92 protein-coding genes, 4 tRNA genes, 4 pseudogenes and 1 riboswitch are annotated in these 101,370 nt (G+C 62.2%); of the genes and pseudogenes, 53 read left to right on the plus strand and 47 right to left on the minus strand.

Annotation, left to right across the window (positions count from 1 at the left end; all coding sequences use genetic code 11):
- Both NKH43_RS24685 and NKH43_RS24690 read right to left on the minus strand, forming a co-directional pair.
- Positions 1–195, minus strand: a pseudogene (locus NKH43_RS24685) (AhpC/TSA family protein); the annotation flags it as partial.
- A 338-nt stretch (positions 196–533) separates the two neighbouring features.
- Positions 534–608, minus strand: a tRNA-Asn gene (locus tag NKH43_RS24690).
- 220 nt (positions 609–828) lie between these two features.
- Here NKH43_RS24690 and NKH43_RS24695 point away from each other — a divergent pair.
- The gene (locus NKH43_RS24695; protein ID WP_023676401.1) at positions 829–1,089 is read left to right on the plus strand and encodes a hypothetical protein; all 261 of its coding nucleotides are present in this window, start codon (positions 829–831) and stop codon (positions 1,087–1,089) included.
- A 75-nt stretch (positions 1,090–1,164) separates the two neighbouring features.
- On the opposite strand, the gene NKH43_RS24700 is transcribed toward NKH43_RS24695, so the two are convergent.
- Positions 1,165–1,365, minus strand: coding sequence for a hypothetical protein (locus NKH43_RS24700; RefSeq protein ID WP_352643778.1), 201 nt, complete (start codon positions 1,363–1,365; stop codon positions 1,165–1,167).
- Positions 1,366–1,580: 215 nt separating this feature from the next.
- Here NKH43_RS24700 and NKH43_RS24705 point away from each other — a divergent pair.
- The 8 genes from NKH43_RS24705 (at position 1,581) to NKH43_RS24740 (ending at position 12,699) form a co-directional block, all read left to right on the plus strand.
- Positions 1,581–1,654: transfer RNA gene (locus NKH43_RS24705), tRNA-Cys, on the plus strand.
- An 89-nt stretch (positions 1,655–1,743) separates the two neighbouring features.
- Positions 1,744–2,412 (plus strand): protein-L-isoaspartate O-methyltransferase family protein, encoded by a 669-nt coding sequence (locus NKH43_RS24710; protein ID WP_352860251.1) that lies wholly within the window; start codon positions 1,744–1,746, stop codon positions 2,410–2,412.
- Between the two features lie 186 nt (positions 2,413–2,598).
- Positions 2,599–3,990: a TolC family outer membrane protein gene (locus NKH43_RS24715; RefSeq protein ID WP_352860253.1), complete on the plus strand. Its 1,392-nt coding sequence runs from the start codon at positions 2,599–2,601 to the stop codon at positions 3,988–3,990.
- 198 nt (positions 3,991–4,188) lie between these two features.
- Positions 4,189–5,052: a DUF2497 domain-containing protein gene (locus tag NKH43_RS24720; protein ID WP_352482113.1), complete on the plus strand. Its 864-nt coding sequence runs from the start codon at positions 4,189–4,191 to the stop codon at positions 5,050–5,052.
- Between the two features lie 436 nt (positions 5,053–5,488).
- The gene (locus NKH43_RS24725; RefSeq protein ID WP_352860255.1) at positions 5,489–8,272 is read left to right on the plus strand and encodes a valine--tRNA ligase; all 2,784 of its coding nucleotides are present in this window, start codon (positions 5,489–5,491) and stop codon (positions 8,270–8,272) included.
- Positions 8,273–8,652: 380 nt separating this feature from the next.
- A complete protein-coding gene (locus NKH43_RS24730; protein WP_352860256.1) occupies positions 8,653–9,873 on the plus strand; it encodes an OmpP1/FadL family transporter in 1,221 nt (406 codons plus the stop codon).
- A gap of 278 nt (positions 9,874–10,151) precedes the next feature.
- Complete coding sequence (gene ilvD / locus NKH43_RS24735) at positions 10,152–11,876, plus strand: dihydroxy-acid dehydratase (RefSeq protein ID WP_023720050.1); 1,725 nt, start codon at positions 10,152–10,154, stop codon at positions 11,874–11,876.
- Entirely contained in the window at positions 11,863–12,699 is an 837-nt protein-coding gene (locus NKH43_RS24740) for a tetratricopeptide repeat protein (protein ID WP_023678939.1), read from the plus strand. Before ilvD ends, NKH43_RS24740 begins: the two co-directional genes overlap by 14 nt.
- 24 nt (positions 12,700–12,723) lie before the next feature.
- Here NKH43_RS24740 and NKH43_RS24745 read toward each other — a convergent pair whose 3' ends face one another.
- The 4 genes from NKH43_RS24745 to erpA form a co-directional block, all read right to left on the minus strand.
- A complete protein-coding gene (locus NKH43_RS24745; RefSeq protein ID WP_023720051.1) occupies positions 12,724–13,038 on the minus strand; it encodes a hypothetical protein in 315 nt (104 codons plus the stop codon).
- A gap of 77 nt (positions 13,039–13,115) precedes the next feature.
- Entirely contained in the window at positions 13,116–13,910 is a 795-nt protein-coding gene (gene xth / locus NKH43_RS24750; protein ID WP_023720052.1) for an exodeoxyribonuclease III, read from the minus strand.
- A 30-nt stretch (positions 13,911–13,940) separates the two neighbouring features.
- Positions 13,941–14,330 (minus strand): VOC family protein, encoded by a 390-nt coding sequence (locus NKH43_RS24755; protein WP_352495391.1) that lies wholly within the window; start codon positions 14,328–14,330, stop codon positions 13,941–13,943.
- Between the two features lie 2 nt (positions 14,331–14,332).
- Positions 14,333–14,680 carry an iron-sulfur cluster insertion protein ErpA gene (gene erpA / locus NKH43_RS24760; RefSeq protein WP_352467016.1) on the minus strand — a complete coding sequence of 116 codons (348 nt, stop codon included), beginning with the start codon at positions 14,678–14,680 and terminating at the stop codon, positions 14,333–14,335.
- Between the two features lie 73 nt (positions 14,681–14,753).
- On the opposite strand from erpA, the gene NKH43_RS24765 reads away from it, so the two are divergent.
- The 13 genes from NKH43_RS24765 (at position 14,754) to NKH43_RS24825 (ending at position 31,345) form a co-directional block, all read left to right on the plus strand.
- A complete protein-coding gene (locus NKH43_RS24765) occupies positions 14,754–15,968 on the plus strand; it encodes a deoxyguanosinetriphosphate triphosphohydrolase (RefSeq protein WP_352860258.1) in 1,215 nt (404 codons plus the stop codon).
- A 61-nt stretch (positions 15,969–16,029) separates the two neighbouring features.
- Positions 16,030–17,787: an arginine--tRNA ligase gene (gene argS / locus NKH43_RS24770; RefSeq protein ID WP_352860260.1), complete on the plus strand. Its 1,758-nt coding sequence runs from the start codon at positions 16,030–16,032 to the stop codon at positions 17,785–17,787.
- A gap of 103 nt (positions 17,788–17,890) precedes the next feature.
- Positions 17,891–21,559, plus strand: a complete 3,669-nt coding sequence (locus tag NKH43_RS24775; RefSeq protein ID WP_352860262.1) for an SPOR domain-containing protein — start codon at positions 17,891–17,893, stop codon at positions 21,557–21,559.
- Between the two features lie 119 nt (positions 21,560–21,678).
- Complete coding sequence (gene nagZ / locus NKH43_RS24780; RefSeq protein WP_352814584.1) at positions 21,679–22,698, plus strand: beta-N-acetylhexosaminidase; 1,020 nt, start codon at positions 21,679–21,681, stop codon at positions 22,696–22,698.
- 58 nt (positions 22,699–22,756) lie between these two features.
- On the plus strand, positions 22,757–23,557 hold the full coding sequence (locus NKH43_RS24785) for a segregation and condensation protein A (protein WP_352860309.1): 801 nt from the start codon (positions 22,757–22,759) through the stop codon (positions 23,555–23,557).
- Positions 23,554–24,333 carry an SMC-Scp complex subunit ScpB gene (scpB, locus tag NKH43_RS24790; protein ID WP_023720059.1) on the plus strand — a complete coding sequence of 260 codons (780 nt, stop codon included), beginning with the start codon at positions 23,554–23,556 and terminating at the stop codon, positions 24,331–24,333. The genes NKH43_RS24785 and scpB overlap by 4 nt, the downstream gene beginning before the upstream one ends.
- A 178-nt stretch (positions 24,334–24,511) precedes the next feature.
- Complete coding sequence (locus NKH43_RS24795) at positions 24,512–24,733, plus strand: twin-arginine translocase TatA/TatE family subunit (RefSeq protein WP_023678929.1); 222 nt, start codon at positions 24,512–24,514, stop codon at positions 24,731–24,733.
- 62 nt (positions 24,734–24,795) lie between these two features.
- Positions 24,796–25,500, plus strand: coding sequence for a Sec-independent protein translocase protein TatB (tatB, locus tag NKH43_RS24800; protein WP_023720060.1), 705 nt, complete (start codon positions 24,796–24,798; stop codon positions 25,498–25,500).
- Entirely contained in the window at positions 25,497–26,360 is an 864-nt protein-coding gene (tatC, locus tag NKH43_RS24805) for a twin-arginine translocase subunit TatC (protein WP_023720061.1), read from the plus strand. The genes tatB and tatC overlap by 4 nt, the downstream gene beginning before the upstream one ends.
- 463 nt (positions 26,361–26,823) lie before the next feature.
- Complete coding sequence (gene serS / locus NKH43_RS24810) at positions 26,824–28,128, plus strand: serine--tRNA ligase (RefSeq protein WP_352860264.1); 1,305 nt, start codon at positions 26,824–26,826, stop codon at positions 28,126–28,128.
- Positions 28,128–28,886 carry a 5'/3'-nucleotidase SurE gene (surE, locus tag NKH43_RS24815; protein ID WP_352860266.1) on the plus strand — a complete coding sequence of 253 codons (759 nt, stop codon included), beginning with the start codon at positions 28,128–28,130 and terminating at the stop codon, positions 28,884–28,886. The genes serS and surE overlap by 1 nt, the downstream gene beginning before the upstream one ends.
- Complete coding sequence (locus NKH43_RS24820) at positions 28,883–29,548, plus strand: protein-L-isoaspartate(D-aspartate) O-methyltransferase (protein WP_031194310.1); 666 nt, start codon at positions 28,883–28,885, stop codon at positions 29,546–29,548. Before surE ends, NKH43_RS24820 begins: the two co-directional genes overlap by 4 nt.
- 264 nt (positions 29,549–29,812) lie before the next feature.
- A complete protein-coding gene (locus NKH43_RS24825; protein ID WP_352860267.1) occupies positions 29,813–31,345 on the plus strand; it encodes a peptidoglycan DD-metalloendopeptidase family protein in 1,533 nt (510 codons plus the stop codon).
- 96 nt (positions 31,346–31,441) lie between these two features.
- Here NKH43_RS24825 and NKH43_RS24830 read toward each other — a convergent pair whose 3' ends face one another.
- Together NKH43_RS24830 and NKH43_RS24835 are read right to left on the minus strand one after the other, a co-directional pair.
- Positions 31,442–32,317 carry an ATP-binding protein gene (locus NKH43_RS24830; RefSeq protein WP_352814577.1) on the minus strand — a complete coding sequence of 292 codons (876 nt, stop codon included), beginning with the start codon at positions 32,315–32,317 and terminating at the stop codon, positions 31,442–31,444.
- A 160-nt stretch (positions 32,318–32,477) separates the two neighbouring features.
- The gene (locus tag NKH43_RS24835) at positions 32,478–32,699 is read right to left on the minus strand and encodes a hypothetical protein (protein ID WP_210164500.1); all 222 of its coding nucleotides are present in this window, start codon (positions 32,697–32,699) and stop codon (positions 32,478–32,480) included.
- Here NKH43_RS24835 and yajC point away from each other — a divergent pair.
- The 4 genes from yajC to NKH43_RS24855 are packed head-to-tail and all read left to right on the plus strand — an operon-like array spanning position 32,605 to position 36,808.
- On the plus strand, positions 32,605–32,946 hold the full coding sequence (gene yajC, locus NKH43_RS24840; protein ID WP_023678921.1) for a preprotein translocase subunit YajC: 342 nt from the start codon (positions 32,605–32,607) through the stop codon (positions 32,944–32,946). The two genes, NKH43_RS24835 and yajC, sit on opposite strands and share 95 nt — an antisense overlap.
- A gap of 51 nt (positions 32,947–32,997) precedes the next feature.
- Positions 32,998–35,550 (plus strand): protein translocase subunit SecDF, encoded by a 2,553-nt coding sequence (gene secDF / locus NKH43_RS24845; protein ID WP_352586940.1) that lies wholly within the window; start codon positions 32,998–33,000, stop codon positions 35,548–35,550.
- Between the two features lie 15 nt (positions 35,551–35,565).
- Positions 35,566–35,955 carry an Mth938-like domain-containing protein gene (locus tag NKH43_RS24850; protein WP_023720178.1) on the plus strand — a complete coding sequence of 130 codons (390 nt, stop codon included), beginning with the start codon at positions 35,566–35,568 and terminating at the stop codon, positions 35,953–35,955.
- A gap of 25 nt (positions 35,956–35,980) precedes the next feature.
- Positions 35,981–36,808, plus strand: coding sequence for a phytoene/squalene synthase family protein (locus tag NKH43_RS24855; RefSeq protein WP_502906507.1), 828 nt, complete (start codon positions 35,981–35,983; stop codon positions 36,806–36,808).
- 26 nt (positions 36,809–36,834) lie between these two features.
- Here the strand turns inward: NKH43_RS24855 and trmFO are convergent, their stop codons facing one another.
- Complete coding sequence (trmFO, locus tag NKH43_RS24860) at positions 36,835–38,244, minus strand: methylenetetrahydrofolate--tRNA-(uracil(54)-C(5))-methyltransferase (FADH(2)-oxidizing) TrmFO (protein ID WP_352860270.1); 1,410 nt, start codon at positions 38,242–38,244, stop codon at positions 36,835–36,837.
- Between the two features lie 239 nt (positions 38,245–38,483).
- Between trmFO and NKH43_RS24865 the strand changes: the two genes are divergently transcribed.
- A complete protein-coding gene (locus NKH43_RS24865) occupies positions 38,484–38,945 on the plus strand; it encodes a hypothetical protein (RefSeq protein ID WP_352860272.1) in 462 nt (153 codons plus the stop codon).
- 336 nt (positions 38,946–39,281) lie between these two features.
- Here NKH43_RS24865 and NKH43_RS24870 read toward each other — a convergent pair whose 3' ends face one another.
- Positions 39,282–39,422, minus strand: coding sequence for a DUF1127 domain-containing protein (locus tag NKH43_RS24870; protein WP_023678914.1), 141 nt, complete (start codon positions 39,420–39,422; stop codon positions 39,282–39,284).
- A 48-nt stretch (positions 39,423–39,470) separates the two neighbouring features.
- A complete protein-coding gene (locus NKH43_RS24875) occupies positions 39,471–39,611 on the minus strand; it encodes a DUF1127 domain-containing protein (RefSeq protein ID WP_023720174.1) in 141 nt (46 codons plus the stop codon).
- A gap of 221 nt (positions 39,612–39,832) precedes the next feature.
- On the opposite strand from NKH43_RS24875, the gene NKH43_RS24880 reads away from it, so the two are divergent.
- Together NKH43_RS24880 and NKH43_RS24885 are read left to right on the plus strand one after the other, a co-directional pair.
- Positions 39,833–40,945 carry a DUF2157 domain-containing protein gene (locus tag NKH43_RS24880; RefSeq protein WP_352860274.1) on the plus strand — a complete coding sequence of 371 codons (1,113 nt, stop codon included), beginning with the start codon at positions 39,833–39,835 and terminating at the stop codon, positions 40,943–40,945.
- A complete protein-coding gene (locus tag NKH43_RS24885; protein ID WP_352844236.1) occupies positions 40,942–41,523 on the plus strand; it encodes a GDYXXLXY domain-containing protein in 582 nt (193 codons plus the stop codon). The genes NKH43_RS24880 and NKH43_RS24885 overlap by 4 nt, the downstream gene beginning before the upstream one ends.
- A 148-nt stretch (positions 41,524–41,671) precedes the next feature.
- On the opposite strand, the gene NKH43_RS24890 is transcribed toward NKH43_RS24885, so the two are convergent.
- Positions 41,672–41,756: transfer RNA gene (locus tag NKH43_RS24890), tRNA-Leu, on the minus strand.
- Between the two features lie 343 nt (positions 41,757–42,099).
- Between NKH43_RS24890 and tig the strand changes: the two genes are divergently transcribed.
- The 5 genes from tig to NKH43_RS24915 all read left to right on the plus strand — a co-directional run bounded on the left by tig (position 42,100) and on the right by NKH43_RS24915 (position 47,036).
- Complete coding sequence (tig, locus tag NKH43_RS24895; protein WP_023720171.1) at positions 42,100–43,575, plus strand: trigger factor; 1,476 nt, start codon at positions 42,100–42,102, stop codon at positions 43,573–43,575.
- Positions 43,576–43,735: 160 nt separating this feature from the next.
- Complete coding sequence (locus tag NKH43_RS24900) at positions 43,736–44,260, plus strand: hypothetical protein (RefSeq protein WP_352482143.1); 525 nt, start codon at positions 43,736–43,738, stop codon at positions 44,258–44,260.
- Between the two features lie 212 nt (positions 44,261–44,472).
- On the plus strand, positions 44,473–44,826 hold the full coding sequence (locus tag NKH43_RS24905; RefSeq protein ID WP_502896297.1) for a c-type cytochrome: 354 nt from the start codon (positions 44,473–44,475) through the stop codon (positions 44,824–44,826).
- A gap of 147 nt (positions 44,827–44,973) precedes the next feature.
- Positions 44,974–45,906 (plus strand): heme o synthase, encoded by a 933-nt coding sequence (locus tag NKH43_RS24910; RefSeq protein ID WP_023720168.1) that lies wholly within the window; start codon positions 44,974–44,976, stop codon positions 45,904–45,906.
- 317 nt (positions 45,907–46,223) lie between these two features.
- Positions 46,224–47,036: a DUF2189 domain-containing protein gene (locus tag NKH43_RS24915; RefSeq protein ID WP_023720167.1), complete on the plus strand. Its 813-nt coding sequence runs from the start codon at positions 46,224–46,226 to the stop codon at positions 47,034–47,036.
- A 57-nt stretch (positions 47,037–47,093) separates the two neighbouring features.
- Here the strand turns inward: NKH43_RS24915 and NKH43_RS24920 are convergent, their stop codons facing one another.
- The 10 genes from NKH43_RS24920 to NKH43_RS24965 all read right to left on the minus strand — a co-directional run bounded on the left by NKH43_RS24920 (position 47,094) and on the right by NKH43_RS24965 (position 55,289).
- Positions 47,094–47,567, minus strand: coding sequence for an aminoacyl-tRNA deacylase (locus tag NKH43_RS24920; protein WP_023720166.1), 474 nt, complete (start codon positions 47,565–47,567; stop codon positions 47,094–47,096).
- A gap of 144 nt (positions 47,568–47,711) precedes the next feature.
- On the minus strand, positions 47,712–48,116 hold the full coding sequence (locus NKH43_RS24925) for a cytochrome C oxidase subunit IV family protein (RefSeq protein ID WP_023720165.1): 405 nt from the start codon (positions 48,114–48,116) through the stop codon (positions 47,712–47,714).
- Between the two features lie 10 nt (positions 48,117–48,126).
- The gene (locus tag NKH43_RS24930; RefSeq protein WP_352482147.1) at positions 48,127–48,849 is read right to left on the minus strand and encodes a heme-copper oxidase subunit III family protein; all 723 of its coding nucleotides are present in this window, start codon (positions 48,847–48,849) and stop codon (positions 48,127–48,129) included.
- A gap of 13 nt (positions 48,850–48,862) precedes the next feature.
- Positions 48,863–49,567, minus strand: coding sequence for a cytochrome c oxidase subunit 3 (locus tag NKH43_RS24935; RefSeq protein WP_352482148.1), 705 nt, complete (start codon positions 49,565–49,567; stop codon positions 48,863–48,865).
- Positions 49,564–51,333 carry a cytochrome c oxidase subunit I gene (ctaD, locus tag NKH43_RS24940; RefSeq protein ID WP_023720163.1) on the minus strand — a complete coding sequence of 590 codons (1,770 nt, stop codon included), beginning with the start codon at positions 51,331–51,333 and terminating at the stop codon, positions 49,564–49,566. Before ctaD ends, NKH43_RS24935 begins: the two co-directional genes overlap by 4 nt.
- 91 nt (positions 51,334–51,424) lie before the next feature.
- The gene (coxB, locus tag NKH43_RS24945) at positions 51,425–52,240 is read right to left on the minus strand and encodes a cytochrome c oxidase subunit II (protein WP_352860277.1); all 816 of its coding nucleotides are present in this window, start codon (positions 52,238–52,240) and stop codon (positions 51,425–51,427) included.
- 320 nt (positions 52,241–52,560) lie between these two features.
- A complete protein-coding gene (locus tag NKH43_RS24950) occupies positions 52,561–53,907 on the minus strand; it encodes a PQQ-dependent sugar dehydrogenase (protein WP_352860279.1) in 1,347 nt (448 codons plus the stop codon).
- A complete protein-coding gene (locus NKH43_RS24955) occupies positions 53,907–54,356 on the minus strand; it encodes a DUF2231 domain-containing protein (protein ID WP_023720160.1) in 450 nt (149 codons plus the stop codon). The genes NKH43_RS24950 and NKH43_RS24955 overlap by 1 nt, the downstream gene beginning before the upstream one ends.
- A 128-nt stretch (positions 54,357–54,484) precedes the next feature.
- Positions 54,485–54,841 (minus strand): SPW repeat protein, encoded by a 357-nt coding sequence (locus NKH43_RS24960; protein WP_051409696.1) that lies wholly within the window; start codon positions 54,839–54,841, stop codon positions 54,485–54,487.
- A gap of 205 nt (positions 54,842–55,046) precedes the next feature.
- On the minus strand, positions 55,047–55,289 hold the full coding sequence (locus tag NKH43_RS24965; RefSeq protein ID WP_352860281.1) for a hypothetical protein: 243 nt from the start codon (positions 55,287–55,289) through the stop codon (positions 55,047–55,049).
- Between the two features lie 24 nt (positions 55,290–55,313).
- On the opposite strand from NKH43_RS24965, the gene NKH43_RS24970 reads away from it, so the two are divergent.
- Complete coding sequence (locus NKH43_RS24970) at positions 55,314–56,180, plus strand: class I SAM-dependent methyltransferase (RefSeq protein ID WP_352860283.1); 867 nt, start codon at positions 55,314–55,316, stop codon at positions 56,178–56,180.
- Between the two features lie 361 nt (positions 56,181–56,541).
- The gene (locus NKH43_RS24975; protein ID WP_352482301.1) at positions 56,542–59,121 is read left to right on the plus strand and encodes a bifunctional diguanylate cyclase/phosphodiesterase; all 2,580 of its coding nucleotides are present in this window, start codon (positions 56,542–56,544) and stop codon (positions 59,119–59,121) included.
- Positions 59,122–59,207: 86 nt separating this feature from the next.
- Here the strand turns inward: NKH43_RS24975 and radC are convergent, their stop codons facing one another.
- Positions 59,208–59,954 (minus strand): RadC family protein, encoded by a 747-nt coding sequence (radC, locus tag NKH43_RS24980; RefSeq protein WP_352860311.1) that lies wholly within the window; start codon positions 59,952–59,954, stop codon positions 59,208–59,210.
- A gap of 53 nt (positions 59,955–60,007) precedes the next feature.
- Positions 60,008–60,835, minus strand: coding sequence for a type I methionyl aminopeptidase (gene map, locus NKH43_RS24985; RefSeq protein ID WP_023720154.1), 828 nt, complete (start codon positions 60,833–60,835; stop codon positions 60,008–60,010).
- Positions 60,836–61,138: 303 nt separating this feature from the next.
- On the opposite strand from map, the gene NKH43_RS24990 reads away from it, so the two are divergent.
- Positions 61,139–61,435 carry a DUF982 domain-containing protein gene (locus NKH43_RS24990; protein WP_023678889.1) on the plus strand — a complete coding sequence of 99 codons (297 nt, stop codon included), beginning with the start codon at positions 61,139–61,141 and terminating at the stop codon, positions 61,433–61,435.
- 319 nt (positions 61,436–61,754) lie between these two features.
- On the opposite strand, the gene NKH43_RS24995 is transcribed toward NKH43_RS24990, so the two are convergent.
- Positions 61,755–63,185 (minus strand): ATP-binding protein, encoded by a 1,431-nt coding sequence (locus tag NKH43_RS24995; RefSeq protein WP_352860285.1) that lies wholly within the window; start codon positions 63,183–63,185, stop codon positions 61,755–61,757.
- Between the two features lie 395 nt (positions 63,186–63,580).
- Between NKH43_RS24995 and NKH43_RS25000 the strand changes: the two genes are divergently transcribed.
- The gene (locus tag NKH43_RS25000) at positions 63,581–64,420 is read left to right on the plus strand and encodes a DUF4145 domain-containing protein (RefSeq protein WP_352860287.1); all 840 of its coding nucleotides are present in this window, start codon (positions 63,581–63,583) and stop codon (positions 64,418–64,420) included.
- Between the two features lie 20 nt (positions 64,421–64,440).
- On the opposite strand, the gene NKH43_RS25005 is transcribed toward NKH43_RS25000, so the two are convergent.
- From NKH43_RS25005 to NKH43_RS25015, 3 genes are all read right to left on the minus strand, one after another.
- Positions 64,441–64,515, minus strand: a tRNA-Glu gene (locus NKH43_RS25005).
- Positions 64,516–64,689: 174 nt separating this feature from the next.
- A complete protein-coding gene (locus NKH43_RS25010; RefSeq protein ID WP_352860313.1) occupies positions 64,690–65,820 on the minus strand; it encodes a YcbK family protein in 1,131 nt (376 codons plus the stop codon).
- A gap of 327 nt (positions 65,821–66,147) precedes the next feature.
- Positions 66,148–67,983 (minus strand): PHA/PHB synthase family protein, encoded by a 1,836-nt coding sequence (locus NKH43_RS25015; protein ID WP_352860288.1) that lies wholly within the window; start codon positions 67,981–67,983, stop codon positions 66,148–66,150.
- 151 nt (positions 67,984–68,134) lie between these two features.
- Here NKH43_RS25015 and NKH43_RS25020 point away from each other — a divergent pair, with 151 nt between their 5' ends.
- From NKH43_RS25020 to recJ, 5 genes are all read left to right on the plus strand, one after another.
- A complete protein-coding gene (locus tag NKH43_RS25020; protein ID WP_352860289.1) occupies positions 68,135–68,467 on the plus strand; it encodes a hypothetical protein in 333 nt (110 codons plus the stop codon).
- A 40-nt stretch (positions 68,468–68,507) separates the two neighbouring features.
- Complete coding sequence (locus NKH43_RS25025; protein ID WP_023678886.1) at positions 68,508–69,725, plus strand: LL-diaminopimelate aminotransferase; 1,218 nt, start codon at positions 68,508–68,510, stop codon at positions 69,723–69,725.
- Positions 69,726–69,766: 41 nt separating this feature from the next.
- Entirely contained in the window at positions 69,767–71,080 is a 1,314-nt protein-coding gene (locus NKH43_RS25030; protein ID WP_352586954.1) for a homoserine dehydrogenase, read from the plus strand.
- Between the two features lie 199 nt (positions 71,081–71,279).
- Positions 71,280–72,263 (plus strand): class II fructose-bisphosphatase, encoded by a 984-nt coding sequence (glpX, locus tag NKH43_RS25035; protein WP_023720150.1) that lies wholly within the window; start codon positions 71,280–71,282, stop codon positions 72,261–72,263.
- A gap of 60 nt (positions 72,264–72,323) precedes the next feature.
- Positions 72,324–74,108, plus strand: a complete 1,785-nt coding sequence (recJ, locus tag NKH43_RS25040) for a single-stranded-DNA-specific exonuclease RecJ (RefSeq protein WP_352482157.1) — start codon at positions 72,324–72,326, stop codon at positions 74,106–74,108.
- A 20-nt stretch (positions 74,109–74,128) separates the two neighbouring features.
- Here recJ and NKH43_RS25045 read toward each other — a convergent pair whose 3' ends face one another.
- The 3 genes from NKH43_RS25045 to folE all read right to left on the minus strand — a co-directional run bounded on the left by NKH43_RS25045 (position 74,129) and on the right by folE (position 76,328).
- Positions 74,129–75,100 (minus strand): patatin family protein, encoded by a 972-nt coding sequence (locus NKH43_RS25045; protein ID WP_352482159.1) that lies wholly within the window; start codon positions 75,098–75,100, stop codon positions 74,129–74,131.
- A gap of 84 nt (positions 75,101–75,184) precedes the next feature.
- Entirely contained in the window at positions 75,185–75,655 is a 471-nt protein-coding gene (hisI, locus tag NKH43_RS25050; protein WP_352482161.1) for a phosphoribosyl-AMP cyclohydrolase, read from the minus strand.
- Between the two features lie 10 nt (positions 75,656–75,665).
- Positions 75,666–76,328, minus strand: a complete 663-nt coding sequence (gene folE / locus NKH43_RS25055) for a GTP cyclohydrolase I FolE (RefSeq protein ID WP_352860290.1) — start codon at positions 76,326–76,328, stop codon at positions 75,666–75,668.
- Between the two features lie 240 nt (positions 76,329–76,568).
- On the opposite strand from folE, the gene NKH43_RS25060 reads away from it, so the two are divergent.
- Positions 76,569–77,015 carry an iron-sulfur cluster assembly scaffold protein gene (locus NKH43_RS25060; RefSeq protein WP_023720146.1) on the plus strand — a complete coding sequence of 149 codons (447 nt, stop codon included), beginning with the start codon at positions 76,569–76,571 and terminating at the stop codon, positions 77,013–77,015.
- Here NKH43_RS25060 and NKH43_RS25065 read toward each other — a convergent pair.
- Positions 77,012–77,925, minus strand: a pseudogene (locus NKH43_RS25065) (LysR substrate-binding domain-containing protein). The gene NKH43_RS25060 and the pseudogene NKH43_RS25065 sit on opposite strands and share 4 nt — an antisense overlap.
- Before the next feature lie 92 nt (positions 77,926–78,017).
- Between NKH43_RS25065 and NKH43_RS25070 the strand changes: the two are divergent.
- The 5 genes from NKH43_RS25070 to NKH43_RS25090 all read left to right on the plus strand — a co-directional run bounded on the left by NKH43_RS25070 (position 78,018) and on the right by NKH43_RS25090 (position 82,766).
- On the plus strand, positions 78,018–78,185 hold the full coding sequence (locus NKH43_RS25070; RefSeq protein WP_352482166.1) for a hypothetical protein: 168 nt from the start codon (positions 78,018–78,020) through the stop codon (positions 78,183–78,185).
- Between the two features lie 79 nt (positions 78,186–78,264).
- Positions 78,265–78,639 (plus strand): membrane protein insertion efficiency factor YidD, encoded by a 375-nt coding sequence (gene yidD, locus NKH43_RS25075; protein ID WP_031194332.1) that lies wholly within the window; start codon positions 78,265–78,267, stop codon positions 78,637–78,639.
- A gap of 146 nt (positions 78,640–78,785) precedes the next feature.
- Positions 78,786–79,601, plus strand: a complete 816-nt coding sequence (gene blaOXA, locus NKH43_RS25080) for a class D beta-lactamase (protein ID WP_023720143.1) — start codon at positions 78,786–78,788, stop codon at positions 79,599–79,601.
- Positions 79,602–79,769: 168 nt separating this feature from the next.
- Positions 79,770–81,743, plus strand: coding sequence for a threonine--tRNA ligase (thrS, locus tag NKH43_RS25085; protein ID WP_352860292.1), 1,974 nt, complete (start codon positions 79,770–79,772; stop codon positions 81,741–81,743).
- A gap of 84 nt (positions 81,744–81,827) precedes the next feature.
- A complete protein-coding gene (locus NKH43_RS25090; RefSeq protein ID WP_352860294.1) occupies positions 81,828–82,766 on the plus strand; it encodes a lysophospholipid acyltransferase family protein in 939 nt (312 codons plus the stop codon).
- Between the two features lie 12 nt (positions 82,767–82,778).
- Here the strand turns inward: NKH43_RS25090 and NKH43_RS25095 are convergent, their stop codons facing one another.
- Positions 82,779–83,744: an RgsD C-terminal domain-containing protein gene (locus tag NKH43_RS25095; protein ID WP_023720140.1), complete on the minus strand. Its 966-nt coding sequence runs from the start codon at positions 83,742–83,744 to the stop codon at positions 82,779–82,781.
- A 156-nt stretch (positions 83,745–83,900) separates the two neighbouring features.
- Here NKH43_RS25095 and NKH43_RS25100 point away from each other — a divergent pair, with 156 nt between their 5' ends.
- Positions 83,901–84,485 carry a nitroreductase family protein gene (locus tag NKH43_RS25100; protein ID WP_023720138.1) on the plus strand — a complete coding sequence of 195 codons (585 nt, stop codon included), beginning with the start codon at positions 83,901–83,903 and terminating at the stop codon, positions 84,483–84,485.
- A 21-nt stretch (positions 84,486–84,506) separates the two neighbouring features.
- On the opposite strand, the gene NKH43_RS25105 is transcribed toward NKH43_RS25100, so the two are convergent.
- Positions 84,507–85,388 (minus strand): HpcH/HpaI aldolase/citrate lyase family protein, encoded by an 882-nt coding sequence (locus tag NKH43_RS25105; RefSeq protein ID WP_352482170.1) that lies wholly within the window; start codon positions 85,386–85,388, stop codon positions 84,507–84,509.
- A gap of 3 nt (positions 85,389–85,391) precedes the next feature.
- Positions 85,392–85,841: a MaoC family dehydratase gene (locus NKH43_RS25110; RefSeq protein WP_352482171.1), complete on the minus strand. Its 450-nt coding sequence runs from the start codon at positions 85,839–85,841 to the stop codon at positions 85,392–85,394.
- 153 nt (positions 85,842–85,994) lie between these two features.
- Here NKH43_RS25110 and NKH43_RS25115 point away from each other — a divergent pair, with 153 nt between their 5' ends.
- Positions 85,995–87,116 carry a DUF2336 domain-containing protein gene (locus NKH43_RS25115; protein WP_352860296.1) on the plus strand — a complete coding sequence of 374 codons (1,122 nt, stop codon included), beginning with the start codon at positions 85,995–85,997 and terminating at the stop codon, positions 87,114–87,116.
- A gap of 176 nt (positions 87,117–87,292) precedes the next feature.
- On the opposite strand, the gene parE is transcribed toward NKH43_RS25115, so the two are convergent.
- A complete protein-coding gene (gene parE / locus NKH43_RS25120) occupies positions 87,293–89,341 on the minus strand; it encodes a DNA topoisomerase IV subunit B (RefSeq protein WP_352495369.1) in 2,049 nt (682 codons plus the stop codon).
- Between the two features lie 273 nt (positions 89,342–89,614).
- Here parE and NKH43_RS25125 point away from each other — a divergent pair, with 273 nt between their 5' ends.
- Positions 89,615–90,784 carry a GGDEF domain-containing protein gene (locus tag NKH43_RS25125; RefSeq protein ID WP_352790501.1) on the plus strand — a complete coding sequence of 390 codons (1,170 nt, stop codon included), beginning with the start codon at positions 89,615–89,617 and terminating at the stop codon, positions 90,782–90,784.
- Positions 90,785–90,855: 71 nt separating this feature from the next.
- Here NKH43_RS25125 and gcvP read toward each other — a convergent pair whose 3' ends face one another.
- Genes gcvP through gcvT form a run of 3 tightly spaced genes read right to left on the minus strand, consistent with a single transcriptional unit; the run spans position 90,856 to position 95,157 of the window.
- Positions 90,856–93,666, minus strand: a complete 2,811-nt coding sequence (gcvP, locus tag NKH43_RS25130; protein ID WP_352860299.1) for an aminomethyl-transferring glycine dehydrogenase — start codon at positions 93,664–93,666, stop codon at positions 90,856–90,858.
- Positions 93,667–93,682: 16 nt separating this feature from the next.
- On the minus strand, positions 93,683–94,051 hold the full coding sequence (gene gcvH, locus NKH43_RS25135; RefSeq protein ID WP_352860301.1) for a glycine cleavage system protein GcvH: 369 nt from the start codon (positions 94,049–94,051) through the stop codon (positions 93,683–93,685).
- A 5-nt stretch (positions 94,052–94,056) separates the two neighbouring features.
- On the minus strand, positions 94,057–95,157 hold the full coding sequence (gcvT, locus tag NKH43_RS25140; protein ID WP_352495367.1) for a glycine cleavage system aminomethyltransferase GcvT: 1,101 nt from the start codon (positions 95,155–95,157) through the stop codon (positions 94,057–94,059).
- A 148-nt stretch (positions 95,158–95,305) separates the two neighbouring features.
- Positions 95,306–95,392: riboswitch (glycine riboswitch) on the minus strand.
- Between the two features lie 203 nt (positions 95,393–95,595).
- On the opposite strand from gcvT, the gene NKH43_RS25145 reads away from it, so the two are divergent.
- Positions 95,596–96,594: a hypothetical protein gene (locus NKH43_RS25145; RefSeq protein WP_352547341.1), complete on the plus strand. Its 999-nt coding sequence runs from the start codon at positions 95,596–95,598 to the stop codon at positions 96,592–96,594.
- Between the two features lie 110 nt (positions 96,595–96,704).
- Here NKH43_RS25145 and NKH43_RS25150 read toward each other — a convergent pair.
- From NKH43_RS25150 to NKH43_RS25180, 7 genes and pseudogenes are all read right to left on the minus strand, one after another.
- Positions 96,705–97,424 (minus strand): annotated as a pseudogene (locus NKH43_RS25150) (transporter substrate-binding domain-containing protein); the annotation flags it as partial.
- A gap of 106 nt (positions 97,425–97,530) precedes the next feature.
- Positions 97,531–98,340 (minus strand): molybdopterin-binding protein, encoded by an 810-nt coding sequence (locus NKH43_RS25155; RefSeq protein WP_352860303.1) that lies wholly within the window; start codon positions 98,338–98,340, stop codon positions 97,531–97,533.
- A gap of 1 nt (position 98,341) precedes the next feature.
- Positions 98,342–99,220 (minus strand): cytochrome b/b6 domain-containing protein, encoded by an 879-nt coding sequence (locus tag NKH43_RS25160; RefSeq protein WP_352860304.1) that lies wholly within the window; start codon positions 99,218–99,220, stop codon positions 98,342–98,344.
- Positions 99,221–99,321: 101 nt separating this feature from the next.
- On the minus strand, positions 99,322–99,999 hold the full coding sequence (locus NKH43_RS25165) for a DUF1345 domain-containing protein (RefSeq protein WP_352860306.1): 678 nt from the start codon (positions 99,997–99,999) through the stop codon (positions 99,322–99,324).
- Between the two features lie 4 nt (positions 100,000–100,003).
- Positions 100,004–100,471 (minus strand): YaiI/YqxD family protein, encoded by a 468-nt coding sequence (locus tag NKH43_RS25170; protein WP_352860307.1) that lies wholly within the window; start codon positions 100,469–100,471, stop codon positions 100,004–100,006.
- A 66-nt stretch (positions 100,472–100,537) separates the two neighbouring features.
- Positions 100,538–101,107 carry an S-(hydroxymethyl)glutathione synthase gene (gene gfa / locus NKH43_RS25175; protein WP_023720122.1) on the minus strand — a complete coding sequence of 190 codons (570 nt, stop codon included), beginning with the start codon at positions 101,105–101,107 and terminating at the stop codon, positions 100,538–100,540.
- 73 nt (positions 101,108–101,180) lie between these two features.
- Positions 101,181–101,370, minus strand: a pseudogene (locus NKH43_RS25180) (S-(hydroxymethyl)glutathione dehydrogenase); the annotation flags it as partial.

A 101,370-nucleotide genomic window follows, 5' to 3' on the forward strand; every position in this document is an offset into this window, starting at 1 on the left:
CTTAAGTTGCGCCATCGCCGCGACATGGCGCCGGCAGAACGGACAGTGCAGGCCTCGGAACAAACCGATCAACAACGGGCTACGGCCTCGAAAATCATCGAGCGCGATCTTGCCTTCGCGTGAGATCGCATTGAGCACAACATTCGGTGCCCGGTCGCCCGGCTGCAGCGGGCGGTCAACACTACTCGTGGACATGGACAACCTCCTCGCCCTGGGTCAGTCAGGGAAGCAGCACACCTAGCGTTTCGGAGGCGATCAAGTGCTGGGGGCGAAAGCTTCCTGTGCCAAGGCAATAGCTTTCGACCTCTGCCATATTGCCGAGGTCGAGATTACGCGCGTTGCAAGCCCATCATAACACGAAAAAGCATCTGCGTCGCCAGTCCTGCGATCGGCTTGCGAAGAATAGGCGGGGCGGGCGAGGCCGCTATTCTGCGCTTGATTTCATCTGTCCTCGATGCTCTGACACGAGATCGAAGCGTAGGGAAAAATCGCACGCCGGCGTGCAAAATCGCGACTTGGCGTAGAAAAGGCGATGGCTCCCCGGGCCGGATTCGAACCAGCGACCAACCGGTTAACAGCCGGTTGCTCTACCACTGAGCTACCGGGGAACAGAGGCTCTCATGTGAGTGGGGCAGCCTATAGCAAACCCGTTTCGGCTTTGCAAAGAAGCATTTCGCATTTTTTCGGTGCTTTTTGGCGCAAGGCTTTCTGGCAATGGCCGGCGAGCGCCCTCATATGAGCTGTCTCTCGCCTGTCGGGGAACGGAAAAGGCCGTTGCGGCTTTCTCCGGCTGATGGTGCTACTGATGCAAACGGATCGACATTTCACATGACGGCAATGAGCGACGAACAGCCACCGGCCCGGAAAATCTCGGTCTTCGGCCGCCAGTTCACCATGCCGCGCTCGCGCGGCCTCAGGATTGCGATCGGCGTCGTGCTGATCATCGGCGGCATTCTCGGCTTCCTGCCGATCCTTGGGTTCTGGATGGTGCCGATCGGATTGCTGGTGCTCTCCTACGAATTCGCATTGGTGCGCCGTCACCGGCGCCGTTTCGTCGTCTGGTGGGAGCGGCGGCGGCGGCCGGACTGAGATTGCCCTGCTGACGCGCCGCTAGCCGGAAAATGCCGGAGGACGGCGTGCTCCGCCTATGCATTAGCTTCTGCATTACCGAGGTTGGTCGAAGCAGCTTTCCAGGCGTTCGCAAAGCTCCTTGAGGACGGCGGTGGCCGATGCCAGCCGCGCACGGTCGCGCGGTGGCAGGCTGTTTGCGCCTTCTATGCTGAGGCGGTCGATGGCATAGCGCACAAGCTCTGCAGACTGCGACAATCCGCGCGGTGTGCCGTCTTCCGTAGCTGCTCGACGCATGGCGGACCCTCCTATCTGCCCAACGTGGCCGCCGGTATCGGGTTCCTCTCGCCGAGAATCGTGCTTAACGATAAGCTAATATGTTATTGCTAGCATGGTATTGCGTTGATAAGCAGTGCCTCGATGTCGGAAGAACCGGTGGGAATGCATGGTGGCCGCTTGACGGCATTTTCGCCGCAACCTATTGGAGCCGGGTGGAACGCCGGGAGCAATGAGGCCTCGTGGCGGAGTGGTTACGCAGAGGACTGCAAATCCTTGCACCCCGGTTCGATTCCGGGCGAGGCCTCCAATGCCCGAGCTCCCGCGCGTCAGCGCCAGGGGGCTTCAGTTCCGGTCGAAACAGCCGCGGCCTTTGCGCGGCAAGCGGATGGTTGGAACATGAGCGCTGATTTTGCCGAACGCCGGGTGAAGATGGTCGACGGCCAGATCCGCACCACCGACGTGACCAGCGCGCCGTTGCTAGAGGCGATGCTTGTCGTGCCGCGCGAGGCCTTTGTCGGCGCCGGCCAGCGCGATCTCGCCTATATCGATGAGGACATCCGTATTGCCGATACGGCCGATGGCCCGCGCTATCTGATGGAACCGTCGCCATTGGCCAAGCTGATGCAGCTGGCCGATATCGGCCCAAGCGCTTCGGCACTCGATGTCGGCTGCGGCACCGGCTATGCGGCGGCGATCCTGTCGCGGCTGGCAAAGTCCGTGGTCGCGCTGGAAAGCGATCCGGCGCTGGCCGAAACCGCCACTTCGACGCTTGCCGCGCTGGGTTGCGGCAATGTCACGGTGGTCCAGGGGCCGCTGCCGCAAGGCCATGCTGCCAAGGCGCCTTACGACGTGATCCTGTTCGGCGGCAGCGTCGGGGAGGTGCCGGCGGCGCTGTTCGACCAACTTGCCGAAGGCGGCCGACTCGTCGCCGTGGAGGGGCAGGGCAATTCGGGCGTAGCCCGGCTTTTTTTTAAGACTGGAGGGGTTGTAACGGGAAGACGCGCATTTAATGCGGCAATTAAGCCACTACCTGGATTTGAACGCATTCCCGCCTTCGAATTCTGAGTGATTTTGCCTTGCAGCGAAGGCGCTGTCATGATCGCTTGCGTTTGAACAATCGTTGCTGATCTGCATAACCGGGTGTTTCTTGGGGGCTTTCAGCGGGGGAACGATAAAAAACGCGGCGCCGGCTGATCAGAGGAGAAGCCAGCGTGGCGCAGTTCCCGTGCAAAACGAATGAGGGAATATAACGTGCCGTCTGTACGCAAGTTGCTTTTTACCGCTGTCCTCGTTTCGGCGACCGCGCTTTCTCCATTGGCCGCCTCGGCCGAAACGATCATCGGGGCCCTTTCAAAGGCCTACCAAAACAATTCCTCGCTCAATTCGACACGCGCCGGCGTCCGCGTCACCGACGAGGGCGTTGCCATCGCCAAGTCCGGCTGGCGCCCGACCATCACCGGTTCCGCGGACATCGACTACACCAGCACCCACGTCAATGGTACCAGTCGAACCTCACGCATAACTACCGGCAACTTTGGCGTCCAGATCAATCAAACCCTGTTCGACGGCTTTCAGACCAGGAACAATGTCGCGGCCGCTGAAGCGCGGGTCAGCGCCTCGGTCGAGAGCCTGCGAAACACCGAAGAAAACACCCTTTTCAACGCGGCAAGTGCCTATATGGACGTCATCCGCGACCGCCAGATCGCGGTGCTGACCGAACAGAACCTGCAATTCCTGACCGAGCAGGCACGTGCGGCGCGTTCGCGCTTCGAGGTCGGCGAAGGCACGCGCACCGACGTCGCGCAAGCCGATGCTTCGCGCGCCTCCGCGGTGGCGCAGTTGAGCGCCGCCCGCGCGACAGCGCTGGCAAGTGCTGCGACTTATCGCCAGATCGTCGGCGACGAGCCGGGCAAGCTCAGGCCGGCTTCGCCGCTGTCGAAGCTGCTGCCGTCGAGTCTCGATGCGGCGATTGCGATCGCATCGGCCGAACATCCGGCCATCCTCGCCACCGAGCACCTGGTCGACGCGGCGGCGTTTTCGGTGAAATCGGCCGAAGGCGCGCTGCTGCCGCAGCTTTCGGCTAGCGCCGGCGTTTCCGGCGACTATCGCAACACGGTTCCGGGCGTCCTTGGGGCATCGCAGGATGGCACAAGGACGTCGGCGAACATCGGCGCGACACTGACCGTGCCGATCTATTCCGGCGGACGCACCTCAGCGACCGTGCGCCAGAACAAGGAATCGCTCAGCCAGGCGCGGATCGAAGTCGACGTGAGTCGCGACCAGGTGCGCCAGGCCGTGACATCGGCATGGACGCAATACACCGCCGCGCAGCAAAGCGTCGCGGCCAACAGGCAGGTCGTCGCTGCCGCGCAGCTTGCCTTGAACGGCGTCATCGAGGAGCGCAATGTCGGCCAACGCACCACGCTCGACGTTCTCAACGCGCAGGCGACTGTCATCACCGCCAAGATCAATCTTGCCAGTGCCGAGCGCGACGTTGTGGTGGCAAGCTATGCCATCCTCTCGGCAGTCGGTCATTTGTCGGCAGACCGCCTTGCGCTCAATGTGACGAAGTACAGGCCGGAAGAGCATTACAACGCCGTCAAGGACAAGTGGATCGGTCTGCGCACGCCGGACGGCCGCTGATCGCCAAGCCGTGTTTTCAGCCCGCGCTCGAACGACGCGCGGGCTTCCACTCCCGACCCTAATCTGTTGAAATCCAAGATGTCGCCAGATTGGGGATTCTCGCAGGGCGTTCCGTCGGTTACGCTGTCGCCATGATTCGAATCCGGCATTGCCGGACAGGAAATCTGAGAACGAGTCACAAGGGCGGCGGATGTGACGATGGCGACGGCAAGCAGCGTACAGCGCGAACCTTCCATGGAAGAGATACTGGCTTCCATCAGAAGGATCATCGAGGACAGCGATACCGGCCGCAAGCAGCCGGGCGACGCGGACGAGCTGCGCCAGGATCTGCAACCGGCGCCGGCAGCCGGACGGGCAGCGGAGGGCGATGCGTTCCGTTCCGAACTGCGCGGCGGACTGGAGATCGCCAAGCCGGCCACGCGGGCCGAGGTGCAGCCATCATCCGCGCCCGTCAATGCGTATACGGAAGTGCGTCCCGGCCCGGCAAAAGCGCCGGTCACTCTGGCTGAGGTGAACACCGCTCCCGAACCGCCCGCAAAGCCGGATCGGCCTGCGACGGCCAAGGCTGCCGAGACGACGGACACCATCATTGCCGATTGGCGGCGCGAGATCGCAGCGGTCGGCGACGCGATGGCCAAGCCGGACCGGGCCGAGCCACCCCGGACGCCGGACGCCGGGCCAAAAGCCGAGGTTTTCGAAGACGAGGCGACTGCTGGACCTGCGCCGGAGCCTTCTGAAAATGGGTCGCAGTCTTCGGAAAGCGGCCTGGAACCTTCGAAAATCGGCCCGGGACCTTCGAAAATGGGATTGGCGAGTTCGGCGGCCAGCGAGGCGCCGTACTCTCGGCCGGCGATCCTTTCGGAACATACGGGGCGGCAGGTTGCCGCCGCCTTCGGCGAGCTTTCAGACGCATTTGCCAGCCGCAGCAAGAAGACCTTCGACGAGATGGCCGAGGAGATGCTGCGGCCGATGCTGCAGGACTGGCTGGACAACAACCTGCCGACGCTGGTCGAGCGGCTGGTGCGCGAGGAAATCGAGCGCGTCGCGCGCGGCGCGCAGTAGCAATTCGGAGAGCCGCCGATGGGCGGCGCTCGACCGGCAAATCGTCGAAGTCGGCGCTGCCCGTCATCCGCCTGCCGGCACCCTCCCCGTATAGTGACGGGCAGAAGGGGCTGACCGCAACCCCGCCGCGTTTTCCGCAACGTTCGTGATTGGCGAAAGCTTCAGTACAGGAGTGCAGGCGTCTTTCTCCCCGTCACTACACGGCGAGAAATGCCCGGTCCACCCTCCGCAGCTTCAGCGCAGCTGCTGCGGAGGACGGGCACGGCAATGAGGGGCAGCGCAAACCTGAAGCGATTGCCTTGCAACGTCACTTCCGCGAGTTGCACCTAACCATCCCGGCGCTATCTATCGGCCATGCCGCCCTTGCGGTTGACTTGGCAACAACCTTCCGATTTACACCGGACCACAAATTCCGGACAGCGCGGACCGTTTTCCCATGCTCGAAAAGACCTACGACGCCAAAGCCGTCGAGCCGAAGATTGCCAGGATTTGGGAAGAGGCCGACGCGTTTCGGGCCGGTGCCGGCGCCGAGGAGGGGGCTGAAGCCTTCACCATCGTCATCCCGCCGCCGAACGTCACCGGCTCGCTGCATATGGGCCATGCGCTCAACAACACGCTGCAGGACATTCTGGTGCGCTTCGAGCGCATGCGCGGCAAGAACGTCTTGTGGCAGCCGGGCATGGATCATGCCGGCATCGCCACCCAGATGGTGGTCGAGCGCCAGCTGATGGAAAAGCAGATCCACCGTCGCGACCTGACGCGCGATGAGTTCATCGACAAGGTGTGGGAGTGGAAGGCCGAGTCCGGTGGCGCCATCCTCAACCAGCTGAAGCGGCTCGGGGCCTCGGCCGACTGGAGCCGCGAGCGCTTCACCATGGACGAGGGCCTGTCGAAGGCAGTGCTCGAAGTGTTCGTGACGCTCTACAAGGAAGGGCTGATCTACAAGGACAAGCGCCTTGTGAACTGGGACCCGAAGCTGTTGACCGCCATCTCGGATCTCGAGGTCGAGCAGCAGGAAGTCAACGGCAACCTCTGGCACTTCCGCTATCCGGTCGAAGGCAAGACGTTCGATCCGGAAAATCCGAAAACCTTCATCACCGTTGCGACGACCCGCCCCGAGACGATGCTGGGCGATACGGCTGTCGCAGTCCACCCCGACGACGAGCGTTTCCGGCATCTCGTCGGCAAGAACCTCATCCTGCCGATCGTCGGCCGCAAGATCCCGGTGGTGGCGGACGAGTATTCCGATCCCGAAAAAGGCAGCGGTGCGGTCAAGATCACGCCGGCGCATGACTTCAACGACTTCGAGGTCGGCAAGCGCCACCGGCTGCCGGCGGTCAACATCCTCACCGTCAATGCGGCGGTGAGCCTCAAGGACAATGAGGACTTTCTGGCCGGACTGGAAGTGACGCCGGAGCGCCAGGCCGTCTGGGACGGCCTCGATGGCCTGGACCGTTTCGATGCGCGCAAGAAGATCGTCGAGCTGATGGAGGCGGGCGGCTTTCTTGAAAAGGTCGAGCCGCATCGCCACGCGGTGCCGCATGGCGACCGCGGCGGCGTGCCGATCGAGCCGTTTCTGACCGATCAGTGGTATGTCAATGCGGCGGAACTGGCCAAGCCGGCGATCGCGTCGGTGCGTGAGGGCCGCACCAATTTCGTGCCCAAAAACTGGGAAAAGACCTATTTCGACTGGATGGAGAACATCCAGCCCTGGTGCATTTCGCGCCAGCTCTGGTGGGGTCACCAGATCCCTGCCTGGTACGGGCCGGACGGGCATGTCTTTGTCGAAAAGACCGAGGAAGAGGCGCTCGGTGCCGCTGTCGAATACTATCTGGCGCTGGAAGGGCCATGGAAGGCCTGGGTCGAGGACAAGCTCGAGAATTTCCAGCCTGGCGAGATCCTGACCCGCGACGAGGACGTGCTCGATACATGGTTCTCGTCGGCGCTATGGCCGTTTTCGACGCTTGGCTGGCCGGACCAGACGCCGGAGCTGAAGACCTATTACCCGACCGACGTGCTGGTGACCGGTTTCGACATCATCTTCTTCTGGGTCGCCCGAATGATGATGATGGGCCTGCATTTCATGGACCAGGAGCCGTTTCATACCGTTTATGTCCATGCGCTGGTTCGCGACAAGAATGGACAGAAGATGTCGAAGTCGAAAGGCAACGTCATCGATCCGCTCGAGCTCATCGACGAATATGGCGCCGATGCGCTGCGCTTCACCTTGACGGTGATGGCAGCGCAAGGGCGCGACGTTAAGCTCGATCCGGCCCGCATTGCCGGCTATCGCAATTTCGGCACCAAGCTGTGGAACGCGACGCGCTTCGCCGAGATGAACGAAGTGGCGCGCGACGACGATTTCTGGCTGCAGGACGCCAAGCTGGCGGTCAACCGCTGGATCCTGACGGAGCTGACGCGAGCCGCGCGCGACATAACCGACGGCATCACCTCGTACCGCTTCAACGAGGCGGCGGGTGCTGCCTACCGGTTCGTCTGGAACCAGTTCTGCGACTGGTACCTGGAACTGCTGAAGCCGGTGTTCATGGGCACCGACGAGGCCGCCAAGGCCGAGAGCAGGGCATGCGTCGCCTTCGTGCTGGACGAGATCTACAAGCTGCTGCATCCGATGATGCCGTTCATGACCGAGGAACTGTGGGCCGAAACCGCCGGCGAGGGCAGGCAACGGCCGTCGCTGCTTTGTCATGCGGCTTGGCCGTCGCCCGACTTCGAGGACGAGGAGGCCGCCGCCGATATCAACTGGCTGGTCGATCTCGTCTCCGGCATCCGCTCGGTGCGTTCGGAAATGAACGTGCCGCCGGCGGCGATAGCACCCCTGATGGTGATCGGTGCCAACGACACGACACACGAAAGGCTCGAGCGCCAGGCGTCGGCCATCAAGCGGCTGGCGCGGGTCGGCGAGATCTCGCTGGTCGATGCGGCACCCAAGGGCTCCGCGCAGATCGTCGTTAACGAAGCGACCATCTGCCTGCCGCTCGGCAGCCTGATCGACCTTGCCGCCGAGGCAGCGCGCCTGCAGAAGGAGCTTGCCAAAGTGACCGAGGAAATTGCGCGGCTTTACAAGAAGCTGTCCAACGAGAAATTCGTTGCCAACGCGCCGGACGAGGTGGTGGAGGCCGAGCGCGAAAAACTCGCCGAGTATCGCGAGGCGCAAGAGAAGCTTTCGGTGGCATTGACGCGGGTGCGCGATGCCGGCTGATCAAACAAATTGGGCCGGCTGGCCGCAATAGATTCGCCGGTCACGAATCTGCCTTCAAGACAGGCCGCCTGCCACGAAAACAGGCATTCCGCAGCGTAAATCTTGACGCAAACTGAATGTTTTTGCCCCATTGTTGCCATAATGTAACAATGGCTGACTGGGCACGCAAAATGCCCCGTTCTGTAAGGATTTAGGCGGTTTTCCCGAGTTTTCTCGTCGATTTGTATTGAGGCGGCCATTTTCCCGCCTCGGGAAAAAGACCGCAACCTTGTCGGAAATGCGTTCAGCCAAGGTGTACATGTACGCACGGCGAATTCGTTGTTGCGCGGTTAACCTGAATTGGTTCTAGCTTGATGCAAGGATATTCGGGGAGGAGATTCATGTGTTATTCGCGTCTGAAAGCACTGCTGGGCGCGGGGGCTTTTTCGCTGGCTTTCGTTGGGACGGTGCAAGCCGGGGGCTTTGACCGGGGCGGCGTCAACATCGACCAGCTGTTCGACGCGGCGCCATATTCGTTCGACGCAGGCGTCACCTATGTTTCGCCCCAGCGCAAACTCAAGAATGTGCAGCGTCTGGATGGGTCGGGATTGTCGACGTCGGCGGTGGATGTTGGTGGCGACTATGCGGTGCCGCATGTCGGCATCAAGGCCAACATCTTTGAGCCCGTAGACTGTCTTGCCACCTATACCAGACCGTATGGTGCGGACGCAAATTTCGGCATGAACAACGCCTATTCGCCGACAGCGGTCAAATACTCCGTCGACACAGACGATTTCGGCCTCACCTGCTCCTACAAGGTGAACGTCGGCAAGGGCGCCATACGATTCATTGGCGGTGTCTCCTACCAGCAGGTCGACGCGTTTCTGTCCCGCCAGACACTGCTCGCCTTCGGCAATACCGGCCTCGGTGTCTTCAAGCTGTCCGACGAGGCATGGGGTTGGCGTGCGGGCGCAGCCTATGAGATCCCCGAGATCGCTCTGCGCGCCAGCCTGATGTACTCTTCCAGCTACAAATATGACGGGCTGTCGGGAACGGTCGACACGACCGGCTTCAGGGGCGCCTTTCCAGCGGATCTGGTTCCTGGCTCTACCGGCGTGTACCCAGTCTCGGCGTCGGCCGAGATACCTCAGGCTCTGGAATTCAAGCTGCAGAGCGGTATAGCTCCTGGCTGGCTGGCCTTTGGTTCCATCCGCTGGCAGGAGTGGAGCAAGCTTGGCGTCATTGCCATCAATGGCGTGCGCAGCCCGGTAACCGGTGCTCCCTCGCCCGTTTCATTCGACCTGCTTTATCGCGACGGCTGGACGATCACGGGCGGTATCGGTCACAAGTTCACCGACCAATTGTCGGGCGTGGTTTCGCTGACCTGGGATCGCGGCACCTCGACGACCTCCGGCTATCAGTCGGATACCTGGGCCGTGGCCAGCGGCGTCTCCTATTCGCCGAACGACCAGGTCGAGGTCAGGCTCGGCGGCTCGATCGGTGTGCTGACGAGCGGGTCATCGACTTTCAGCGGTGTCGGCGACGTGGCAAATGCCGTCACCTATACCTACGGCAACGACCTGCTTCTCGCCGGTTCGGCTTCCGTCAAGATCAAGTTCTAACTACAAATTTTTAAACGACAAAACGGCCGGGCACTGCCCGGTCGTTTCGTTCGGTGCGTCATCCGTCATTCGGCCAGCGCAACAATTGCCCCTATGATGTTCGCTCCGATAATTGTGACGTTTCGGCAACAGTTTCTGAACAACCCTCGCGCCACCCGGCCGCCCGGGAACATTGCCCATTTCCCGCCATAAACCCGGCGCACCTCGAACTTGTCTCGGGACACGCGCCAAAAGGCTAGGCGAAGAGGCAGGCCGCACCGCCCGCGGCGAGGACGAGTATGGACGCCAGAGCGATCTCCAAGGCCAAGCTGCCAAGCCGTCACGTGACCGTTGGTCCCGAGCGGGCGCCGCATCGCTCCTACCTCTATGCGATGGGGCTGTCGGCGGCCGAGATCGCGCAGCCGCTGGTTGGTGTCGCCAGCTGCTGGAACGAGGCCGCACCTTGCAACATCTCACTGATGCGCCAGGCGCAAGTGGTCAAGAAGGGCGTGGCGGCCGCCAAAGGCACGCCGCGCGAATTCTGCACCATCACCGTCACCGACGGCATCGCCATGGGCCACCAGGGCATGAAGTCGTCGCTGGTGTCACGCGAGGTCATCGCCGATTCAGTCGAGCTTACCATGCGCGGCCATTGCTACGATGCGCTGGTCGGCCTGGCCGGTTGCGACAAGTCGCTGCCCGGCATGATGATGGCTATGGTGCGCCTCAACGTGCCGTCCATCTTCATCTATGGCGGCTCGATCCTGCCCGGCAGCTACCGTGGCCGGCAGATCACCGTGCAGGACGTATTCGAGGCGGTCGGCCAGCATTCGGTCGGCACCATCGGCGACGCCGAACTGCTAGAAATCGAGCAAGCCGCGTGTCCGTCGGCCGGCTCCTGCGGCGCCCAGTTCACCGCCAACACCATGGCCACCGTCGCTGAGGCGATCGGCCTGGCGCTGCCCTATTCCTGCGGCGCGCCGGCACCCTACGAGATGCGCGACCGCTTCAATTTCGCTTCCGGCGAAAAGATCATGGAGTTGATCGCAAGGAACATCCGCCCTCGCGACATCGTTACGATGAAAGCGTTGGAAAATGCCGCGACCGTGGTCTCGGCCACCGGCGGCTCGACCAACGCGGCGCTGCATCTGCCGGCGATCGCGCACGAAGCCGGGATAAAGTTCGACCTTTTCGACGTGGCCAGGATATTCGAAAAGACACCCTACATCGCCGACCTCAAGCCGGGCGGCAAATACGTCGCCAAGGACATGTTCGAGGCCGGCGGCATTCCGCTCTTGATGAAGACGCTGCTCGACCATGGCTATCTTCATGGCGATTGCCTGACGGTGACCGGCCGCACTTTGGCCGAAAATATGGAACATGTTTCCTGGAATGACAGCCAGGATGTGGTCCGTCCCGCCAACAAGCCGATTACCCAGACCGGCGGGGTCGTGGGCTTGAAGGGTAACCTTGCCCCCGAAGGCGCGATCGTGAAGGTCGCAGGCATGGCGGAACTCAAATTCTCGGGTCCGGCGCGCTGCTTCGATTCGGAAGAGGAATGTTTCGAGGCGGTTACGCGCCGTAACTATAGCGAAGGCGAGGTTCTCGTCATCCGTTACGAGGGTCCGCGCGGCGGCCCGGGCATGCGCGAAATGCTGTCGACGACGGCGGCTCTCTACGGCCAGGGCATGGGCGGCAAGGTGGCGCTCATCACCGACGGGCGTTTTTCTGGCGCGACGCGCGGTTTCTGCATCGGCCATGTCGGGCCGGAAGCGGCCGTCGGTGGCCCGATCGGGCTTCTGAAAGACGGCGACTTGATCTCGATCGATGCGGTGAACGGCACGATCGAGGTTGCATTGTCCAAAGCCGAACTGGCGGCGAGGGCAAAAGCATGGAAGGCGCGCACGACCGACTATCAGTCGGGCGCGATCTGGAAATACGCACAGACGGTCGGATCTGCCCGCGACGGCGCGGTCACCCATCCGGGCGGTGCCAAAGAAACACACTGCTATGCGGACATCTGAGTTGTTGAGGTCGTCTGTCCTTTCGGCACTGGTTGCGCTCGCCACGTTTGGCGCGACCTTAGGCGCCGTCGGCCAGGCCATGGCCTTCGACGACAAGGTGTTCGACGACAAGACCGGCGTGAAGCCGCAGTCGAGCCCGTGGGCGGTGTTCCAGTTCGGCTTTTCCGCTTACAAGAACGGCCATAAGGAGCAGGCCGCGGAAGCCTACAAATATGCCGCCGAGAACGGCCAGATCGGCGCCACCTGGAAGCTTGCGCGCATGTATGCCGAAGGCGATGGCGTGGCGCGAGACGACTACGCGGCGTTCAAGTTCTTCAGCGAGATCGTCGACCAGGACGTCGAGCCCGGTTCGCCCGAGGAAAGCTATGTTTCGGACGCGCTGGTGGCGCTTGGCGACTATCTGAGGAAAGGCATTCCCGGCAGCCCCGTCGAGGAGAACGAGGTGGCGGCCCAGGAATATTACATGCGTGCCGCCGCCAACTACCGCAATCCGAACGCCCAGTTCGAGATGGGCCAGATGTTCCTCAAAGGCGAGGGCGGCGTCAAGGCCAGCGTCAAGCAGGCCGGACGCTGGTTCCAGCTGGCGGCCGAAAAGGGCCATGCGGGCGCGCAGGCGACGCTCGGCAACCTGCTTTTCCAAAGCGGCAAGATCGTCCGCGGGCTGGCGATGATGACCGCGGCACTCGAACGAGCCTCACCCGCCGACCAGCCATGGATCCGCGGCATGCAGGAAGAAGCGTTTGCCGCCGCCGGCGAAGCCGACCGTCGCACCGCGATTTCGCTGGCCGACGACATCCTGACCAAGGGTGGCGGCGACCAGTAGGCCGGCGGGATTGGTCGATTTAAATCAGTTCTCGGTCGGTTTCGCCGGCACGCCGCCGGGCGCCGGTGTTGATATCGGCGTGCCTTGCAGATGCGGGGCCAGTGTGTTCTCCGGGCAGCCGTCCCGCTGCTTTGTCCAGGACGTGTTGTTGAGCACCATCTCGCAGCGGGCGAGGTGGCTTTGTCCGGCAAGTGTCAGGCAGGCCATTTGACCGATCTGGAACGACTTGCCATTGGCAAGGCATAGCGGAGCGGCAACGGCCGGCATCGCGCCAAAAGCGAGCGCCGCGGCACACGTGCAAAGTGCAAGTCGAATAGTCATGGGAACCCCAGCCACCATGATGATTTCTCATCAAGCGCGCGATTTGTGGCGATAAGAGGTCAACTTCTCAATGTGCCGCCGGACAGCAGCTCCGATCAGGCCGGCCGCAGCGCCAGATCGATCGCCACCGGCACATGGTCGGAGGGTTTTTCCCAGGCGCGCACCTGTTTTTCGATCGAAGCCGAGGAAAACCAATTGGCGGCTTCGGGCGACAGAAGCAGGTGGTCGATGCGGATGCCGTTGTTCTTCTGCCAGGCGCCGGCCTGATAGTCCCAGAACGTAAAGACGTCGGGGGCGTCGGTGACGGCACGCACGGCTTCGGTGAAGCCGAGATTCTTCAGCCGCCGGAACGCCTGCCGCGTTGCGGGCTGGAACAGCGCGTCGCTTAGCCAGTTTTCCGGATATTTCGCATCGGCCGGCTCAGGAATGACATTGTAGTCGCCGGCCAGGACCAGCGGCTCTTCCAGTGCAAGCCGCTCCTCGGCCCAGCGCTCCAGCCGCGTCATCCAGGAAAGCTTGTAGGAGAACTTCTTCTCGTCGTCGATTGGGTTGCCGTTCGGCAGATAGATAGAGGCAACCCGCAAGGCGCCCTTGTCGGTCGAGAACACGCCTTCGATGAAACGCGCCTGCTCGTCGGCATCGTCGCCCGGCAAGCCGCGATTGACCTCGTCGAAACGCAGCTTCGACAGGATGGCGACGCCGTTGAAGCCTTTTTGGCCGTAGGTCTCGACATTGTAGCCGAGCGCCTCGATCTCGGCGCGAGGAAATTGCTCGTCGACCGTCTTGATCTCCTGCAGGCAGGCGATGTCGGGCGCGCTTTCCGTCAGCCAATGGGTCAAATTGCCGATGCGGGCGCGGACGCCGTTGATGTTCCAGGTGACGATTTTCATGACGTCCTCGATAGGCTGGTGGTCCGGAGACTAGCGATCCGGCGGGTGACGTTCGACAAGGCCGATCGTATTGCCTGCCGGGTCCTTTAGGAAGGCCATCCACTCGCTTTCCCCCGCCTGGCCGAACAGGCCTTCGGTGTCGCGATGGACGAGCGCCGGCGGCGCGGTGAAGGGAACACCGGCGGCCCTTGCCGAAGCGTGGAACTCTTCGAGGTCCGATATGTCGAGATAGACGGTGCCGGCCGGCAGGCCGTCGGTGAAAAGCAGGCGCACGTCACCTGCCATGATGAAGGCGATGCCTGGAGGATCGAAACGCGCATGCAGACTCATGCCGAGCACCTCGCGCCAGAAGGCCAGCGTTGCGTCGAGGTCGCGTCCGGCGGAAAGCGCGATCTGACGGACCGCGCCGATGTCGGGCATTTCTAGATCGAGAAGCTGGTGCCGCAGCCGCAGGAGGCGACCGCATTGGGGTTCCTGATCTGGAACGACTGGCCCATCAGATCGTCGACAAAATCGATCACCGAGCCGCCCATATAGACCAGCGACAGGTCGTCGATCAGCACGGTTGCGCCGTCCTTCTCGATGGCGACGTCGTCATCATTGCGCCTATCGACCAGATCGAACTTGTAGGAGAAGCCGGAACAGCCGCCGCCCTCGACCGAGACGCGCAGGGCCGTCTTGCCGGCTTCGCTCGCCACGATCTTGGCGATCCGCTTGGCGGCGGCGTCGGTCATCTCGACTTTCATGGCGGTCTTGGCATCAGCGCCCATGGGCGTCACCTTGCTTTCGGTTTCGTATGATAGGTATGAAGCGCGACGGGGCAAGTCAACTGCGGCATACGCTATGACCAACGAGTTGGGCGACATCGGATTCGGCTATCGGCCGCGCGCGGCCTATGCCAGCGACCCGGCGAAGTCGCGCGGCCGGCTGTTCGACGAGGTGGAAAGCCCGACGCGCACGCCGTTCCAGCGCGACCGCGACCGCATCATCCATTCGACGGCGTTCCGCCGGCTGAAGCACAAGACGCAAGTGTTCGTCGCACACGAAGGCGACCATTACCGCACAAGGCTGACGCATTCGATCGAGGTGGCGCAAATTGCACGCGCTCTGGCGCGGGCACTGCGCGGCGACGAGGACCTGGCCGAGGCGGTGGCCCTGGTGCACGACTTCGGCCACACACCCTTCGGCCATACCGGCGAGGACGCGCTGAACGAGAAGATGGCCGCCTGGGGCGGCTTCGACCACAATGCGCAATCGCTGCGCGTGGTGACGCGGCTGGAGCGGCGCTATGCCGAGTTCGATGGGCTGAACCTCACCTGGGAAACGCTGGAGGGGCTGGTCAAGCACAATGGGCCACTGACCGATGCCAAGGGCAAAGGGCTGAAGGGGCCGGTGCCGCAGGCGATCCGCGACTATTCCGAACTGCACGACCTCGAGCTCGACCGCTTCGCCGGTATCGAGGCGCAGTGCGCGGCGATTGCCGACGACATCGCCTACAACACCCATGACATCGACGACGGGCTGAGGGCAGGGCTGCTGACGCTGGACATGCTGGAGGACCTCTCGCTGCCGGGGTCGATCCTCAAGGGGGTGCGTGAGCGCTATCCGGCGCTCGATGACGTACGCACCGGCCACGAGCTGATGCGCCGGCAGATCACTATCATGGTCGAGGACGTGATCGTCTCGACGACGGCCAATCTGGCGCGCATCAAGCCCGACAGCGCCGAGGCGGTAAGGGCGGCCGGCGAGACGATGGTGAGCTTCTCCGCCAAGACGGCCGTATCGGAAAAGGAGCTGAAGGCCTTTCTCTACAAGCATCTCTATCGGCACGCGGAGGTCATGCGGGTGCGCGCCGACGCCGACCAGATCGTCAGGGACCTGTTCGACGTCTATTTCGCCGATCCGCGCGCCATGCCGGACGGCTGGCGCGAAGGGCTCGATCGGGCGGAGGATCGCGTCAAGGCGCGCAGTGTTGCCGATTTCCTGGCTGGCATGACGGACACTTATGCACTCAAGGAACACAGGCGTTTGTTTGACCATACGCCGGATTTGAGCTAGGGCGGGCGCGATTTTGCCGGCCAACGAGCCGGATCCCTGCAAAACCGTCAGAGCCATAGCAATGAACATCTTCGCCGATTTCAACGCGCGAATCATAAAGGCCGTCGAAGCGCTTGATTTGAAAGACAAGGATGGCGTGCCGCCGGATCTGTCGCGCATCGCCGTCGAGCCGCCGCGCGATGCCAGCCATGGCGATCTCGCCACCAACGCTGCCATGGTGTTGGCCAAGCCGACCGGCCAGAACCCGCGCGCGCTGGCCGAAAGGCTGGCCGAGGCGCTGCGCGCCGACGAGGATATCGCGGCCGCCGAGATCGCCGGTCCGGGCTTCGTCAATCTCAGACTCAAGGACGGCTTCTGGCAGGCGCATCTGACGGCGCTGCTCGGCGAAGGCCGCAATTACGGCCGCTCGACTGTCGGCGGCGGCAAGAAAACCAATGTCGAATATGTCTCGGCCAACCCGACCGGGCCGATGCATGTCGGCCATTGCCGGGGTGCCGTGGTCGGCGACGCGCTCGCCAACCTGATGGCCTTCGCCGGTTACGACGTGACCAAGGAATATGTCATCAACGATGCCGGTTCGCAGATCGACGTGCTCGGACGCTCGGTCATGCTGCGCTACCGCGAGGCGCTTGGCGATGAGATCGGCGAGATTCCGGCCGGGCTTTATCCAGGCGACTATCTGATCCCCGTTGGTCAGGCGTTGGCCAGCGAATTCGGCCGCTCCCTACTGCAGATGCCGGACGAGGAGGCACTTGCCATCGTCAAGGACAGGACGATCGACGCGATGATGGCGATGATCCGCGAGGATCTGGCGCTGCTCAACGTGCATCACGACGTCTTCTTTTCCGAGCGGACGCTGCATGCCAACAATGCGAAGAAGATCCGCTCGGCGATCAGCGACCTGACGCTGAAGGGCCACATCTACAAGGGCAAGCTGCCGCCGCCCAAGGGCGAGAAGCCGGACGACTGGGAGGACCGCGAGCAGACGCTGTTCCGCTCGACCGCGGTCGGCGACGACATGGACCGGGCGCTGGTCAAGTCGGACGGTACCTTCACCTATTTCGCTGCCGATGTCGCTTACCTCAAGGACAAGGTCGATCGCGGCTTCGTCGACCTGATCTATGTGCTTGGCGCCGATCATGGCGGCTATGTGAAACGGCTGGAAGCGCTTGCCCGGGCGATTGCCGGCGACGAGGTCAAGCTTACCGTGCTGCTTTGCCAGCTGGTGAGGCTGTTTCGCGCCGGCGAGCCGGTGCGCATGTCGAAGCGGTCGGGCGAGTTCGTGACCCTGCGCGAAGTGGTCGAGGAGGTCGGCCGCGACCCGATCCGCTTCATGATGCTCTACCGCAAGAACGACGCGCCGCTCGACTTCGACTTCGCCAAGGTGACCGAGCAGTCGAAGGACAATCCGGTATTCTACGTGCAGTATGCCTCGGCGCGCTGCCATTCGGTGTTCCGGCAGGCAAGCGAGCAATTGGGCGAGGCCATGTTCGACCGCAACCAGCTGGCCGCCGAAGTGGCTTTGCTGACCGATGAGGGTGAGATCGGCCTGATCAGAAAGCTTGCCGAATATCCGCGGCTGATCGAAGCCGCGGCGCTCGCGCTCGAGCCCCACCGGCTGGCATTCTACCTCTACGAACTTGCTTCCAGCTTCCACGGACACTGGAACCGGGGCACCGATAATCCCGACTTACGTTTTGTTAAGGTTAACGACCGACAATTGACGCTTGCCAGACTAGGGCTGGTGCAGGCTGTTTCGGACGTTTTGACGTCCGGCCTGACGCTGATCGGAGCCAATGCGCCCACCGAAATGCGTTAGGTTTGAGTAAAAAACCTGTCACCTTTTGCCCACATTGCGCTGGTAAGGGCCAACCCTACGCGACGTCCATGGCGTCCGAATGAGTGCGAGTTCGGGAACAATAATGGCAGACAGAACCCAGCTGAGAGCAGCCGACCACAACGACATCGCCAACGATGATCCGTTCGCGGAACTGACCAGGATCATGGGGTTCGACCCGCGCCAGCCGGTCAAACCGCAAACGCCGGCCCAGCCGAAAACCGCTGCCGTCGAGCCGCCGGAGGGCGAGGCCGATTTCGACATCGATCTCGAGAAGGAGTTGATGGGCGAGTTCGGCGCCGACGCCAATGACAATGCTTCCCCTGTCGAGCTTCGCGAGCCGGCATCCGAACCGGCTACCACGGATGAGATGGAGGACGCGCTTGCCGCCTCGTTCGAACAGGATTTCGCGTTCGACGACAGTGCGGTGGATGATGCTGCTCCTGTTGCGGCCGCTCCTGTTGCCGCCGACGAAATTGCCTCCGGCCCCGAAAGGTCGTTCGCTCCCGCTGTCGAGCCGGAGTTCGACGACGAGTTCGATAACGCCGTCGCCGGCTCGCTCGAAGACGTGTCGCCGTTCGAGGACGACTTGTCGAGTGACGACGAACTTGCCGGCCCTGTCGACCAGGATTTTCGGCTCGACGACGATGTGACGGGCAAGATCGGGGCGACGGGCGAGGACGGACCTAGGGCCGCAGCCGATGCATACGCGCCGGTCGACGAGCCCGCCTTCGACGACGAGCCTGCCTTCGACAATGAGTTCGACAACGCCGTGGCCAACTCGCTCGAAGACGAGCTGATGCTCGAAGAGCATGAGCCGATGGAGCAGGCCGTCGCCGTTGAAACCGCGGCGCAAGCCGCCGAGCCTGCGTTCGATGACGAGTTCGACGATGCCGTTGCAAGCTCGCTCGAAGACGAGCTGATGGTCGACGAGCATGAGCCGGCGGAAACCGTCGCCGCCCCGGCATCGCCGGTTGAGGCGGTTTCGGACGATGAGAATTTTGCCGGCCATTTCGATGATGCCATGGCCGATGTCGACATGGACTTAGACGTTCGCCCGAACGAGCCTGCCGAAATCGAAGAACCAGAGGCCGCCCGGCTTTCCGGCACGGCTGCTGAAGCGGCGTTCGACGACCATTTCGATCTGAGCCTCGACGATGCGCTTGCGGAGGACGTCGAAGAGCCCGTGGCGCAGGTTGCGGCCGAACCAGTGGCGCCGGCCGCTGTCGTCCCGACAGCCCCAGTGGCTGAGGAACGCAGCCTGGAAGACGAGCTGAACGCGCTGCTGGGTGCAATGAGCACACGGCCGGCACAAGCGGCCAACGAACCTCAGACAAGCCAGCAGCCTGCCCAGAAGCCTGTGATGGCTGCTGCTCAGCAGCCCGTGGCGCCCGCAATTCAGGAGCCAGCAGTGGCCGCTGAACAGCCCATGGTGGCGGCTGAAGACGTCACCAACGAACCGGTGCATCCTGTCGACGAGCTGGATTGGGAACTCGACGAGCACGAGCCCGCTGAGCCGCAGCAGTCCAGTGCCGCCGATGACGCCGATCTTGGCAGTGTCCTCTTGGATGAGCTTGAAGGCGAGGATTTCGGCGCTGAAGCCGCTGCCGGACCTGCGGATGATTTGGACAACGACGCGCTCGATGCCGACTTCGCCAGGAATATCGGCCTGGATCATGACTCGGCCGACAAGAGTGCCGCAGCTGCTTCCGAAGAAGATCCGCTCGATGCGCTGAACTGGCTGACGACACGCGCCACGCCGCCCGAGCCGGCCCGCTCGTGGAGCCGCGTGACGCCGGTCGCCCAGCCTCAGCCCGCTTTTGCAAGCCAGCCGGTGGCTTCGGCGCGTCCGGCACCACCGCCGCAGCCGGCTGCAACGCCGTCCTATCGGGCCGCACCGGTCGAAGAGGCGCCGTCCTATGAAGGCCAGGCATCCCGTGAAGAGAGGCCGTCCTATGAAGATCGGCCCGCCTACACGGAAGCTGCACCAACTTCGCATCAACAACCTTCCGCGTATGACGAGATGCCCGATGTCGAGACGGTCGACGTGCCCGAGCGCGTCGTGGCGCTGGCGGACGATCTCGACATTCCGGAGCTCAACTTCGACGATGACGAGCCGGTGGCGCCCGCCTACGACGATCTTGATGCCGATTTTGCCAGCCTTCTCACCGAAATGAATGCCACGGATATAGCGCCTGCCCCGGTGCGCAGTGCTGGCTATGACGATGAATACGATGCGGGCTTTGCGTCTGGTTATAAGCAAGATCGTGGCGAGACGCGCGCCTATGGCGCCAAGCCTGCGGAAGCCCCCGTCAGCGCGGCGGCCGCTTCCTATGCCGATGCAGCGGACGGTTTCGATCTGGGCCCATTGCCCGGTGGCCAGCCGGTTTCGCAAGCCGACGATTTCACCTTCGATGAGCTCGACTACGATCCCGAACTGGACGACGAGATGTCGGTCCCGGGCCTCGCCGAACGCGAGGCCGAAAGGCGGCCGCGCAGGCGCGGGCTGCTGATAGGAGCGATAGTCGGCGCGGTGGCGATCGCCGGAGGCCTTGGCGCCTTTGCGTTGACCCTCGGCGGCAAGAGCGACGGCGATGCGCCGGTTATCGTCAAGGCCGACAACAGGCCGATCAAGATCAAGCCGGAAAATCCAGGCGGCGCCGTCGTGCCGAACCAGGACAACAAGGTCTATGACGCTGTGGTCAAGGGCGCCAAGCCCGCCGAGCCCGTTCAGCAGAAGCTGGTCACCAACACCGAAGAGCCTGTGGACCTGAAAGCCAACGAACCGGAGAGCCGCGTCGTCGATCTTTCGCCCAATGACCCCGACGCCGCGGACGATCTCGACGCGCCCGGCACAGTGGCGTCCGACACCAACGCCTCTGGTATCAACGCGCCTGATACCAACGCGCCTGACACCGATGCGCTTGGCGCCAATGCCGCTGGCGGTACCGAAACTGCCGCCGCACCGGCGCCCAAGTCCGAGGATCGCATCGCGCAGGTTCTGCAGGAGGCCGAGAAGGGTGCCAACCCCGAGATCGTCGCCGTTGCGCCGCGCAAGGTACGGACCATGGTCGTGAAACCTGACGGCTCGCTGGTGGCGCGCGAGGATCCGGCGCCTGCCGCCCCGCAGATGGCTGCTGCCGAGCCGGCAGATCCGGCGCCGCAGCACGTGGCTCCGTCGGCCCAGGCCGACGCCGCCGCGCAGACTGGCACCGTGCCCCTGATCGAGCAGATGACAAGTGATCCGAAGATTGGCGATCAGAAGATTGGTGACCAGCCGAGTGGCGATCAGGCGAGTGGCGATCAGGCCGAAACCACCAAGCTGCAGCCGGCGCTCAAGCCCGACACCAAGGCCGAAGCCAAGGCCCAGCCCTCAGCCAGCAAGCAGTCCGCCAACACCCCGGCCACGGTCCCAGTGGCGCCGCAGCGTCCGTCCGACCAGCCGGTCGACGTAGTCGGCGAAGTCAAGCCCGATCAGGTTGCTTCCATCGATCCGGCCGCGGCCGGCGCTGGTTCGTGGTCGATACAGATCGCTTCGCAGCCGACAGTCGAAAGCGCCCAGTCGACTTATCAGGATCTGCAGCGCCGCTACGGCAGCGTGCTTTCCGGCCGCACCGCCAACATCGTCAAGGCCGAAATTGCCGGCAAGGGCACCTTCTACCGCGTCCGCGTTCCAGCGCAGTCGCGCAACGAGGCGATCAAACTGTGCACCAGCTACAAGGCTGCCGGCGGCAATTGCTTCGTGTCCCACTAGCGGCACCAAAAACCTCTCGAAAAGCCGGCGCTCGCGCCGGCTTTTTTGCGTGAACGGAAATCCCTGGAGGCAATTGCGGGCGATTCCCTTTGTCGGCGCGAAGCTCTAAACTGTTCCGCATGACCGAATCAAAATCCATGATCCTCGGCTGCGCCGGGAAATCACTGACCCGCGACGAGATCCGTTTCTACCGCAACGAATGCCCGTGGGGTTTCATCCTGTTTGCGCGCAATATCGGCGAGACCGAGCAGATCCGCGATCTGGTCGCCGCTATGCGCGACTGCGTCGGGCGTGCGGACGCGCCGGTGTTCATCGACCAGGAGGGCGGCCGGGTGCAGCGCCTGCGGCCGCCGCTGGCGCCGAACTATCCGGCTGCCGGCGCACTCGGCGCCTTATGGCGCGACGACCATGACGCCGGCACCCGTGCCGCCTGGCTGATGGCGCGGCTGCATGCCTTCGATCTGCTGCGCTACGGCATCACGGCGGATTGCCTGCCGGTGCTCGACGTGCCGATCGAGGGCGCCAGCGACGTCATCGGCGCACGCGCCTATGGCAAGGAGCCGCGCGCCGTCATCGAATTGGGTCGCGCCGCGGCGGAAGGCCTGATGGCGGGCGGCGTGCTGCCGGTGATGAAGCATATTCCCGGCCATGGAAGGGCCTTCGCCGACACGCATTTCGAACTGCCGACCGTCGACGCCTCGATCGGCGACCTGCAGCGGCATGATTTTGCCCCGTTCAGGGAGCTCAACCATTTGCCGATGGCGATGACGGCGCATGTCGTCTATAGCGCGATCGACCCGAAGAACCCGGCCACGACATCCGGCAAGGTCATCGAAAAGATCATCCGCGGCGAAATCGGCTTCGACGGCCTGTTGATGAGCGACGACACCTCGATGAAGGCACTTTCTGGGGATTTCCCGTCAAAGGCGGCCGCTATCCTTGCGGCGGGCTGCGATCTGGTCCTTCACTGCAACGGCGTGTTTGAGGAGATGGCCGGCATTGCATCGCGAACGACCGGACTTGAAGGCAAGTCGTTTGACCGCGCGGAGCGGGCGCTGACCTATATCAGGAACCGTGACGTAGCGGACGAGACCGAGATTCGGGCCGAATTTGCCAGTTATTTCGACGCGGTGGCCTAGCATCAGAGGAAGCGAAGTGGCGGAAACATTGGACCTGAAGGCCGGCAAGGCCGCACCGATGGACCGTCTGTGGGCCGAGAACGACGATTCCCGGTTGACCGGCGATCCCGCTTTGGTCGTCGATGTGGCCGGTTTCGAAGGTCCGCTCGATCTTCTGCTGCATCTTGCCCGCAACCAGAAGGTCGACCTGTCGCGCATCTCGATCCTGGCGCTGGCCGAACAATATCTGGCCTTCGTCGAGAAGGTGAGGGCGCTGCGGCTGGAGCTTGCCGCCGACTATCTGGTGATGGCGGCATGGCTGGCCTTCCTCAAGTCGAAGCTCCTGATCCCCAAGCAGCCCGGCGACGAAGGCGAAAGCGGCGAGGAACTGGCGGCAGTGCTGCAGTTCCGGCTGAAGCGGCTGGAGGCGATGCGCGACGCGGCGGCACGGCTGGTCAACCGCAACCGGCTCGGACGCGACGTGTTTGCGCGCGGCATGCCGGAAATGGTCATCATCGAGAAGCGAAATGCCTATTCGGCCTCGCTCTACGATTTGTTGGCCGCCTATGCCCAGCAGCGCCAAAAGCAGGCGATCACCAATGTGACGATCGCCAGGCGCGGCGTGTGGTCGCTCAAGGATGCGCGCGACGTGCTGATCAGGCTGATCGGGTCGCTGCGCGACTGGACGGCGCTCGACAGTTTCCTGGTCGAATATCTGGCCGGCCCGGAAGAGCGGCGCACCGCTGTCGCCAGCTCGTTTGCCGCAACGCTGGAACTGGTGCGCGAAGGCAAGATGGAGATGCGGCAGGACCAGGTGTTCGCGCCGCTTTATCTGCGCGGCCGCGCTCAAGCCATCAAGATAGTCGAGGTGACACCATGAGCGAACGCGCCAACGCTTCGGTCATTCCGTTCAAGGTCGAGGACGACGCCGAGCAAGGCGCGGTTGCCGAGAACCCGGCACAAAACCAGGGGCAGAATTTGTCGCAGAATCCCGGCGAGCGGCTGCATATGGCGGAGGCCGTACGGATGGCCGAGGCGATCGTATTCGCCAGCGCCGAGCCGGTCAGCGAAAAACAGCTCACTTCGCGGCTGCCCGACGGCATCAACATTGCCGCGGCGATGGCCGAACTGCAGCAGATCTATGCGCGGCGCGGCGTCAATCTGGTGCGCGTCGGCGATGCCTGGGCCTTCCGCACCGCCGGCGACCTCGCCTTCCTGATGAGCCGCGACACGGTGCAGCAGCGCAAGCTGTCCCGCGCTGCCCTCGAAGTGCTGGCGATCATCGCCTACCACCAGCCGGTGACGCGCGCCGAGATCGAGGACATCCGCGGCGTCGAGACGTCAAAGGGGACGCTCGACACGCTGATGGAGACGGAATGGGTGAGAATGCGCGGCCGGCGCCGCACGCCCGGCCGTCCCGTCACCTACGGCACGACGGACATTTTTCTCGACCATTTCGCACTGGAGGAGATCCGCGATCTCCCCGGCATGGAGGAATTGAAGGGTGCAGGATTGCTGTCCGGCCGCATGCCGTCGAATTTCTCGGTGCCGCTGCCGCCGGCCGACCCCGATGCGCTCACCGACGACGAGGATCCGCTGACCGACATCGACCTCGAGGAACTCGGCCTTTTGACGCCGCGCGTCACGGACGATTGAGCCGAGCGCCATCTTTAAGCCACAGCCAGGATGGAACTGCGCCGATTGGTAGCGGGCCGCCGTGCCGAAAGTGCGTGACTTCGGCCACTCATTCATGAACTCTGTCGCAGTTCTGTTTGAATCCGAACCCGAAAGCGCATAGATCAGCGTCTGGGAAACCGTTCGAGAGAGATTTGCTATGGGTTCATTTTCGATTTGGCACTGGATGATCGTTCTGGTGATCGTGCTGCTGGTCTTCGGCCGCGGCAAGATCCCCGAGCTGATGGGCGACATGGCCAAGGGCATCAAGAGCTTCAAGAAGGGCATGGCCGACGACGAGACTGCCGAGGACAAGCGCACCGTCGAACACCGTTCCGACGAGACCGTGTCGGTACCGAAGGAAAAGGCCAGCAAAAGCTGAGCCCAAAACTTTGGTTGGCCAAAACTTGAGTCGGCCTGAAACTTGAGTCGGAACGTATAGCCATGTTCGAAGTCGGCTGGACCGAGATGCTGGTGATCGCGATCGTCATGATCGTGGTCGTCGGGCCCAAGGATTTGCCCAACATGCTGCGCACCTTCGGCCGCACAACGGCGAAGCTGCGCGCCATGGCGTCGGATTTCCAGCGGCAGTTCAACGACGCACTGAAGGAAGCCGAACTCGACGACGTCAAGAAGTCGGTCGATTCGCTGAGAAGCCTCAATCCGGCAGCCGAGATCAGGAAGCAGCTCAATCCATTCGAGCAGGCCGCCGCCGACGTCCGTTCCGGCGTCGATGCCGTGATGAAACCCAAGCCGGCGGTCGAGGCCGCCTCGACAGAGCAGGCAGCCGAGCCGCTGAAGAACGGCGCGACGACGATGCCGGGCGTCAGCCCGCCGGAGCCGACGCCGGCCACGCCGATCTTTCCGGCGATGACGGACGAGTCCGTCGTGGCGCCGGCAGTAGAGGCGCAAACGACTGCAGCGGCCGTGCCGCAAAAAGCGCCGGCGGCAAAGAAGAAGCCGGCGCCCGCGAAAGCCGCGGCTGCCGTGCCGGCCAAGCCGGCAAAGGCCGCTGCGCCAAAGGTCGCCACAAAAGCTGAGCCGAAAGCGCAGTCATCAGCAGCGAAGAAGCCGGCGGCAGCAGCGAAGAAGCCTGCGGCAGCAACGAAGAAGCCGGCCGCCACGAAAACGGCGGGAGCCGCCAAGTGAGCACTTCGGACACGGAAAAGGACGAGATCGAAAAATCGTCGGCTCCGCTGATGGAGCACCTGATCGAGTTGCGCCGGCGGCTGATGTGGTCGATCGGCGGTTTTTTCGTTGCTTTTCTTGTGTGCTTCTTCTTCGCCAAGAAGCTGTTCAACCTGTTGGTGATCCCGTTCAGATGGGCGACCCAATGGGCCGGGCTCGATCCGCACAAGGTCGAGCTGATCTATACGGCGCCGCAGGAGTTCTTCTTTACCCAGGTCAAGCTCGCCATGTTCGGCGGCATGGTCATCGCTTTTCCGTTGATCGCCACGCAGATCTACAAATTCATCGCGCCCGGCCTCTACAAGAACGAGCGCAATGCTTTCCTGCCGTTCCTGATCGCCTCGCCGATCCTGTTTCTGATGGGCGCGTCGCTGGTCTATTTCTTCTTTACGCCGATGGTGATGTGGTTCTTCCTCGCCATGCAGCAGACCGGCACCAACGACCAGGTGCAGATTTCGCTGCTGCCGAAAGTGTCCGAATATCTCAGCCTGATCATGACGCTGATCTTCTCCTTCGGCCTGGTGTTCCAGTTGCCGGTGGTGACAAGCCTGATGACGCGGGTCGGCATGCTGTCGTCGCAAGGGTTGGCCGAGAAGCGCAAATGGGCGATCGTCATCGCCTTCGTCGTGGCGGCGGTGCTGACGCCGCCCGACCCGATGAGCCAGATCGGCCTCGCAATTCCGACGATCCTGCTCTACGAGGTCTCGATCTGGTCGGCTCGCTTGATCGAGCGCAGCAAGGAGCGCGACCGTGTCGCCCGCGAAAAGCAGGACGCCACGGAAGAGGTGGCCGAAAAGCCGGCGGACGCGTCGTCGACGTAGGTGGGGTTACTGGCTGGCATCTTTCTTCCGGCCGCAGCAACTTTGTTCTTGCTTTGTGCCGGCAGCTATGCTACTAATCTGGGTATGGTGCTGATTCGGCGCCGACGACCCGCCCTCTGAGGCGGGTTTTTGTTTCAGGTTCCTTTCGACCAAATGTTGCGAGTGCTGCCTACCTGAGGTCGGCGGGACAGCGCCCCCCTCTGTCCTGCCGGACATCTCCCCCACTTGGGGGGAGATCGGCAGCTTGGGCGACGGCTTGCTTTTTCAGCGCCGGAGATTGGCGAAAGCCGCTATGACGGCCAATCTCCCCACTCGTGGGGGAGATGTCCGGCAGGACAGAGGGGGGCGTGAAGAAACGCCAGGCTTTACATCTTGCATCGATCAGGGATGCGGTTTACGCCCTCTGGTCTTTGTTTTGGGCATTTCGTTGTCCCGAAACCGCTGCGCCGAGGACGAACAGACCATGCTTGACATCAAATGGATTCGCGACAACCCGAAGACCCTTGTAGAGGCGCTTCAGAAGCGCTCGTGGTCGGCCGGGGAGGCGCAGTCCACGGTCGACGATCTGATCGCCGCGGATGAGGCGCGGCGCGAGCATCTGACCGAGCTGCAGACCAGGCAGGAACGCCGCAACGCCGCATCGAAGGAGATCGGCAATGCCATGCGCTCGGGCGATGCCGCCCTTGCCGAACGGCTGAAGGCTGAGGTCGGCGAGATCAAGGCCTTCATCCAGAACGGCGAGGCGCGCGAGCGCGAGCTCGACAAGGCGCTGAACGATGCATTGGCGGTGCTGCCAAACGTGCCGTTGGACGACGTACCGGTCGGCAAGGACGAGCACGACAACGTCGTCAAGCGCGTCGTCGGCAAGCTGCCGACGCGGCCGAACTGGGTGAAGGAGCATTTCGAGATCGGCGAAGCGCTCGGCATGATGGATTTCGAGCGGGCCGCGAAGCTTTCCGGCTCGCGCTTCACCGTGCTCAAAAGCGGCCTGGCGCGGATGGAACGCGCGCTCGGCCAGTTCATGCTGGATCTGCACACCACCGAGCACGGCTATGTGGAAATCCAGCCGCCGCTGATGGTGCGCGACGAGGTGCTTTTCGGGACCGGGCAACTGCCGAAATTCGAGGAGGATTCATTCTTCGTTCGGCATGGGGACGGCAGGCTCGGCCTAATACCAACCGCCGAAGTGCCGCTCACCAATCTCGTTCGCGAGGAGATCACGCCGCATGAAAAACTGCCGCTGCGCTATACCGCGCTGACGCCGTGCTTCCGCTCGGAGGCGGGCTCGGCAGGGCGTGACACGCGCGGCATGCTGCGCCAGCACCAGTTCTACAAGGTCGAACTGGTGTCGATCACCGACCAGGACTCGTCGGTTGCCGAGCACGAGCGGATGACCGAATGCGCCGAGGAGGTGCTGAAGCGGCTCGGCCTGCCGTTCCGCACCATGACGCTGTGCACCGGCGACATGGGCTTTGGCGCGCGCAAGACTTACGACATCGAGGTCTGGCTGCCCGGCCAGAATGCCTATCGCGAAATCTCGTCGTGCTCGGTATGCGGCGATTTCCAGGCGCGGCGCATGGACGCCCGCTACAAGGACAAGGATGGCAAGGGCAACCGCTTCGTCCACACGCTGAACGGTTCGGGCACCGCCGTCGGCCGCGCTCTTATCGCCGTCATCGAAAATTACCAGAACGAGGACGGCAGCGTAACCATTCCTGAAGCGCTTCGGCCTTACATGGGCGGTCTGGAAAAGATCGAATCGAAATAATGCGCATCCTCCTGACCAACGACGACGGCATCCATGCCGAGGGCCTTGCATCACTCGAACGCATCGCCCGCACGCTGTCGGACGACGTCTGGGTGGTGGCGCCGGAACAGGACCAGTCCGGCTATGCGCATTCGCTGTCGATCTCGGAGCCGCTGCGGCTCAGGAAAATCGGCGAAAAGCACTTTGCTGTGCGCGGCACGCCGACCGACTGCGTCATCATGGGCGTGAAAAAGATCCTGCCCGAAGCGCCCGACCTGATCCTGTCCGGCGTCAATTCCGGCGCCAACATCGCCGACGACGTCACCTATTCGGGCACGGTCGCCGGCGCCATGGAAGGCGCGCTGCTCGGCGTGCGATCGATCGCCATCAGCCAGGCCTATTCCTATGTCGGCGAGGACCGCGTCGTTCCCTACGAGACCACCGAGGCGCTGGCGCCGGCGCTGCTCGAAAAGCTCGTCGCCATGCCGTTGCCAGACGGCGTGCTGCTCAACGTCAATTTTCCGAATTGCGCGCCGGAAGAAATCGCCGGAACTGTGGTCACTTCGCAGGGCAAGCTGGTCCACAGCCTGTGGGTCGACGAGCGGCGCGACGGGCGCGGCCTGCCTTACTACTGGCTGCGCTTCGGCCGCGAGCCAGTCGAGGGCAAGCAAGGCAGCGACCTCCATGCCTTGCGCAATCGGATGGTGTCGGTGACACCGCTGCAGCTCGATCTCACCGCGCATGAAATCCGCGATCAACTGGCCAAGGCGCTCGCATGAACTTGAATCACGCTGCAACGTTCGACGAACGCGAAGGTTTCGCTGCCTTCCTGCTTCGCCTGCGCGGCAGGGGCACGGTGCCGAAGGCGCTGATCGCCGCCTTCGAGGCGACGCCGCGGCGCGGCTTCCTGTCTCCGCATTTCCACTCGATTGCCTGGTCCGACCGTATGCTGCCAATCGAATGCGGCGAGGCCATCGAAGGCGCCGACCTGCAGGCGGCGGTGATCGCGGCACTTGCCATCGAACCGGGCAACCGCGTGCTCGAGATCGGCACCGGGTCCGGCTACACGGCGGCGGTGATGTCGCGGCTTGCCGCGCGGATCGTCACCATCGACCGTTACAAGACGCTGGCCGAACAGGCCCGGCAGCGTCTCGAGGCACTCGCCATCGGCAACGTCATCGTGCGCCAGGCGGACGGTTCCAACGGGCTGGCCAACGAAGCGCCGTTCGACCGCATCGTCGCCTGGGCGGCCTTCGACAGCCTGCCGCGTTTCCTGCTCGACCAATTGTCGAGCGGCGGCATCGTCATTGCGCCCATCGGACCCGACGAGGGCGAGCAGGTGCTGGCCAAGCTGACCAAGGTCGGCAGCCGCTTCGAACGCGAGGATATCGGCCTGGTGCGTCTGCAGCCGATCCTGCGCAGTGTCGCGGCGGTCATCTAGGGTGTGTCGATATTCAGGTGAGGCCGGCCTGCAAATTGCGGCTTCCTCCGCTTCCGGTGCTCACGTACTCAAATGTACGCTCCGCTCCGGTTCTCGGAATCCATCATTTTCGGCTCGGCCTGACCTGAATCTCAACACACCCGGCGCTCGATCCTCGAAACATTTTTAAGAAAATTTGCGTCTGATTCTACAGGTTTAACCGACCGGTAACATTAACGCGCTTTAATCAGGTTCAGTTGTACCGGGTCTGTGCGGGTTAGTGCGATGCAATTCAGTGTTTTGAAGGCAAACGGACGCAATCTGGCGCGTGGCTGCGCCGTCCTCATGATCGCAGGGGCTGCGACGGGGTGTAGTTCCCAGGTGGCGCGGTTCAACAGCGTCGACGACGTGTTCACCGCCTCGACCAACAACCAGCGCGCCATCATCGACAAGCAGGATGCTGCCCAGCCCTATCCGGGCGATGTTGCGGCCGCGCCGATCGACGGCAGCCACACCCAGTCGGTCAGCCGCTCAAGCCTCGAACCCGTTACGGCGCAGCAATTGCCGCCGCCGGCTCCCGCCCTGGCACCCGCCGCTCGCCCGGTGCGTACCGCTGCCGCGCCGGCCCTGGCGCCTGCCGCTCCTCGTGTCGACAGGACGGCAACCGGCACCGTCGCTCCTGCGGCAAGGCCGTTCAAGAACGCCGAGCCCGACGCGCCGCGCGTGGCGACGGCCGCCGGCGCACCGCATGCAACCGAGATCGTCGTCAAGGACGGTGAGACCATTTCCGGCCTGTCGCGGCGCTACGGCGTGCCGGCCGACGCCATCATGAAAGTCAACGGGCTGAGCGCGACCAAAGGGCTGAAGACCGGCCAGAAGCTCGTCATCCCGGCCTATGCGTATTCGAGCAACGGCGCCGCGCCGAAAGTCGCCGATGCCAAGCCCGCGAACGGCACCAGGCACGACCAGCCGGCCGATGCGCCAGAGACGGTGGCCGTGCTGCCGCAGCAGCCGAAGGTCAGGGAAGGCAAGTCCGCCGCGCAGGTGGATGCCTCGGCTGCCGCAAGCCAGCCGAAGGATGGAAAGGCCGCGCCAAAAACTGCTTCGGCGACGGCCAAGCCGGCCGGAGCCGGCGGCACCTACACGGTTCAGCAAGGCGATACGCTGTCCGCCATCGCCAGGAAGACCGGCGTCGGCGTCGTTGCGCTGAAGCAGGCGAACGGCATGCAGGATGGACTGCTCAAGATTGGCCAGACCCTGAAAGTGCCGGCAGGCGGAACCGCTGTCGTCGCCAGTGCGAAGCCGGCAAAGGTCGATCCGGTGACGACGGCCACCACCCAGCCGCCGGCCAAGGGCACGCCGACGCAGACGCTCGCCTCCTACACGCCGCCGAAGAAGGACGCGAAAGTCATCCAGCAGGCCGAGGACGACGATGCGGTGGCGCCGGATGCAACCGGCATCGGCAAGATGCGCTGGCCGGTGCGCGGCCGCGTGATTTCCAGCTTCGGCGGCGGCAAGGACGGCGTCGACATCGCCGTCCCTGAGGGGACGCCGGTCAAGGCAGCCGAAAACGGCGTCGTCATCTATGCCGGCGACGGCCTCAAAGAATTCGGCAACACGGTGCTGGTGCGGCACGAAAACGGTCTGGTCACCGTCTACGGCCACGCCAGCTCGATCGAGGTGCAGCGCGGCCAGAAGGTCAAGCGCGGCCAGGAAATCGCACTATCCGGCATGAGCGGCACCACCGACTCGCCGAAACTGCATTTCGAAGTGCGCAAGAACTCGGCGCCGGTCGATCCGTCGGGTTATCTCGAATAGAGAAAAATCCGATTTTGCGGGCCGCCTGACCTTCAGCCCGCCGAGGAAGTCCGCTCCGCAAGGTGCGGGCTTCTTCTGTTGCCAGTCCTTGAGCGGCTAGTCCTTGAGCGATTTTCCGAGCCGGCCTGCCAGATCCTGGGTGAACTGCCAGGCGACGCGGCCCGAACGGCTGCCGCGGGTCGTCGCCCATTCCAGCGCCTCGGCGCGCAGCGTCTCGGGATCGATGGCCAGATCATGATGGCGGACATAGCCATCGATCATGTCGAGATATTCGTCCTGCGAACATTTGTGGAAGCCAAGCCACAGGCCGAAGCGGTCCGACAGCGAAATCTTCTCCTCGACCGCTTCCGACGGGTTGATCGCGGTCGAGCGCTCATTGTCGATCATGTCGCGCGGCAACAGATGCCGCCGGTTCGAGGTGGCATAGAAGATGACGTTGGCCGGGCGGCCTTCGACGCCGCCTTCAAGTGCTGCCTTCAGCGATTTGTAGGATGTGTCGTCATGGTCGAATGACAGGTCGTCGCAAAACAAGATGAAGCGAAACGGCGCTGCCTTCAGCAGGCCCATCAGCTTCGGCAGCGTGTCGATGTCTTCGCGGTGGATCTCGATAAGCTTGAGCGGCACGTCGGGCTTCGCCGAAGCGTTGACCGAGGCGTGTACCGCCTTGACCAGCGACGATTTGCCCATGCCGCGCGCGCCCCATAACAGCACGTTGTTGGCAGCGTAGCCGGAGGCGAAGCGCTCGGTGTTGTCGACCAATATGTCGCGGACGCGGTCGACGCCGCGGATCAGGCCGATATCGACGCGGTTGACCTTGCGCACCGGTTCCAGATAGCCGGGATCGGCCTGCCAGACGAAGCAATCGGCCTCGCGGAGGTCGGTTTGAGGCACCGGCGGCGGGGCGAGGCGGGCGACCGCTTCGATCAGGCGGTCGAGCTTCTGGTGCAGGATATCGATAGGGCTGTCGGTCATCTCTTGTCTTTTTGTTTCGCGTTTTGTTTCGCGTTCAGGACGGTGCGGTAGGGCAACCTACCTGATTTCAGCGGTTTCGAAACTCGTCCCAAGCATTTGTTCGGGCATGATCTTTTGCGAAAACCGAGCATCGCTTTTCGTGATCACCCTCTAACACGGCTCACCAGGCCGGAAAAGCAGCCGATTTGCCCGGCAGCGCAGTTGCATTGGCAACGTTACCGACTATATTCCGGCCAAATTTGGCGGGGCCGCCTTGCGGCTGTTTTTCAAAGTTCAGGAGTACCTCGATGTTCGTGACACCGGCATACGCCCAAGGCATCGGCGGGGACTCGTCCGCAATGTTTATCCAGATCGTGCCGTTTGCTCTGATTTTCGTGATCATGTATTTTCTGATCATCCGGCCGCAGCGCACGCAGCTGAAGAAGCGCGGCGAGATGCTGGCGGCGGTTCGCCGCGGCGACACCGTTGTCACCGGCGGCGGCTTGGTCGGCAAGGTTACCAAGGTGATCGACGACAACGAGCTCGAGATCGACCTTGGCGGCGGCACCAAGGTGACGGCGCTGCGCTCGACGCTTGCCGACGTGCGCGTCAAGGGCGAGCCGGTGGCGAACCAGAACGCCAAGAAATAACCGAATTGTCGGCGGAACGATCCGCCAGTACGCCCTGACGGACGACGCCATATGCTTTATTTTTCGCGCTTCAAGATGATCCTGATCTGGCTGGCCGTGGCCGCCACAGTGGTCCTCGCTGCGCCCAACCTTTTTTCCGCCAGCACGCTGGCCAAGCTGCCCGACTGGGTGCCGAAGCGGCAGATGACGCTTGGCCTCGACCTGCAGGGCGGCTCGCATATCCTGCTCAGGATGGATCCGAACGATCTGATCAAAGATCGGCTGGAGACGACGCGCGACGAAATCAGGACGCTGCTGCGCGATGCCAAGATCGGCTATACCGGCCTTGCCGGAACGGGCCGCACGGTGCAGGTCCGCATCACCGATCCCGCACAGATCGAGGCTGCCAAGAAGGCGTTGAAGACGTTGACCGATCCGGTGGCGGCCGGCTTGTTCAGCGGCGGCTCGATCCAGGAGATGACGCTGGATGATTCCGAGCCCGGCCTGCTCAAGTTCACCGTCACCGATGCGGGCATCAAATATCGTACTTCGGCAGCGCTGACGCAGTCGATCGAGGTCGTCGGCCGCCGCGTCAATGAACTCGGCACGACCGAGCCGATCGTGCAGCGGCAAGGTGACGACCGCATCCTGGTGCAGGTGCCGGGTCTCCAAGACCCGCAACGGCTGAAGGAAATTCTTGGCCAGACCGCCAAGCTGACCTTCCAGATGGTCGACCAATCGATGCCGGTGCAGGACGCGCTGAACGGCCGTCCGCCGCCGGGATCGTCGGTGCTGTATTCGCAGGACGACCCGCCGGTTCCGTATCTGATCGAGAACCGCGTCATCGTTTCGGGTGAAAACCTCGTCGATGCCCAGGCGACGTTCAACTCCCAGAACAACGAGCCGGTTGTTTCGTTTCGCTTCGATTCGAAAGGGGCGCAGCGGTTCGGCCAGGCGACATCACAGAACGTCGGCAAGTTGTTTGCCATCATCCTCGACAATCAGGTGATTTCGGCACCGCAGATCCGCGAACCGATCCCCGGCGGCACCGGCCAGATATCGGGGAATTTCACCGCTGAGAGCGCCAACGACCTCGCCGTGCTGCTGCGCGCCGGCGCCTTGCCGGCGACGCTGACGGTGATCGAGGAGCGCACGGTGGGCCCTGGCCTCGGACAGGATTCCATTCATGCCGGCAAAGTCGCCGGCATCATCGGTTCGATCCTGGTTGTGGCGTTCATGTTCGTCGCCTACGGCTTCTTCGGCTTCCTCGCCAACATCGCGCTGGCGGTGCATGTGGCGATGATCGTCGGGCTGCTGTCGCTGCTTGGAGCGACGCTGACCTTGCCCGGTATCGCCGGTATCGTGCTGACCATCGGCATGGCGGTCGATTCCAACGTGCTGATCTATGAACGCATCCGCGAGGAGCGACGTGCCGGCCGCTCGGTCATCCAGGCGATCGATACCGGTTTCAGCAAGGCGCTGGCCACAATCGTCGATTCCAACGTCACCTCGCTGATCGCGACCGTGGTGCTGTTCTATCTCGGCACCGGGCCGGTGAAGGGCTTTGCCGTCACCTATGCCATCGGCATCCTGACCACGGTCTTCACCGCCTTCACCTTCACCCGCCTGCTGGTGTCGATCTGGCTTCGCCGGGCCCGTCCGAAGGAGTTGCCGCGGGCGCCTGTGACTTTCGTTCCGCCCGGAACGAAAATTCCGTTTATGGGCATCCGCCGCTGGACGTTCACGCTGTCCAGCGTGCTTTCAGTCCTGTCGGTCGTCGGGTTCATGACCATCGACATCAATTACGGCATCGATTTCAAGGGCGGCTCGCTGATCGAGGTGCAGTCCAAGACCGGCAATGCCGATCTGGCCGACATCCGCGGCAGGCTGACGGAACTCAATATCGGTGAGGTGCAGGTTCAGCAGTTCGGCGAGCCGAACGACGTGCTGATCCGCGTCGGTACGCAGGAGGGCGGCGAGAATGCCGAGCAGACCGTCATCGACAAGGTGCGCGGCGAACTGCAAGACCAGTACGATTTCCGCCGCGTCGAAGTGGTGGGGCCGACGGTCTCGGGCGAGCTTGCCAAGCAAGGCACCATCGCCATGCTTGTCGCGCTGCTCGGCATCCTGATCTATGTCTGGTTCCGCTTCGAATGGCAGTTCGCGGTCGGCGCCATCGTTGCGACCGTGCATGACGTGGTCATGACGATCGGCTTCTTCGTCATTACCGGCCTGGAATTCAACCAGTCGTCGCTGGCGGCGATCCTCACCATCATCGGTTATTCGCTCAACGATACGATCGTCGTCTATGACCGTGTTCGCGAGGATCTGCGAAAATACAAGCGAATGCCGCTGCCGCAATTGCTGAACAACGCCATCAACGAGACGCTGTCGAGGACGACGCTGACCTCGGTGACGACGATCCTGGCGCTGCTGGCGCTAGTGCTGTTCGGCGGCGAGGTGATCCGCTCGTTCACCATGGCGATGCTGTTCGGCGTCGTGTTCGGCACCTATTCGTCGATCTTTATCGCCGCGCCACTGCTTATCCTGTTCAAGCTGCGGCCGCAGGCCACAGCATCCGATGAGGAAAAGCCGGTGGGCGGCGGCAAAGCCATAGCCACCTGACGGCTTGCCGCAAAAGTGGCCAAGGGCATCGTCATCCGCGAGGCGCATTTCCCCGGCCGCGCACCGATCGAGGCTTACGGCAATGGCGGTTTCCGCTTTGCCGACATGTCGCACCGCGGCTCGCTGCTGTGCCTGCCTTCTGGCATCTATGGCTGGGAGCCGGCCGATCCGCTGGCGCTGACGGCAGCGGATTTCACCAAGCTGTTCAACGAGGCCGACAAGGTCGAGATCCTGCTGGTCGGCAGCGGCAAGGATCTGAGGCCATTGCCGGCGGCGTTGCGTGCTGCGCTGAAGGATGCCGGCATTTCCGCCGATCCGATGTCGACCGGGGCGGCAGTGCGGACCTATAACGTGCTGCTGGCTGAAGACCGCGCCGTGGCCGCAGCACTCATCGCCGTCGACTGACGTGGCCGAAAACACCAAAGCCGTCATGGAGACGGTGCGCGCCGCCGATCATGACCGCTATCTCGCCGCGCTCTACGCGCCCGAAGACAAGCGGGACGCGGTGTTTTCGCTCTATGCCTTCAACGCCGAAATTGCCGGCATACGCGATCGCATCCGCGAAGCGCTGCCGGGTGAAGTCCGGCTGCAATGGTGGCGAGACGTCATCGCCGCCGAAGAGGATCGCGCTAAGGTCGGCCATCCCGTGGCCGACGCGCTGAGGGCGACTATTTCCGCTCACCGCCTGCCCAAGGCCGCTTTCGACAATATGCTCGAAGCGCGCGTCTTCGATCTCTATGACGACCCGATGCCGTCGCGCACCGATCTCGAAGGCTATTGCGGCGAGACTGCCGCCGCGCTCATCCAGCTTGCGGCGATGGTGCTCGATCCGGTCGAAGCACCGCGCTTTGCCGAACTTGCCGGCAGGGCAGGTTGTGCGCAGGCGATGACCGGTCTCCTGCTTCTGCTGCCGCTGCATCGTAAGCGGGGACAGTGCTTCGTTCCGGCCGACATTCTGGCTGCGGCGGGATCGTCGCCGCAAGAGTTCGCTACAGGTGACGGCGGGCCGGGCGCGGAACGCGCCGTTCCCGCGATGATCGCGCTGGCACGCGAGCATCTCTCAGCTTTCGAGCAGGGGGCGTCCGCCCTGCCGATTTCACTGCGTCCGGCGTTTCTGCCGCTGGCGCTGACGGGCGCCTATCTCGGCAAGATGGACGGCTCCCGCCATTCACCGCTTGATGGCGCGGTGCGGCTTTCGGCCTTGCACCGGCATTGGCTCTTGTTCCGGCGCGCAACGCGGGGCTGGCCGGTCGCATAAAGGCTGCCGCGTAGCCAACCCGACCGTCATTCCGCAGCTTCCGCCTGCGCCGGCAGCCCGAGCCATTCGCGGCAGTCGGCGAGCGCGCGCGATGTCACCGCGTGCCGCTTGGCGACCGTCTTGTCCTTGCCGCGCAGTCGCTTGCCTTCGATCTTTGGCGCGTCCACGGGCGGGAACAGGCCGAAATTGACGTTCATCGGCTGGAAAGAGCGCTTTCCCGGCTCGTCGTCGGAGACAATATGGCCGCCGGTGATGTGGTTGAGCAGCGCGCCGAAAGCGGTGGTCAACGGCGGCAGCGACGGCGCATGGCCAAGCCTTTCGGCGGCGGCGAAACGCCCGGCGAGCAGGCCGATGGCGGCACTCTCGACATAGCCCTCACAGCCGGTGATCTGGCCGGCAAAACGCAAGCCGGGCCGCGACTTCAACTGCAGCGAAGCGTCGAGCAGCGTCGGCGAATTGATGTAGGTGTTGCGGTGCAGGCCGCCGAGGCGGGCGAACTCGGCGTTTTCCAGCCCGGGAATGGTGCGGAAAATGCGCACCTGCTCGGCGTGCTTCAGCTTGGTCTGGAAGCCGACCATGTTGTAGAGCGTGCCCAGTGCGTTGTCCTGGCGAAGCTGGACGACGGCATAGGCCTTTACAGACGGATTGTGTGCATTGGTCAGCCCCATCGGCTTCATCGGCCCGTAACGCAATGTCTCGATGCCACGCTCGGCCATCACCTCGATCGGCAGGCAGCCGTCGAAATAGGGCGTGCCTTCCCATTGCTTGAATTCGGTTTTCTGGCCGTCGACCAGCGCCTGCACGAAGGCAAGGTACTGCTCCTTGTCCATCGGGCAGTTGATGTAATCCTTGCCGGTGCCGCCGGGGCCGACCTTGTCGTAGCGCGACTGGAACCAGCAGATATCCATGTCGATCGTGTCGAAATGGACGATCGGCGCGATGGCGTCGAAGAAGGCGAGCGCGTCGGCGCCGGTTGCTTCCGCGATCGACTGGGCGAGCGAAGGGGCGGTCAGCGGGCCGGTGGCGACGATCGCCTGGTCCCAGTCCGCCGGCGGCAGGCCAGGCACTTCCTCGCGCCGGATGGTGATGAGTGGGTGCGCTTCGAGCTTTCTGGTGACCGCTTCGGAAAATCCGTCGCGGTCGACGGCCAGCGCACCGCCGGCCGGCACCTGGTGCGCGTCGCCGGCGCTCATGATCAGCGAACCGGCGAGCCGCATTTCGGCATGCAGCAGGCCGACGGCATTGGCTTGCGCATCGTCGGAGCGGAAGGAATTGGAACAGACGAGCTCGGCCAGCCCGTCGGTCTTGTGCGCATCGGTGCGGCGGACGGGACGCATTTCATGCAGGATAACCGGAATGCCGGCTTCGGCCGCCTGCCAAGCAGCTTCGGAGCCGGCGAGACCGCCACCGATGACGTGAATGGGATTTGTGTTCATGAGCGCCGGAATAATCCCTTGGCGCGGCGATTGCAATTACACGAATCAGCCGCGCTGTTGCCGCCAGGCGCTGCAATCGTCTACTATCGCGAATGGGTGGGAGTCTCGGGGTCTTTGCCAGAGCGACTTTTCTGACAGTCGTGTTCGCCGTGGGCGGATCAGCAGCGGCGGGCGGACCGGCCGCGACGGCTTCCAAGCGGATCCCCATATGTCATGGTTACGGTTGCAACTATCGCACCATGCTGGCGCTTGGCCCCAGTGACGGTGAGCGTTTCCGCTCTATCCTGCGTGCTGGCGCGGGTTCGCCCCAGGCCGAGCGTTCCGCTATTTCGAAGGCCGTCCGCTATTTCGAACAACGCATTTTCCAGGCCATCGGCGTCCGCGACCAGCCGCAGTCGAAATTCGGTGCATCGCGCGTCAGGGGCCAGATGGATTGTGTCGACGAATCGACCAATACGCATGCGTTGCTGGTCTATCTTGCCGAGCGAAAACTGCTCAGGTTTCATAAGGTCGAGGACAAGGCGTCGCGAGGCCTGTTTGTCGACGGGCGCTATCCGCATTGGACGGCGGTGATCAGCGACCGCGGCGGTACAGAATGGGTGGTGGATTCCTGGTATGCGCCGATGGGCGGCGCGCCGGATATTTTTCCGCTGAGCCAGTGGAAGAAGCGAGGCGTGCTGAAGAGCGGCGCGCTGGACTGACGACGGGGACGTCCCGCCAAAACGGCTCCCCGGGGCGTTTCGCGCCTGAAAACAACAACACCCGCCGGGGGAGGAGGTCCGGCGGGTGTCGTTTTGTTGGCCGATCCTCGGGAGGAGGTGAAGATCGACCGTATTCGTCATCGCCGGGGAGGAGGTCGGCTTTGACGAAATTCCTTTCGCCATTTGAAAGGGCGCGAAACCCTTCTTAGAAACAACGCCCGCCGGGGGAGGAGGTCCGGCGGGCGCCGTTTTTGTGGTCAACCCTCGGGAGGAGGTGAAGGCCGACCGTATCCGTCAGGGTCGGGGAGGAGGTCGACCCTGGCGAAATTCTGCTGGTTAGATCGCCCTGCGAGCGACCATCTTGATCTCGTCGCGGACGATGCCGAGATCATTGAGCTGACGGTTTGACAGGCGACCCAGCTCGGTAACTGTCTCGCGGTAGACGCGCCAGTTACGATAGTTGCGGATCAGGTTCATTGTCGTTCTCTTTCAAAACTGGTTCGGACCATTTGCGGTCCGAAAGGATTAGACCGCCTTGCGGGCGACGTAGTGGATGTCGCCGCGGCTGATGCCGAGGTCGGTCAGTTCACGGGTGCTCAGGCGGCTCAGCTCAGAAACGGTGTCCCGGTAGCGGCGCCAGTTGCGATAGTTGCGGATCAGGTTCATGGTATTCTCGTTTCGTCTTTCTTTCGGATCATTCCGTCTTGTGTGCACCGTGAAGATAAGAGGGGTCATATCGATTTAAAAGCGCTATTGGTGCATGGCAGCAATGCAAATTGTGCATTGCAGCATTAACGCGCGTCCAGTTTTCTGCCCAGATCGGAAAATGCCGTTAGGTCAAACGCTTGGGCGGACGAGCTAAAAGGGCTAAACAAAGGGGGAGGGGCATGGCGGGCTATTCGTCACGGGTCAGGTTGGATATCGCACGATGGCAGCAGGCCGGCCTGATCGACGCGCCGACAGCCGACGTGCTGACGCGCGACGTCGAGGCCAACGAACGCAAATCGCTGAGCTTCGGCTCGATCCTGGCGATGATGGCGGCACTGTTGTTCGGCGCGGCCATCCTGATCTTCATCGCCGCCAACTGGGAAGTCATCCCGCGGCTGGTACGGGTCGCAGCACTCTTTGCCGTTATCCTTGCCGGCTATGTCGGCGGCGCGGTGCTGAAAATGCGTGACCATGCGGCGATCGGCGAAGCGCTGTGGATCGTCGCGGCAGCAGCGTTCGGCGGATCGATCGCGCTGATCGGCCAGATGTACCATTTGTCTGGCGACGAGGCCTCCGCCGTGGTCACCTGGGGCGCCGGCACGGCGCTGGCGGCGGTGGCACTGCGCTCGAACCCGCTGACCGTCGCTGCCGTCGGCATCGCCGATGCCTGGTTGTTCCTGAAAGGCTTCGAGTATCGCGCGGAATTCCCGCATCTCTTCGTCGTCATGGCGCTGGTGCTGTTTGCCGTTTCGTTCTGGACGCGCAGCCAGGCGGCGCGCCACCTGATCATCCTGTCGGTGCTGTTCTATCTCGTGCTCCTGGTGACGCGGTACGACACGCTGCCAGTCGCCATTCCGCTCGTTGTCGCGTCGGTGCTGCTTTTTATCGCCGCGATCTTTGCTGCCGGGCCGGTCGACAGGATCTTGCAACTGGGTGGCAGGCTGCCCATGCACGCGCTGATCGGCTTTCTCACCGGCCTGGCGATGATCCAGTTCGAACTGGCGGATGAAAGCAGCTACAGCAGCGGCTTCGCCATTGCCTCGGCTGTTGCGCTGGCCGGCATCGTCGCGGCGATCGTGCTGGGCGGCCGGGAGAGCCGGGGACTGCGCTGGGTTGCCTATGCGGGCTTCGCCTTCGAACTCGCCATCATCTATGTGGTGATGCTGCAATCAATGCTCGACACGGCAGGCTTCTTTCTTGCGGCGGCGGTGGCTCTCGCCGTTCTTGCTTTCATTATCATCCGCATAGAAAAGCGCATGAACGCCCCGGACATGACAGGAGCGGCAGCATGATGACCGGCAAAAGACTGATCATCTCGGCGCTGGTCCTGGCGCTTGTCCAGATCGGCTTCCTGAGCTGGATCATCGCCGGACGCGCGGCGATCCTGCGCGACGGCAAGCAGGTACTGCTCAGGGTTGAGCCGATCGATCCGCGCGATCTCCTGCGCGGTGACTATATTTCGCTTGGCTACGAGATTTCGCGCATACCGGTGAAGCTGATCGGCAACATTCCAGCCGGCAAGCTGGCGAGTGACGACACGCCGATCGTGGTCAGGCTGAAGCCGGGCGCCGACGGCTATTGGGGTCCGACCGCGGCTTGGTTCGGGCAAGCGCCGGTGCCGGCAGCGTCCGGTGAAGCCGATATCGTCGGACACGTCTCCGAGGGCTCGGATCTCAGCGCAGCCACGACGATCGCGCCGGATTACGGCATCGAGCGCTTCTATTTGCCCGAAGGCGAGGGGATGGCGATCCAGAACGACATGCGGGTGCGGCCGTTCGGCATCCGCGTCGCGATCGCGGCCAACGGCACGGCGCAGATCAAGGCGCTGGTGGACGGCGACAAGACGCTGTTCGAGGAGCCGCTCTATTGAAGCGCGGAAGAATCTAGGTGTCGGCGCTCGGGGGATCGAAATGGTGCGCCATAGTGGCGCCTGTCCTCCTCCGCCAAGGCTTCGGAGGGCACTCCTTCGTCTAACGAGCTTCGAGCAGCCTGCCACCCGAAGCTCGAAGAGCGAAGGGTGGTGCGGATGAAGGGACTCGAACCCCCACGCCTTTCGGCACTGGAACCTAAATCCAGGGCGTCTACCAATTCCGCCACATCCGCATTGCCCGGCCAATCCCATGTAGCCATCATTCTGTCAATGTCAGAGCCCACATCGGCATCATTGGCCGGAATGCAAAGATGGTTGAAAATCAGCGTCGCCTGTGACAAAAGGCGGGTCGAATGTGACGGGACGCGACGATCCGCTTCTGCAGAATGTGATAAGAAGTAGGAAAAACAAAGACTTATTCACATTTTGGAGCGTATTTCTGGAGGATTTGTGCCGCGTTGGGCGGACAAATCGCCAAGTCCCGCACCAAAAGCCATTCCCGGCAAGATCATACCGGCAGGCTGTGAACGGCAGGGGCCGTTTGGCGGCCTCATTGGTGGAAACAAAGGTTTTATGATGCAGGTCACCGAAACGCTCAACTCAGGTCTCAAGCGCGAGATCAAGATCACCGTGCCGGCCGGTGACATGGAAGCCAAGCTGATGGCGCGGCTCTCCGATGCCAGGAACAAGGTCCGCATCAACGGCTTTCGCCCCGGCAAGGTGCCGGTGCAGCATCTGCGCAAAGTCTACGGCAAATCGTTCATGGCCGAAGTGGTCAACGAGATCCTCAACGACTCGACCCGTTCGATCATCACCGGGCGCGGCGAAAAGGCTGCCATGCAGCCCGAAGTGATCATGACCGAGGACGAGAAGGAAGCCGAGAAGATCCTGGCTGGTGGCGCAGATTTCGAGTTCCGCCTGAACTACGAGGTCATTCCGCCGATCGAGATCAAGGATTTCTCCGACATCAAGGTGACGCGTCAGGTATTCGAAGTGCCTGATGAGGAGATCGACGAGCAGGTCAAGCGTGTCGCCGAGTCGGCGCGCACTTACGAGCCGAAGACCGGCAAGGCCGCCGAGGGCGACCGCGTGACCCTCGATTATGTCGGCAAGATCGACGGCGAAGCCTTCGGCGGCGGCGCCGGCACCGATCAGCCGCTGGTGCTCGGCTCGAAGGAATTCATCCCTGGCTTCGAGGACCAGCTGGTCGGCAGCAAGGCCGGCGACGAGAAGCAGGTCACGGTTACCTTCCCGGAAAACTACCAGGCGGCGCATCTGGCCGGCAAGGAAGCCACTTTCGACGTGACCGTCAAGGACGTGTCGAAGCCCGGCGAACTTGAGATCAACGACGAGATGGCCAAAAACCTCGGCCTGGAGTCGCTGGAGCGCCTGCGCGAGGTGGTGCGCGGTCAGATCGAAAATCAGTTCGGCTCGATGACGCGCCAGAAGGTCAAGCGCCAGTTGCTCGACCAGCTCGACGCCGCCTACTCGTTCGAGGCGCCGTCCAAGCTCGTCGAGGCCGAGTTCAACAACATCTGGAACCAGGTCAACCGCGATCTCGAAGCCGCCGGGCGCACCTTTGCCGACGAAGAGACGACGGAAGAGGAAGCGCGTGCCGAATATATGCGGCTTGCCGAGCGCCGCGTGCGTCTCGGCCTGGTTCTCGCCGAAATCGGCGAGAAGGCGGGCGTCACGGTGACGGACGAGGAATTGCAGCGCGGCCTGTTCGAGCAGGTGCGTCGCTATCCGGCCAACCAGCAGCAGGAGGCCTTCGAATTCTATCGCAACAATCCCGAAGCGCTGAATACGTTGCGCGCGCCGATGTTCGAAGAGAAGGTGGTCGACCATCTGCTTGGCCAGATCTCGGTCACCGACGTCAAGGTCAGCAAGGAAGAGCTGCTGGCCGACGACGAGGATACGGAGACGACCAAGGCCAAGCCGGCGAAGAAGGCGGCTGCGAAAAAAGCCGACACCAAGAAGGCCGACGACGACGCTGAAGAGCCCAAGAAGAAGGCTGCGCCGAAGAAAAAGGCCGCCAAGGACGCTGAATAACGTCCCTGCTGAATTCCAAAAGGCCGCCTTCTCGAGGCGGCCTTTTTCGTTGTGGCGCAGGCGCAACGGATTTCACGCATCTGGCGGTCGAGGTGGCGATACGAAGCTTTGATGATTATCTGCGCTGGGTTGCGGATCGCAGCGGTTGTTGGAGGCATCGTTGAGACAGTTCTTCGGTATCGGAAGCGTGGTCGCGGCGGCGTTCCTGCTTGCGTCGGTCTACGGCATCGCCCAGGCTGACACGGTTCTCGACAACTGGCGGTTCGACAAGACCAGCGACGGTCTGGTCACCGCCTCGCTTTACGCTACCAACAAGCTCATCACCGGCGGCGGCGCATTGAGCTACAGCCCGGTATTGACGATTGCCTGCCGGACCGCCGGCGAACCGCGTTGGAGCGAATGGCTGCAGCTGAGCGATACTGTTTCCGCCAGCCGAACCATCGCCATGTCGGTGACTGTCGACCAATCCGGCAAGCTCAACGAAAGCTGGTCGGTCGGCCCGCGCAGCAGGATGCTGGTGCGCGACGGTGCCGACGGCATCAGGCGACTGATTTCCGCGGACCGGCTGCTGCTGTCCTGGCGGTTCGGGCTGCTGTCGGGGCGCGGCAAAGCCGAGTTTGACCTCGCCGGAGTTGAAGAGGCGGTCGGCCGGATCGCCACCACCTGCAACACCAAATTGCCTTGAGCAGATTGTCCGCATGAAACCTTTGCATGGCCGAACTCTACCTGCCGGCCGGGTTCCGTGGTATGTAGGTGCCGCAACTCCAGGCAGTGGATATCCGTTCTGCCATTCAAGAGCGCATGCCAGCGGACTAGATGTCGGCCTGTGCAGGTCAGCCAGGGCAAATTGGCGATCAGGGAGGAAATGCCATGCGTGCCATTGTGTTTTTTATCATCATGTCGGTCGCGACCGTCATCGCCGGCCCCTCGTGGGCTCAGGATGCCGCGGCGGGTGAGAAGGTCTTCGCCAAATGCAAGGTCTGCCACGTCGCGGACAAGGATCAGAACAAGGTCGGTCCGTCGTTGAACGGCGTCATCGGCCGAACGGCCGGCACGCATCCGGGGTTCAGCTATTCCAAGGCGATGACCGAGGCCGGCAAGTCCGGCGTCAAATGGGACGAAGCCACACTGACGAGCTACCTTCGCGATCCCAAGGCGATGGTCAAAGGAACGAAGATGGCGTTTCCCGGCCTCAAGAAAGACGAGGACATCGTCAATGTCATTGCCTATCTGAAGCAATTCTCCAAATAACGCGGCTCTTCCGCCGGATCTTGGTATCGCAAACAGGTCGAGGCATAGCCTCGGCCGCAATCTGCCGGCAGTGTCGGTGGGGAGGGCGGCTTGTTGCAAAAAAGACATTGGCCGGCTAGGCTGCCGTTCCCATCGGTGGTCGTCTGAATGTCGACTGAAGAAAGCCGTCTCAAGGATACCGGCATCCGCCTCTCGGAGGCGACGGCGTGTGATTTCCTTGCGCTTTTGAAACCACGGGTCATGGCGCTTGCCGTGTTTACTGCGTTCGTCGGCCTGATGATGGCGCCCGGCGTAATGAATCCAGTTATCGCCGTAATCGCCATCGGCGCAATTGCGGTCGGAGCAGGAGCCGCCGGCGCGCTCAATATGTGGTACGACGCAGACATAGACGCCTTGATGTCTCGCACGTCCAAGCGACCAATTCCGTCAGGCCGCGTCACGCCTGGCGAAGCTCTCGGCTTCGGTCTGGTGCTTTCCGCACTGTCGGTCATGACGCTCGGCGTGCTGGTGGGGTGGCTTGCCGCATCGTTGTTGGCGTTCACTATCTTTTTCTATGTCGTTATCTACACAATGTGGCTGAAGCGCTCGACGCCACAAAATATCGTCATAGGCGGCGCGGCAGGCGCCCTTCCTCCAGTGATCGGGTGGGCGGCTGCAACCGGCGCAATCGGCATCGAAAGTGTCATTCTGTTTCTGATCATTTTCCTCTGGACGCCGCCTCATTTCTGGGCGCTGGCCCTTTTCAAGGTCGGCGACTATGCCGCGGCGGGCATCCCGATGATGCCGAATGTGGCCGGCCAGCACTCGACCAGAAAACAAATCTTCGCCTATTCGCTGGTCTTGGCGCCAATCGGCGTGCTTCCTTGGGCCTTCGGCTTCGCGAGCGGATACTACGGCACTGCTTCAGCAGCGTTGGGCGCAGGGTTCATTTGGCACGCCTGGAAGGTCCTCGTCGCCGACAAGGAGATGAAGCCGGCAAAGGCGCTGTTTGCGTATTCGATTGTCTATCTTTTCGCGATCTTCGCGGCGCTGCTTGCCGACACCATTGTAATGCGAGTGGTCGCGTCAGCCGGCTATTGAGCCCGGCTCAAAACATCACGTTGGCAGAGCACAAAATCCCAGCAACAGCAGAATAACGACGCCAAGGCCGAGTATGAGAACTGTCCTTCCATCCATGACCTTCACCTTCGTCTAGAAGAGCATATCGAAGAACGGCATCCAGAGCTAGTCGGGCTACCCGGGACCTCTTACCCCCGGGGGCCTTCGTACAAAGCGCGACAAGTCCCCCGCATGAGAGTATATTGATCATGGTGCAGGTCGCGGTTTGCGTGGCCAATCACGCAGAACGGCAGCACCGTAAAACGCGACCTTACCGGACCCGGTCTGGAGGAATGGTCATGGCAAGCTTTCACGTGATAGCAGGCGCCAGCGAGACGCTGGAACACACCAGAATTCGAAAAATCGGTGTCTCCGATCTTTTTGATGCGCTCAGGCGTGGCGTCGATGATTTCATGGTCAAGCCGTCGCACATCGTTTTTCTCTGCCTGATCTACCCGCTTGCGGGGGTCGTGCTTGCTGTCTGGACATCAGGCAACAACACGCTGCCATTGTTGTTTCCGCTTGTGTCCGGCTTTGCGCTAATTGGTCCGTTCGCGGCGATCGGCCTCTATGAGATCAGCCGGCGACGGGAAGCTGGGCTCGACGCATCGTGGAGGCACGCCTTTGAGGTCAGAAGTTCTCCGGCGCTGCCGGCTATCGCGGCGGTCGGCATCATGCTGCTTGCGATATTCATCGCCTGGCTTTTGACGGCCCAGATATTTTACCAGACCGTGTTCGGCCCGGCGCCGCCGCAATCGCTGTCCAGCTTCATCAGTGAAATATTCGCCACGGGACGCGGCTGGACACTCATCATCCTGGGTCACGCCATCGGCTTTGTGTTCGCCGCGGTTGTGTTGTGCACCACGGTCGTCGCATTCCCGTTGTTGCTCGACCGCGATGTCGGCGCCTACGAAGCCATCCACACCTCGGTGCGCGTTGTCCTGGCCAACCCGATCGTGATGGCGGTGTGGGGCCTTATTGTCGCCGTCGCCCTGATCATCGGCTCGCTGCCAGTGTTCGCCGGGTTGGCGGTCGTGCTGCCGATCCTTGGTCATGCCACCTGGCATGTCTATCGGAAAGTTGTCGAATCGCCGCCGGCTACCAGACCGTGAGCTGAAAAACCTGTCCTCCGCACCGAGCGCCGGTGCGGGGAGGGTGGGGCAGAGCTTTCAATAGGCCGGGTGGCTGAAACGGGCCTGGCGCGCGTCTTTTGTCAGGTCGCGGAAATCCTTGCCGCTCACATGCACCAGCGTCCTATGGTCGCCGCCCTCGAAATAGATTTCGGGAGCGTCGCCGAGGCTTTCATCGAGGACCACCGGCACATCATAGGCAGCGCCGATCGGCGGCACAGCGCCGACATCGCAATCGCCGAACAACGAGACCACCTCGTCTTCGGAGGCAAGTCCAAGAGGCTTGTCCATAACATCCTGCAATGTCGCGAGTTCTATCCTGTGCGTGCTTGGAACCACGGCCAGCGCGTAGCCACGGTCGTGGTGAACGACCACCGATTTGGCCATTATGCTGCCAGGCACATGTGCCGCAATGGCGGATTGTCTGCTTGTCGCCGTGCGGTGATGCTCGACGGTGTCGTAGGAAATGCCTTTCTTATCGATGAAGTCCTTCAGTCTGTTTGCGATGGTCATCTTGGGCGCCCCTTGCTGGTGTTCGCGACGCATGTGGAAACGCCGGCATCGCCTGTCGTTTCCGATACCAACAGAAATGGTCCAGCCGTAGATTGTTTCAAGGCGAAGGCTCCAGAACAGGACGGCCTGGATCCGGATTGCATGTCAGGGCCCGGCCCCGAAAAACGCCATTCGGGTGAGAAGGGTGTAGTCCGCTTCGAAGACCATCAGCGTCACGAATACCAGCACCAGCACCGGCGGCAGGATGATTGCATATGTCAGCGCCAGCCGTTCCCAGGCCATGTGCATGAAGATGGCGACGATCAGCCCTGCCTTGAGGATCATGAAGATCAGGATCAGCGACCATCTGAGATAGCCGTGGAGCCCGAAATAGTCGACCAGATAGGAGCAGGTGCTGAGGATGAACAGCCACGCCCAGACCACCAGGTAGAGCTTGATCGGGTGCTCCTGATGAACCTCCGTAGGGGTAACGCTGGTCGCCGTCGCATCATGCGTACGGGCGCTGTCGAGCGTGTGTTGTCCAAGGCCATTTGCGGTTGCTTCAGCCATGTCCTGCCTCTCACCAAAGATAGAAAAATGCGAAAATGAACACCCAGACCAGGTCGACGAAATGCCAGTAGAGCCCCATGATTTCGACGTTTTCGTAGCGGCCCCTCCGGCTGGTGAAGAAGCCGGGCCGTCCGACGTCGTAGTCCCCGCGCCAGACCTTTCGCGCCACGATGATCAGGAAAATCACCCCGATCGACACATGTGTGCCGTGGAAGCCGGTGATCATGAAAAAGGATGCGCCGAACTGTGCAGCGCCCCACGGATTGCCCCAAGGCCGCACGCCCTCGGTGATCAGCTTGGTCCATTCGAAGGCTTGCATGCCGACGAAGGTCGCGCCGAGTGCCGCGGTCAAAAGCATCAGGACTGCCGTCTTGCGGCGGTCGCGGCGGTAGCCGAAATTCACCGCCATGGCCATCGTTCCGCTGCTCGAGATCAGGACGAAGGTCATGATGGCGATAAGGATCAATGGAATGTCGGAGCCGCCGATGCGCAGGGCAAAGACCTCGCTCGGATTGGGCCACGGCACGCGTGTGGAGATACGGTCGGTCATGTAGGAGAGCAGGAAGCAGCCGAAGATGAACGTGTCGCTGAGCAGGAAGATCCACATCATGGCCTTGCCCCAAGACACGTTTTTGAACGCCCGCTGATCCGAGGACCAGTCGGCGGCGATGCCTTGCCAGCCTGCGGGCCGCGGCCCCGTTCGGCCGATGTGGGTCAGTGTCGTCTCAGCCATCCGCCCGTTCCTCCTAGGTCAGCAACCCTCGGCAAATGTCGATTAAAGTCGAAGCCCAGCCGGCCAGAAGAGCGAAGATGGCGAGCCAGACGAAAAGCAGGAAATGCCAGTACATGGCGCACAGCTCGACGCTCAGGCGAAGCCGCTGCGGCCGCGCACCGTTCCAGGCACCGACGGTCGTTCTGCCCAGGCCGACCAGCCCTCCCAGTATATGCAGCCCATGCATTCCCGTTAGCAGGTAGAAGAAGCTGTTGGCCGGATTGGACGCCAGAAAATAGCCATCCGCGCTCAGTTCCCGCCATGCCATAAGCTGTCCAACCAGGAAGGCGAGCGCCGTGAGTCCAGCGGTGGCGAGGCCGAGCCTGACCATGTCCACTTGACCCTTGCGCGCCGCGAGCGAAGCGCACTGCATGGCAATGCTGCTCAAGACCAGTACGCCGGTATTAAGCCAGAGCAGAGGCGGGATGGGCAGCGGCTGCCAATCCGACAGCGCCATGCGCATGAAGTAAGCACTGGTGAACAGCGCGAACAGGCAGCCGACGACGGCAAGGAAGACGCCGAGACCGATCTTTGCGGTCGGAAGCGCCGATCGGTCCAGGGCGACAAAATCCCCGACCAAACCTTGCTCGAGCCACGGCCTCGTCATTAGCCGCTGATGCGAGAGCCACCACCCAGCAATGCCGGCGATCACGAGCAGGAAAACCAGAATGACGCTCATGCCGGCTCCCTGGAAGGTCCGAAGGAGCCCGGAACGTTTTGCGGTATGAAGTCCTCCTTGGCGCCCGGTACGCTGTAGTCATAGGCCCAGCGATAGACGATCGGCAGATCCTTGCCGAAATTGCCATGGCCCGGCGGTGTTTCGGCCGTCTGCCACTCGAGCGTCGTTGCCCGCCACGGATTGCCACCAGCCTCACGGCCATGGCGGATGCTCCAGATGAGATTGAACAGAAACACGATCTGGGCAAAACCGACGATAAAAGCCATGATGCTGATAAACGAGTTGAGGTGGTGGGCCGATTCCGTCATCACCGTCATATCGGTCAATTCGTTGTAGCGCCGCGGCACGCCCATCAAGCCGAGATAGTGCATGGGAAAGAAGATCAGATAGGCGCCAAGGAAGGTGACCCAGAAATGGAACCGGCCCAGCGTCTCGTTCAGCATCCGACCGGTGACCTTCGGATACCAGTGATAGATCGCGCCGAAGATTACGATGATCGGGGCGACCCCCATGACCATATGGAAATGGGCGACGACGAACATCGTGTCCGACAGCGGAACGTCGACGACGACATTGCCGAGGAATAGCCCAGTCAACCCGCCATTGACGAAGGTGACGATGAAGGCCAGGGCAAAAAGCATCGGTATGGTGAGGTGGATGTCGCCACGCCACAGCGTCAGCACCCAGTTGTAGACCTTGATGGCTGTTGGAACCGCGATGATCAATGTCGTGGTGGCGAAGAAAAAGCCGAAATAGGGATGCATGCCGCTGACATACATGTGGTGCGCCCAGACCACGAAGCTCAGTGCGCCAATGCCGACGATGGCCCAGACCATCATGCGGTAGCCGAAGATGTTCTTGCGCGCATGGGTGCTGATCAGGTCGGAGACGATGCCGAAGGCCGGAAGCGCCACGATGTAGACCTCGGGGTGGCCGAAGAACCAGAACAGATGCTGGAACAGGATCGGGCTGCCGCCGCCATGCTGCAATTGTTCGCCCATCTCGACGATCGCCGGCATGAAGAAGCTGGTGCCGAGCGCCCGGTCGAGCAGCATCATCACGCAGGCGACGAACAGTGCCGGGAAGGCGAGCAGCGCCATGACGGTGGCGGTGAAAATACCCCAGACGGTGAGCGGAAGGCGCATCAGTGTCATGCCGCGCGTGCGGCCCTGTAGCACCGTCACGACATAGTTCAAGCCGCCCATGGTGAAGCCGATGATGAACAGGATCAGCGAGACGAGCATCAGGATGATGCCCCAGTCCTGGCCGCCTGGCGTACCGGTCATGATCGCCTGCGGCGGATAGAGCGTCCAGCCGGCACCTGTCGGTCCGCCGGGGGCAAAGAAGCTCGACACGAGGACCAGCACGGCCAGGAGATAGATCCAGTAGCTCAGCATGTTGACATAGGGAAAGACCATGTCGCGAGCGCCAACCATCAGCGGGATCAGATAGTTGCCGAAGCCGCCCAGGAAGAGTGCGGTGAGCAGGTAGATCACCATGATCATGCCGTGCATGGTGATGAACTGGTAGTAGGCTTCCGGTGTGATGAAGTCGAACGTGCCGGGGAAGCCGAGCTGCAGCCGCATCAGCCAGGACAACACCAGCGCCACCATGCCGATCGCCGTCGCCGTCGCCGAATACTGGATGGCGATGACCTTGGCATCCTGCGAGAAAACGTATTTCGTCCACCAGCTGTGCGGATGGTAAAGTTCCATTTCCGCGACTTCGGCCGGCGGTACCGCATCTGCAGGTGTGATATCGACCATAGGAACACCTCCGTGCCCTTTTCGGCCATGCCCGACAGTTCGGGCCTGCCGCAATCTTTTCAATGCCGACGGCGCGCCGTCGTTCCGGCGTCTAGTCTGCCGAACCGATCTGCTGCGGCGCGGACAGCTGCGCAAAAGTCTGCTGCTGGCCGAGCCACGCCAGATAATCTTCCTGCGTATCGACCATGACCACGCCATGCATCATCGGATGCCCTTGGCCGCAAAGTTCGGCACACAGGACCTGGAAGGTTCCGGTCTTGGTCGGAGTGAACCAGAAATAGGTGACCGAGCCCGGGATCATGTCCATCTTGGCGCGGAATTCCGGCACATAGAAATCGTGCAGCACATCGATCGAGCGGAGCAGCATCTTGACCGGTTTGCCAACCGGCAGATGCAGGTCGGCCGCTTCGACCACGACGTCGTCCTGGCCGTTGGCATCAGCGGCGATGACGCCGAGCGGATTTTCAGCGTTGACGTCGCGAGTGTCGGATGTGCCGAGCTTGCCGTCCTTGCCGGGCAGGCGGAAACTCCATTGCCATTGCTGGCCGACGACTTCGACCTCGGTTGCGTCGCTTGGGACATTGACGAAGCGGCTCCAGACGAACAGGCCGGGAACCAGCAAAGCCGTGACACCGACGGCAGTGACGACCGTCAGCCAGGATTCGAGCCGCCTGTTCTCAGGTTCATATGCCGCCTGATTGCCTTCCCGATGACGGAAGCGGAAGACGCAATAGGCCATGAAAAGAACCACGGCGGCGAAGACGACGCCGGTGATCCAGAAAGTTATGATGATGGTGTTGTCGATATAGTCCCAGTTCGAGGCAATCGGCGTCCACCACCATGGGCTCAGGAAGTGGAACAACACCGAGCCCACGACTATCAGAACGAGTACAAGCGCAACGGCCATGTCCCGGTTCCTCCCGGTATTCCAAGCGGCGCAAAGCCGTCCCGGGAAATACCAAGTGCATCATAACTTGATTTGCGATGAAAATTCTAGAGCCGGCTGTGGGAAGGGCAAAAATACCATTTCTCGGTGCTGGCGGTCCTTCGGTTCGGCGGTGATCAGCGGTAGCGCGCGGCAAACATCGTCAGCGTCGAGTAAACGGCAATGGCGAGCATGCCGAATGTGCCCGGCAGAATCACCGGAACGGCGATCGTCGGGGATCGTCGCGCGCAGGGTTCGATCCCCTGCTCGACCGACAGCTCGACGAAGGGAGTGGAGCCCCTTTATTGGCCGGCAGATGTCACCCGCCAAACTGTGTTGCCGACGTCGTCGGCGATGAGCAGGGCCCCGGTTTTGTCGACGGCCAGGCCGACAGGCCGGCCGCGCGCCTTGTTGTCTTTGTCCAGGAAGTCAGTCACCACGTCGGTAGCGGCGCCACTCGGATGGCCGCCGCTGAATGGTACGAACACCACCTTGTAGCCATTGAAGCGCGTGCGGTTCCAGCTCCCGTGCTCGCCAACGAAGGCGCCGCCGCGATATGCGTCGGGAAGGGAGGTTGCCGTGTAGAAGGCCAATCCCAGAGGGGCGACGTGGGAGCTCAGCGCATAATCCGGAACGATCGCTTTAGCGACCAGGTCCGGACGCTGGGGCATGACGCGCGGATCGAGATGCTGGCCGTAATAGCTGTATGGCCACCCGTAGAAGCCGCCGTCCTTTACCGACGTCAGATAATCCGGCACGAGATTGGGGCCGAGCTCGTCGCGCTCATTGATCACGGCCCAGAGCGCCCCGGTCTGCGGCTCCCAGCTCAGGCCATTCGGATTGCGCAAACCGCTGGCGAAAATGCGCGACCTGCCGGTAGCCCTGTCCACCTGCCAGATCGCGGCGCGGTCCTTCTCCGCCTCGATGCCGTTCTCGGCCACGTTGCTGTTCGAGCCGATGCCGACATAGAGCAGCGAGCCGTCCGGGCTTGCCACTAGGCTCTTCGTCCAATGGTGGTCGATCGGGCCGCCGGGCAGGGCGGTGAGCGGCGTTCCGGGCGCGGTGATCTTGGTGTCGCCGGTGGTGTAGGGATAGCGAACAATGGAATCAGTGTTGGCAACGTAGAGATCGCTTCCCACCAGTGCCACGCCGAAGGGCGAGCTCAGGTGGTCGAGGAAGACGCTGGTCAGCTCGGGCTTGCCATCGCCATCGGCGTCGCGCAGCAAGGTGATGCGGTTGCTTGGGCCGCTGTCGCCGCCCGAAGTGACCCACGATTCGATCCAGCCCATCACCAAATCCTTGGGCCGTTTGATCGGTTCGCCGCCCGGCGCCTTGGACTCGACCACCAGGACGTCGCCATTGGGCAGCACATAAAGTGAGCGCGGATGCTGCAAGCCGTTGGCAAAAGCCTGGATCTGCAGCCCCTGCGCAGCGGTCGGCTTTTCGTCGTTCTTCCACCCGACCACGGAAGCGAGATGCATGGGCGGGAAGAAGTATTGGATCGGCTCGGGCAGGTTTGGATTCGGCCCTATCTGACTGCCGGGATCCGGGTCGTTGCCGCTGCACGCTGCAAGAGTGATCGCCGCAGTGCAAGTAAGGATGGACGCCGCGATGCGCCCGGCCTGTCTGATGGAGCTCGCTACGCGCATCAATCCGCCACTCCGACGTGATGCCGGTACACCATGGACCAGCCCAGCCAACCAGTGAAGATGAGGATGAGCACGACAACCGCCGAGAGGATCAAGCCGGTGGGAACGATGGAGGTCCATGCATCGCGGGTGTGCACGAGCATGTTGATCACGGACAACACCAGCGCCAGCAGATTACCGAGCACGTGCGGCCAGGCAGGGGGCTGTGCCCTTATCAGCGGATTAGCCAGAAAATCGATCAACCCCACGATCGCTGCAAGGCAGCCCATGATCACGCCGACGGTAACCAGCCAAGCAGAGAAGTCCGCCCACATCATTTCCGCTGTTCGCCAATAGGCCAGATCCGTCAGCAAGGTGCCGACGAAGCAGGCGATCGGAAACGGCACGAGCATCGGATGAATGGGATGTCCCGCAATCCTGGCCGTCGAACGCGGATTGTCACCGACCATAATGCGCAATCCTTCTCAGATCTCGTCCAAACAAACTGCCATCCGGCCTCTGGGCGGCTGTTGCCGAGAGGCCGGCAGACGAACCATCGATCCGTCAGGCCCAAAAGGGCGCTGGCTGGCTGCGCCTGTTAGGCGGCGGACTGGGTCGGCGGGTTCTGGTACATCATCCAGAGCTCGATCGCGGCCAGGACGGCAACCAGAATGCCGATCACGACATGCACGGTCATCGCCGTGGTCGCCTGGAATCCAAGCACCCAGGGCGATACGAGAACCCACAGTCCGACGACTAGGTTCACCCACTCTTCCCAGACGGCAAATGCCGCGAGAGCGGCAATCGAAAGCACGACAATCAAGATTCCGCTGCCGAGGGCGTTCTGCGTCTGCGGGCCTGCCGCAAAGGCGAAGATCCAGGGAGAGAAGAACAGAATTGCCCCAAGGATCAGGTTGGCTACGTCACAGAGCCTGGCGTTTGTCCACTGGTTCATGGCATCCTCCATAGGGAGCGTTTATGGCTCCCGAGTTCGGCAAGGTGGTGCCTGAGTCCGGCGAGATGCGCCCGAAGCCGCTCACTCCGTGTTACGGCAGTGCCCTTGCCCGGCCGGAGTTCCGCATCTGGCGGTACTCCAGCCAAATCCGGCTATCTAACTGAATTCCGGGCTTTATGTTCCATTCGGCACCGGCACGCCTGGATCACTTGATGGTGATCGAGCGATCCAAAGCCGCAGTGGACATGGTCAGCGGCGACGTGCCAGCGGCGCGGACAGGCTCATTCTTTTCTCGATCCGGTGAAAACATTGGTCGTGGATCGCAGTTCTTGAAGACGAGACGCTCTTGCTCGTCTTGATTGCCGCCGAAGCTTGTTTGAGAGGCGACCGGTCCGGATTGACGCGCGATACTTTCGCTGCAAAGGTATCTTAACGGCTTGTTTACCATGCGTCAGTCAGGGTTGGGGGGAATTTGGAACCGTTTCTGGGTGCGAACCGCCTTAATTGGGATGATCGGGCCGAACTGCACTCGACCGACACAACGGGCAGCTACCACATCGAGAATGTGCTGGCAGGCGGATCCAATCTCTATGAGCTGGAAACGCGCGAGGTCGGCGATATTGCCGGCAAGGATATCGTCCACCTGCAGTGTCACATCGGCCTTGACACAATCAGCTTGAAGAATCTTGGTGCGGGCAGCGTGACCGGCCTCGACTTTTCACCCGCGGCGATCGCGGCGGCGCGGGATTTCGCTGCGAAGGCAGGCACCGACGTGCGTTTCGTGGAAGCGCCACTGTTCGAGGCGGTCGAAGCCCTGGGCCGGACCTTTGACATCGCTTACGTTACCTGGGGTTCGGTAAACTGGCTGGACGACGTGTTCCGTTGGGCGCGGGTGGTTGCCGATCTCCTGCGACCCGGCGGCCGGCTCTACATGGCAGAGGGCCATCCATTGATGTTTCAGTGCAATCGAAAGGCCGCGGCTCTGGAGTTGAGGCACGACTGGCGAACGCCGATAGCTCGGCCGCTCGCCTGGAACGAGGAACTGACCTACACCGGCGATGACCGCATCTTGAAGCATCCTCGCTATTATGAGTGGATCCACCCGATCAGTGACGTGGTGAACGCGCTGATTTCAGCTGGTCTGACGCTCGATTTTCTCAATGAGCATGACACGGTTTCGTGGCAGCACTTTTCATTTGCAGTGCGGGCCGGCAAGGATATGTACGGCCTGCCAGAGAACTCTCCCAAGATACCGATGGCCTATTCCATTGGCGCGACGAAGCGGAGCGTCGGCAAGATACCATATCTTGTGTCTCACAAGTCGATCGAGGGCCACTAGCCCAAGGTCAACGCTCTTGACGTACTCGGGTCGGAGCATCGAGGTGTGCAATGGCGCTCGTGTCTGCGGTCTTCCGAGCAAGGCTGATCTCGTTTCATGTTGGTCCGCTTCATGCAGCCTGCCTTCAACATCGCGCGGGCGGTGGTGTCGATGTCGACATAACAGCCGGCGTCAGCCATCGGAAAATGCGAAATTTTTCAGGAGTGTGAAGGTCAAATTAAACATTGAACGCTAATATTCCTCATCGGGTCGACCCGAGAACCTGAAATGGCAATTGAGGAATCGCCTATTGGCTTTTTTCCGCGCTAGGTTCGGCGGCATCAAGGAGGCCGTCTTTTCGTCGGCAAATATTCCGGCGGCGATCGCGTTTGTCGTCATCCTTATCAGCGCAGCGTTCGCGGAGCACCAGAACAAGATCGTCTCGGACCAGGCCGTCCGTGCGGACGTGCTGACCAAGGTCAACCTCATCCGCGCCAAGCTCGAAGGCAATATCAACGGAAACCTTCAACTCGTGCATGGACTGGTCGCTGCGGTCGTAACCGAGCCCTATATGGGACAGCAACGCTTCGCTTCGCTGGCGAGTAATCTGTTTGGCGCGAACTCGCAATTGAACAATATTGCCGGCGCGCCCGATCTGGTCGTTTCCCTGATGTACCCGATGGAGGGTAACGAGCAGGCGATGGGCCTCGATTACCGCAAGAACGAGCGGCAGCGTGCGGCTGCGCTAAGGGCGCGAGACGAACGCAAGCTGGTGCTTGCCGGTCCCGTCGATCTGAAGCAGGGAGGACAAGGCTTTATCGGTCGCTTTCCGGTTTTCGTGCGGAGCGCGGGCAATACGGAAAGGTTCTGGGGCATCATTTCCGCCGTTGTCGACGTGCAGCGTCTCTATCGGGCGAGCGGGCTGCTTGACGACGATCTCGGGATTGACATAGCGCTGATCGGCAGGGACGCTCTCGGCCAAAATGGAGACCAATTCTACGGCAATGAGCGGATCGGCAAAAGCGATCCGGTGACGGCCGACGTTTTGCTCCCGTCCGGTTCGTGGCAGATCGCGGCCATTCCCAAAAATGGCTGGCCTTCGACGCCAAGTAACGCATGGTTGTTGCGCGCGATCATGGCGACGGCCGGGGCCTTGGTTGTGTTCCCCTTCCTGGTCACAGGTCGCCTGATCGGCGAAAGACAGCGCAATTATGCGGAATTGCGTCGATTGTCACGACGCCTGGAACTCGCTCTGGAAGCCTCGGCTATTGGGGTTTGGGAACACGATCTCGCGACCAACGAGCTTACGTGGGATGATCGCGTAAATGAAATATATGGCAAATCAACCGGGGAGCACCGGGGCTACATAGACTGGGCGGGTGCAATCCACCCAGATGATTTGGCTACCGCCAACGCAGATTTCGACAGCGCGGTGGCCAGCGGACGACCCTATTTGTCGGAGTACCGGATTGTGCGTCCGGATGGCGAGGTCCGTCATGTCCGGTCCAAGGCGATCGTTTACCGGGTCGCAAACAACACTCCAAAAATGATAGGCGCGGAATGGGACGTTACAGCCGATGTCCTGCTGAACCAGGATCTGGTTCGAGCAAAACAGCTGTCCGAGTCGAAAAATGCAGAACTCGAGTCGGCCAAAGCGCGCATAGAGCACATCGCGCTTCATGACTCGTTGACCGGCTTGCCCAACCGGCGTTACCTCGACCAGGTACTGGAAGATTACGCGGCAAACGCCAGGCGCTCAGGCGGGCATGCGGCACTGCTTCACATCGATCTGGATCGGTTCAAGCACATCAATGATACGCTGGGCCACGCCGCTGGTGACGCAATGTTGGTTCACGCGTCAACAGTCCTCAGATCGAAGGTCGGCGACGAGGGATTCGTCGCCCGCATCGGGGGAGACGAATTCATCGTTCTGTGCGTGGTGCGCGACGATACCAAGCAACTGGCGCTGCTCGCTGACCGCGTCATCAGCCAGATGCGCGAACCGGTCTACTACCAGGGCCATCGATGCCGTTTTGGTGTCAGCGTGGGAATCGCAGTCGACAACGGAAAAAATATCGAAGCCAAACACCTGCTGGTAAACGCCGATATCGCGCTTTACCGAGCAAAGAGGCGTGGGCGCAATCGATACGAATTCTTCACCGACGCGATGCAAAGCGAAATCGTCGATACAAAGCGGATTGCCGACGAAATTCTCGGCGGCCTCGAGCGCAACGAGTTCATCCCCTTCTACCAGCCCCAATTTGACGCAAAGACGCTCGAAATCGTGGGGGTTGAGGCGCTGGCGAGGTGGAGACATCCAGAAAAGGGTATTTTGGCGCCCGATGTCTTCCTGAGAATTGCGGAAGAACTGAATGTGGTCTCGATCATCGACCAAGCCATATTGAAGCAGTCGCTTTTGGACTTCAAAGAATGGTCCGCTGCGGGACTCCACATTCCGCGGGTATCGGTCAATGTTTCGGCGCGACGCCTTCAAGATGAGGAGCTCATCAAGAGCTTGCGAGAACAAAATATCGAAAAAGGGACAGTTTCATTCGAGCTTGTTGAGTCAATTTTCCTGGACGAGAACGACGACCTTGTCACCTGGAATATCGAGCAGATAAAAGAACTCGGGATTGACATCGAAATAGACGATTTTGGTACTGGTTACGCTTCGATAGTCAGTTTGCTCAAGTTGCAGCCTCGCCGGCTAAAGATAGATCGGCAGCTGGTCACCCCAATCGTCAAATCGCCGCAAAGAAGGCAGGTTGTCTCGTCAATCATTGACATCGGCAAGTCCTTGGGTATCGAGGTCGTGGCGGAAGGTGTCGAGACGATGCAGCACGCACGGATACTCAAAGGCCTGGGCTGCGACATGTTGCAGGGTTATGCCTTCGGCTACGCGCTCGATTCCGACGGACTAAAGGCCTTTGTTCGATCCCGGCGGCTGCGCACAGCCAGCTGAGCGCCAGTCCCCGCATTTACCGGCGCGATCGGCGTTGAGCGTCGCATCAATATGCGCGTGGCAGGCCAGGCCGGTAACAATAAGCCTCAAATAAGCAGCAGGCCCTTCATGCTGGAGTGGCCTTTCCTGCCGATGATGATGTGATCGTGAACGGCAATGCCAAGCGGTTTGGCCGTCTCGATGATCAGCTTGGTCATCTCGATGTCGGCGCGCGACGGCGTCGGGTCTCCCGACGGATGGTTATGCGCCAGAATGATCGCCGTGGCAGAGAGCTCCAAGGCGCGCCTGACCACCTCGCGCGGATAGACCGGTGTGTGGTCGACGGTGCCGACCTGCTGCACTTCGTCGGCGATCAGCGCGTTTTTCTTGTCGAGGAACAGGATGCGGAACTGCTCCCGCTCCTCGAAGGCCATGACCGACCGGCAGTATTCGAGAACCTGCGTCCAGGTTGACAAAAGCTCGCGGCCGGCGATCTCGCCGCGCGCCATGCGCTGCGCCGTTGCAGCAACCACCTTCAGGTCGAGCGCCACCGCCGGGCCGATGCCCTTCACCTCCTGCAGCCGCTCGACAGGCGCGCCGAGCACTTCGGCCAACGTGCCGAAGCGCGCCAGCAATGCCTTGGCGACCGGCTTGGTGTCGGCGCGCGGGATCAGCCGAAACAACAAAAGCTCGAGCAGTTCGTAGTCGGGGAGGGTGTTGGGACCGGCGGCGAAGCGCTCGCGCAAGCGGTCGCGATGGCCGAAATAATGCGGCTTGTCGGCGGCCACTGCCTTGGCGGGCGATCGTACCGGCTTTTCGGGAAAGAAGGCCCGCTCGTCATCGTCACCGGTCATGGCTGCCCGCACCCAGCATTTGCCGGGCAAGGTGACGCCCGATCTGCCAGACACTAGGCCCGCAGGCCGGGGCGGTCGAGGTTTTTTGGCGACAGCGTGAAAATCTCGCAGCCGGTCTCAGTGACGCCGATCGTGTGCTCGTACTGCGCCGACAGCGAACGGTCGCGCGTCACCGCAGTCCAGCCGTCCGACAGCACCTTTACATGCGGCCGGCCGAGATTGATCATCGGCTCGACGGTGAAGATCATGCCCGGCCGCATCTCGACGCCTTCGCTGGCGCTGCCGTAATGCAGGATATTCGGCGCGTCGTGAAACAGCCGGCCGACCCCATGGCCGCAGAAATCGCGCACCACCGAGCAACGCTCGGCTTCGGCGTAGGTCTGGATGGCGGCGCCGATGGCGCCGGTGCGGGCGCCCGGCTTGATTGCCGCGATGCCGCGCATCAGGCACTCATACGTGACTTCGAGCAGCCGCTCCGCGGCACGCTTGATCGTGCCCACTGGATACATGCGCGAGGAGTCGCCATGCCAGCCGTCGAGGATATAGGTGACGTCGATGTTGACGATGTCGCCGTCCTTCAACGGCTTGTTATCGGGTATGCCGTGACAGACGACGTGGTTGATCGAGGTGCAGGATGATTTCGTGTAGCCGCGGTAGTTGAGCGTCGCCGGAAGCGCGCCATGGTCCATGCCAAATTCGAAAACGAAACGATCGATCGCCTCGGTGGTGACGCCGGGCGCCACCATCGTCACCAGTTCGTCGAGGCAGCGCGCGGTGAGATCGCAAGCCTTGCGCATGCCGATAAAGCCTTCCTCGTCGTAAAGACGGATCTGGCCGGTGTTTCTGAGCGGTGCCGCGGCGGCGTCGAGATAGGTGACCATTTTTATCCGTCTTGCAGGGATGCGAGGCTGGATGAGCCTCGGCGAGAGAAATCTCCCCAGATTTGGCACTGGAAAGCGCAAGGTTCAAGGACGAACTGCCGGCGAACGGCCGAAGACCAGCGATATATTCACGCCTGAGGCATTCTCCTTGCCTGGAGCGGCCCATGCTTCGCCGGGTTCATTGGTGGCTACCGCAGTGACGACACATTTCTAGGCGAGAAGTCGGCCCAAGCACTAAGCCGCTACGGCAACTTTTTGCAACGAACGGCGTCGCTGCGGGGGCGTCGGTTCGGGAGAGATCGAATGGACAGACTGCAATTCGAGGTGCCGGTGCGGATCGCGCCTGTGCCCGGCCAGCCGGTCGAGGAAATCTACAGTGTCGAGCAGGCGCTCGATTTCCTGCAAACGTGGCCGGTTCGCCGGAAGGGGCCAACCTACCAGGCCGCATTCAATGCCTGTTTTGGCGCCACGGTGGACATCGTCGAGACCGAAGACGCATGGCGGGCCTTCATGGCCTTTTGCCGGGTGAGCGGCCTGCTTGCCAGGGACATGATGGTTCCGCGCAAGCGCGGCGGCGAGGCGAGGGGACTGCGGGCGTAGCCGCCTAAAGGTTAACGCTTGGCGTCGCGATTTCCCGATTTGGACCGGCTGACACCAGTAGCCCACGTCGTCGAGGTTCTGCGTCACGCCGACGGCGATCTACTGTGGTGGACGTCATGACCGAGCACCGGGTGAAGGGCGTCCCAACGTGCCGAGGCAGGCTGGCCCTTCGGAGGGAAGATGTTCTAGATGTCGCCGTCTTTCGAATGCGCGTTCTCTTTTGTTTATCCCGGCGCTTTCCCGGCCAAGCAGTGGCCGCGTATGGAGCAAAGACGGACGGCTATGCACTCAATGGATGGTATCCGACAGGACCTCAACATCAAGCGGAAAGAAGATCGCGGTAATGGGGGCTATTCTTGAGAAATCTTGACCTCGGGCTTCCTCCAGGACGGCTTTTGCCGGGCGTTCGAGGGACTTGCTCCAACTGACCGGCTTCACGAAGCTTGTAAAAAACCTGCTTCATGGAGTTTTCGGACTTGATCCCGGTTAGCTCGCGTCCTACCGAATTTGTGATTTCGGCTTCTGATTTTAGATATTCCATAACGAGCTGCTCTGGTGACGCGAGGCTCTCATGCTTTAACGTCACAAGAACCGCACCCTCCAACTCTTGGATGGTCGGCTTTTTGAGCCGTAGCTTTCCCATTGCTTCGAACGCCGTATTGATTCCTTCACCGACATCTTTGTTCGGCGGATCGGGAAACTTGTTGATCAGACGCACGATCTTTGGGTTCCGAGCGAACTGAGTTCTTTGTATATTTTCCACCGTCACATGACCCGGAAGTCGACCCGGACTCTCAATCTCGACTCGATTGTCAAATATCCGAACCTGAACATCTGCTGCTACGTTATAATCACGATGAAGCACAGCGTTGGTCAGTATTTCGTGTAGCGCTTCCTCCGGGTAGCTGATTTTCTCCATTCCCGATGGGCCGGCCTTCTCGATGCCCTCGATTATTTGTTTTGCTTTTTCGACGGCGCTATAAATAAGACTGTACAACGATCCTTCAATCGTTAAGGGGTCGAATGCCAAAAAGTCGCGCTCGGCGTCCTTTTTGGTCTGGTATCTCAGTATTTTTACCGCTGAACGCTTTGGCAAAACAGATTGGGGGTTATCGGAATAAAGTAGCACCCCGGCAACGGTCGGCCGGTCGTCAATCATCAGTCTCTGTTTTGTTACCCATTCTTCCGGCTCACTTGTCGGGATGGTCTCGATCAGAAAATCAAGTATCGTTACTGAATTAGTTATTTCTTCCTTCTCAATTTTCAAAATCTCATCTTCGAAAGACTTTACACCTTTGTCATAGTTAAGGCGGTCAAGAGCTTCGCCACTACTTACAGGTAGGCTCTGAGCGTTTCGTCGGATAAATGCCTTACCATCGCTCGCAAATACAATTTCTTGGGTCTTTAAAATAGTCAGGTGGAGTATCAAACCAGACTGTGAACTGCACGAGAGATATTCTACCGCATAGTTGTTCCCGAGGGGGTTCATGGTCTCGAGAACTTGAAAAATCGCGTTTGCAGCCTCGTGATTCGCGAATCCAGACCACTTTCGTTCGACGCCGTTGGTGCCTTCCACCTCGTTGATGCCAACGTAGATTTCACCGCCGCTGGTGTTCGCAAACGCAGATACTGTCTTTGTCAATTTCGAGGGCGAGATGTCGGCGCTCTTCAAGTCTAAGAAGTGCGACTCTGAAATCTCTAAAAGTTCTCTCGCGTCGTCGTCGCTAAGGACCTTCTGCTTTACATCCATTTGCCTTCTCTCGAATTTGCGAACAGAGGTTGTCTATACCAGATGGCGGATGAGTCCTAGAAACCTTTAGACGGTCAAAATGTTGGCTGGTCGTGAGAAAGAAGGGAGTCCGCCGTAGCGGGCGGTATCGCGCGCTCAGTGTTGACTGGAAAGCTCAAAGAAAATCAGGGTGTTAGCGGACTGCCGCACAACTGAGCAGCACCGAAGGCCGAGGCCACCCAGCGGGCCGTCTTCGAGGCCTCAACAGCTGATCGTTATCGCGCCAAGGGCTTTCTTCTTCCCCCGGCAGCGCGGCTAGGGCCGCCCGCCGCGATGCCGGGCGGCCCTGCCGTTGATTTTGTGACGCTTGCCAAGTCTAATGCCGCAAACCGGTATTCGAAAGAGCGAGCGGCTGCATGGCCACGGAGAATCCCCCAACCGTCCTCAAAGCGGAATGTTCGAACTGCGGTGGAGAGCGTAACTGCGAGGTGCGCGGCTACCACGATCAGCGGGGTGGCAACGAAATCTATGACTGGCAAAAGAAGTGGTACATTCTCGAGTGCCGAGGGTGCGAGCACGTCTTCGCACAGACCTCGAGCACGAACAGCGAGGACTACGATCACATAGAAGCGCCGAATGGCGAATATTACGCAGAGTACAATGTGGTCAACGAAACGTGGCCAGCACAGTTGAAGAGGAAGCGGCCCGACTGGATATCGGATGCCGGGCTTTACGTGGAAGGGGCCGACGCCTTGGGCAGCTCCTTGCTCGAACTCTACGGTGCTCTCGACAGCGACCTGAACACTCTGGCAGCCATAGGTATGCGAACCTCGTTCGACGTCGCTGCAAGTCTGCTTAAGGTAGACCCCAATCTGTCATTTCAGGACAAGCTAAAGGCGCTCGTAGAGGGAAATCATATAAGGCCGGTCGACCGAGAAAGGCTATCGACGCTTGTCGACGCTGGCAGTGCTTCTGTACATCGGGGATGGAAGCCCAGCGCTGACGACCTTAACACAATGATGGATGTGTTAGAGCAGTTCATCAAAGACGCATTCGTCGCACCGACATTAGAGTCATTGCTCGATGCCAAAGTTGCGAAGATGAAGGATTTCGTGCCCGGCAGGCCACCTAGGCAAAAGACAGGCGCTGATGGCGCTCCTTCGCCCGATTCGACTGCGACACCCTCGACTGAGCTGCATATTACCCCGGAATTACCCCGGAGAGCTCAGGAGAATCCAGTCGGCGAGGCCAAATAGCTGATTTCGTCTGGATTTGCTGGTACGCCCAAGGGGAATCGAACCCCTGTTACCGCCGTGAAAGGGCGGTGTCCTGACCGCTAGACGATGGGCGCGCTCAGATGTGAGCGCTTATAGTTGCGTCGCGACAAACCGGCAACCCGTCTGCCGCCGGCTGCGACAACTTTTTTCCTTTGGCTCCAAACCGCGTCTTTCCGACAGCCAAGCTGGTTTTGCGGCATGATGCAACGTCGCCGAAGGGGACTTCGCAGTGCCCGAAGAACCTCGCCCTAGCCGCGCCTGCGGCAACGCCAGTTCCAGTCGCGCTCGGGGCCGACATCGACGTGTACGGATTCGGTGTGGCAGTAGGTGCCGACGCCACCGCGGCCCGGCATGGTGCGGATGTAGCTCGCCAGCTCCCATTTCGAGACGCCGGGGACCTGGATGTCAGCGGCGGCGCAGTACATGTGCAGCGAGTTCTTGGCACCGTTGGCGCGGCGGTTGCGGGCCGGATCGCGATAGCCGGAGGTGACCGTCATCTTGCGCCCGTAGTGGCCTTCGATCGTCTTCAGCACGCGAACCAGCGACGGCTTCAAGCAGGCGACATCGACGCTTTCGTTCTGTTTCAGGAGACCGTTGGGTGCCAGCCGGGCGAGGCCGGCGGCGGAGGCGACCTGGTAGGCGCCACCCGAACCTTCGTCCTCGTTGAGGTCGACGTCGCTCTCATCGTCGAGGCCGGATTTGCGCTTGATCTCGAACAGTGCCGTCTGGCGCACGCCGGGCAGCGCATCGGCCGTGAAGTGGCTAGTATCGCCGGCCGATGCCAACTGCACCGGCTTTTCAGCCGGGTTGGCCGAGGCCAGGGTGACGGTGGGCTTTGCCGCGGGCGTCGCCTTGGCCTGCAAGACCGCTGGCTGCCCGCCCGATCTGCTGTTGGCCGGCGATGCCGCCGAAGCAGGCGTAGCGCTGAACAGCGAGGCCAGGAAGTTTTTCTTCGGTGCATAGGCCTGTGGCTGCGGCATCTCGCCGGCGGTCACATAGACCGGGTTGTTCATCGCCGGCGCGGCGGCCTTGGCATTGGGCTTCGATGCGCCGGCATCGGCGGCGGCACTGTTCTGCGCAATAGCGTTGGCCTGTTCAGCCGCCTCGGCGTTTGGTTGCAGCGGTTGCGGCGAATGTCCCGCGATCGTCTCGGCCGCCGTGGGAACGGCGATCGGGAAGCCGGCATCGGACTTGGCCCCTGGCTTGGCCATTGGCACATAGGCGACCTGCTCGGGAAGGTTGGCGTCGCCCTCTGCATTCATCGTCATTTGTGCGGTTGTCATCTGCGACGATGAGGCGGCCGTGCTGGCCTGGGGCGCACCGGCGGCCGTGCTGATTTCGGTGGCCGAGGCATTATAGCCTGGCATGCCGACCGACATGGTCGGGTCGCCGGCAGAGGTGCAGGACGCCAGAAGCACCGAGAAAAGCGCCGCCACAATGGCGCGGCTTTCTCCCTTCGCGAGGCGCGATCCTGCTGATCTCAAAACAAAATTCCCCCTCGATATCCGACCGGTTCGTCATTGGCGCGGCGTCGAAACGTCTCGTCGAAATGACCCTTGTTCCCCGAACCGGAAACGAGACCTGTGTCAAATCTGCAAGCCTCAAAGTAATTTGGCGGCTAGAGGATGAATCAAGGCTGCTCAGGGTTGACGACACCATTTCGCCCGCTTTTGGCGGCGCGTCAACTCACCACACATTACAGATGGTTACACACGCACCTTGACATAGGTGCCGGGGGCTTCGCCTAGAACTTGCATATGCTCGCCCGGTTTGCGGGCCGGTACGCGGGTATTGTCCCTGGCTTCGATCCAGCGCTGCCAGTGCGGCCACCAGGAGCCGGGATGGTCAGTGGCCCCGGCGAACCACTGGTCGAAGTCCCCAGCCGGCTTGCCGCCGGTCCAGTAGTGGTATTTCTGCGCCGCTGGCGGATTGACGACGCCGGCGATGTGGCCGGAGCCGGCCACGACGTAGTCGACCTCGCCGCCGAAATATTTCGAGCCGAGGAACACCGACAGCGCCGGCGCGATGTGATCCTCCTTCGAGGCGAGGTTGTAGACCGGGATGGTGACATCCTTCAGCGAAACCGTGCGGCCCGCCAACTCCATCATGCCTTGCGAAAGCCTGTTCTCGAGATAGCAATTGCGCAGGTAGAAGGAATGGTTGGCAGCGCCCATGCGGGTCGAATCGGCGTTCCAGTAGAGCAGGTCGAAGGGCAGGGGATCCTTGCCGCGCATGTAATTGTTGACGACATAGGGCCAGATCAGGTCGCCCGAGCGCAGCATGTTGAAGGCGGTCGCCATCCTCGTGCCGTCGAGATAGCCTTTTTCGCTCATTGCCTTTTCAACGGCCGCGACTTGCTCCTCATCGACGAACACTTTCAAGTCGCCGGCATAGGTGAAATCGACCTGCGTGGTGAAGAAGGTCGCCGATTTGATGCGGTGGTCGCCTTCCTGCGCCATCAAGGCCAGCGCTGCCGCCAACAGCGTGCCGCCGACGCAATAGCCGATGGCATTGACGTCCTTTTCGCCGGTGGCCTTTTCAATCGTGTCGAGGCCGTATTGCAGGCCCTCCCTGATATAGGCCTCCCAGCTCTTGGTGCCGTGCCGCTCGTCCGGATTGATCCAGGAGATGACGAAGACCGTGTGGCCTTGCTCGACCGCCCAGCGGATGAAGGATTTTTGCGGGTTGAGGTCGAGGATGTAGTATTTGTTGATCCATGGCGGGCAGATCAGCAGCGGCCGCTTGAGCACGGTGTCGGTCGCCGGCTCGTATTGCAGGATTTCAGCGACGTCGCTGCGGCCGACCACCTTGCCGGGGGTGGTGGCGAGATTCTTGCCGATCTCGAAGGGTGAGTAATCGGCCTGCCGCAGCTTCAGGTCGCCCTTGCCTGCGGCAATGTCCTCGGCCAGCATCTTCATGCCGCGCACCAGATTTTCGCCGTTCGAGGCGACGGTCTCGCGAAACAATTCCGGATTGGTCAGGATGAAATTCGACGGCGAGATGGCGTTGGACACCTGCCTGACATAAAAGCTGGCCTTGTGGCGGGTGTGCTCGTCCAGACCGTCGGCGTGCTCGACCAGTTCGGCCGCCCAGCGCGAGGTGACGAGATAGGCTTGTTTGAGGAAATCGAAAAAGGCGTTGCGGCCCCATTCCGGGTCCTGGAAGCGCTTGTCGCCGCGCTCGGGCTTGACCGCATCCTCGGTCTCCTCGGCACCGGCGCCGATGCGCTGAACGGCATTGGCCCAGACGGCCATATAGCCGGAAAACAATCGTGTCTGTGCCTCCAGCGCGCGCTGCGGGTCGGAGAGCCAGTATTCGGTGAGTTTGGAGAACGTCTTCACCACGTCGACGACCGGCTCGGCGACATGATCGCGCACCTCGCCCTTTTCCCGCGGCTCGGCCCATGCCGAGGCGGCCTTGCCGGCCTGCTCGATCATGCGGGCCATGTTCAGAGCGAAGCGTTCCGGGTCCTTAACCAGATATTGCTCGACGGTCGAAGGTTGGTCATCTTCCGCTTTGCCCGAATCGGGTGTTTTGGACATGGTTCGCGGGGTTCCTCCCGAAGCGTTTTGTTGACATATTACCATGGGATATCGGACAGGGTCCAACGTGCTCTAACCCGGCCGCCAGGAAAACAATATGACGATTAATATTGGCACGAACGTTTTTTCCGGCACTGGTCGTTTTTGCCGCATGGCGCTCGTCCTGCTGGCGATGGCCGGTTGCACGAGCAGCAACATAGAAGGTGCAGCGCCCGCCACCGGCCTTGTCGGGGCGAACGACACCGGTTCCTACCCGAACCTGAACATCCCGCCGCAGGTGGCGGCCGAGCAATTCACCGACGAGGAAAAGAACGCCAAGCTCGCCCAGCTGAAGGCCGAGGAGCAGGGCCAGGCCGCGAAGGGCGGCGGCGTCAAGGTCGCGGACCAGGCTGCGCTGGACCAGCTGGCAAAAAAACACGGCGCCGAGGCGCTGAAGCAGATCGAAGGCAAATGCGACCCCGCTCTCGACCCTAATTGCAAATAAGCTTATACGCGCGACCGCAACCTCACTGTCTGGAACTGCCATGGAAGAATTTCACAAGGTCCGCCGGCTTCCGCCCTATGTCTTCGAACAGGTAAACCGGCTGAAGGCCAGTGCCCGCTCGCGTGGCGCCGACATCATCGACCTTGGCATGGGCAATCCGGACCTGCCGACGCCCAAGGCCATCGTCGACAAACTCTGCGAGGTAGTGCGTGATCCGCGCACGCACCGCTATTCGTCGTCGCGCGGCATTCCGGGCCTGCGCCGTGCCCAGGCCAATTATTATGCCCGCCGTTTCGGCGTGAAGCTCGACCCGGACAGCCAGGTGGTGGCGACGCTCGGGTCAAAGGAGGGCTTTGCCAATATGGCGCAGGCGATCACCGCCCCCGGCGATGTGATCCTGTGCCCCAATCCGACCTATCCGATCCACGCCTTCGGCTTCATCATGTCGGGCGGCGTCATCCGCTCGCTGCAGGTCGAACCGGACGACGGTTTCATCCCGGCGCTGGAGCGCGGCATCCGCCATTCGATCCCGAAGCCGCTGGCGCTGATCCTCAATTATCCCTCCAACCCGACAGCACTGGTCGCCTCGCTCGATTTCTACAAGGAGGTGGTGGCTTTCGCCAGGAAGAACGACATCATCATCCTGTCGGACCTTGCCTATTCGGAGATTTATTTCGACGGCAATCCGCCGCCTTCGGTGCTGCAGGTGCCGGGCGCGATCGACGTCGCGGTCGAGTTCACCTCGATGTCGAAGACCTTTTCGATGCCGGGCTGGCGCATGGGTTTTGCGGTCGGCAATGAAAGGCTGATCTCGGCGCTGACGCGGGTGAAATCCTATCTCGACTACGGCGCCTTCACGCCGATCCAGGTGGCGGCCGCGCATGCACTCAACGGCGACGGAGCCGATATCGCCGAAGTGCGCGACGTCTACCGCAAACGCCGCGACGTCATGGTCGACGCCTTCAGCCGTGCCGGCTGGACCATTCCCGCACCGGCGGCATCGATGTTCGCCTGGGCGCCGATCCCCGAGCCGTTCAAGCACCTCGGCTCGCTTGAATTCTCCAAGCTCCTGATCGAGCACGCCGACGTCGCGGTGGCGCCGGGCGTCGGCTTCGGCGAGCATGGCGACGATCACGTGCGCATCGCGCTGGTCGAAAACGAGCACCGGATCCGTCAGGCAGCGCGCAACATCAAGCGCTTCCTCGCATCCAGCGCCAAGCAGCCGAATAACGTCGTACCGCTCGCCGCGCATCGCTGAGTTTTCTACACATCAATCGACCGAATGGGGCGTCGCCGGACATGGCTGAAGCGTTGCGTGTTGGAATTGCCGGCCTCGGCACCGTCGGTGCGTCGGTGGCTCGCGTGCTGCGCGACAAGGCGGCGGAACTGACGCGGCAGTGCGGCCGCGACATCGTCGTGTCAGCCGTCTCGGCCCGCGATCCCAAACGCGACCGCGGCGTTGATCTTGGCACAGCACAGTGGTTCGACGACGCCGTCAAGATGGCCCAGACCGCCGAGATCGATGTATTCGTCGAACTGATCGGCGGCGACGAGGGCGCGGCACGATCCTCGGTGAAGGCGGCGCTCGAGGCCGGCCGCCATGTCGTCACCGCCAACAAGGCACTGCTTGCCAAGCACGGCGTGTCACTGGCCGAGATCGCGGAAAAGAGGGGCGTGCTGCTCAACTACGAAGCGGCGGTGGCCGGCGGCATTCCGGTCATCAAGACGATGCGCGAGGCGATGGCCGGCAATTCGGTGACCCGGGTCTTCGGCATCCTCAACGGCACCTGCAATTATATTTTGACGCGCATGGAAGCCGAGGGCCTGTCCTTTGATGCCTGCCTGAAGGACGCCCAGCGGCTGGGCTATGCCGAAGCCGACCCGACCTTCGACATCGAGGGCCACGACACCGCGCACAAGCTGTCGATCCTGACCAGCCTTGCCTTCGGCACGAGGATTGCGGCCAATGACATCTACATGGAGGGCATCTCCAACATCAGCCAGGCCGATATCCGCGCGGCCGGCGATCTCGGCTACCGGATCAAGCTGCTTGGCGTCGCCCAACGCACCGAAAGCGGTATCGAGCAGCGCGTTCACCCGACCATGGTGCCGACGGCCTCGGTCATCGCGCAGGTGCACGGTGTCACCAATGCGGTCGCGATCGAAACCGACATCCTCGGCGAATTGCTGCTTTCCGGCCCCGGTGCCGGCGGCAACGCCACCGCTTCGGCGGTGATCGGCGACATTGCCGACATTGCCAAGAGCCGGCCTGGCTTCCAGCATGGCCCGGTCTTCGGCCGGCCGGCGAAGGAATTGAAGCCCTACAAAAAGGCGCAGATGCGCAGCCATGCCGGCGGTTATTTCATCCGGCTGACCGTGCACGACCGTCTCGGCGTTTTCGCCGCGATCGCCAAACGCATGGCCGACAACGACATATCGCTGGAATCGATCGTGCAACATGCCGCAGGGCCGGAAACCGAGGCACAGAAGACAGTCATCCTGGTCACCCACGAGACGACCGAGGCGGCGGTGCGCAAGGCCGTCGACGGCATCACCAGGGACAGCCTTCTGACCGACAAGCCGCAAGTCATCCGCATCGAGCGGGCCGGATAGCAGTCTCACATTTTGCGTTTAATCGATTGATATTGCTGCGCTTTCAAAAAGGTCCAGCGCAGGTCTTGCTGTTGTCACGAGGCTTTGACACAAGAAGCGCGTCTCTGGCGGGAGGCTAATGCATGTCGCCCAAAAGTGTGCGGCGGTTTTGGGACAACGACATGCATAAAAACAAAGTGCCAACGAGGATTATCCATCGATGAATGTGGCCCAGAACATTGTCGCCGGCCTCGACCGGATACTGACCATGGAATTGGTGCGCGTCACCGAACGCGCCGCGGTCGCGGCGGCCAGATTGCGCGGACGCGGCGACGAGAAAGCCGCCGATCAGGTCGCGGTCGACGCCATGCGCCAGGAGCTTAATCGTCTCGCCATCAACGGCACGGTGGTGATCGGCGAGGGCGAGCGGGACGAGGCGCCGATGCTCTATATCGGCGAGGAGGTCGGTACAGGCAAAGGCCCGGCTGTCGACATCGCGCTCGATCCGCTCGAAGGCACGACGATCTGCGCCAAGAACCTGCCCAATGCGTTGGCCGTCATCGCCATTGCCGAAAAAGGCAGCCTTCTGTTCGCGCCGGACGTCTATATGGACAAGATCGCCATCGGCCCGGGCTATGCCGATGGCATCATCGACATCGATGCCTCGCCGGCCGAAAATATTGCCAGCCTGGCCAGGGCCAAGGGCGTTCCGGTGGCAGAGATCACCGCCTGTATCCTCGACCGGCCGCGCCATGGCGCCTTGATCGAAGCCGTGCGGGCGACAGGCGCCGCGATCCGGCTGATCGGCGACGGTGATGTCGCCGGCGTCATCCACACCACCGACCCGGACGAAACCGGCATCGACATCTATCTCGGCACCGGCGGTGCGCCGGAGGGCGTGCTGGCGGCGGCGGCCTTGCGCTGCACCGGCGGCCAGATGCAGGGCAGGCTGATCCTTGACACGCCGGAAAAGCTGGCGCGCGCGGCGAAGATGGGGATCTCCAACCCGAAACGGATCTACCACACGCAAGACATGGCACGCGGCGACGTGCTGTTTGCCGCGACCGGCGTCACCGACGGCAATATGCTGGCCGGCGTCAAGTTCGGCCGCAATTTCATCACCACGCACACGATCGTGCTGCGCTCGTCGTCGCGAACCGTGCGCGAAATCAAGGCCAGGCACCAGGATCTGGAAAAGTTTTGATTTCGACTCAGTTAGCCGTTGCATATTGTGCGCAATGACAAATTGCAGACGGCGCGTCACGTGACGGGGGAAAGACGCTTTTTCCTAGATGTCAGGCAGTCGGCCACCGGCGTTTCCTGGGAACACCGACTGACCGAGCGTCAGGACATGGCTGCGCTCGCCATCGCGCAAGGTTATGGCGTGCCCGACATCGTGGCACGCGTGCTGGCCGGGCGCGGCGTCACTGCCGAGCAGACCGAGCGGTTCCTGGATCCGACCATCCGCAACCTGCTGCCCGACCCGGCATCTCTGACCGACATGGACAAGGCGGCCTCTCGCATCGCCCAGGCGGTGACGGCAAGGGAAAAGGTGGCGATCTTTGGCGACTACGATGTCGACGGCGCCGCCTCATCGGCGCTGCTCAAGCGCTTTTTCGCACATTTCTCGGTGCCGTCGGAGATCTACATACCGGACCGCATCTTCGAGGGTTACGGCCCCAATCCGGAAGCGATGCGCGAACTCGTCTCGCGCGGCGCGACGCTGATCGTCACCGTCGATTGCGGCACCAACAGTGCTGCTTCCATCGACGCGGCGAAGGCCGCCGGCGCCGACGTCGTGGTGCTCGATCACCATCAGGTCGGCGGGCCGTTGCCGGCGGCGGCTGCGGTCGTCAATCCTAATCGCGAGGACGATCTTTCCGGGCAAGGCCATCTTTGCGCCGCCGGCGTCGTCTTCCTGTGCCTGGTACAGACGGCGAAGATCCTGCGCAGCCGGCTGCCGGATGCCGCAGCGCCCGACCTGCTTGGCCTGCTCGACCTGGTGGCGCTGGGCACCGTCTGCGACGTGGTGCCGCTCACCGGCATCAACCGGGCCTTCGTGGTCAAGGGGCTACAGGTGGCGCGGCAGCAGAGGAACGAAGGGCTGGCGGCACTGGCGCGGGTCTCGCGTATCGGCGAGCCGATCAGCACTTTCCATCTGGCCTTTCTGATCGGTCCGCGCATCAACGCCGGCGGGCGCATCGGCGACGCAGCACTTGGCAGCCGCCTGCTTGCAACCGACGACCCGGTCGAGGCCCGCACCATCGCCGAGACGCTCGACCGGCTCAACCAGGAGCGGCAGTCGATGGAGCAGGAGATGCTGGCCGCGGCGCGCTCAGAGGCCGACGCCGAGCTTGCCGGCGGCAATGGTCCGGCCATCGTGGTCACAGCCAGCAGCAACTGGCATCCGGGCATTGTCGGCCTGCTTGCCTCGCGGCTCAAGGACCATGCAAGACGGCCGGCTTTTGCCATCGCCTTCAACGCCAATGGCGTCGGTACGGGGTCAGGCCGTTCGGTGTCGGGCTTCGACCTCGGCCGGCTGGTGCGCGAGGCTGCCGATGCCGGGCTGATCGTCAAGGGCGGCGGCCACGGAATGGCGGCAGGCATCACCGTCGAGCGGGCGAAGCTCGGCGCGCTCCGGGCTTTTTTCGAAGAGCGCGCTGCGGTGGATGTGTTCCGGCTGCAAGGCGAGGAGAGCCTGGCGATCGACGGCGCGCTTGCCGCCGAGGGCGCGACGCTTGCGCTGCTCGATGCGCTTGAGCGGGCAGGGCCGTTCGGCGCCGGGCATGTCGCGCCGGTGTTCGCGCTGCCGCGTCACCGGCTGGTTGATGCGCGGGCGGTCGGCACCAACCATATCCGCGCCGACCTGCAGTCGGAAAGCGGCGGCCGCATCCAGGCGATCGCCTTTCGCGCCGTCGATACTGCGCTTGGCGAATTCCTGTTCAAGAACAGGGGCAAACCGGTGCACGTCGCCGGCTCATTGTCGGGCAATCACTGGAACGGCAACCGCACGGTGCAGTTTCGTATCGTCGACGCGGCGCTTGCCTGAGAGCTCGCTGACCGCTCGGCCTAAGCGAGGACGGTCTGCAGCCGGGTCAGTTCGCCGATTTGCGCCATCGTTGCCTGGTAGCCGATACGGATCGCTTCGTCGGCGCGGTGGAATTCGGTCAGGCCGATATGGCTGAGCTTCGGCTGCAGCGACATGTCCGGCGGGTCGCCGGCCAGCCTGGCGCGCGAAATGCGGTCCTGGATGATGTTGAAGGCTTCGACCATGACGCCGGTGATGCCGAGCCGCGTCTCGCGCGACTGACGTTCGGGATCGGCGTGGCCACCCCTTGGCGCGTCTCTCTCGACGATCAGCTCGCCTGCGCTGTGCTTGATCACCGCGGCGCGGCCGAACAGATCGTAGTGAAGGTTCACCGCAACCACGAGCGGCTGCTCGTAGGCACGGCAGACCGAGACCGGCACCGGATTGACCAGTGCGCCGTCGACCAGCACGCGCCCATTGCAGGCGACCGGCTCGAACACGCCGGGCAGCGCGTAGGAGGCGCGCATGGCGGTACTCAACGAGCCGCTCGACAGCCAGATTTCATGGCCGGTGCGGATTTCGGCAGCGACGCAGACGAACGGTTTTGGCAGGTCCTCGAAGCGGATGCCGGCTATGTGCTCGCGCAGCCGTGCGTCGAGCTTCATGCCACCGAACAGGCCGCTGCCGCGTAGATTGAGGTCGAGAAGGCCAAAAATGCGCCGCCTGGTCAGGCTGCGCGCGAATTCTTCCAGCTCGTCAAGTTTGCCGGCAACATAGCAGCCGCCGACCAGCGCGCCGATCGAGGTGCCGGCGATCATCGACACTTCGATGCCGGCTTCGTCAAGCGCGCGCAGCACGCCGATATGCGCCCAGCCGCGCGCGCAGCCGCCGCCCAATGCCAGCGAGATCCCTGTTTTACCTGGAGATTTGGTTTCGGATGCGCCTGCGGCCGAGGAGAGGCCATTGGCCTCCCGAACGTCAGGTCTGTTGCGCAATGACGCCCAGTCGAGCATCACAATCTCCCTTGTCCCACGGTCATCCTACAGGCGGGCCGTATCGAAATCATGAATATACGTGGCTGAAGTGCTGCGAATGGTTCATACTGATGGTGTTTTGGGCTTTCGATACGTTTTTTCCGCATCGAACAGCGGCTTGCTGCCGTCGTTGGCAAGCGTCCCTTTGCCATCGCTCAGCCCCACCGTCCGATAAAAGCATGAACGTCGGCCGGTGTGACAAGTTGCTTCGTGACCCAGCACTTTGACGCGCAACCATATCGCGTCCTGGTCACAATCTGTGAGCATCTCGACGACCTGCTGGACATTGCCCGAGGTTTCGCCCTTCTTCCACAGCGCGTTGCGCGAACGCGACCAGTAGTGCGCGATGCCGGTCTCGAGTGTCAGCGCCAGCGCCTCGGCATTCATATGCGCGACCATCAGCAGCATGCCGTTTTCGGCATCGGTGACGACGACAGTGACGAGGCCGCCGGCATCGAAGCGCGGTGAAAGGACGGTGCCTTCCTCAAGCGCTTTCTTGTCTGAGGGAGCTTTCGGGAATTCCAATGCCGACATTCGCCGGTCCTTATTTAGCGAAGGTGGCGCGGGTCTGATCAGTTCCGCCGCCGCGCACCATGGTGACGAAGCGGACCTGCTCTTCTGGGGTATCCTTGAAGACGCCGGTGAAGGTCGAGGTCAGCGTGGTGGAGCCCTGTTTGCGGATGCCGCGCATGGCCATGCACATATGCTCGGCCCCGAGCATGACGGCGACGCCGCGCGGATTGAGCACGTCCTGGATGACGCCGGCAATCTGCGCAGTCATCGCTTCCTGGGTCTGCAGGCGGTGGGCAAAGATGTCGACGACGCGCGCGATCTTGGACAGGCCGACAACCTTGCCGTCAGGCAGATAGCCGACATGCGCCTTGCCGATGATCGGCACCATGTGATGCTCGCAATGCGAGTGGAACGTGATGTCCTTGACTATGACGAGGTCGTCATAGCCGGCGACTTCCTCGAAGGTGCGGCCAAGCTCCTCGGCCGGGCACATATCGTAGCCGTTGAACATTTCGCGGAACGCCTTGGTGACGCGCTTCGGCGTGTCGATCAGGCCCTCGCGCTCAGGATTGTCGCCGGTCCAGCGCAACAAGGTGCGCACCGCGGCTTCGACTTCGGCCTCACTCGGCCGGTCGGTGACCGGCTTTTCCATATAGGCCGACTGCGGCATGAGTTTCTTGATAACGGCGTCCATAAAGGCGTCTCCCGTAGTTCCTCTCTCAGGAGGAACGAGTTGAACGGACCACGACCTTTCGGGTGTTAGAAACTCGCCCGGTTTCCAGCCCGTAAGTGGCGTGAACAGATTTGGGCAGGACGAGACTTGCGGTCGCCTTGTCGATACCCGACTACGACCATTATATATGTTCGTGCCGAGCGAAAGGAAGACGCCAGAGCGGCAATCGCTGTTCGCTGGGCGGCGACGGATTGGAAAAATATGATCGACGATGTCTACAATGCGAAAATTCTGGGTTTTGCCGGAAATATCGCACGGATCGGTCGGCTCGACCGGCCCGACGCAACCGCACGAGCACATTCCAAGCTGTGCGGCTCGACAGTGACCGTCGATCTGAAGATGGATGACGGCGTCGTCAGCGATTTCGCGCATGACGTGAAGGCCTGTGCGCTTGGCCAGGCGTCGTCTTCGATCATGGCGCAGCATGTCGTCGGCGCCAGCGCGGAAGAACTGCGCAGCGTGCGCGAGACGATGCTAAAAATGCTGAAGGAAAATGGCCCGCCGCCCGAAGGCCGCTTCGCCGACCTGAAATACCTGGAACCGGTGCGCGACTACAAGGCGCGCCACGCCTCGACCATGCTGACCTTCGACGCGGTGGTCGATGCGATCGGCCAGATCGAGAAGAAGCGGGCGGAACAGGCGGCCTAAACCTCGGCAAGAAAACGCCGGCTTTCGGCGAATTCCGCCCGGACCCAGTCGGCAAAAGCCCTGGCAGGCTCGGAAAGGTCATTCAGTCTTCTGGCCACCAGCCAATAGGCGCCGGACGCAACGTCGATGTCGAAAGGCTTGACCAGCGCGCCGGACGCAAGTTCTTCGCCGATCTGCAAAAGATCGCCCAGTGCGACACCATGTCCAAGCAAGGCTGCCTGTTTCGAAAGCGAGGCATCCGCCAGCATCGGTCCACGCGCAGGCACGGCTTCAGGGGTCACGCCGGCCGCTTCGAACCAGCGCGTCCAAGCCTGACGGTTTTCTTCGTGCAGCAATGTATAGCGACCAAGGTCGATCGGTTTTTCCAGAGCTGGCCCGGACGCAAGAAGCGCCGGCGACAGAACCGGTGAATCGACGACCGAGGCAAGCTGTTCGGCTTCGCTGCGTGGCCATGAAGTGGCGTGTGCACTGAAGCGTAGAGCAAGTTCAGGCTGATCGCTGCGGAACTCTATCAACCTCGGGTCGACCTCAAGGGAAACGTCGATATCGGGTCGCAACTGGCGAAATCGGTTGAGCCGCGGCACCAGCCATACGGATGCAAGCGACGGCTCGACGCTGACACGGACCACGGACTGCGTCGGGGCCGCCGTCAATTCCGAAAGCAGCCTGTCGATGCCCCCGAAACTTCTGACCAACTGGTCGAGCAGCCGCCGGCCGGTGTCGGTCAATTCGACGCGGCGATGATGGCGGAAGAACAAAGGTTGGCGCAGGAATGTTTCGAGCTCGCGGATCTGGCGGCTGATCGCCGCCTGCGAAACATAAAGCTCCTCGGCCGCACGGCTGAAGCTCAGGTGACGACCGGCTGCTTCGAAGCTTCTAAGAGTCGTCAGGGGAGGCGTCCGCGCTTCATTCGCATAACTCAGAGTTATCTGACGTCGACGTTATACTCGTTTGAAGAGCAAGGCCAGCGGCGCTCTAATCGGTGCTCAAAGGAGTGCTGCCATGATCCAGTTTCTCAACATCCTGAGCGATGTCGTGCGGATCGCGACATTTCAATGGCATGACGAGAAACCGCATGGCGACTGGTGCGAGGGGAGGCCGCCGACCAGCGTCGCCGCATGTCGGAAGCCGACGCCCGACCGGTACCCGGTTCGCCGTTCGAGGCAGTGACGGGATTGCCGGAACGGCATTGCGTTCCCGGCCCGATGCGCACATCTATCCTGAAGGGAAACGCGACGCGGAGACTGTGGTGGTCGGCCAACATCGGCATGCGCACGGCGCCAGGCCGATTCGACAAGGACGCAACTGGCCCGGCCCGTGGCGCAAGACGCCGGGCCGCGTCTTCGGCACGTCGCTCGTCCGGCTCTACCAGCTGACGCTGTCCGGCTTTGTGGGCAATTCCTGCCGGCATCTGCCGACCTGTTCCGAATACGCGCACGAAGCGATCGCCCGGCATGGACTATGGGCCGGCGGCTGGATGGGATTCTTTCGCGTGCTGCGCTGCGGGCCGTTAGGGACGCATGGCATCGACCGCGTGCCCGAAACCCTGGCTGAGCGCTATGTCTGGTTTGCGCCGTGGCGGTACTGGCGGATCGGGAAAAAACGTGGCGACCTAGACAGTTGACCGCAACTGTTCGTTACACAACCGCACCGCTGTTTACGATCTGGTAGGGTTAACCGCAGCTTGCGCGGACATGGCGCATTTAAGACAAAATCGAGACAAGACGCCTCGCTAAGCCGCTCCTGATACCCTTCAGGAGAGATTGCCAAATGCGCCGGATAGATCGTCTTCCCTTCGTTTTCGCCGTGGTTCTCTATGTCCTGGCGTGGCTGTTGGGCTTTCCGATCCGTGCGCAATCGGCGCCTCTCGGGGACGTCGAATGCACGCTGATCGTCGACGCCGCGAGCGGCGAGACGCTGTACCGGCAAGGGGTTTGCGATCAGCGCGTCAGCCCCGCCTCGACATTCAAGATTCCGCTGGCGCTGATCGGCTATGACGCCGGAATCCTGGGCGACGAGCATACACCGAATTGGGAGTACAAAGCGGAGTTCAACGCGCCGAAACGGGACCGCAAGACCGTCGACCCGACGATCTGGGAAAGGGATTCGGTCCTTTGGTTCTCACGCGAGATCACGCGCCGGCTCGGCAGCAAACAGTTTGCCGGCTATGTGTCCAGATTGGACTATGGCAACACCGACGTCTCCGGCAATTCCGGCAAGAATGACGGCCTCACCCATTCCTGGGTGAATTCTTCGCTCGAGATATCGCCGGTCGAGCAGGTCGATTTCCTGCGCAAGCTGCTGGCGCGGAATCTGCCGGTCTCGGACAAGGCCCATGCGATGACCAATGCGATTGTCCCGACCTTCCGGGCGGGCGGCTGGACGGTGCAGGGCAAGACCGGGACGACCAGGCTTGGCGACGATGCCGACAAGCGCTCGCTTGGCTGGTTTGTTGGCTGGGCGCAGAAGCATGCTCGCAAGATCGTCTTTGCCCGCCTCGTAGTCGATACGAAACGTTCCGACACGCCGAAGGGGCTCAAGACGCGGGCGATGTTCCTGAAAGAGCTGTCGAATCTCCTCGGGTGACCTAAATCCGGCTTTACGGCGCCGAAAACTGCCCATAAAAGACCGCTCGCCGCCGGACGCATCCGGCTCTTACTTGATGTAAGTCGCAACCCCAAAATCGCTACGCAGTTTTGGGCGACGTGCATTTTACCACCCGCGCTCGTTTGCGGGACTGGATAGGAGAATTTAATGCTGGATTCCGTTTCCCTGACATTTCCCGATGGCTCCGTCCGCGACTACGACGCGGCGATGACCGGCGCCGGCCTGGCGGAATCGATCTCGAAGTCGCTGGCCAAGAAGGCCGTTGCCTACAGCATCGACGGCACGTTGCGCGACCTTTCCGACCCGATCGGCAAATCAGGCAAGCTCGAAATCATCACCCGCGAGGATCCGCGTGCGCTGGAGCTCATCCGCCATGATGCCGCGCACGTGCTCGCCGAAGCCGTGCAGGAACTTTGGCCGGGAACGCAGGTGACCATCGGGCCGGTGATCGAGAACGGATTCTACTACGACTTCGCCCGCAACGAGCCGTTCACGCCCGACGATTTCCCGGTGATCGAGAAGAAGATGCGCGAGATCATTGCGCGCAACAAGCCGTTCACCAAAGAGGTGTGGTCGCGTGAAAAGGCGAAAAGGATCTTTGCCGACAAGGGCGAGCGCTACAAGCTCGAGCTGATCGACGCCATCGCCGAGGATCAGGATCTCAAGATCTATGCGCAGGGCGACTGGTTCGACCTTTGCCGCGGTCCGCACATGGCCTCGACCGGCCAGATCGGCAACGCCTTCAAGCTGATGAAGGTCGCCGGCGCCTATTGGCGCGGCGATAGCAACAACCCGATGCTGACGCGCATCTACGGCACGGCCTGGGCCGACCAGGCGCAGCTCGAAGCCTATCAGACGATGCTGGAGGAAGCCGAGAAGCGCGACCACAGGAAGCTCGGCCGTGAGATGGACCTGTTCCATTTCCAGGAGGAGGGCCCCGGGGTCGTGTTCTGGCACGCCAAGGGCTGGAGGATGTTCCAGAACCTGGTCAATTACATGCGCCGCCGCCTGGACGAGCAGGGCTACCAGGAGGTCAACGCGCCGCAGGTGCTCGACAAGAGCCTGTGGGAGACCTCAGGCCACTGGGGCTGGTACCGGGACAACATGTTCAAGGTGACGGTCGCCGGCGACGACACCGACGACGACCGGGTGTTTGCGCTGAAGCCGATGAACTGCCCCGGCCACGTCCAAATCTTCAAACACGGGCTGAAGTCCTACCGCGATCTGCCGGTAAAACTTGCGGAATTCGGCAATGTGCATCGCTATGAGCCGTCCGGCGCACTGCACGGGCTGATGCGGGTGCGCGGCTTTACCCAGGACGATGCCCACATCTTCTGCACCGAGGAACAGCTCGCCGACGAGTGCATCAAGATCAACGACCTGATCCTGTCGACCTATGCCGATTTCGGCTTCGACGAAATCACGGTCAAGCTGGCGACCCGCCCCGAAAAACGGGTCGGCACCGACGCGATGTGGGATCACGCCGAGGGCGTGCTGCAGGACGTGCTCGACAAGATCGCGGCGCGGTCGGGCAACCGGATCAAGACGGGCGTAAATCCGGGCGAGGGCACGTTCTACGGGCCGAAGTTCGAATATGTGCTGAAGGACGCCATCGGCCGCGACTGGCAATGCGGCACCACGCAGGTCGACTTCAACCTGCCGGAACGGTTCGGCGCCTTCTACATCGGCTCCGATTCGGAAAAGAAGCAGCCGGTGATGGTGCATCGCGCCATCTGCGGTTCGATGGAGCGTTTTCTCGGCATCCTGATCGAGAATTATTCCGGCCATTTCCCGCTCTGGTTCGCGCCGCTGCAGGTGGTGGTGGCGACGATCACTTCCGATGCCGACGATTACGCGCGAAAAGTCGTTGCGCAGCTGAAGGCGGCCGGGCTGATCGCCGAAACCGACCTGCGCAACGAGAAGATCAACTACAAGGTCCGCGAGCACAGCCTTGCCAAGGTGCCGGTCATCGTCGTTTGCGGCAAGCGTGAGGCTGAGGAAGAAACGGTCAATGTCCGCCGTCTCGGGTCGCGCGACCAGGAATCGCTTGGCCTCGCGGCCGCCGTGAAACTGCTTTCCGACGAGGCGGTGACACCCGACCGCAAGCGCCTTGCGGCCTGAGCCGGCCAATTAGCAACGAAATGGCGGTGGATCGCTCCACCGCCATTTTCATATGCTTGTCACGCCAATTGTGTAGCGAGCCCCATGCTCAAGCTGAAGATGCGCGAAAGACCGTTTCCCGAGCTCTCCTATGCCGGTCCGCATCAGCCGGCGCTGACGCGCTGGTTCATCCACTCGGTCGAAGGCCTGTCGGGACGTGATCGCTTCGCCGCACTCTATGATTTCTGGCGCCGGCAAGTGGTGCCGAACGGCGAGCGCGTGTTCGGCCGCATGCTGGAGCTGATCGACGTCCGGGTGCGGACCGCCGGTCAATGGCCGCCGGCAAACCTGCCCGACACGCCGCTGGTGATTGTTGCCAACCATCCGTTCGGCATCGGCGACGGTATTGCCGTGCTGTCGCTGGCGGAGCAGCTCGGCCGACCGTTCCGCGTCATGATCCACAGGGATCTGCTCAAGATCCGCGAGATGGAGCCCTATTCGCTGCCGATCGACTTTTCCGAGACCAAGGACGCGCTGAAGAACAACATGGCGGTCCGCCACGAAGCGGTGCGGCTGCTCAAGGAGGGCGTCACCATCGTCGTCTTTCCGGCGGGAGGTGTCGCCACCGCGCCGAAGGGGTTTGGCCGGGCACGCGATCTGCCGTGGAAGGTGTTTCCGGCCCGTCTCGTTCAGGACGCAAAGGCGTCGGTCATCCCATTGCATTTTTCGGGCCAGAACGGCCGGCGGTTCCATCTGGTCAGCGGACCGATGAACATGGCCGAACGCGACGGGCGTGTGGCGAAATTCGTCGGCAAGGCCTCGCTGACACTGCGCACATCGCTGCTCATCCGTGAATTTGCGCGGCTCTCCGGCAAATCGATCGACGTGCGCGTCGGCGACGTGCTGGGGTGGGACGAACTGGAGCCGCTGCGAGACCGCAAGGCCTTGCTCGACCGCCTTCAGCGCGGCGTCTTCGATCTGGCGCCGGCCGAGACGACTGGCCGCGTGCCGTTGCTGGCGCGACGCATGCGCAAAGCAGCCTAGAGGGGGCGCGGCTTAGTCGGCGCCTTCCTCGGAATCGATGGCCGAAGCTTCGGTTGCCAGGACTTCGATGTCCTGATTGTGTCCGGCCACCACCGTAAAATCCTTCTGGTAGATGCGGTCGCGGTTTTTGGCGATGATGGTGTAGTCGCCCTCGGCCAGCACCATCGAGGCAAAGGCGCCGACGGTCTCCTTGATCGGGTCGCCGGACTCGTTCAGCAGCGACCAGGAGGTGTCGGCGATCGCCTCGCCGCCCGGCTCGCGCACCAGCTTCATGGTCATCTCGGCGGCACGATGCTCGACCGTCGCTTCGGTCAGCTTGCCGGCCTCGACGCGGATGTCGGAGCGGATGACCGCGTTCACAGCGCCATAGGTCGAAACAACGTGGTAGGTGCCGGCATTGAGCCGCACGACGCTGTTCGGCTCGACATCGGGTATGATCAGCGCGCGATCGCCATCGGCCGCGGCGTGGCTCTCATAAATCGAGAAGCGCAGCTTCTTCGGCGGTATGCGCACCCCTCCCGACAGCACGGCATCAAGCTTGAGGCCGCCGGCATCGAGCACGAGGCTCTCACGCTTGGCTTCCTTGCCGACGGTGATGCGCTTGGTGGCGCCGGCCCGCCCGTAGGAGGCATGGACCAGATAGGAACCCGGCTCGAGCTGGAATACGGCGGTGCCGCCATGAGCGGAGGCGACCATCGGCAGCTTGCCGTCGCTGGCCGATTCGGGCTTGAAGACGCGCCAGACGATGCCGCGCGTGATGTCGGCACCCTTGTCGGTCAATTGCGCCGACAGCGTGATCGCCCCGCTGCTGCCCAATGCCAGCGATGTCTCGCTTTTCGGAGGCGCATAGCCCGAAATTCCGGGAAGTTTCAGATCACTGAGGCCGTCTACATTCTGGGCGGCGGCAAGCGAAACCGGCACCATCAACAGTGCGGCAGCGAGCCATATCAGGAAAAGACGCAATGTCCCCTCAAACATGCCTTGCGTTGAAGCCCAATGCGGTGGCAATTTCAAGGCTTAAGAGTCCGGTCGGCTTCTGCTAGAGGGCTCTTTGTCCGGCGCGTCGCGCCAATGCCCGAGCCGCCCGATATCCCGATGGCGCGCTTCAGCTCAAATTCCAGGAGACTTGCGCCCATGGCGTCGCCGATCATCGATTTTCTGCTGACCCGAAATTCCGCGCCGATCCCGGATTTGAAAGAGCCGGCACCGGGCGATGCGGAGATCGCGACCATGATCGCCGCCGCCTCGCGGGTGCCGGATCATGGCCGGCTGGAGCCCTGGCGTTTCATCCTCTATCGCGGCCAGGCTCGCGTCGAGATCGGCAAGGAGTTGGCAGCACTTGCCGAACAGCGCGAAGGGCCGTTGCCGGAAGGCCGCCGCAACCAGGAATTGGCACGCTTTTCGCGGGCGCCTCTGGTCATCGGCGTGATCTCGATCCCCAGGGAAAATCCAAAGATCCCGCAATGGGAGATGTTCTTGTCCGGCGGCATGGCTGCGATGAACCTGCTGCTTGCCGCCAATGCGCTGGGCTACGGTACCAACATGATCAGCAACTGGTATTCCGACGTGCCAGAGGGCAGGGCGATCCTCGGTCTGGCGCCGCATGAGCGGGTCGTCGGTTTTGTCCATATCGGCTCCTATCAGGGGCCAGCGCCGGAGCGGCCACGGCCCGATCCGGCAAAGCTCTACGCCGACTATTCGGGGCCGTGGGTGGGATAATTTTCGACCCGGAACCAGACCCTAAGCGTCAAGCCCCGCTGCCCTGGCTCGCGCCAGGAGCCGCTCGGCGAGCTTGAGATGCGGCCGGTCGTACATCTTGCCGTCGATGCCGACGACGCCGGGGTTTCCCGCCGCCTTGAATGCCTCGACGATCGCCAGCGAATTTTTCACCGCTTGCGCCGAAGGCGTGAAGGCGGCGTTGATGACCGGCACCTGCGCCGGATGGATCGCCATCTTGCCGGTGAAGCCGTCGCGCTCGGCCTCGGCGCATTCGGCCTCGAAGCCGGCCATGTCGCGAAAATCCGGAAAGACGGTGTCGATCGCCGCGACTTCCGCGGCATTCGCCGCAAGCAGGGTCATGGTGCGGGCGAAGCGGAATACATCCGTGTAGCGGCCATTCGCGTCGCGCGTCGAGCGCGCGCCGATTGCCGCCGACAGATCTTCCGCGCCCCAGGTGACGCCGACAAGCCGCGCGCTTGCCTTGGCGTAGGTCACGGCGGCCAGAACGCCGGCGGCCGTTTCTGTGATGATCGGCAGGATCTTTATCGCGCCATCCGGCAGGCCGCTTTCAGCTTCGTGCACCCTGAGCTTGGCCGAGAGATGCTGGACATCCAGTCCGCTGTTCGACTTAGGCAGCATGATGCCGTCGGGCTTCACTGGCACGAGCGCCGCCAGATCGTCGTCGGTCAGTCCGGTCGAAAGGTCATTGACGCGCACATAGATCGCGGAGTTGGTTCGGTGCCTGTGCCCGGCGAGGAAACGCGCCGCTGTGTCGCGCGCCAGCCCCTTGTTTTGCGAGGCAATCGAGTCCTCGAGATCGACGATGACCATGTCGGCGCCCGCGCCAAAGCCCTTCTCCAGCTTCTTTTCCGAATCGCCGGGAACGAAGAGCAGGGAACGCATCGGCTATGCCTTTTTCATCATCATGGCTTGCCTCGTGCATCTGGCAACCAGCACGTCGTTCTGGTTATAAGCGCGGTGCTCGAACTCGACGATACCGCGGTCCTGTTTCGACCTGGAATCGCGCACCGAAACCACCGTGGTCTCGACGCGAATCGTGTCGCCATGGAAGACGGGGTGCGGAAACACCGTCTCCTTCATGCCGAGATTAGCGATGGTGGTGCCGACGGTGATGTCGTTGACCGAGATGCCGATCATCAGGCCAAGCGTGAACAGCGAATTGACCAGGGGCTTGCCCCATTCGCTCTTGGCGGCGAAGTCGAAATCGATGTGCAGCGGTTGCGGGTTCAGCGTCATCACCGAAAACAGCATGTTGTCGCTTTCGGTCACGGTCTTGCGCAGCGTGTGCTTGAACACATGGCCGACAACGAACTCCTCAAGGTAAAGGCCGGCCATGGTCTGTCTCCTCCACTGCTTAAGGGTTGATAGGCGTTGCATACCGGGCTCGCAAGCCAGTTAACGAACATGGTGAACCGTTCGTAAACCATTTGTGCCTACGGTCCCGACAGGCGCCAGAAGCGTTCTGGCAAAGGGGCGTAAGCAGGCGACATGGTCGTTTCGCATTTCCTGAAATGGATCCACACGGCAAAGGTGTCGGAGCGTGCTGCGGCGGCAAGCGCGCTGGCTCGCGCCTATGTCGATTCGGACCTGCCTTTCGAGGACCGCTGCGCTGCCGAGGCGGCGCTGACGTTGCTGCTCGATGACGCATCGTCAAAGGTGCGGCTGGCGATCGCCGACGCGCTTTCCATGAGCCATCATGCGCCGCCGCAGATCGTCAGCGCGCTGGCTTCGGACCAGCCCGAGGTGGCCGCTTTGGTACTGGCGCGCTCGCCGCTGCTTACCGATTCCGACCTGATTGATCGGGTTGCCGGCGGCCAGAAAGCGACGCAGAAGGTGATCGCCGACCGGCCGCGCGTCTCGATGTCGGTTGCGGCAGCGATCGCCGAGGTCGGTGAGCCGGAAGCCTGCACCACGCTGCTCGCCAATAGCGGCGCCGACATCGCATCCGTCAGCTTTCGCCGCATGGCCGAGCGTCACGGCCATCTGCCTCTGGTGCGCGAGGCGCTGATCGCCGACATCCGGCTGCCCGCCGACTGCCGGCATATGCTGCTGGTCAAGCTAGGGGAGATGCTCAAGGGATCGCCATTGGTGCTGGCGCTGATGGGCGCCGCCAGGGCCGAGCGCATCACGCGCGATGCTTGCGTCAAGGCTTCGGTGACACTGATCGAAGGCACGCGGGCGGAGGAACATACCGCACTTGTCGAACATCTGCGCCTGCGCGGCGACCTGACCGCAAGCTTCGTCATCCGCACCATCGCGCACGGCAAGGTCGACTTCTTTGGTTCGGCGCTGGTCGCGCTCAGCCAGCAGCCCGAGCAACGGGTGAGGGCGCTGCTGGCCAGCGGGCATGACATAGCGTTGCAGGCACTGTTCCGCAGCGCCGGGCTTGCCGCCGCCACCCACGCCATCATCCTGCGCGCGCTGAAGGTCTGGCGTGAGGTCGCCAATGGCAAACGCCTCGCCGGCGTCCAGGAAGTCAGCTGGCTGATGCTGAAGGAATTGGGCGGACAGTCCGCCGAAGGCGATCTCGCCGGGCTGGTCAAATCGATCCATCTCGATGCGCTGCGCGAGAACGCACGCGGGCACGCGCTGGCGATCGCGGCTGCTTAAAGCAATTCCAGGAAAAGCGTGAAACGGTTTTCCGACTTGCGTCAAAATAAAAAACTGAGCGGTTCGGCGTTTCCGTGAAACGCTGAACCGTTCCAGGCCTCATCCTTCGCGAAAAATCCGGAAAAGTCTTGCGCACAGTGACAGCCGCCGTCCGCGGCTCGCCTAGCAGAAGACGCTCAGATATCCAGCACTTCCGTCGCGGCGAATTCCGCGCGTTCCTGGATGAAGCGGAAGCGGGCCTCGGGCTTGGTGCCCATCAATGCGTCGACCGCATCCTTGGTCGCCGCCTCGGCGTCGATGACGTCCACCCTGAGCAGCGTGCGCTTTCTCGGGTCCATGGTGGTTTCTTTGAGCTGGGCAGCCATCATTTCGCCCAGCCCCTTGAAGCGGCCGATTTCGACTTTGCCGCGCCCGGTAAATTCGGTGCGCAGAAGTTCGTCCTTGTGCGCATCGTCGCGGGCATAGGCGACCTTGCCGCCTTGCCGGATCGAGTAGAGCGGCGGCACCGCCAGATAGAGATGGCCGCCGCGGACCAGGCTCGGCATCTCCTGGTAGAAGAAGGTGATCAGCAGCGAAGCGATATGGGCGCCATCGACGTCGGCGTCGGTCATGATGATGACCCGGTCGTAACGCAGGTCCTCGTCGCGGTATCTCGAGCGCGTGCCGCAGCCCAACGCCTGGATCAGGTCGGATATCTGCTGGTTGCCGGCCAGCTTGTCGTTACCGGCGCTGGCGACGTTGAGGATCTTGCCGCGGAGCGGCAGCACCGCCTGGCTGGCGCGGTCGCGCGCCTGCTTTGCCGAACCGCCAGCCGAATCGCCCTCGACGATGAACAGCTCGGCGCCGGCCGCTGCATTCTGCGTGCAATCGGCGAGCTTGCCGGGCAGGCGCAGCTTGCGCACAGCGCTCTTGCGCGACACTTCCTTTTCCTGGCGGCGGCGCACCCGCTCGTCGGCACGCGCGATCACCCATTCGAGCAGTTTCGAAGCTTCCTGCGGATTGTCGGCCAGCCAATGGTCGAACGGGTCGCGGATGGCGCTTTCGACGATGCGGATCGCCTCGATCGTCGCCAGCCTGTCCTTGGTCTGGCCGACGAATTCCGGCTCGCGGATGAACACCGACAGCATGCCCGCCGCCGAGATCATCACATCTTCGGATGTGACTATCGAAGCGCGCTTGTTGCCGACCAGGTCGGCATAGGCGCGCAAGCCGCGCGTCAGAACGTTGCGGAAGCCGGCCTCGTGCGTGCCGCCTTCGGCTGTCGGAATGGTGTTGCAATAGGAATTTATAAAACCGTCGCCGCCGAACCAGGTCACCGCCCATTCGAGCGAGCCGTGACCGCCCTGCTTCTCGCTCTTGCCGGCGAACATTTCACGGGTCACCTGGAATTCGTCGCCGAGCGAGGCTTTCAGATAGTCCTTGAGGCCGCCCGGAAAATGGAATTCTGCCTTGGCCGGCGTCGTGTCCTTTTCCTTGATCAGCGAGGGATCGCAGGTCCAGCGGATTTCGACACCGCCGAACAGATAGGCTTTTGACCGCGCCATGCGGTAGAGCCGCGCCGGCTCGAACGCAGCACCCTTGCCGAAAATCTGCTCGTCTGGATGGAAGCGGATCTTCGTGCCGCGCCGGTTGTGCACCTCGCCGAGCTGCTCCAGGCCGGTCACCGGAACGCCTCGCGAGAAGCGCTGGCGATAGAGCTTGCGCCCAATCGCAACCTCGACCTCGAGATGGTCGGACAGCGCGTTGACCACGGAAACGCCGACACCGTGCAGGCCTCCCGAGGTCTCGTAGACCTTGCTGTCGAACTTGCCGCCTGAATGCAGCGTGGTCATGATGAGTTCGAGCGCCGGCTTCTTGAATTTCGGGTGCGGATCGACCGGAATGCCGCGGCCGTTGTCGGTTACAGACAGGTATCCGTCGGCGGAAAGCTCGACATCGATGAAGGTAGCATGGCCGGCGACCGCCTCGTCCATCGAATTGTCGATGACCTCGGCGAACAGATGGTGCATCGCCTTGTCGTCGGTGCCGCCAATGTACATGCCCGGGCGGCGGCGCACCGGCTCCAGCCCCTCCAGCACCTCGATATCGGCGGCACTATAGCTCTCGCTGGCATCGCGGGGCGCCGGCCGCTTCGCCGCCTGCACCAGCGGGTCGGCCGGGCGCGCGGCGCGAGCCGGTTGCGGCTGCTTGCCCAAATTGCCGAAAAGATCGTTATTGTCGTCCATGCCGGTCCTGGATTCCGATGCTGCGAATCACCACCCGATACTGCCACGCTTTTTGCGGGCAGGCGACGGAGGTTCCTGTTACGTTCGAGGATAGAGCCTCTTACTGCAAAACCATTCGACAACCAAGCGGCGGAAATGGGGTCGAAGCTTGGAGCATCGACGCTTTGTAAACCTTGTCCGAAGGTTACGCCGCAAGGTTGGCTGAAAAACGATATCCGCGGACTGTCGCTGACCTAGAATGCAGCGAAACCCTCAAGAGGCTGTCGCTTAAGCATGTTGGATTACAGTTCGCTCCTGCTCGCAGCGGCGCTGTCGGGCACGTGCCTCAGCATCACCATGTTTGCGATCTGGTTCACCGCGCCACAGGCACGCTTTGTGCTGACGGTGGCGTGCGGCATTCTCGTGCTCGTCGCACATGTGGTCTTGTTTTGGCATTACACAAGAGATCCAAGCCCCTGGCTTTGCCAGATCGTGCTTGCTCTTCTCAGCCTCGGCTTCCTGATTATCTGCCTGTCGGCCATGCAATATCTCAGCATGCGCGACTATAGGCGCGCCATCTTGCCGACCTTGGCTGCGATGGCTGTTTGCGCGGGCGCGACGTATCTCGGGTTTGATGGTGTCGGCTTCATTGTCACCTATGCGACGGTAACGGCGCTACTCTCGCTTATCGGGGCGATGTTCTGGATCCAGGGTGGTCACGATCGCCGGATATTGCTGGTCGTATCGTTCCTGAGCGGCGTCTGTGCGCTGTCGTTCGGACTTTGCGGCGCGGTCCTGCTGGTCAAGGGCCAGTGGGTGCTCGGCGTAGCACCGGACAATTGGGCCGAGCGGGTGAATTCCGTCGTAGCCGTCGCCTGCATGACCGGGCTTGGCGCATTAACGCTCTCCCTGCACCATTTGCAGGCGCAGATCGAATTGAAGGCCGAGACGATGACCGATCCATTGACCGGGCTGATGAACCGGCGGGCGTTAACGGCACTCTACGGCGAGCGGGTCTTCGGTCCGTTCATGTCCGTCACCATGTTCGACCTCGACCATTTCAAAAGGACGAACGACGTATTCGGTCATCCGGTCGGCGACCAGGTCCTGCGCCGCTTTGCCGCCGTCATCAGGAAATACGCCAGAACCGGCGTCGACGCCTTCCGGCTGGGCGGCGAGGAATTCGTGCTCGTCATGTCGCGGATGACGGAAGAAAAAGCCTATGACATTGCGAGCAAGATCAGCGTCGCCTTCGGTACGGAAGTCGTGGCCACCCAGCTTGGTCCGTTGCGAAGCACAGTCAGCGGCGGCATCGGCTTTGGTGGGACGAGCGGCACCGGTCTCGATGATGTGCTGGCCGAAGCCGACGCCGCGCTCTATGCGGCAAAGCGCGCCGGGCGAAATCGCGTCATCGCCCGGGACAGGGCGAGCAAGGCCGACGGGCCGGCCTTGCGTTCTGCCTGATTGAGGCTTCTATCTTCTTGTTAGACCATGATCTTGTCCGAAAACCGGATTCCACTCTTCGGGATCATGGTCTACTCCGCCGCACCCAGATATTCCGACAGCGGCGGGCAGGAGCAAACCAGGTTGCGGTCGCCGGCGACGTTGTCGATGCGTGACACCGGTGGCCAGTATTTTGCCGCCGTATCGGCATCGCCGGCGGGGTAGGCCGCTTCCAGGCGCGAATAGGGATGGGTCCACTGGCCGGCCAACGCCTCGGCGGCGGTATGTGGCGCATTGACCAGAGGATTGTCGGCCAAGGGCCATTCGCCCTTCGCCACCTTGGCTGCCTCGCCGGCTATGGCGATCATGGCTTCGCAGAAACGATCCAGCTCGCGCTTGGGCTCGGATTCGGTCGGCTCGACCATCAGCGTGCCGGCCACCGGGAACGACATGGTCGGCGCGTGGAAGCCATAGTCGATCAGCCGCTTGGCGATATCGTCGACGCTGATGCCGGCGCTGTCCTTGAGCACGCGGGTGTCGAGGATGCATTCATGCGCAACGCGTCCGTTGCGCCCCTTGTAAAGCAGGGGGAAATGCTCGCCAAGCCGCGTCGCCACGTAGTTGGCGGAGATGATCGCCGTCTCGGTCGCCTGCTTCAGGCCGGAAGCGCCCATCATGCGGATATACATCCAGGTGATCGGCAGGATCGAGGCGCTGCCGAACGGTGCCGCCGCCACGGCATGGGCCGAGTCTTCGGTGACGTGGCCGGGCAGATATGGCTTCAGATGCGCCTTGACGCCGATCGGGCCGACGCCGGGGCCGCCGCCGCCATGTGGAATGCAGAAGGTCTTGTGCAGGTTCATGTGGCAGACATCGGCACCGATATCGCCGGGACGGGCGAGGCCGACCAGAGCGTTGAGATTGGCGCCGTCGAAATAGACCTGGCCGCCATGGCTGTGGACGAGCGCACAGAGGTCGCGCGCGCCTTCCTCGAAAACACCATGCGTCGAAGGATAGGTGAACATCAGCGCCGCGAGGTCTTTTGCATGCTCGGCCGCCTTGGCCTGCAAGTCTTCCATGTCGATATTGCCGTCCTCGGTGCAGCGCACGACGACGACACTCATGCCGGCCATGGCCGCACTTGCCGGATTGGTGCCATGCGCCGAGGACGGGATCAGGCAGACGGTGCGATGGCCTTCGCCACGCGACAAATGATAGCCGCGAATGGCGAGCAGCCCTGCATATTCGCCCTGGCTGCCGGCATTGGGCTGCAGGGTCACCGCGTCGAAGCCGGTGATCTCCGCCAGCCAGCCTTCCAGCTCGTCGATCATGGCGCGATAGCCTACCGAATGGCTCGCCGGGGCAAAGGGATGCAGGTTGGCGACATCGGGCCAGCTTACCGGCATCATTTCGGCGGCGGCGTTGAGCTTCATGGTGCAGGAGCCGAGCGGGATCATGGCGCGGTCGAGCGCCAGGTCCTTGTCGGACAGCCGGCGCAAGAAGCGCATCATGTCGGTTTCCGAGTGGTTTTCGCGGAAGACGGGCTGGGTGAGGAACTCCTTGCCGCGCGGTTTTCCTGGCATGGAACTGCCGGCGGCAACGCCGGCCTTGGCGCCGAAAAGTGCTGCGATCGCCTCCAGATCGGCCTCGGTGGAGGTCTCGTCAAAGCTGATGCCGACATGGTCGGCGTCGATGACACGCAGCAGCCGGCCGGTCTTCTCGGCGGCGGCGGCAAGTGCGGCGGCTCTGCCCTTCACTTCCACGGTCACCGTGTCGAAGCGGCTTCCGCCGAGCACCGAAACGCCTGCTGCCTTGAGGCCGGCAGCCAGGCGGTTGGCCAGCGTGTGGACGCGGCCGGCAATCGCCTGCAGCCCGGCAGGGCCATGCCAGATCGCATAGGCCGTCGCCATGTTGGCGAGCAGCGCCTGTGCGGTGCAGATGTTGGAGGTCGCCTTGTCGCGGCGGATATGCTGCTCGCGTGTCTGCAAGGCCAGGCGATATCCGGGACGGCCCTTGCTGTCCGTCGACTGGCCAACGAGCCGGCCGGGCATCAGCCGCGTCAGCCTGTCGGACACGGCGCAATAGGCGGCGTGCGGCCCGCCAAAGCCCATCGGCACGCCAAAACGCTGCATCGGGCCGACGGCGATGTCGGCGCCAAGCCTGGCTGGCGCGTCGGTAAGCGTCAGGCCCAACGGATCGGCAATGAAGACGACCAGCGCGCCGGCAGCGCGGGCCTTGTCGATCGCTGCCTTGTGATTGCCATAGACGCCGAATGTATCGGGCCAGGAGACCAGCAGGGCGGCGGTGTTGTCGTCGATCACCTCGCCGTCGACCTCGATGCCGAGCGGTTCGGCGCGGGTGCGAACGACGTCCAGCGTCTGCGGGTGCGGCGTGCCGGCCAGTGCCACCTTGGTGCGCTTGTCGCGATGATGGCGCAGCGCAATGCCGACCGCTTCGGCCACCGCCGTCGCCTCGTCGAGCAGCGAGGCCGACGCCACCGGCAAGCCGGTCAGCTCGGTGACCAGCGTCTGGAAGTTGAACAGCATTTCCAGCCGGCCCTGGCTGATCTCGGCTTGGTAAGGCGTGTAAGCCGTATACCAGGCCGGGTTCTCGAACAGGTTGCGCTGGATCACCGGCGGCACGTGGACGCCATGATAGCCGGTACCGATGAAGCTCTTCAGCACCGTGTTCTTTGCCATCGTCGCCGCGAGCTCGGTCAGCGCTTCCGCTTCGCTTGCAGCGGCGGGCAAGGCCAATGGACGGTCGAGCCGGATCGACTTCGGCACTGCCTGGCTGATCAGCGTCTCGACCGAGGGAACGCCGATCGTGGCCAGCATGGCTCTGACGTCTTGGAGGCCCGGGCCGATATGGCGAGCCGAGAAGGGGTAGGGTGCTGCGGTCATCTTGCTGGTCCTGCTATCAACCAATATGGGCTTTGTAAGCGGCTTCATCGAGGAGGCCGGCGAGCTGGCTCTCATTGGCCAGCTTCATCTTCCACAGCCAGCCGTCGCCGGTTGCCGCCGAATTGACGAGCGAAGGATCGGCCGACAGCGCGGTGTTGGCTTCGGTGATCTCGCCGTCGACCGGTGCGTAGACGTCCGATGCCGCCTTGACCGATTCGACCACCACGGCCGTATCGCCCTTGGCCAGCTTTTTCCCTGGCTCAGGCAGTTCGACGAAGACGAGGTCACCGAGCTGCTGCTGCGCGTAATCGGTGATGCCGACGGTGGCGATGCCGCCCTCGACGCGAAGCCATTCGTGATCTTCGGTGAAATAGGTCTTTGCCATTGAAATCATCCTTTGCGGTAGCGATGGGGCGTGAAGGGCAAGGGGTGGATGTCGACCGGGATTTTCGTCCCGCGGACATCGGCGAACAGTCTTGTGCCGGGCTTGGCAAGCGGCGTCCGGACGTAGCCCATTGCCACCGGATGACCGGCCGAGGGGCCGAAGCCGCCTGAGGTGACATGGCCGGCAGGGTTGCCGTCGGCGTCGAAAAGGGCAGCACCGGCGCGCACCGGCTGGCGGCCGTCCGGCTTCAGGCCGACGCGTTTTTGCGCCGGGCCGCGCTCCAGGATGGCGCGCAATGCATCGGCGCCGATGAACGCGCCAGAGGCGCGAACCTCCTTGGGGATGGCCCACATCAGCCCGGCGCTGGCCGGATCGATCTCCGGCGTGATGTCCAGCCCGTGCAGGCACAGTCCTGCTTCGAGCCGCAGGCTGTCGCGGGCGGCAAGGCCGATCCACATCACTCGCTCGTCCTCGAGCAACCTGGTGACGAGGGTTCGCGCGTCCGCTTCCGGCAGGCCGATCTCGAAACCGTCTTCGCCGGTATAGCCCGACCGGCTCATGAACCAGTTTTCGCGCGGCTCGATGCCGTGCATGAACACCAGCGAACCGGTCTCGATGCCGGCGCGGGAAAGGGCAGCCCATGCCTCGGGGCCCTGGATGGCCAGGAAGACGCGGTCGAGTGCGTCCACCTTCACGTCGAAATCCTCGGCAAGTTCACGCAGATGCTTTTCGTCGGCGGCGGCGTTGCCGGCATTGGCGACCATCATGAAGCGCTCGACGCCGAGCCTGGTGACGATCAGATCGTCGAGTATTCCGGCGGCCTCATTGAGGAAGAACGTGTATTTGGACTGGGAAACCTGAAGCGCGCCGGCATCGAACGGGCAGGCGCGGTTCAGAAGCGCTGCTGCGCCCGGGCCGCTGATTTCGAACAGCTTCATGTGCGAGATGTCGAACAGGCCGGCATGCTCGCGGCTGTGAAGATGCTCCTTCATCACGCCGGCCGGATAGGTCAGCGGCATCGACCAGCCGGCGAAGGCGCCGAAGCGCGCACCGGCTGCCATGTGCAGATCTTCGAGGGGAAGGTGTTTGGTGTCGTCGCCCGTCATGTCATCTCCAGAGTCGCACGCAAGCGGTCGCGAATGGCGACCAGTCCGTGCCCCTCTGTCTGAAGCCTGAGAGACTCGCGCCCCGTAACTCTGTCGGCAGCGCTTACACCTTCGGCGCGGGGGCAAGCCCCGACTTTCCAGAGTGTCTTTCCCGTCTACGGTTCTTTTGCCTGAGAGATTTCGGGCGATTTCCCCTTCGGCGGCAGCTCTCGCTGCTCTCTCCCGCAAACAGGTAGGACTCGGTTAAGAGCCCTCGACTCGTCATCCATAGCCCGTGGACGACACCTTGTCACCTGCCAGCGACATTTTTACTGGCAGTCTTCTGCGGGCCTTCTTTACAGGCAAGCCTTCGCTAACCACGCCGCTTGCCGGTTTCTCAAGACCTTGCTGATATGCCGGATAAGGGCCGGCAATTGCCGGCGGCGGGCGGGGAACAAAATGGGCGAATTGATCATGAGCGCGCCAGTGGCCGGGCTGACCTCGAAAAATCGGATCACGGCGGAAGACGTGGTCATGCTGCGCGGCGAAGTGTTCGGCGACGGCGTGGTAACGCGCGGCGAGGCCGAGGCGCTGTTTGCGCTCGACGCGACGGCGAGGGACAAATGCGCGGAATGGCTCGAGTTTTTCGTCGAGGCCGTCACCGACTTCATCGTCCACCAGGAACAGCCGGCCGGCTATGTTTCCCAGGACAATGCCGACTGGCTGATCCGGGCGATTTCGCGCGACGGCATGGTTGACAGCCGAACCGAACTCGAGCTGCTAGTGCACGTGCTGGAAGTTGCCAAATCATCGCCGAGCACGCTTTCCGGCTATGCGCTGGAGCAGGTCGCTCATGCGGTCGTGGATGGCAAGGGGCCGCTGACGACCGGCGGCAGGCTTATCCCTGGGTCGATAGCCAAGGCTGAGGTCGAGCTGTTGCGCCGCATCCTTTACGCCTATGGCGGCGATGGCAACATCGCCATCAGCCGCGCCGAGGCCGAGGTGCTGTTCAAGATCAACGAGCGGACAGTGGCGGGCGACAATGATCCGTCGTGGAACGATCTGTTCGTCAAGGCGATCGCCAATTTCGTCATGTGTTCGGCCGGCTACGAAGCGCCGGTGCGCGATGTGGCGCTGCGCCGGGATGCTTTTTTCGAGCAGGCCGATCCGGAGATCGGCGGTTTCTTCAGCCGCATGGTGTCGGGTGGCCTGTCCGGCATTATGGAGGCCTATCGTTCACCGGGCGACGTCGAGGCCGAATGGGAATCGAGGAACAACGCAGCCGAGGCTCTGGCCCGCCGCGCCGAGACGGTCGATGCCGGCGAGGCGAAATGGCTAGCTGAACACATCGGCGACCGGCCGCTGCAGGAGAACGAGCGTGCGTTGCTGACGCTGATCAAGCACGCCTCGCCGGAAATCCACCCGGCGCTCAAGCCGCTGATCGACAAGGTCGCATAACAGGTCGCCAACCTATTGCTTGGCAGGTTCCGGCTTGGCGCCGGTGTCGAACCGCGACATCCATTTGAAGCTGCCGAACCAGTGCGGCGCACGCCGCCTATGGTGCCGTCAGCGGTACGCGCGCCGATCCAGTTGTTGACGTATTGGATGAGGCGGACATCGTCCGGCCGCATGGCAAACGCCTCCGGCGGCCGCAACAGCGGACCGCCCACCATTTTCAATTTCGCGTCATAGAGCCTGGCGGCCATTTGCGGCGTTGGCGATGTGGCGACCATCGCCTGTGCGTCGCCGCCGATGATCGCGGCGAAAACATCTGAGGTATTGTTGAAAGACAGGATGGTCGCCTTGGGAAAAGCTTCCTTCGCGGCGGCTTCATCGGTGGAATTGGACAACACGGCGATCTTGTATCCCGGCGCCGCTACTGCCTTTCCCGGCCTTTTCCCAAGGCTGGCGATCGTCGCAACCATGCGGATATCGGCGGTACCGGTCTGGTTGGAGAACACCACCTCGCGTGCGCGTTCCGGCGTGCTGGCGTAGCCCGCCGCGATCATGTCGAAATCACCCTTGAGCAGTCGTGTCTTGAGGTCGTTCCAGGGCACCTCGACCAGCTTCAGGTCGACGCCGAGATCAGACGCCAGCGCACTGGTAAGGTCGACATCATAGCCGGCGAACTTCCCGTCGGCCTTCTTGAGGATCCATGGCGGGTTGAGCGCCACGCCGACCGTCAGTGTCTTCTGGTCGATGATGCGTTTGAGGCTGTCGTCCGCCCGGGCTGGCAGCAGCGACAAAGCCAACCAGGCAGAAAGGGCAAGTATAGTTTGGCCGATCATCAAAGCTTGTTACCCCTGACGACAATCCTGACCTGAATCCGGCACTGCGCAGCGACGGCGACGACAGCGACGACGACAGTTAGCTGAGGCTTAGGTCAGGTTTCGGTCAGATGCCGCCGTACCAGTCGTAGCCATTGTCCTCCCAATAGCCGCCTCTGCCGCCGCCGAGATTGGCAAAGCCGTCGACCATCTCGATCTTGGTGAGATATTTCGGCATTTTGTAGCCGAGCTGGCGCTCGACGCGGACGCGTAGCGGCGCGCCGTTCTCGACCGGCAACGGCTTGCCGTTGACCCCATAGGCAAGGATCGTTTGCGGATGACGGGCATCGATCAGGTCGATCGAGCCGTAATATTTGATATCGCCGGCAAGGCTGCGGTCGATCGTATCGAGGCAGTGGAACATGACGTAGCGCGCCTGCGGCTTGACCACCGCCTGGTCGAGCACCAGCGACAGTGGCGTGCCGGTCCATTTGGCAATGCAGCTCCAGCCCTCGACGCAGTCGTGGCGGGTGATCTGGGTGCGGCTCGGCATGTTCATCAGCTGCTCGCGGCTCAGCGACAGCGGTTTTTCGACGAGGCCGGAAACCTCCAGCCGCCAGTCGGCGAAATCGTTGGCGAGCAGGCCCTTGTAGAAATCGTCGTCGGGCGCGGTGACGCCGTTCGGCCGCTGCGGCTGGCGAATGTCGGCCTCGGTGAACTCCGGCGCCAGCGCGTCACGGCCGGCAAGCAGCCGCTGCGCCCGCCAGGTCAGCCCATTGGCGCTTTCGAGGAAGCTGCGCAGGCCGTCGCCGACGCCAAGCTGGCTGTCGAAGGCGTCGCAGCCCGAAAGCATGATGCCGGAAAGGCCGAGGCTGGCCGAGGTCAGGAACTTTCTTCGGCTTATCTGTAGCTTGGGGCTGATCTCGAATTTCGCCATGTCAGGCGCTCCTCTCGGGTGCTTTGTCGCCATTCGCCGGCGGGTCGGTTCGATACCAGCCGGTGATAATCGAACGCAGCTCGTTGATCGGGCCGGCGGCCAGGATCATCAGGATGTGGATGACGAAGAAGGCGACGAGCAGCAGCATCACCGTGAAGTGAATGGTGCGCGCCGTCTGCCGGCCGCCGAGCAGGTCGTTCAGGAATGGCAGCACCGAGTTCATGCTCGGCGACATGGCCAGGCCGGTGATGATCATCAGCGGCAGCAGCACGAACAGCACGCCGCCATAGGCCATCTTCTGCAAGGTGTTGTATTCGCGCCTGTGGTGGAACCTGAGCCTGGCATGGTCAACAATGTCTCGCGGCAGCCGCCTGAAATCATCGAGGCGCGGGGCAAGATCGCGCCGCAAATGGCCGTTGATCAGACTGGCGACCAGCCAGACCAGCAGCGTGGTGGTCAGCACCCAGGCGAAGAAGAAATGAACGACGCGCGCGGTGCCGAGATCGTAGTAGGAAGGGATCGTCGCCCAGGACGGGAAGGCGCGGGAGGTCTCCTGGCCGGCCGGACCCGACCAGCCGAGCACGCCGGTGGTGTCGAAGCGCTTGCCGAAGATCTCGGTATAGCCGCGCGGGCCAGTCACCGTGTTCTCGGCGCCGATGGCGAAGATGGTGTTGTTGTAGCCAAAGCCCGACTCCTTGCCGATGTAGAGCTGTGGGCGGGCGTTAAATATTTGCAGACCGGAAAGCAGCATGAAGAACAGCGCGATCGCCCATAGCCAATGCGTCAGCCGCGTCCAGCGCGACTGCCGATAGATCAGCGTCGCATCGCTCGGCGCGGCGGTATCTGCTCCGGCGGCTTGGTTTCTGGCAAGCGATTCCATCTGTTGTTCCCTCCGGCCGCGTGTTCGCCGCGGCCTGTCAGATCTCTTCTCCTCCCAATACGTCGCCAGCTTAAGCGATGTTTCACCCGATCACGGATTTATTATGGACTGCCGAGGCTGACTGCGAGGTTGACCGCGGCTGCCACGATGACCGTGTTGAAGAAGAACGACAGGATCGAATGCACAAGCACGACACGCCGCATTTGCGAGGTCGTGATGTTGGTGTCGGCGGTTTGCGCCGTCATGCCGATCACTGTCGCAAAATAGAGGAAATCCGAGCCTTCCGGCCGTTTGCCGCCCGGGAAGTCGAGGCCGCCGACCGGAATTTTCTTTTTGGTGTCGCCATCCATCGCATCGCCGTCCAACCAATAGAGATGCGCGTAGTGAAGTGCCGCCATCGCGTGGATGGTCAACCAGCCAAGCGGGATAGACAATAACGCCACCGTAAGCTCGACGGGATCCGCGCTCTTCTCCCTGTTGATCAATTGAAACAACGAGATGATGGCAATTGCGACCACAACCAGCGTGACCGCGAAGATGGCCAGCACCGGCAGGTCCGTGTCGCCTGCATTCTTGCGCAGATAGCTGCCGGTAAGCCGCGGCATGTGAGCGACGACAAGACAGAGATAGGCGGCAAAGAACACGTTGGCTCCGATCGAATAGGCAAGCGGCGCGCGCCAGATCAGCGCCGCGCCAAAGGCTGCCGCGCCGATACAGCCCGACACCGCGAACGGCGTGTGGCGTTGCATGGGCATCCTGGTGGGGGTACCGGTCGTCATGGTTTCAGTCCGCTGAGGCGGATTTCAGCGCTCGCCGCAAGATGCGGTCAAGTTCGCCGAGAAACCGCGAGCGATCCTGCGGCGCGAAGCTCGAATTGTAGCCCTTGCTTTCGCCGGTCTCGCGCAGGTGCTGCTTGAGGTCGCGCATCGCCACCGCCATGCCGATCGTCTCCGGCGTAAACGGGCGCCCGGTCGGGCCGAGTACATGGGCGCCAAGTGCCACCGCGCGCGCGGCAAGCGGGATGTCGGCGGTCACCACGATGTCGTTGGGCCGGGCATTTTCGACGATCCAGTCGTCGGCGGCGTCGGCGCTCTTGGAGACGACGACATTGCGGATCATCGGATCGCGCGATGGACGCAAGCCGCCATTGGAGACGAAGGTGACGACGGTGCCGTGGCGCTCGGCGACCTTTTCGACCTCGGCCTTCACCGGGCAGGCATCGGCATCGACGAGAATAGCGGGTGTGGGCATCGTTGTTCCAAATGTGAAAGAGCCGGGCGACGTCGCCCGGCTCGATCGATGATAGTCGAGCGGCTACTAGGCCGGCAACGCGCCAGATCTCTTCGCCGTCCAGGTGGCGATATAGTCCATCAAACCTGGATTGAGGCAGTCATAAGGCTCGAGCCCGATCGACTTCAGCTGTGACCTTATGCCGTCCATACGGCTCGGATCGACACCGGATTCGATGATCGACGAGACGAAGGCGGTGAAGCCCGGAGGCGACCAGCCGTCCTCCTGGAAGCGCTCCGGATGGATGAAGGACAGCCCCTTGAAAGCGTGGTCGCGCTCGACCGGGCCGTGCATGTGGACGCCGCAGCCGGTGCAGGCATGGCGCAGGATCAGCGCGCCCGGATCGACGATCCTCAGCTTGTCGCCGTTTTCGGTGACCGTCACGTCGCTTGTACCGGCCACCGCCACGACCGAGAACAGTGCGCCTTCCGGCTTCCAGCATTTGGTGCAGCCGCAGGCATGGTTGTGGGCGATCTGGCCCTTGACCTTCACCTTGACCGGATTGCTGGTGCAGGCGCAGACCAGCGTCCCGCCGGCAAAGTCGGCCTTTTCCCTGGGCAGTCCATTGTCGATTTTCGGATGCAGTTTTTCCGGCATTTTTGTCTCCTCCCTTGTTGAACATGTGCATTTTCGGCCGCTGGCTGATTGGCCGGCGGCTTTCTCCTCCTCCTCAGTAAACTACCACGCTCCTGATCGACTTGCCTTCATGCATAAGGTCAAACCCCTTATTGATGTCCTCGAGCTTCAGCGTGTGGGTGATCATCGGATCGATCTCGATCTTGCCGTCCATGTACCAGTCGACGATTTTTGGCACATCGGTGCGGCCGCGCGCACCACCGAAGGCGGTGCCCATCCAAGTG

The organism is Mesorhizobium sp. M1163 (assembly GCF_040318415.1).
Classification (GTDB): domain Bacteria; phylum Pseudomonadota; class Alphaproteobacteria; order Rhizobiales; family Rhizobiaceae; genus Mesorhizobium.

What these genes read in the sequence shown, in the direction of transcription:
- coxB (WP_352860277.1), bottom strand. Translation starts at nt 52,240, where the DNA reads ATGGCCGTTGCGCTTGTACTCGTTCTGATAGTCGTGGGCTCGGTGTTG.
- NKH43_RS25010 (WP_352860313.1), bottom strand. Translation starts at nt 65,820, where the DNA reads ATGTCGGTCGGCATGCCAGGCTATAATGCCTCGGCCACCGAAATCAGC.
- gcvH (WP_352860301.1), bottom strand. Translation starts at nt 94,051, where the DNA reads ATGGCAAAGACCTATTTCACCGAAGATCACGAATGGCTTCGCGTCGAG.
- NKH43_RS24990 (WP_023678889.1), top strand. Translation starts at nt 61,139, where the DNA reads ATGGACAGACTGCAATTCGAGGTGCCGGTGCGGATCGCGCCTGTGCCC.
- NKH43_RS25000 (WP_352860287.1), top strand. Translation starts at nt 63,581, where the DNA reads ATGGCCACGGAGAATCCCCCAACCGTCCTCAAAGCGGAATGTTCGAAC.
- NKH43_RS24995 (WP_352860285.1), bottom strand. Translation starts at nt 63,185, where the DNA reads ATGGATGTAAAGCAGAAGGTCCTTAGCGACGACGACGCGAGAGAACTT.
- gcvT (WP_352495367.1), bottom strand. Translation starts at nt 95,157, where the DNA reads ATGACGGGCGACGACACCAAACACCTTCCCCTCGAAGATCTGCACATG.
- NKH43_RS25025 (WP_023678886.1), top strand. Translation starts at nt 68,508, where the DNA reads ATGGAAGAATTTCACAAGGTCCGCCGGCTTCCGCCCTATGTCTTCGAA.
- parE (WP_352495369.1), bottom strand. Translation starts at nt 89,341, where the DNA reads ATGGACGACAATAACGATCTTTTCGGCAATTTGGGCAAGCAGCCGCAA.
- NKH43_RS24835 (WP_210164500.1), bottom strand. Translation starts at nt 32,699, where the DNA reads ATGATCACGAAAATCAGAGCAAACGGCACGATCTGGATAAACATTGCG.
- scpB (WP_023720059.1), top strand. Translation starts at nt 23,554, where the DNA reads ATGAGCGAACGCGCCAACGCTTCGGTCATTCCGTTCAAGGTCGAGGAC.
- NKH43_RS24905 (WP_502896297.1), top strand. Translation starts at nt 44,473, where the DNA reads ATGTCGGTCGCGACCGTCATCGCCGGCCCCTCGTGGGCTCAGGATGCC.
- ilvD (WP_023720050.1), top strand. Translation starts at nt 10,152, where the DNA reads ATGGACGCCAGAGCGATCTCCAAGGCCAAGCTGCCAAGCCGTCACGTG.
- NKH43_RS24775 (WP_352860262.1), top strand. Translation starts at nt 17,891, where the DNA reads ATGGCAGACAGAACCCAGCTGAGAGCAGCCGACCACAACGACATCGCC.
- NKH43_RS24830 (WP_352814577.1), bottom strand. Translation starts at nt 32,317, where the DNA reads ATGACCGACAGCCCTATCGATATCCTGCACCAGAAGCTCGACCGCCTG.
- NKH43_RS25115 (WP_352860296.1), top strand. Translation starts at nt 85,995, where the DNA reads ATGGTCGTTTCGCATTTCCTGAAATGGATCCACACGGCAAAGGTGTCG.
- NKH43_RS24930 (WP_352482147.1), bottom strand. Translation starts at nt 48,849, where the DNA reads ATGGCTGAGACGACACTGACCCACATCGGCCGAACGGGGCCGCGGCCC.
- NKH43_RS24765 (WP_352860258.1), top strand. Translation starts at nt 14,754, where the DNA reads ATGACCAACGAGTTGGGCGACATCGGATTCGGCTATCGGCCGCGCGCG.
- tatB (WP_023720060.1), top strand. Translation starts at nt 24,796, where the DNA reads ATGTTCGAAGTCGGCTGGACCGAGATGCTGGTGATCGCGATCGTCATG.
- NKH43_RS25170 (WP_352860307.1), bottom strand. Translation starts at nt 100,471, where the DNA reads ATGCCCACACCCGCTATTCTCGTCGATGCCGATGCCTGCCCGGTGAAG.
- NKH43_RS25030 (WP_352586954.1), top strand. Translation starts at nt 69,767, where the DNA reads ATGGCTGAAGCGTTGCGTGTTGGAATTGCCGGCCTCGGCACCGTCGGT.
- NKH43_RS24700 (WP_352643778.1), bottom strand. Translation starts at nt 1,365, where the DNA reads ATGCGTCGAGCAGCTACGGAAGACGGCACACCGCGCGGATTGTCGCAG.
- NKH43_RS25100 (WP_023720138.1), top strand. Translation starts at nt 83,901, where the DNA reads ATGGCGTCGCCGATCATCGATTTTCTGCTGACCCGAAATTCCGCGCCG.
- NKH43_RS25165 (WP_352860306.1), bottom strand. Translation starts at nt 99,999, where the DNA reads ATGACGACCGGTACCCCCACCAGGATGCCCATGCAACGCCACACGCCG.
- NKH43_RS25160 (WP_352860304.1), bottom strand. Translation starts at nt 99,220, where the DNA reads ATGGAATCGCTTGCCAGAAACCAAGCCGCCGGAGCAGATACCGCCGCG.
- glpX (WP_023720150.1), top strand. Translation starts at nt 71,280, where the DNA reads ATGAATGTGGCCCAGAACATTGTCGCCGGCCTCGACCGGATACTGACC.
- secDF (WP_352586940.1), top strand. Translation starts at nt 32,998, where the DNA reads ATGCTTTATTTTTCGCGCTTCAAGATGATCCTGATCTGGCTGGCCGTG.
- NKH43_RS24865 (WP_352860272.1), top strand. Translation starts at nt 38,484, where the DNA reads ATGCTGGCGCTTGGCCCCAGTGACGGTGAGCGTTTCCGCTCTATCCTG.
- NKH43_RS24730 (WP_352860256.1), top strand. Translation starts at nt 8,653, where the DNA reads ATGTGTTATTCGCGTCTGAAAGCACTGCTGGGCGCGGGGGCTTTTTCG.
- NKH43_RS24755 (WP_352495391.1), bottom strand. Translation starts at nt 14,330, where the DNA reads ATGCCCGACATCGGCGCGGTCCGTCAGATCGCGCTTTCCGCCGGACGC.
- erpA (WP_352467016.1), bottom strand. Translation starts at nt 14,680, where the DNA reads ATGGGCGCTGATGCCAAGACCGCCATGAAAGTCGAGATGACCGACGCC.
- radC (WP_352860311.1), bottom strand. Translation starts at nt 59,954, where the DNA reads ATGACCGGTGACGATGACGAGCGGGCCTTCTTTCCCGAAAAGCCGGTA.
- NKH43_RS24915 (WP_023720167.1), top strand. Translation starts at nt 46,224, where the DNA reads ATGGCAAGCTTTCACGTGATAGCAGGCGCCAGCGAGACGCTGGAACAC.
- NKH43_RS24795 (WP_023678929.1), top strand. Translation starts at nt 24,512, where the DNA reads ATGGGTTCATTTTCGATTTGGCACTGGATGATCGTTCTGGTGATCGTG.
- NKH43_RS24820 (WP_031194310.1), top strand. Translation starts at nt 28,883, where the DNA reads ATGAACTTGAATCACGCTGCAACGTTCGACGAACGCGAAGGTTTCGCT.
- serS (WP_352860264.1), top strand. Translation starts at nt 26,824, where the DNA reads ATGCTTGACATCAAATGGATTCGCGACAACCCGAAGACCCTTGTAGAG.
- surE (WP_352860266.1), top strand. Translation starts at nt 28,128, where the DNA reads ATGCGCATCCTCCTGACCAACGACGACGGCATCCATGCCGAGGGCCTT.
- NKH43_RS24695 (WP_023676401.1), top strand. Translation starts at nt 829, where the DNA reads ATGACGGCAATGAGCGACGAACAGCCACCGGCCCGGAAAATCTCGGTC.
- NKH43_RS25105 (WP_352482170.1), bottom strand. Translation starts at nt 85,388, where the DNA reads ATGCGTTCCCTGCTCTTCGTTCCCGGCGATTCGGAAAAGAAGCTGGAG.
- NKH43_RS25020 (WP_352860289.1), top strand. Translation starts at nt 68,135, where the DNA reads ATGGCGCTCGTCCTGCTGGCGATGGCCGGTTGCACGAGCAGCAACATA.
- hisI (WP_352482161.1), bottom strand. Translation starts at nt 75,655, where the DNA reads ATGTCGGCATTGGAATTCCCGAAAGCTCCCTCAGACAAGAAAGCGCTT.
- NKH43_RS24920 (WP_023720166.1), bottom strand. Translation starts at nt 47,567, where the DNA reads ATGACCATCGCAAACAGACTGAAGGACTTCATCGATAAGAAAGGCATT.
- NKH43_RS25015 (WP_352860288.1), bottom strand. Translation starts at nt 67,983, where the DNA reads ATGTCCAAAACACCCGATTCGGGCAAAGCGGAAGATGACCAACCTTCG.
- map (WP_023720154.1), bottom strand. Translation starts at nt 60,835, where the DNA reads ATGGTCACCTATCTCGACGCCGCCGCGGCACCGCTCAGAAACACCGGC.
- NKH43_RS24825 (WP_352860267.1), top strand. Translation starts at nt 29,813, where the DNA reads ATGCAATTCAGTGTTTTGAAGGCAAACGGACGCAATCTGGCGCGTGGC.
- NKH43_RS25090 (WP_352860294.1), top strand. Translation starts at nt 81,828, where the DNA reads ATGCTCAAGCTGAAGATGCGCGAAAGACCGTTTCCCGAGCTCTCCTAT.
- NKH43_RS24910 (WP_023720168.1), top strand. Translation starts at nt 44,974, where the DNA reads ATGTCGACTGAAGAAAGCCGTCTCAAGGATACCGGCATCCGCCTCTCG.
- NKH43_RS25070 (WP_352482166.1), top strand. Translation starts at nt 78,018, where the DNA reads ATGATCCAGTTTCTCAACATCCTGAGCGATGTCGTGCGGATCGCGACA.
- NKH43_RS24960 (WP_051409696.1), bottom strand. Translation starts at nt 54,841, where the DNA reads ATGAACCAGTGGACAAACGCCAGGCTCTGTGACGTAGCCAACCTGATC.
- blaOXA (WP_023720143.1), top strand. Translation starts at nt 78,786, where the DNA reads ATGCGCCGGATAGATCGTCTTCCCTTCGTTTTCGCCGTGGTTCTCTAT.
- gfa (WP_023720122.1), bottom strand. Translation starts at nt 101,107, where the DNA reads ATGCCGGAAAAACTGCATCCGAAAATCGACAATGGACTGCCCAGGGAA.
- NKH43_RS24925 (WP_023720165.1), bottom strand. Translation starts at nt 48,116, where the DNA reads ATGGCTGAAGCAACCGCAAATGGCCTTGGACAACACACGCTCGACAGC.
- NKH43_RS24740 (WP_023678939.1), top strand. Translation starts at nt 11,863, where the DNA reads ATGCGGACATCTGAGTTGTTGAGGTCGTCTGTCCTTTCGGCACTGGTT.
- NKH43_RS24875 (WP_023720174.1), bottom strand. Translation starts at nt 39,611, where the DNA reads ATGAACCTGATCCGCAACTATCGCAACTGGCGCCGCTACCGGGACACC.
- NKH43_RS24965 (WP_352860281.1), bottom strand. Translation starts at nt 55,289, where the DNA reads ATGGTAAACAAGCCGTTAAGATACCTTTGCAGCGAAAGTATCGCGCGT.
- ctaD (WP_023720163.1), bottom strand. Translation starts at nt 51,333, where the DNA reads ATGGTCGATATCACACCTGCAGATGCGGTACCGCCGGCCGAAGTCGCG.
- thrS (WP_352860292.1), top strand. Translation starts at nt 79,770, where the DNA reads ATGCTGGATTCCGTTTCCCTGACATTTCCCGATGGCTCCGTCCGCGAC.
- NKH43_RS25125 (WP_352790501.1), top strand. Translation starts at nt 89,615, where the DNA reads ATGTTGGATTACAGTTCGCTCCTGCTCGCAGCGGCGCTGTCGGGCACG.
- NKH43_RS24855 (WP_502906507.1), top strand. Translation starts at nt 35,981, where the DNA reads ATGGAGACGGTGCGCGCCGCCGATCATGACCGCTATCTCGCCGCGCTC.
- NKH43_RS24950 (WP_352860279.1), bottom strand. Translation starts at nt 53,907, where the DNA reads ATGCGCGTAGCGAGCTCCATCAGACAGGCCGGGCGCATCGCGGCGTCC.
- NKH43_RS25155 (WP_352860303.1), bottom strand. Translation starts at nt 98,340, where the DNA reads ATGGCGAAATTCGAGATCAGCCCCAAGCTACAGATAAGCCGAAGAAAG.
- folE (WP_352860290.1), bottom strand. Translation starts at nt 76,328, where the DNA reads ATGGACGCCGTTATCAAGAAACTCATGCCGCAGTCGGCCTATATGGAA.
- xth (WP_023720052.1), bottom strand. Translation starts at nt 13,910, where the DNA reads ATGAAAATCGTCACCTGGAACATCAACGGCGTCCGCGCCCGCATCGGC.
- NKH43_RS24880 (WP_352860274.1), top strand. Translation starts at nt 39,833, where the DNA reads ATGGCGGGCTATTCGTCACGGGTCAGGTTGGATATCGCACGATGGCAG.
- NKH43_RS24720 (WP_352482113.1), top strand. Translation starts at nt 4,189, where the DNA reads ATGGCGACGGCAAGCAGCGTACAGCGCGAACCTTCCATGGAAGAGATA.
- yajC (WP_023678921.1), top strand. Translation starts at nt 32,605, where the DNA reads ATGTTCGTGACACCGGCATACGCCCAAGGCATCGGCGGGGACTCGTCC.
- NKH43_RS25145 (WP_352547341.1), top strand. Translation starts at nt 95,596, where the DNA reads ATGGGCGAATTGATCATGAGCGCGCCAGTGGCCGGGCTGACCTCGAAA.
- NKH43_RS24935 (WP_352482148.1), bottom strand. Translation starts at nt 49,567, where the DNA reads ATGAGCGTCATTCTGGTTTTCCTGCTCGTGATCGCCGGCATTGCTGGG.
- NKH43_RS24745 (WP_023720051.1), bottom strand. Translation starts at nt 13,038, where the DNA reads ATGGTGGCTGGGGTTCCCATGACTATTCGACTTGCACTTTGCACGTGT.
- NKH43_RS25095 (WP_023720140.1), bottom strand. Translation starts at nt 83,744, where the DNA reads ATGTTTGAGGGGACATTGCGTCTTTTCCTGATATGGCTCGCTGCCGCA.
- gcvP (WP_352860299.1), bottom strand. Translation starts at nt 93,666, where the DNA reads ATGACCGCAGCACCCTACCCCTTCTCGGCTCGCCATATCGGCCCGGGC.
- nagZ (WP_352814584.1), top strand. Translation starts at nt 21,679, where the DNA reads ATGACCGAATCAAAATCCATGATCCTCGGCTGCGCCGGGAAATCACTG.
- NKH43_RS24785 (WP_352860309.1), top strand. Translation starts at nt 22,757, where the DNA reads ATGGACCGTCTGTGGGCCGAGAACGACGATTCCCGGTTGACCGGCGAT.
- tig (WP_023720171.1), top strand. Translation starts at nt 42,100, where the DNA reads ATGCAGGTCACCGAAACGCTCAACTCAGGTCTCAAGCGCGAGATCAAG.
- trmFO (WP_352860270.1), bottom strand. Translation starts at nt 38,244, where the DNA reads ATGAACACAAATCCCATTCACGTCATCGGTGGCGGTCTCGCCGGCTCC.
- NKH43_RS24725 (WP_352860255.1), top strand. Translation starts at nt 5,489, where the DNA reads ATGCTCGAAAAGACCTACGACGCCAAAGCCGTCGAGCCGAAGATTGCC.
- NKH43_RS24885 (WP_352844236.1), top strand. Translation starts at nt 40,942, where the DNA reads ATGATGACCGGCAAAAGACTGATCATCTCGGCGCTGGTCCTGGCGCTT.
- NKH43_RS25060 (WP_023720146.1), top strand. Translation starts at nt 76,569, where the DNA reads ATGATCGACGATGTCTACAATGCGAAAATTCTGGGTTTTGCCGGAAAT.
- NKH43_RS24870 (WP_023678914.1), bottom strand. Translation starts at nt 39,422, where the DNA reads ATGAACCTGATCCGCAACTATCGTAACTGGCGCGTCTACCGCGAGACA.
- argS (WP_352860260.1), top strand. Translation starts at nt 16,030, where the DNA reads ATGAACATCTTCGCCGATTTCAACGCGCGAATCATAAAGGCCGTCGAA.
- NKH43_RS25110 (WP_352482171.1), bottom strand. Translation starts at nt 85,841, where the DNA reads ATGGCCGGCCTTTACCTTGAGGAGTTCGTTGTCGGCCATGTGTTCAAG.
- NKH43_RS24710 (WP_352860251.1), top strand. Translation starts at nt 1,744, where the DNA reads ATGAGCGCTGATTTTGCCGAACGCCGGGTGAAGATGGTCGACGGCCAG.
- NKH43_RS24955 (WP_023720160.1), bottom strand. Translation starts at nt 54,356, where the DNA reads ATGGTCGGTGACAATCCGCGTTCGACGGCCAGGATTGCGGGACATCCC.
- NKH43_RS25045 (WP_352482159.1), bottom strand. Translation starts at nt 75,100, where the DNA reads ATGCTCGACTGGGCGTCATTGCGCAACAGACCTGACGTTCGGGAGGCC.